This window comes from Photobacterium sp. SKA34 (assembly GCF_000153325.1).
In the GTDB taxonomy this organism is placed as follows: Bacteria; Pseudomonadota; Gammaproteobacteria; order Enterobacterales; family Vibrionaceae; genus Photobacterium.
Genome location: NZ_CH724144.1, coordinates 196,010 through 311,352, shown reverse-complemented (window position 1 = coordinate 311,352; position 115,343 = coordinate 196,010). Strand labels below are relative to the sequence as shown.

Genomic DNA, 115,343 nt, shown 5'->3' with positions numbered 1-115,343 from the left:
ACGGAATGCCCAGATGAAATGGGACTAATCGCCAAAATTACCAACATTTGTCATAAGCACCAACTAAATATTATCAACAATAAGGAATATGTTGATAATACGCATAATCAATTTTTCATGCGTACTGAGCTTGAAGGCTATTTTAATGATACAACCTTTCTTGCAGATATTGATCATGCTTTACCAAAAAGTAGCAAGCGCCGTTTAATCAGTTCTGATCGCAAAAAAATCGTCATCATGGTGACAAAAGAAGCGCACTGTTTAGGTGATATTCTAGTTAAAGCCTTCGATGGATCATTAGATATCGACATTGCTGCGGTTGTAGGTAATTACGACACCCTTCAAGGGCTAACGGAAAAATTTGATATTCCATTCCATCATGTTTGCCATGAAGGATTAAGCCGTGAAGAGCACGAACAAAAACTATTAGAAGCGGTACAACAGTATCAACCAAATTACGTAGTACTGGCGAAATATATGCGTATTTTAACGCCTAATTTTGTCGCACAATTCCCTAATAAAATCATCAACATTCATCACAGTTTCTTACCTGCATTTATTGGCGCCAAGCCTTACCAACAAGCATTTGAACGTGGTGTAAAAATCATTGGTGCAACCGCACACTTTGTCACTAACGATCTTGATGAAGGGCCAATCATTACCCAAAACGTCATCCCTGTTGATCATAGTTTCAGTGCTGTTGAAATGGCAAAGTCTGGTCGTGATGTAGAAAAATCTGTACTCAGTAAAGCATTAGGCCTTGCGGTAGACGATCGTATTTTTGTCTATGGTAACCGGACAGTTATTTTATAATCATTAAAATACAGTATTAACCAAGCGAACGTAGTAATCTTTGGGGATTACTACGCTTTTTATTATTCGTATTTACAGCAACTATGCTTGTTCACTTTCTAATACTGCTCTTAACGAGTGTCCGTGTAATTTAATACATACACCATCACGTTTAAACGCAAAAGTAGGATTAGCTAAACGCTCATCTTCACCTGATGGTGAACTGGCTTTTACTTTGATCCCCTTCGCATCTAACCCATCCCAATCTAATTGTGGTAATTTTTCTAGTAAATCTATTTTTAATTCTTCAATCGTTTTTGCACTGGATGGCACCACAAACTCAATATGCTCCCACCCCTGTTGCGGATATACTTTATCACTCGGATAAGGCAACTCTAACGCTTCAATTGTCCAGCCATCTACAGCTAATGGCTGTTCAAACCCAATGATCACAATGGGACGACCATTGATCATATTGTTAGACCATTCTTCACCGTAACTCAGCCATGCCAAATGTACCTGATGCGCCACGTCTTGATCATTGACACGTAATGCGATGTGATCAGCTTGGTATCCAGCGAGTGAAATTCCTAAATCATCAATCAATGTATTGATCGCTTTCATAAACTCAGGTAACTGCGCAAGCATCTGCGTTGGATGAAGATTATATTGTTCAAGCTTGTGCATAGATTTATCCCATTATTGACAGCTATAACTATAGTTATACGGAGTGAATAATTATCCATTTTTCGTGATTTAATGAAACATGAATTTAACGCACTCTCTTTTCAATACAATAGCGTGTTACACATTATTTACCCATAACAAAAAAAGTTTAAAAAAAAACGTAAACAATAGGTTTTTCCAGTTGCCAAAGTACCTCCATCTGTGGGTATTATTAGGACAATACCTACTGCGTATTCAAGACTTCGGTGCATATTTAGATATTCGCGACCCCGTCAAAAATACTCACGTTAAACACTTGATTTATTTATGTTGTCATTTTGTTTTATTTCGTGATTATTTTTGACGGTGATCTTGTGATGCGTAGACATTTTTGCCTTTTATTAATAATTGGCGTTACAAATGATTTAAGGATCAGCGTGTGAACATTCAAGCACTTATTAACGATAAAGTATCTCTGGCTTTAGAAGCCGCTGGCGCACCTGCAGGTAGCCCAGCCGCAGTTCGCCAATCAGCTAAAGCGCAGTTTGGTGATTACCAAGCGAACGGTGTTATGGGCGTAGCAAAGAAGCTAGGTACTAATCCACGCGAATTCGCACAAAAAGTTATCGACTGCTTAGAGCTAGATGGTATTGCTGAGAAAGTTGAAATTGCAGGCCCAGGCTTTATCAACATTTTTCTAAACAAAGCATGGTTAGCTGAGCGTGGCGAAGAAGCGCTAAAAGATGAGCGTCTAGCCGTTAATACTGAAACAGCACAAAACATTGTTGTTGACTACTCAGCACCAAACGTTGCAAAAGAAATGCACGTAGGCCACTTACGTTCAACTATCATCGGTGATGCCGTTGTACGAACACTTGAATTCTTAGGCCACAATGTTATCCGAGCTAACCACCTTGGTGACTGGGGTACACAGTTCGGTATGCTTATCGCTAACATGCAGCGTAAAGAGCAAGAAGGTACTGATGTTTCTATGAACATCAGCGATCTTGAAGGCTTCTACCGTGAATCTAAAGTGCTTTATGATGAAGACGAAGAATTCGGTAAAACAGCACGTAACTTTGTTGTTCGTCTACAAAGCGGTGATGAGTACTGCCTAGAAAAGTGGAAGCAACTTGTTGCCATCACCCTTAAGCAAAACCAACGCAACTACGATCGCCTAAGCGTGTCATTAACTGATGACAACGTAATGGGTGAGTCTATGTACAACGACATGCTATCTGGCGTTGTAGCAGATCTAAAAGAAAAAGGTCTGGCTGTAGAAAGCGATGGTGCAACAGTTGTTTACCTAGACGAGTACAAAAATAAAGACGGCGAGCCTATGGGTGTGATCATCCAGAAGCGTGATGGCGGTTACCTCTACACAACTACTGATATCGCTTGTGCTAAATACCGTTACGAGCAGCTTCATGCTGATCGCGTACTTTACTTCATCGATTCACGTCAGCACCAACACCTAATGATGGCTTGGGCAATCGTTCGCAAGGCAGGTTATGTGCCAGAAAGCGTATCTCTTGAGCACCACGCATTTGGTATGATGCTAGGTAAAGATGGTCGTCCATTTAAGACCCGTGCTGGCGGTACTGTTCGTCTTGCTGATCTTCTAGATGAAGCTGTTGAGCGTGCTAACAAACTAATCGAAGAAAAGAACCCAGAGCTAAGTGCTGAAGAAAAAGCAAACATTGCACAAACTGTTGCAATGGCTGCGGTTAAGTACTCTGATCTTTCTAAGCACCGTACGACAGACTACATCTTCGACTGGGACAACATGCTAGCATTTGAAGGAAACACAGCACCGTACATGCAATACGCATACACACGTGTAGCATCTATCTTCAAGCGTGCGAATGTTGAGCTTTCAGATCTTACTCACCCAATCGTTATCACTGACGAAAAAGAGCAAGCGCTGCTATCTAAACTTCTTCAATTTGAAGAAGCTGTACAATCTGTAGCACGTGAAGGTCAGCCACATTTAATGTGTACTTACCTATTCGAACTTGCAGGTATGTTCTCTAGCTTCTACGAAGCATGTCCAATTCTTAATGCTGAAGAAGGTGTTAAGCAAAGCCGCTTGAAGCTTGCATTGCTAACATCAAAAACTATCAAGCAAGGTCTAGATCTACTTGGTATCGAAACACTAGAGCGTATGTAATCTACATACATCTTTATATTAAAAAGCCTTCCAAATGGAAGGCTTTTTTATTTTCTATCTATCGCACCCTGAAATGTGTTTATAGATTAAGCTCTGTTAATAAAAAGATTCAATAGTTTGACCTCTTTATTGACCAAATCGTTGACCGCCTTGGTTCAACCACATTAATTCACCTTCCGTTGAAAGCCGTCCCAGCACCGCATTACGATATGGAAAGCGTCCAAATTGCTTAATCACGTCATAATGGCTTCTCGCATAATTATAAAAACCATCAAATAGCTCACGATTATTTAAAGAAGTCGATTCCCTTAAGTGTTGAAAGCGAAACACACTCTCTTCTTGATCTTCCAGATCTTCTGCGTGTTCTAACGGTAAATAGAAAAATACGCGTTCAATTGGCGATAAATCGACATCTTGATTTAATGCTAAACCACGTTTACACAATGCTAAGGCTAATAAGTCATAACGAAATGCCGCACTTAAGCCACGGTAGATGTTGCGGCTAAATTGATCGAGTAAAATAATCAGAGCCAAGCGACCTTGAGCCGTTTCACACCAATGATTTAACTCCCCTTTACCTGCCTTACTCACCCAAGATTGAAAGTGGGTTTTAATGTAAGCATCAATATCTTCACCACCAAGAAACCAAAGCACATGTTTATTTTCTTTGGTTACTTCACCCTCTAACTCGCCAAACCAATAATCGAGTATAAACTGATATTCGCTTGCCATAAGTTGCCTCACAATAATTAGAACTCTTAACCAAATGTTAGAGAATAGGTTAAGGATAATACCAATCGTTTTAAATTAGGCATACTATGATAAATAATGCTCTGGCTTGTGAGCCATAATGTACTGTGAAGGAATAATTACATGCGTTTCACTCTTCATCCTCGCCTACAATCTGATACCACTGTATTAGGTGATTTTCCGCTTTCTCGTGTTTTATTATCTAAAGAAGCACTTGGGCCATGGATTATCTTAGTCCCTCGTTTTGACGAGTTACGTGAGATCCACCACCTACCAGAACAAGACCAATTCCAACTAATGCGTGAATCAAGTGCAGTCGCCACATTATTAGAAAACGACTATCAAGCAGAAAAAATTAACGTTGGTGCATTAGGTAACCTTGTACCACAACTTCATTTACACCACATTGCACGCTTTAGTCATGATATAGCATGGCCTGGGCCAATTTGGGGAAATACGGATGGTACTCAACGCAGTGAAGCGCTTCAAGCAGCACTGGCTGATGAACTTCGCGAAGAATTAAGTCAGATTAAAGGTTTTACAGCTATCTCTAAATAGCATTAAAAAAGGCAGCTTAATTAAGCTGCCTTTTTACCTTCTATCGCATTACCGTTATCGATAATTCGTTAGCAGATAAACAACGGTACCAAATCTCTTTCGCAGGTTGACAACAGTCTGAACTTTCACAGCCAACCAATTCTTTTCCAACCGAACCTTTACGAATCCATACGTCAAGCATAGCTTCTACACCATCTTCAGACATGCCAAAATGATCAGAAAGTTGCTTACGACTCACACGTCCATGCTGTTCAATGTATTGTTTTAGCTGCTGTAAGATCATTCTACTAACAAGCCTTCAAGATTAGTTTGTTTTTTTCCTTCTCGTTTCAGTAACAAGAAGATACCGACGTTGATCAATATGAAGAAACCAATCCAAAATGCACTGGTTGTAGGATGATCGGTAAAGTGAGCGATTTGATAGAACCAAGTAGCAAACGAGTAAGCCATTAACATTGTCCATCCAGCAATAAACCACGCAAACTTCTGACCAAACTCACGAACGTATGCTCCCATCGCAGCAGCACATGGTGTGTATAGCAAGATGAAGATCAAGTAAGCCATTGCAGCAGCACCACTCACAAAGTTCGCCTGAATGTTACCAAATACAGACTCATCTACGCCCTGCTCTTCTGCCGCTGCTTGTTTATCACCTAAATCACCAACCTCAATACCTAACGGATCACTAAAGCTTAAATCTGCCAAGTTATCGCCAATTGATTGAACCGCTTCTTGTAAGCTTGCAACCAAATTGTACTCTTCACCGCTATCATCTGTAGCTGGTGCATATAAGCTATTTAGTGTTCCAACAACAGCTTCTTTAGCAAAGATACCCGTAATAATACCCACAGTAGCAGGCCAGTTATCAGCTTTAACACCAATAGGCTCCAATACTGGCGTCACAACCTGTGCTGTTTTGGAAAGCACTGAATTAGAGGAATCTTCATTACCAAAAGAACCATCTGTACCTAATGAATTAAAGAAGCTTAGAATAGCAACAACAACAACGATTGTTTTACCCGCACCAAATACAAAACGCTTAAGTTTCTGCCAAGTTTTTATTACAACATTACGAATCGTTGGAAATTCGTAATTAGGCATTTCCATAATAAAACTATCACTTGAACCAGGGTACACTGTTGCACGCAAGATGATTCCAGTAAGGACAGCGGCTGCAATACCTAACAAATACAATGCAAATACAACATTTTGACCATTTTCAGGGAAGAATGCCGCCGCAAATAAAGCATATACCGGTAAGCGTGCACCACATGACATAAACGGTGCCATTGCTGCAGCTAACTTACGTTCACGTTCTTGTTCAAGAGTACGTGTGGCCATAATCGCAGGTACGTTACAACCAAAGCCTAGTACAAGAGGAACGAACGCTTTACCAGGTAAACCTACCTTTTGCATAACTTTATCTAGAACGAAAGCAGCACGCGCCATATAGCCAGAGCTTTCTAGCATAGCAAGGAATAGGTACAAGCAAGCAATAACAGGAATGAAAGTCGCCACGGTTTGAATACCGCCACCAATACCGTCCGCAATCACCGTCACTAACCATACTGGTAAATGATCATCTAATAAATGATGACCACCATCAACCAATAGCGCACCAAAGCTGATATCAAAAAAGTCGATAAATGCACTACCGATATTTATAGCAAACATAAACATCGTGTACATTACTAAGAAAAAGAATGGGATACCAACAAAGCGGTTAAGTAATACACTATCAATTTTATTGCTAAAACTACTGCTTAGACGTCCTTCTTGACGGCGAACCTTTTGGCATAATTGATGTAAGAAAGTATAACGGACATCCGCAACTTGAATATCAGGATCAACTGTATTAATCAGGTTTGCACGCAAACCACACGCTGTGACTTTATCTTCATCAGACATCGTATTTATTACAAGAGTATCATTTTCTAATACACGAATACTCTGTGCGCGTGGTTCTAACTTGTCATTGTTTTTAAATAAAGACTCTAATTGGTTAACTGCTTGTTCAAAATCTTGACCGTAGTCAAGTTTAAACTCTTTAACTACAACTCCTTGCGTTAGCATCTTGTGCAACTTAGATTTGAATTCAGCGATACGCTCCATATTGTTAGCAGATAACGCCAATACCGGACAGCCTAGTGCTTTTTCTAGCGCTTTAATATCTAAAACCTGACGTTGGCGCTTAAGCACATCCATCTTATTAAGCACAACTACCATAGGTCGACCTAACTCACGAAGTTGCAGCGTCATGTAAAGACTACGCTCTAGGCTTGAAGCATCAACTACGTTAATAATTACGTCAGCAGGTGTTGTTAAAATAGCGCGAGAAGCAATAGCCTCATCAAGGCTATTTGCATCATTCGCACTATCAAGGTTATAGATACCAGGAAGATCAGTCAGAGCAAACTCATCACCATTATGTTGGTAACGACCGGTTTTTTTCTCAACCGTCACACCGGCCCAGTTACCCACTTGCTGTTTAGCTCCTGTTAAACCATTAAACAGTGTTGTTTTACCACTATTTGGGTTACCAACAGTAAGAATATTGTATTGCATTATACAGCCTCTACCTCGATATTTTCTGCGATTTGCTTACGTAAAGCAATATCAACACCACGAACACGCACTTGAAGAGGATCACCCAAAGGTGCCAAGCGAACAACGGTGATTTCAGTGCGAGGTAATAAACCCATGACCATTAATTTTTTTCGTGTTGCTGCGGGTAACGCAGACATATTTACAACGGTCCCACAATTTCCGCACGACATCTCTGACAGCTTCATAGTAAATCGCTACCTTAATAAGAATTATTAGCATTTCTGATTTGAATTTTACATATTGATACATTTTATGTCTTGTCATAAATCAAAAAAACATTTGTTTTCTTGCCATCACATCGCTCAAAACTGACGTTAAAATGTAAAAAAAATCATAAATACAAACAGTTAAATCTTTTCAGAGATGAACTGTCAATTCTTGGTTAATTTTAAAAAAGTTTTTGATTAGTTAAATTCAATTATAAAGAACATAAAAAAAGCGCACGATATGTGCGCTTTTTTTATGATTAAACAACTTAGCTAGATATTACATTTTTAAACTTATTCTTATAAAAGCTAACTTGTTTTATGAAGTTTTTACGTTCTTTACCATAGAGTGTATCGGCTTGTGGTAAGGATACTTTCATTGCGTCAACAGGACGACCATTTTTTATCAACTCAAAATGCAAGTGTGGGCCAGTTGAACGCCCAGTATTACCACTTTTAGCAATACGTTGCCCCATTTTCACTTTATCCCCCACCTTCACTTCACGTTTACTAAGATGTAGATAACGTGTCATATATTCTCGGCCATGCTTAACGACAATATAGTTACCTGCTAATGGGTGGTAACGTGATTTTACAACGACACCATCACCTGCTGCCAAAACCGATGTACCAATCGGAACCGCAAAATCGGTACCGTTATGGGGTGATCGACGTCCAGTAACTGGGTGTAGACGATTTGGGTTAAAAGGTGAACTGATACGGTAGCGTTTCGATGTGGGAATACGTCTAAATGCTCTATTTAAACTGTGTCCACTACTGTCATAGAACTGATCATCATCACCTCTAATAATAAAGGTTGAATCCTTACCATTCGCTGATTTGTAGTAAAAAGCGTTAACATCACCTTTACTCACCGCCTTACCATCAATAAATTCTCGATCAATACCTACAGCAAAGCGATCCCCTTTATGCGCATCACGTCCAAGGTTTAATTTCCATTGTAAGGCTTTGACTAATGTTTGGATCTGAGTCGGTGTTAGACCTGCAGCTCGAGCTGAATTATAAAAACTGCCATTTACACGACCGATGAGAGTAACGGGTTTCATCTCACCTTTTTTAACTATCTCTTTATAGATATAACCTTTTTTCGATAGTGTAAAAGCATCCGTTATTTTTTTACTGCGGATAATTTTAAGTTCTGTTAATTTACCATCATCATTGACTTCCCACTCAAGTGTTTGTCCAACGCGCAAATTCTGTACTGACTTATTTGCATCAATTAAGCGGTACATATCTGAAATAGGCAAACCATACTGTGAAAAGATAATCCCTAACGTTTCACCCGATGCCACTCGATGTTTATGCTCAACTTCAGCTTTAGCATCATCAAGTTGTTGCTCTATTTCATCTTTTGGCGCTTGGAATTCAGGATCATTTTGATCAAGAGATACACCTAAGGGCTCACTATCTTGTTCAGATAATAAATCCAATTTAGATGGCAATGTGATATCAACGCGCTTATTAACGCTTGAGGATGGGAAAGTTACTTGTGATTTTGATGGCTGCCACATTATGGCAGCCATCATAAGCACAGAGGTGGAAACTAACGCAATTTTGTGCTGACGCGGCAGCTCCTTAATAGAAGTTGCTGCCGCTTGATATAATTTCATTTTCTATTTTAAACACTTGGTAAAGCTCTGTCCGAGTTCCTTAATAAAACGGACGTATCCTCCCTTGCCCACTTGGACATTTGTCGCCATTGGATCAAGGGTTCCTATGTTTACCTCTGTGCCTTTAGTTACACTATCAACAACTGCCGGTGAAAACTGCGGCTCACTAAATACACAATAAGCTTGCTTATCTTTTAATGATTCACGAATTGCGATCAGAGTTTTAGCACCTGGCTTACGGTCAGGTTCAACAGTAAAGTGTCCTAAGTTATTCAGACCGAATTGGTGTTCGAAATAACCATAACCATCATGAAAAACAAAATAACCTTTATTTGAAATAGGTTTTAGTTCCGCATTAAGTTCACTTACAGCTTGATTAACTTCAGTGGTAAACGTTGAAAGATTATCGAGATAAACAGTTTTATGCAATGGATCATGTTTAATCAATGCTTCCGTGATCACATTTGCGGCTTCAATTGTCTGTTTTGGTCCCATCCAGAAATGCGGATTAAGTCCAGAGTGGTGATGATGATGACCTGCATGATCGTCATGACCTTCATGGTCATCGTGACCTTCATGGTCATCGTGACCTTCATGGTCATCGTGACCTGCATGGTCGTCATGACCTGCATGGTCATCGTGACCTGCATGGTCATCGTGACCTGCATGATCGCCATGACCTGCATGGTCATCGTGACCTTCATGATCGCCATGGTCATCACCAGCTTTAGCACCATAATTTAGAAAATTGATACCAGCTTGTTTTGTCAAAGCGAAACTATTTGGGTTTGTAGCCATAAGTTTAGTTAAAAATGTTTCTAATTGAGGCCCTACCCAAATAACAAGATCTGCATCATTCAATTTTTTTACATCTGATGGACGTAATGCATAATCGTGTGGAGAAGCTCCTGGTGGTAAGATTGCATCTGACGTTGCAGCACCTTGAACTAACTCACTTACAATAAGATTTAGTGGTTTAATTGTTGTAACAACTTTAAAGTCGTCTGCCATTGCAGAACCTGATAAAGCCAGAGCTGCTGCACAAAACAATGATGATATACGCTGCATTATTTTATTTATCCTAAAAATAAGTATTGCACTTTTATACTGCTAAATATTTATATGATATAACAGTATATTCCCTAACAAATATGATAATGTTATAATATAACACATCAGTAATGTTATATTATAACACTACCTTTTATTTCTAAAGCCTATTAAGACAACTTCTTTTATGTCAACCCTAATCGAACTACAATCAATCACTGTCTCATTTGGTGAACGTGATGTTTTGGATAATATTACGCTCAAGCTTGAACGCGGTGAAATTACCACCTTAATTGGTCCTAATGGTGCGGGTAAATCAACCTTAGTAAAAGTCATAACAGGACTGAGCAAAGCCACAAAAGGAAAAGTGGTTCGTAAAAAAGGGATTCGTATTGGCTATGTACCTCAAAAGCTACGCTTGAATAATACCCTGCCTCTTTCTGTCGATCGTTTTATGCGTCTTGCTGGGCGTTATAATCAAGAACAACGTATCGAAGCTTTAAACATGGTTAATGGTAATCACCTACTTAATAGCGATATGCATGGGTTATCTGGCGGTGAAATGCAACGTGTCTTACTTGCGCGCGCCTTATTGCAAAAGCCTGATTTACTAGTACTTGATGAGCCAGTACAAGGGGTTGATGTAAATGGCCAATTAGAACTTTATCGCCTGATCCAACAATTACGCAATTTACTCAACTGTGCCATCTTGATGGTTTCTCACGACTTACACCTTGTAATGGCCAAAACTGATAATGTGATTTGTCTGCAACATCACATCTGTTGCTCTGGTAGTCCACTGACTGTGACGAACCACCCTAAATACATTGCATTATTTGGTCAAACATCGACAGAGCAGCTTGCTGTCTATGAACATAAACATAACCACCAGCATGACGATTCAGGTAAAACTCATAAATGCTGTAATAACCATCAGGAATCAAAAGCATGATTGAGTTTCTTCTTCCCGCACTTATAGCGGGTATTGGTATTGCAATCCTAGCAGGCCCATTGGGCTCATTTGTTGTTTGGCGAAAAATGGCCTATTTTGGCGATACATTATCTCATGCCTCTCTACTCGGTATTGCTCTAGGTTTTCTCTTTAATATCAACTTAAATTTGGCATTGGTTATCTGCTGTTTAGTGCTTGCAGTTATACTTGTTACACTACAAAAACAACGTTATGTGGCTACCGATACTTTACTGGGTATCTTAGCCCATAGTGCTTTATCGCTAGGTCTGGTTGCAGTTAGCTTCCTCGACAATGTTCGTATCGATTTAATGTCATATCTATTTGGTGATTTACTGGCAGTGACTACTAATGACCTATTATGGATATATTGCGGTGGAGCCGTTGTTTTAGCTTTATTAATTTATCTATGGCGACCACTACTTTCGATGACTATTAGTGAAGAGATGGCTCAAGTAGAAGGCGTAAATGTCGATTTAATGCGCCTATTACTGATGTTAATGGTAGGTATGGTAATCGCTGTTGCTATGAAATTTGTTGGCGCATTGATCATTACATCATTACTTATCATTCCTGCTGCAACCGCAAGACGTTTTTCACACAGTCCAGAATCAATGGCTGTATTTGCATCAATTATTGGCGCGATAGCAGTAGTTCTTGGTCTTGCAATGTCATGGCATTACGACACACCAGCAGGCCCTTCTGTTGTTGTTTCTGCCGCTGCGATGTTTATACTTAGCCAGCTAAAACGAACAGCGCGTTAACCTTATCTTCATTAATTGGGTAGCTGATAATATTATTTAAATATAAATGTCACAATAATAGACAAATTTTGTCACTACCCATTCTTACTATCTTTCCTGTTCAACTTATCAAATAATTAATAAACACAGGAAAGTAAAGTAATGAGTAAGGAAACGTTCGATCCTACCCGCTATAACAACAGTAATAACAAAGCATTTGAAGATGTCCTTCAAGCTAACTTGCAACGCCGAAGTATCCTAAAGGGTGGCTTAGGTATGAGTGCAATGACAGCACTTGGCGCATTAGGTCTTGCTGGTTGTAACTCTTCAGGTTCAACTGAATCAACGGCTAAGGTAGCAGAACGCTCACAAGCAATTTTAAATTTTGATTCTATCCCTGGTTCATTAACTGACGCTGTTTCTATTCCTTCGGGTTACACAGCACAAGTATTAGTCCCTTGGGGGACACCTATAAATGCGACTGCGAAAGCATGGGAAAATGATGGTACAAATAACAGTACTGATCAGTTAAATGCATTAGGTATGCACCATGATGGCATGCACTTCTTTCCATTAAACGAACAATCTACTAGTGGATTACTTTGTATCAACCACGAGTACATTGATCAACAAGCGTTGCACTCAAACTGGGACAAAGGCGCCGAAAGAGCCAAAGAAGTACGCACTGACGTAGATGAAATCCGTAAAGAGATCAACGCTCATGGTATTTCAGTTGTTCGTATCCAACTTGAAAATAACCAATGGAAGTTAATCGACAACGATCCACTTAACCGTCGCTACACTGGCGCGACTGTAATGGATTTATCTGGCCCTCTCGCACATTCAGAATTAACCGTCACTCGCTTCTCACCAGATGGTAGTCAAGCACGTGGAACACTTAACAACTGTGGTAACGGTTATACAACGTGGGGGACTTACCTCACCTGTGAAGAAAACTGGCCGGGCTATTTTACTAACACTGGAACTCGCACCAAAGAGCAAGATCGTATTGGTATTTCAGGGACTGGCACGTATTTACAAGGTCGCTATAAGTGGGAAACGTTAGCAGGTCACAATGAAGAACGTCTTGATGAATTTGCTCGCTTTAATTTAGCACCAACGGGTACTTCATCACTTGACGATTACCGAAATGAAGCTAATGGTCATGGCTACATTGTTGAAATTGATCCATATACAAAAAACTCTCGAGCTAAAAAACGTACCGCGCTAGGGCGTTTCCGACACGAAGGCTGTACCTTTGGCAAGCTAGAAGAAGGAAAGCCTGTCGTCTTTTATTCTGGCCATGATTCACGCTTTGAGTACCTATACAAATTCGAGTCGGCAGCACTATGGGATCCAGCTGATGCATCAACTTCAAACCGCTTATTAACCGGTGATAAGTATATGGATGAAGGTACACTATATGTCGCTCGATTTAATGAAGACAGTACCGGAACTTGGCTTCCATTGACTCTTGATAGCCTTACCACTTCAGGTGATACACTGGCTTCACACTTTAACTCTTTGGCTGATATCATCGTTAATACGGCTGGTGCGGCAGATTTAGTTGGAGCAACACCGATGGATCGTCCTGAGTGGGCAGCAGTTGATCCATTTACTGGCTCTGTTTACCTCACCCTAACCAATAACACTAAACGTAAAGACACGACTAACCCTGCAAACCCTCGCCTAAATAATAAATTTGGTCATATCATTCGCTGGGATGAAAGTGAAAATCCAACGGAGTTTAACTGGGATATTTTTGTTTTTGGCTCGCCAAGTAATGGTGATGAAGAAACAAACCGTTCTGGTTTAACTGACCTAAATCAGTTTGCTAGCCCTGATGGTTTAGCATTCGACCAACGTGGTATTATGTGGATTCAAACCGATAATGGTGCAGATGAAGTGACAGAATATACCAATGATCAAATGCTTGCAGTAGTCCCATCTCAGTTAGTGAATGAAGATGATAATCAAACGGTTATTGCTAGCTCAAATCAGGCGGAGCTAAAACGTTTCTTTGTTGGTCCAAATGGTTGTGAAGTAACCGGCTTTACCATTAGCCCTGACTACAAATCTCTATTTGTTAATATTCAACATCCAGGCAATTGGCCATATAGTGATAATGCCACCGAAGCAGCACCTAGCGGCATAGAAGTTCGACCGCGTTCATCAACGGTAGTTATTCGCCGTGAAGATGGCGGTGAGATTGGTGTTTAACTTTCTGCATGACTAATCAATAAAAAAGCCCTGCAAATGCAGGGCTTTCATTTTCAACAGGTAGACAGAAACTACCAGTTAGTTACTTCACGTAGCGCTTTACCGATATCAGCTAAGCTTTTCACTGTCTTAACGCCAGCTTCTTCAAGTGCTGCAAATTTATCTTCAGCCGTACCTTTACCGCCAGAGATAATCGCACCTGCGTGACCCATGCGCTTACCAGGAGGTGCTGTAACACCTGCAATGTAAGAAACAACAGGTTTTGTCACGCTCTCTTTAATGTAAGATGCCGCTTCTTCTTCAGCAGTACCACCGATTTCACCAATCATTACAATCGCTTCTGTCGCTGGATCTTTTTCAAACATCTCAAGGATATCAATGAAATTTGAACCTGGGATTGGATCACCACCGATACCTACACACGTCGATTGACCAAAGCCTTCATCTGTTGTTTGCTTAACCGCTTCGTAAGTCAATGTACCTGAACGAGATACGATACCAACCTTACCTGCCTTATGGATATGACCCGGCATGATACCAATCTTACACTCATCAGGTGTAATAACACCCGGACAGTTAGGACCAATCATACGAACGCCAGCTTCATCAAGGCGAACTTTAACATCTAGCATATCCAGTGTTGGAATGCCTTCTGTAATCGTTACGATAAGCTCGATACCAGCATCAATTGCTTCTAAGATTGCATCTTTACAAAATGGTGCGGGTACATAGATAACTGTCGCTGTTGCACCAGTCACTTCAACCGCTTCACGTACAGTATTAAATACAGGTAGGCCTAGGTGTGTTGTTCCGCCTTTACCAGGAGAAACACCACCAACCATTTGTGTTCCGTAATCAATCGCTTGCTCTGAGTGGAATGTACCTTGACCGCCAGTAAAGCCCTGACAAATCACTTTCGTATCTTTATTAATTAAAACTGACATTATTTACCCTCCGCTGCAGCAACAACTTTTTCCGCCGCTTCTGTTAACGAAGTCGCAGCAATAATATTAAGACCACTATCTGCAAGTTTTGCTGCACCTACTTCTGCGTTGTTACCTTCAAGGCGAACAACAACTGGTACTTTAACGCCAACTTCTGCAATCGCGCCGATGATGCCATCAGCAATCAAATCACAACGTACAATACCACCGAAGATATTAACCAATACGGCTTTTACGTTGCTATCAGATAGGATAATTTTAAATGCTTCAGTAACACGCTCTTTCGTTGCACCGCCACCAACATCAAGGAAGTTAGCCGGCTGTCCACCATGCAGGTTAACGATATCCATCGTACCCATTGCAAGGCCTGCACCATTAACCATACAGCCAATGTTTCCGTCTAATGCAACGTAATTTAATTCCCACTGTGCAGCATGCGCTTCACGCTCATCTTCTTGCGATGGATCATGCATTTCACGTAGCTTAGGCTGGCGGTACATTGCGTTAGAATCGATATTAATCTTACCGTCTAAGCACAATAAGTTGTTATCGCCAGTAATAACAAGTGGGTTAATTTCAAGCAGTGCAAGATCATATTCAGCGAACATATTTGCTAAGCCCATAAAGATCTTAGTAAATTGTTTAATCTGATCGCCTTTAAGACCTAGTTTGAATGCAAGCTCACGTCCTTGGTATGGCTGAGGCCCAACCAATGGATCAATTGCTGCTTTATGAATAAGTTCAGGTGTCTCTTCTGCTACTTTTTCAATTTCCACACCACCTTCCGTTGATGCCATGAAAACGATACGGCGAGAGCCACGATCAACAACTGCACCTAAGTACAACTCATTGGCAATATTAGATGCTTCTTCAACTAATATTTTTGTTACTGGCTGACCATTAGCATCTGTTTGGTAAGTTACTAGATTTTTACCTAGCCAGTTTTGGGCGAACTGTTTGATACCATCTTTGGTTTCATGTAATTCCACACCGCCCGCTTTACCGCGACCACCAGCGTGAACCTGACATTTAACTACCCACTTACTGCCACCAATTTTACCTGCAGCTTCTGCCGCTTCTTGTGGCGTATCGCAAGCGTAACCTTCTGGTACTGGTAAACCATATTCAGCGAATAGCTGTTTTGCCTGATATTCGTGCAAATTCATAATGTTCTATCCGTTTTCTTATCCCTTTGGGACTTGTTATATCCATACGAGGTACTCTTTGGAACCTCTTCGTGATTATATTTGGTAATTTTACTAAATGTCAGTAACAGGCTGAATAATGAGCATTTATCCATCCTATTTTCCAAATTATACGTCTAGTAGTAGACGTGTTGGATCTTCAAGTAACTCTTTAATTGTTACTAAGTAACCTACTGATTCACGACCATCAACTAAACGGTGATCGTAAGATAGTGCAAGGTACATCATAGGCAAGATTTCAACTTGTCCATTCACCGCCATTGGGCGATCTTGGATTTTATGCATACCTAAAATCGCAGCTTGTGGTGGATTAATAATAGGCGTCGACATTAATGAACCAAACACACCGCCATTAGTGATAGTAAAGTTACCGCCCGTTAAATCTTCAACGGTTAACTTGCCGTCACGACCTTTAATTGCAAGTTCACGGATACCTTTCTCAATTTCAGCAAGGCTAAGCTTATCGCAATCACGTAGAACAGGCGTTACCAGACCACGAGGTGTTGATACTGCAATGCTTACATCAAAGAAGTTGTGATAAACAATATCATCACCATCAATAGATGCGTTGACTTCTGGATAACGCTTTAGTGCTTCAACCACAGCTTTTACGTAGAAAGACATAAAGCCAAGACGAATACCATGACGCTCTTCGAAGATATCTTTATATTGCTTACGAAGATCCATGATTGGTTTCATATTCACTTCGTTAAACGTTGTTAACATCGCCGTACTATTTTTAGCTTCAAGCAGGCGCTCAGCTACACGCTTACGTAAACGTGTCATAGGCACACGTTTTTCGCTGCGGTGCGCTATTGCTACATCAACAACAGGTGCTTTGGTCACAGCTGGCGCTGATTGATTCTTTAAGTATGCTTCTACATCTTCACGGGTAATGCGGCCACCAACACCAGAGCCTTTAACAGCACCAGCATCAATGCCATGCTCACTTAACAAACGACGAACAGCTGGGCTTAATGCTTCACTTGTTTCTTCTGTTAAAGAAGCGGTATTACGCTTATTCGGTGACGCTTCAGCTTCTGTTGGTACATCTTTTGTTGGTTCACCAGCAACTGCGCCAACTTTGATTTTACCAATCAACTGTTTAGTAAGAACAGTCGTACCTTCACCTTCAAAAATAGCTTCTAATACACCATCTTCAGGAGCTGGAACTTCAAGTACTACTTTATCTGTTTCAATATCAACCAGTACCTCATCACGAGATACCGCATCGCCAGGTTGTTTGTGCCAAGTGGCAACGGTTGCGTCAGCCACAGATTCCGGGAGGTCGGGAACCAGAATTTCGATTGTCATATCGGTTTTGTCCTTTTTGTTCCAGTTCTAATTATTATTTTGCTCTTGAGGAGCAATTGTTAAAGCGTCTTCTACAAGTGCTTTTTGTTGTTTCAAATGCACCGACATGTAACCTACCGCCGGTGAGGCTGATGCTGGACGTCCGGCATAACTTAAACGCGCACCGACTGGTAACGCAGAGTAGAAGTTATGTTGACTTGAATACCACGCGCCTTGGTTTTGCGGCTCTTCTTGACACCAAACAAAATCAGTTACGTGCTCATATTCAGCAATTGCAGCTTCAACGTCTTCTTTCGGGAATGGGTATAGTTGCTCGATACGAACAATCGCCACATCCTCTTGTTCATTCTTGCGGCGTTGCTCCAGTAAATCGTAATAAACTTTACCCGAACAGAAAACCACACGTTTCACTTTATTTGGTGCTAAATCATCAACTTCAGCAATCGCAGGTAAGAAAGTACCGTTAGCTAAATCATCTAACGTAGACGTACATAGCGGATGACGCAGCAATGATTTTGGCGACATTACAATTAATGGTCGACGCATTGGACGAACCACTTGACGACGGATCATGTGGTAAACCTGTGCAGGTGTTGATGGAACAACGACTTGCATATTTTGCTCTGCACACAATTGTAAGTAACGCTCTAAACGTGCCGATGAGTGCTCTGGACCTTGGCCCTCATAACCATGTGGTAGCAGCATGGTTAAACCACACATACGCCCCCATTTTTGCTCACCAGAACTGATGAATTGGTCAATCACAACTTGAGCACCATTGGCAAAGTCACCGAATTGCGCTTCCCATACCGTCAAACCACTAGGTTCTGCAGTTGCATAGCCGTATTCAAAGGCTAACACCGCTTCTTCAGATAACACTGAATCGATCACTTCAAATGGACCTTGTCCATTGTGAAGATTAGCTAACGGTACGTAAGTACTTGCATCTTCTTGATTATGCAGTACAGCATGACGATGGAAGAATGTACCACGACCTGAATCTTGGCCTGTAATACGAATGCGATTACCTTCGTCAACTAATGTGGCATAAGCCAATGTTTCAGCCATACCCCAATCAAACGCTTTTTCACCCGCAATCATAGCTACGCGATCGTTATATAGCTTTTGAACACGGCTCTGTAAAACATGGCTATCTGGATATTGGCAAAGACGAGCACCTAAGTCTTTTAAACGCTCAACAGGCACTTTGTTATTCCAATCAACAGTCCAGTCATGGCCTAAGTATGGTGACCAATCAACCGTATGAAGATGCATTGGACGCCATTCTTTTACCACACACTCGCCACGATCTAACGCATCACGATATTCATTGACTAAGCTTGTTGCCGTATCTAAACCAAATACGCCAGTATCGGTTAGATAATCTGCATAAATCTTACGTGGCGTAGGATGCTTTTTGATCTTCTGATACATAAGAGGCTGAGTTGCATTCGGTTCATCAGCTTCATTGTGACCATGGCGACGGTAACAAACCAAATCAATAACAACATCACGCTTAAATTCATTACGAAAATCAAATGCAAGTCTTGTTACAAAAGCAACAGCTTCAGGATCATCAGCATTAACGTGGAAAATAGGTGACTGCACCATCTTAGCGATATCAGTACAGTATTCTGTTGAACGTGTATCGCTTGGATTAGAGGTCGTAAAACCAACTTGGTTATTGACGACTATACGAATAGTACCGCCTACACCATAACCACGCGCTTGAGACATATTGAACGTCTCTGCAACAACACCCTGTCCAGCAATCGCTGAATCACCATGAAGTGTAATAGGTAATACTTTAGAACCCGTATCATCACCTAAGCGATCTTGACGAGCGCGTACAGAACCCACAACAACTGGGTTTACAATTTCAAGGTGAGATGGGTTAAAGGCAAGAGCAAGGTGAACATCGCCACCAGGTGTTGCAAAATCTGCAGAAAAGCCTTGGTGATATTTAACATCACCCGTACCCCAGCTTTCGCCGTGCTTACCTGCAAACTCATCAAATAAGTCTTGTGGTTTTTTACCTAGTACATTAACCAACATGTTTAGGCGACCACGGTGGGCCATACCTATAACAACTTCGCGTACACCTTGAGAACCAGCGTGACGGATCAGCTCTTTCATCATTGGAATAAGCGCATCACCACCTTCTAATGAGAATCGCTTAGCGCCAGGGAATTTAGCGCCTAAATAACGCTCAAGACCTTCAGCTGCGGTCAACTCATCAAGAAATGAAAGTTGCTCTTCTTGCGAGAAGGAACCATGCCCCATTACAGATTCAAGACGTTGTTGGATCCAACGCTTTTCCTCAGTATCCGTAATGTGCATGTATTCTGCACCAATAGAGCCACAGTATGTTTTCTTTAACGCAGCATAAATTTCAGAAAGCTTCATGGTCTCTTGACCAACCGCAAACGAGCCTACGTTAAATGTTTCATTAAAATCTTCATCAGTAAGATTATGGAATGCTGGATCAAGATCTGGAACTAAATCACGCTGCCATAATCCTAATGGATCAAGTTTTGCATTTTGATGCCCACGGAAGCGATATGCATTAATAAGCTGCAATACCTTTACTTGTTTCGCATCAACATCTGGATCGCTGACGGTAGCACTTAAAAAGTTGGTTTCTTTCGCTAAACGTCGGAAATAATCACGAACGCGTGAATGAGGTTGTTCTACAGCAGTCTCATTGACTACCGGTAATTCAACGAAAATATCACGCCATTGCTCGTCAACTAATTCTGGGTCGCTAAGATACAACTCGTAGAGATCTTCTACGTAAGTCGCATTGGCGCCAGCTAAATGTGAAGACTCAAGCCATGCCTTCATAACGCCGTTCTGCATTATTTTCCCTTAACCACTAGTTATCGCCGTTTACACCGATTGTTTAATCAGAGCGTTAAGGCCGGATCAATTACTCATTCATTGAATTAACGTCACCGGCATATCGATATTATATTTTTATACTGCGCGTTTTAGCAGCATTGATTTAATGTGACCAATCGCTTTTGTTGGATTTAATCCTTTAGGACAAACATTTACACAGTTCATTATGCCATGGCAACGGAAAACACTAAATGCATCATCGAGATTTGATAATCGTTCGTCTGTTGCAGTATCACGGCTATCAATTAACCATCGATATGCTGCCAATAAACCTGCTGGTCCAATAAATTTATCAGGATTCCACCAAAATGACGGGCATGATGTTGAGCAACATGCACACATAATACATTCGTACAAACCATCTAACTGCGCACGTTCTTCAGGCGCTTGGAGGTTTTCACGTGCCGGTGGTACTGCTCCATCATCAATTAAGAAAGGTTTTACTTTTGCATAATTGGTGTAGAACTGTTCCATGTCGATAATAAGATCACGAACAACTGGTAACCCCGGTAAAGGGCGGATAACAATCGTGCTCTTATCCATTAAAGCCGATAATGGTGTAATACACGCTAAACCATTTTTACCGTTCATGTTAATGCCATCAGATCCACATACACCTTCACGACAGGAACGACGGAAAGACAGAGTAGAATCTTGCTCTTTTAACAGAATAAGTGCATCAAGCACCATCATGTCTGAGCCTTCAGGCACTTCTAAGGTATACCCTTTCATATGTGGCGCATTATCCACATCAGGGTTATAGCGATATATTGAGAAGTTGAGTTTCATCTTATCTATCCTCCCTTAGTAAATACGTGCTTTCGGCGGGAAAGCTTCACGATGAACGGGCGACATATTTACATCACGCTTAGACATAGCTTCTGTCTCAGGATTGTAAATAGAGTGGCATAACCAATTAGCATCATCACGTTCAGGGAAGTCGAAACGAGCATGAGCACCGCGACTTTCAGTACGGTAGTTAGCCGCGACTGCCGTTGCCATTGCTGTTTCCATTAAATTTTCAAGCTCTAAGCATTCAATACGTTGTGTATTAAACTCAGAAGAAGTGTCATCTAAACGCGCATGCTTTAAACGTTCACGAATTTCTTTTAGCTCTGTAAGACCGGTTGCCATCGCATCACCTTCACGGAATACCGAGAAGTTATTTTGCATACAGCTTTGAAGATCTTTACGAATTTGAACAGGATCGTCACCTTTTTGCGTTGTGTTCCAACGGTTTACACGCGCTAAAGAGGCTTCTATATCTGAATCAGTAGCAGGACGGGCTTCTGTTTGTGCAGCCAACGTTTCACCTAAATGTAAACCCGTTGCACGACCAAAGACCACCAGATCAAGTAATGAGTTACCACCTAAACGGTTAGCACCATGTACAGATACAGATGCTATCTCACCACAAGCAAACAGACCTTGTACTTCTTGATCAACACCAGATGCTGTTTGTTTAAGAGCTTGGCCTGAAACCTGAGTCGGCACCCCACCCATCATGTAATGACAAGTTGGAATAACAGGGATCGGCTCTTTAACAGGATCGATATGGGCAAAGGTTCGCGATAGTTCACAAATACCCGGTAGGCGCGATTCAAGAACATCTTTTCCTAAATGATCAAGTTTCAATTTAATGTGAGGTCCCCATGGGCCATCGCAACCACGACCTTCACGAATCTCAACCATCATTGAGCGTGCAACTACATCACGACCAGCCAAATCTTTAGCATTCGGTGCATAACGTTCCATGAAGCGTTCGCCATCTTTATTTAAAAGATAACCACCTTCACCACGACAACCTTCCGTTACCAGTACACCCGCACCAGCAATACCTGTTGGGTGAAATTGCCACATTTCCATGTCTTGCATTGGAACGCCTGCACGAAGCGCCATACCAACACCATCACCGGTGTTAATATGAGCATTTGTTGTTGAAGCATAAATACGACCAGCGCCGCCTGTTGCGAGGATAGTAGCTTTAGATTTAAAGTAACAAATCTCACCAGTTTCCATACACAAAGCAGTACAGCCTAAAATTGCTCCATCTTGGTTTTTTACTAAATCTAACGCATACCACTCAGAAAAAATCGTCGTTTGATGCTTTATATTTTGCTGATAAAGAGTATGAAGTAACGCGTGACCAGTACGGTCAGCAGCAGCGGCCGTACGAGCAGCTTGCTCACCACCAAACTCTTTAGACTGACCACCGAATGGTCGCTGATAAATGGAACCATTATCAAATCGAGAAAAAGGTAAACCCATTTTCTCTAATTCTATTACTGATTTTGGACCATTTTGACACATGTATTCAATGGCGTTCTGATCACCAATGTAATCAGAGCCTTTTACCGTGTCATACATATGCCACTGCCAGTTATCTGGATGTGAATTACCCAGTGCAACAGTAATACCGCCCTGCGCAGATACAGTATGAGAGCGCGTAGGGAACACTTTTGATAACAAGGCACATTTTAATCCTTGCTCTGAAATTTGTAATGCGGCGCGCATCCCCGCACCACCAGCACCGATAACAACGGCATCAAACTCACGAACTGCAATGCTCACTTACACACCCCACACAATGAAAAAACCCGCAAATAGGTATACAAAAAGAACAGCTACAACGACAAACTGCAAACCCACTCTTAAAACGGCAGGTTTAATGTAGTCTGTTAACACTTGCCACAAACCAATCCAAGCATGAACAAGAATGGAAACCAAAGCCAACATAGTAAAAACTTTGGTACTGATTTGACTGAAGAATGCACTCCAAGTTTCAAACGTTAGCTCTGGGCCAAACGCAAAGAAACCAACCATATATACGGTGTAAAGCGTCAAAATGATCGCTGTTGCACGGATCAAAATAAAATCGTGTATACCATTACGACCGACGGAAGATACGTTAGTTACCATACTAAGCCCCCTGCAAATACTGCTAGTACAGCGACAATTGCAAAACTAATTTTGGTACTTGCAATGCCTGTGTCCATTTCTTCGAAATAACCTAAATCCATCAATAAATGGCGGATACCTAAAACAATGTGATAAAACAATGCGGTCAGTACTCCCCACAGAATAAATTTCACAAAAAAGCTATCAGTAACGCTGGCAGCAGATGTAAAACCTTCAGGAGAAGATAGAGATAGGTTTAGCAGCCATAGCAAGATGGCAAGGGATACGAATGTAATCACACCTGAAACGCGGTGTAGGATTGACGCTATCGCCGTAAGCGGAAAGCGAATCGTTTGTAGGTCGAGATTGACAGGTCTTGGCTTTTTTACTTTCACGGTTTGCCCACTCAGCTCCATTGAAGCAATTTATTTTTTTATTAAATTCTCTGAGATATACGTACAAGCCAACAAACAAGTGCAACAAAAATTCAATATTAGGTTATTATTATGTTGAGCAGACGTTGTAAGCGCCATCACCTAACTCTTAAAAATAAATGACACATGTTTGTAAAATCCTGGCGGGTAGTATAACCAGAGACCTAGCCTCACTATACGCCCCGTAACATTCAAAAACAATTCCAGTTACATGATGTCAAACACGATTCTCATAAATTCATAACTTTTGATTTAAAGTTATTAACAAGCGCACACAAAGAAGCACAATAATTGACAAAGGTTGCGCCTGACGGTACAACAAATGCACATCCGCATCGGATTAGGATTATAAAAATAGCAAAGGAGATTGTTATGGCAGATAAGAAAGCTACTCTTCATATTGAAGGGAAAGCACCTATCGAACTGCCGATTATCGGGGGCTCTGAGGGCCAAGATGTAATTGATGTGCGTAAACTTGGTGCAAACGGCTTTTTTACATTTGACCCAGGTTTTCTAGCAACAGCCTCGTGTGAATCTCAAATTACATACATTGATGGCGAAAAAGGAATCTTGCTTCATCGAGGTTTCCCGATTGATCAATTAGCCAATAACGCAGACTATTTAGAAGTTTGTTTTGTCTTGTTATACGGTGAGGTCCCTACCCGAGCTGAATACGAGCAGTTTAGAACAACAGTTACACGCCATACGATGGTGCATGAACAAATCGCAAGCTTTTTCCATGGCTTCCGTCGTGATGCACATCCAATGGCAATAATGTGTGGTGTTGTGGGTGCTTTATCTGCGTTTTATCATGACTCTCTTGATATTAACAACGATACACACCGCGAGATTACAGCATTTAGATTATTATCTAAAATGCCAACACTAGCGGCAATGTGTCATAAGTACACCCTCGGACAACCATTTATCTATCCTCGTAATGATCTTGATTACGCGGAAAATTTCCTTCACATGATGTTTGCAACACCTTGTGAAGAGTATGAAGTAAGCCCTGTCGTTGCTCGCGCTATGGATAAGATATTTACCCTACATGCTGATCACGAACAGAATGCTTCAACGTCAACAGTTCGTCTTGCGGGCTCTTCTGGTGCTAACCCATTTGCTTGTATTGCGGCAGGTATTGCATCTCTTTGGGGGCCAGCACATGGTGGTGCTAATGAAGCTTGTCTAAAGATGCTTGAAGAAATCGGTAGTGTAGAAAATATTCCTGAATTCATTGAGCGTGCAAAAGATAAAGACGACCCATTCCGTCTAATGGGCTTTGGTCACCGTGTTTACAAAAACTACGACCCTCGTGCAACCGTTATGCGTGAAGCTTGTCATGAAGTACTTGAAGAGTTGAAGGTTGAAGATCCATTACTAGACGTTGCAATGGAACTAGAGCGTATTGCGCTTTCTGATGAGTACTTTGTCAGTAAGAAATTATACCCTAATGTAGATTTCTACTCTGGTATTATTTTAAAAGCGATTGGTATTCCGGTATCAATGTTTACAGTGATCTTTGCGATGTCTCGCACCATTGGTTGGATTGCTCACTGGAACGAAATGCACAGTGACCCAACAAATCGTATTGGTCGACCTCGTCAACTTTATACTGGTGAGTCATATAGAGAATTTAAGCCTCTTCATGAGCGCGAATAAATTTTCTATCAAGTTATGATAAATAAAAAGGTTGAGTTTAAATACTCAACCTTTTTTATTTCACTTATCGAAAGGCTAGCTTGCCTATACTGGATTATCAATGTCGATAAAAATCACATCAAAATTATATTCTTGTGCTAACCATTCACCTAATGCTTTCACACCATAACGCTCTGTTGCATGATGGCCCGCAGCAAAATAATGAATACCTAATTCGCGCGCAATATGCGTAGTTCTTTCCGAGACTTCACCTGAAATAAAGGCATCACAACCTTGCTGTACTGCTAATTCAATATAATCTTGCCCGCCTCCAGTACACCAACCTACTTTTTTTATTAAATTAGATGAACTCGGTGCTATATGTAATGGTTCGCGTTGTAGCGCCATTGCAATTCTTGCTGCAAAATCTTCACCTGTGATCGCTTGATCTAACTCACCATAAATCGCAACAGAACGAGGGTTACCTATCTCTAAACCTCCAGTGATGTCTAAATCTAAACGTTGTGCTAGCTGTGCATTATTACCGACCTGCGCATGCACATCTAATGGCAAATGATAAGCATATAAATTAATTCCATTTTCAATCAGCGACTTAATACGGCGATATTTCATACCACGAATTTCAGCTGCCTCACCTTTCCAAAAAAAGCCATGGTGGACAACAAGAGCATCGGCTTTCTCTTCAATGGCTCGATCAATCAGAGCCTGACAAGCCGTTACACCGGTAACAATTTTTTTAACTTTGGGCTTACCTTCAACTTGCAACCCATTAGGACAATAATCTTTGATCAAGTGAGGAGAAAGAAACTCATTAAGTACAGTTTCTAAAGCAAAATTATTCATCTAATGTTGTCCTTAATCTTATAACTAAAATCTTTTTTAATACTACGATATTAGTTTACTAAAGCTATCTTTATATTAAGAGTTTTCTCTGCATTAACAGTAAATAAATGGTATAAAAAAAGCTGCCAATGGCAGCTTTTCATATTACATGGAAATTATTTTAAGCCTTGCTCAATTTTTTTAAGCCATATAGGCTGAGCGCTAGTTTGCACCCAATAGCGGTGTAAGAAACTACCCATACGCGTACGTTTATTGACAGGTAATAAAAGTAAAACAGGTAATGAAAGCAATCCTGCTAGTACAACAAAAACGCGACGAAAAGTAATATTGAACTTTGAATACTGAGTGTACATAACAGAATCTCTTTATGATCAAATCTGTCACCACTTTAATAGAGTTTATGAAATATTACTACAGATATTCGTGTGATTTTTCGTCAATATTGTGTTGCACGCCTTAATATAAGCGAGTTATGTAATAATGTTACAAGAAAAAATGGATAAACAATTATCGAAGGATTATCTCGCTGTACTCAATATGCCAAATTTGATCTCATCATACGACTATGTCTGTGACGACACTTGGTTTGAAGTATTTAATCGCCACGCACAACTTCCCCACATAGAGCCCTATGCTGGAAATCGACGCTTAGGCTTTTATTATCAATGGCTATGGCAGCAATTAATTATTTCTCACCCCCACTACGAACTGATGGAAGAAGAAGTCCAGCTTCATTGGCATAAAAAAACTGTTGGCTCTATTGATTTTCTGGTTAAAAACTTACTGACTGATGAAATTGAACATTGGGAAGTCGCTATCAAATTTTATCTCGCCTATAACAATAGCTGGCCAGGACCAAATGCTAAAGACAATCTAGATAAGAAAACAAACCGAATGATTGAACATCAACTCACACTGAGTGAGCATGATGCATTTAAAACTACATTTGATGAACAGCCAACCAAACGTCGACTAATCATGCAGGGGCGATTATTTCACGCTTGGCCTGAGCCGCAGCAAGGTTCATCGATTAATATCAACCCAAAGGCTAACACTGGATTATGGTGTTATCAGTCTGATGCTGCACATCTAGTTTTGAAAGCATTGACGAAAAAACACTGGATAGCACCACCAACCTTTGCGGAACTTGATGAGTATCTCGACCCAAACCAAATTACCGTACCAACGCAGGCTGTTGATAGAAAAAATAGAGTGTGGTTTATCGTTCCAAATCACTGGCCAAAGCATAATAGTGAATTGTTCGCTTAACCTGCATATAAAAAAACGCCCATTGTGGGCGTTTTCTTTATGCATATAGCAGATTATAAACCAGCATCAGCAAACACTTTACCGACAATTTCCTGTGCTTCTTGCTCAATAAGCGCTAGATGTTCTTTGCCCTTAAAGCTTTCACAATAGATCTTGTAAATATCTTCTGTACCTGACGGACGAGCAGCAAACCAACCATTTTCAGTCGTCACTTTTAAACCACCAATCGCAGCACCATTACCTGGCGCATGAGTTAGGCGTGCAGTAATTGGCTCACCAGCTAGTGTTTCAGCTGAAACCATTTTAGGAGAAAGCTTACTTAATACCGCTTTCTGCTCTTTATTCGCGGCAGCTTGCAAACGAGAGTATTCTGAACGTCCAAATTTATCGGCTAATTCATCGTAATATTGTTGTGGTGTTTTACCGGTAACAGCTGTAATTTCAGCAGCTAAAAGGCACAGTAAAATACCATCTTTGTCTGTTGACCAAGGTGTACCGTCTTTACGTAAGAAAGACGCGCCCGCACTTTCTTCACCGCCAAAGCCTAACTTACCGCTAAATAAGCCATCAACAAACCATTTAAAACCTACTGGTACTTCAACGAGATCACGACCTAATGCCGCGACAACACGATCAATCAGCGCACTAGATACTAACGTTTTGCCCACTGCAACTTGCTTAGCCCAATCGTTACGATGACGAAATAAATAATCAATACAAACTGCAAGATAATGGTTAGGATTCATTAGACCAGCTGGTGTTACGATACCATGACGGTCGTAATCAGGGTCGTTACCGAACGCTAGATCGTAGTTATCTTTGTATGCAAGTAATCCTGCCATTGCGTATGGAGATGAACAATCCATACGAATCGCACCATCTTTATCTAGTGACATAAAACGAAATGCAGGATCAATGGAATCATTAACTAAGGTCAAATCTAACGCATAAAATGATGCAATTTGGCGCCAATATTCGATACCTGAACCACCAAGAGGATCAACCCCCAGTTTCAACTCTGATTTTTTAATTGCTTCCATGTCAATAACATTCACAAGATCAGCAACATATGGTGCGACTAAATCTTGTTCTACAATTAGCCCAGAAGCAAAAGCATGAGTAATTGATACACGCTTAACATCAACCAAACCATTAGCAATGATTTCATTAGCACGACATTCAATAGCCGTAGTTAATTCACTTTCTGCAGGCCCACCGTGAACAGGATTATATTTAATACCGCCATCTTGAGGTGGGTTATGCGATGGCGTGATAACAATACCATCAGCTTTATCATCATGAACTTTGTTATAACAAAGGATAGAATGAGAAATGCCAGGTGTCGGGGTATATCCCTTACCTTCTTGAATAACAACTTGAACATTATTAGCAACAAGTACTTCTAATGTTGAAGTAAAAGCAGGCTCTGATAATGCATGGGTATCTTTTCCTAAAAAAAGTGGTCCCGTCACTCCATTTTTAGCACGTACTTCAGCAATAGCTTGCGCAATGGCCCAAATATGATGCTGATTAAATGTGCCTTTATCTGCTGTTCCGCGATGACCAGAAGTACCAAATGCTACTTGCTGAGATGCATCTTGAGCACTAGGCTCTATAATAAAATAATTAGCGATAAGTGCTGGAATGTTATGCATATCTTCTTGCTGAGCTCGTTGCCCAGCACGAGGATGAATAGCCATAGTTTTATCCTTGTTATTTGACCTCAATACCTGACGATTAGATTTCGCCACATACCTTATCAATAATGTCTGAACCAAATCCCATCTTAGTCATCAGCTGGTCAATCATTTGACGCTTACGCTCAGTATTTGTATTTGTAATCACCCAGAATGGTGTTGATGGAATCGACTTAGGTTTCGTCGTTTTACCACTTGCTAGTAACGTTTCTTCGTCATGAGCAAAGTAAACGCGGGTACGACCTTTAATTGCAGCAGCTTCAGCAAAACCTTCTGCATCAATGCTATACAAAGAAGACAAGATCATCATAAAACGACCAATTGCTTTTTCTTGTGCTGCAAATTCATCAGAGATCAATACTGTTCGCATTTCTTTAACACGATCCATCGTTGGTGCATTGCCAGCATCTTTACTAACAACGATCCCTTTCGGACGAACAGGCATTACCACAGCTGGCTGCTGTTGTAGTTGCTCTTCAGGCACCATAAGCAAGCGACGCAAAATATCAGAAGCACTTTCACCAATATGTTGAGTTTGGCTAGCAATATAACGATATAGTTCTTCGTCTACTTCAATAGTCTTCATCGTATTATTCATTATCGTTCCGTTAAAAAATCTGGCTACGATTATAGCTTGATCCGAGGTTATACTCTACGGTAAATACCACAACTAATTAGAGAAAATAGTCAGTGAATCTTCATTATCAAGTTGAAGGCGATGGAAAAACGATCATTTTGATCCATGGCTTATTCGGCAGTGCTGCTAATCTGGGGCTTTTAGCCAGATCTTTGAAAGTAACTATAAAGTAATTAGCGTAGATCTTCGTAATCATGGGTTGTCGCCACACAGTGATCATTTCACCTATCAGGAAATGGCGCAAGATGTGCTTAATGTGATCAACCACTTAAATATTGATCAATTTTCGGTGATTGGTCACTCAATGGGTGGAAAAGTAGCCATGGCATTGGCTGCATTAGCACCAAATAACTTAGAATATTTGGTTGTACTGGATATGGCTCCACTTAGCTATCAAGCAAATCGGCATCAAAATGTGTTTAACGGCTTACAAGAAGTGAATAAACATACCATTACCAAACGCAGTGAAGCCGAACATTTTCTTGCTCAATATGTTGAAGACGCTGGTGTTAGGCAATTTTTACTTAAATCTCTCGCTAAACACGGTGAACATTATCAATGGCGATTTAATGTTGATGGGATTATTGCCAACTACAACACCATTATGGATTGGCAGCCTGCTGTAGAACCGTTCAAAGGCAAAACATTATTTATTAAAGGCCAAGAATCTGACTACATTGAGCCTAAATATCGCGATGAAATTATGCGTCAATTTCCTCAGGCCAAAGCACATATAGTGGCAAATACTGGGCATTGGCTCCATGCTGAAAAACCTGAAACGGTTACCCGTATCATCACAAACTTCCTTGATAAATAAATAATATGACTTATCTCGTTGTTAGCATGCTCACTAACAACGAGATATTGCATAGCCACAGTGTTAAATACCTTTTTTAACTATGCTATAGTCTCATTAAATTGATATGCCTAAGCGACTTTAAAAATCAAGTATCTTGAGGTTACTCGGGTATATATCAAAAGGATTTGTTATGCTTTATAAATACATGGGCTTAATTGAATCTATTGGGCCAATCTTATTTTTGCCTCTATTTTTTCTTTATAGTTATGGCAATAAAAATGTCTTAAAGGCAAGGTAATGTCCCTCCCTTTGGACAAAAAATTGTTTGGCTAGTCTTATTCCTTGGCTGTGCAGGATTGATAGCCAAAAGTATTATTCAACTAAGCTGAGAAGGTACTGGGATTTAATTATTAACGTTAATTGTGTAACTTATGATGATTATATCAACACCTAAACACTTGGTTCTTGCGGATAATGCTACCGTTTAGACGAAAAAACACACAAAACGTCAGTAAACAGTAATTATCATTGCACCGTTTCTACTGATTTCTGTAAACTGCGATACAGCAGTTAACTATTTATATACGGGTAATCTCTACTATGGCAAGCGTTGGACTCTTCTTTGGTAGCGACACAGGTAATACCGAAGCTGTCGCTAAAATGATTCAAAAGCAACTTGGTGACAAGCTAGTTGAAGTAAAAGATATCGCAAAAAGCAGCAAAGAAGATATCGACAATTTTGATCTATTGCTACTTGGTATTCCTACTTGGTACTACGGTGAACCACAGTGTGATTGGGATGACTTTTTCCCAGAGCTTGAGCAAGTTGATTTTTCAACTAAGCTTGTTGCTATATTCGGTTGTGGTGACCAAGAGGATTACGCAGAATATTTCTGTGATTCGATGGGCACAGTACGTGACATCGTTGAAGGTCGCGGTGCAACTGTTGTGGGTAATTTCTCAACAGAAGGCTTTGAGTTTGAAGCTTCAAAAGCGCTAGTTGATGACAACCACTTCGTCGGTTTATGTATTGATGAAGATCGCCAACCAGAGCTTACCGCACAGCGTGTTAAGCAATGGGTGGAGCAAATTTATGATGAAATGTGCTTAGCAGAACTTGCTGATTAATCACATTGAGAGCATCAAAAAACGCGCTTATCGAGCGCGTTTTTTATACGTGTTTTTAGTGATATTTCCACTCAAGATATCGCATTCGATTCCGTTCGATATTCTGGTTTTTTCCTTACATATAAGGTTCTCTCAACTTGAGAGACTAATTCCCCGCGGCCATTTAATACATTCACCGTAAAAGAGGGAAAATACTTATCTCCAGATTTTGTTACTTGCTTTATCTCTTCAATACACTGCTCTGAAATAACAAAATCAGCTGTTAAATCACTATCACCAGGTTGGATGAAATTGATATTTGCTTGCTTATCCCACACAAAATATTCCTGACCTAGTATTCCCATTAACATTAGAGAATAAACAGGATCTGTAAGTGAAAAAATACTTCCACCATACTGTGTACGGTTTGCATTCTTATTCCACCAGCGTAATTTCAACTTTATTCTAACAAACCGAAAATCATCACTGATCGTAACAATCTTGATGCCAGCTCCCCAGAAAGGTGGCCATAGATTAAGTGCAAACTTTACAATACTGGGTTTATAAACTTTGTACAATGTGAATACCTCATCTGGTACGATGAGTTTATATTTACATAAATTTTACATACATTCAAACACTAGAAATTATACATATCTCCTAGTTTCCTCTGCTTTTAAGGTTTATTGTTATCGTTGCGTCACTTATAATAGTTATAAATGAGAAAGACTACTGCAACACCTTTGCGGATAGCCAATAGGAAATTTTGATGTCAGATAATAATCATGCGCTAAAACAAGCAGGCTTAAAAGTTACTCTTCCACGCCTTAAAATTTTGGAAGTACTGCAAGAACCTGATTGCCAACATATCAGTGCTGAAGACTTGTACAAAAAACTTATCGATATTGGCGAAGAAATTGGCCTAGCTACAGTCTATCGCGTACTCAACCAATTTGATGATGCAGGCATTGTCACCCGACATCATTTTGAAGGCGGTAAATCTGTTTTCGAACTATCAACTCAACACCACCATGATCATCTAGTTTGTTTAGATTGTGGTAAAGTTATCGAGTTTTCAGATGACATCATCGAAGATCGTCAAAAACAAATTGCAGAAAGCTTTAATGTTCGCTTAACAAATCATAGCCTATACCTATACGGTCATTGCATAAACGGCAACTGCGCCGAAGATGAAACACTTCACGACCCAAAGTAATATTTTAAAAAAGCCAGTGTATCTCCACTGGCTTTTTTATTTACAATCAACTTTCAAAGTCATTAGCATATTTAACCTCACCTTCTCTGCTACTATCTTTTCTTAACGAGAATCCTCTCAGAATAGCTCTCCTTAAAGACCAATTAGCAAAGGTTATACAACCACAGTTTCTTTGACTCGACATGGGTAATCCGTTAGGAAGACTATTCTCAAATTAATACGAATATTCCTGACAACGTTACCAGTAAGTCATTCAGTCAATGTAATAATGTAAAAATAAAAAGCCGCATCAAAATGCGGCTTTTCTTAACTAAAATTAGTGGCAAAGTTATCAGTCACCAATTTTAGCCCAAGTATCACGAAGACCTACTGTACGGTTAAAGACTAAATGCTCAGGGCTTGAATCTTTGTTATCTGCACAGAAGTAACCCATACGCTCAAATTGGTAGGCTTTTTCCGCTTCAGCAGCACCCAATGATGGCTCTACGAAACCGTTAACAACCGTTAGAGAGTCAGGATTGATCACTGATACAAAATCATCTGCCGCACCAGGGTTTGGTACTGTAAATAGGCGATCGTATAAACGAATTTCTGCTGGAATACCGGCTTCTGCTGATACCCAGTGAATAACACCTTTTACTTTACGACCATCTGCTGGGTTCTTACCTAATGTATCTTTATCGTAAGAACAGAAGATTGTTGTGATATTACCTTCCGCATCCTTTTCGATACGATCAGCTTGAATCACATAAGCGCCACGTAGGCGAACTTCTTTACCTAACACTAAACGCTTGTATTTCTTATTCGCTTCTTCGCGGAAATCCTCACGCTCAATGTATAGCTCACGGCTAAATGGCACTTCACGCGAACCCATTTCTGGTTTATTCGGGTGATTAGCTACTGTCAGCATTTCTGTTTCACCATCAAAGTTTTCAATTACAACTTTAACAGGATCAAGGACAGCCATTGCACGTGATGCATTTTCATTTAGATCGTCACGAATACAAGATTCTAGTGAGCTGATCTCGATGGTGTTATCTTGTTTAGTCACACCAATACGCTTACAGAATTCACGCATAGATGCCGGTGTAAAGCCACGGCGACGTAAACCAGAAATAGTCGGCATACGTGGATCATCCCAACCATTAACCAATTTATCAGTCACAAGTTGGTTTAGCTTACGCTTAGACATCACAGTGTATTCAAGGTTTAGGCGGCTAAACTCATACTGATGCGGTGTACAATCGATAGTGATGTTTTCAAGAACCCAATCGTATAGACGACGGTTATCCATGAACTCAAGCGTACAAATAGAATGCGTAATGCCTTCTAGTGCATCAGAAATACAGTGTGTGAAGTCGTACATTGGGTAAATGCACCACTTATCACCCGTCTGGTGGTGAGTCGCAAAACGTACACGGTAGATCACAGGATCACGCATCACCATAAATGCTGATGCCATGTCGATCTTCGCACGAAGACACATTTTGCCTTCTTCAACTTCGCCATTCTTCATTTTTTCGAATAGAGCTAAGTTTTCTTCAACGCTACGATCGCGGTATGGGCTATGCTTACCTGGCTCAGTTAATGTGCCACGGTACTCACGCATCTGCTCTGGACTTAGCTCATCAACGTACGCTAAGCCTTTATTAATTAATTCAATTGCGAACCCGTATAGCTTATCGAAGTAGTTTGATGAATAACAAATCTCATCGCTCCACTCAAAGCCCAACCAGTTAACATCGTTCTTAATAGACTCAACGTATTCGATGTCTTCTTTTTCAGGGTTAGTATCATCAAAGCGAAGATTACATTGACCCTGATAGTCCTGAGCAATACCGAAGTTCAAACAAATAGATTTAGCATGGCCGATATGCAGGTAACCATTCGGCTCCGGCGGGAATCGGGTATGTACGCTTGTATGTTTGCCACTTGCTAAATCCGCATCAATGATTTGGCGGATAAAGTTAGTTGGACGAGCTTCAGATTCACTCATCAATTACACCTCGTGTGCTTACAGGATTGAGAACTGTATATGATCCATAAATATGGCTCATGACTCAACAAATAGTATGCATTGTTTGTCGATATGGATAAAAAAACCCCGTAATAACGGAGTTTGTATCCTGACACTATACATTAATGCCCTAATTAGGCGTATTAAAAACATGACCATTAATATGATTGCCATGATTTTTACCTAACTTAATGAAAAAAGCCGATGAAGGTTGCCCTCCATCGGCTGATATTTTAACAATTGAAGCGTGTTTACATCTTAACTTATAGTGATGTTACACGGCTGAAACGTTTACCGTCTGCACTTACAGCTCGGATTTCAACTTTACCCGTTACACTTGGTTGTGCTTTCGCATTATAAGTGTTCCACGTTTTGCCTTCGTCCGTTGAGTATTGTAGCGCTAAGCCAGGCATACTTACGTTCATTGCAAGTTTACCATTTTCAATTTTTGCTCCAGGTACTGGTACACGGTACTGAATACCTGCTGCATCAAGTTTAGCTAGTTCACGTTGACCAAGAACGTTAGCAAAACGCTCCCACTCGTAGTGAAGAGCTTTCTTATTCACAAGGTTTGAGTCTTGTGAGTATTCAACACCTGCTTGGTACTCATTTTCCCACTCACCTTTGTGCCATGCACGCTCAGCAGCTGCTAGTACGCGAGGGAATACCATGTATTCGTATTGATCATCGTTACCTACAGTTTCACTCCAAAGCTGCGCAGACAGACCGTGGAAGCCTTTCGATTCAACTGTACCTTTACTTGCAAAACCATTGCCATCACGATCGAGTGATGTTTCTGCGTTCTGAGGTAAGTTCTCTGGTGCAAAACCAAACATCTTACGAGTGTCAGTTGCACGTGTTGCCCAGTAGTAACCACGCTCTGATGGATCTACTTCATATGGCATGTCCATGTATACGTAATCTGGGTTTGATACAACAACATCGTAGCCTTTGTTAGCCCACTCGTATGCAGATGCACCACCGCCCCAGTATAGAACGTCCCAGAAGTTCACACGTACGTTCTCTGTTTCAAATGCTTTCGCATCTTTCGAGTACTTCAAGCCATCTTGCCATGCTTGGAAATTCTCAATCCCCTTGCCATTCACCACTGTACTTACACGCTCAGCAAAGTAGCTTGGTAGGCGATCGTAATCACTTACCACACCTTCTGCGATCAATTTCTGACACATTGGTGATTTTTGGTATGGCTTATCTTGCTTAGATTGATCAATAGAACCCGTCCAAGCTGTTGGCTCTGCAGCGTTAATATCTTGGAAGCCCGCATTCAACTTAATGTTCTTCGCTTCATCACCACCGAAGTGCCATGTATTTAGCGGCATACCCGCGTCTTTGTGCATTGCTTGAATTTCAGTAATGACTTTATCAACAAACTTTGCAGACGAATCCATACATGGGTTAATGAAACTACGCTTATCGTAGAACTGTACTGTCGTTACGTTTGACGTATCTTGTGGATCCATCAAGCGATATTCATTCGCTTCATCCACCTTGCCTTCAGCCGCTAGACGCTTGTAACGCGCTTCCATTGCTACTACCGCTGCACGTGCGTGAGCTGGCATGTCAATTTCAGGGATCACTTCGATACCACGTGCTTTCGCATATTTTAGAATATCTAAGTAATCTTGCTTGCTGTAGAAACCTGAACCATCGTTCTCAGATGTTGGGCCTGAACCTAACTGAGGCAACAAACATGATGTTTCTGATAAATCATGACAACGCTTACCACCGATTTCTGTCAATTCTGGAAGACCCGGAATTTCGATACGCCAGCCTTCATCATCTGACAGGTGGAAGTGGAATTTATTCATCTTGTACGCTGCCATTTGATCTAGCGTACGTAGGATCGCTTCTTTAGAGTGGAAGTTACGACCCACATCAACCATTACACCACGATAATCAAAACGTGGCGCATCCAAGACATTTAATGTTGGAATGCTGTTATCTGCTCCGGTAGACATCAGTGAGATCAGAGACTGCATACCGTAGAAAGCACCTTGGTTATCAAAACCAGTAACGGTTGCGCCTTTCTTAGTTACGTCTAGCTTATAAGCACCAACAATTTGCTGATCCTTCTTAAATAAGCCCGGTAAAATTGTCAATTTTACTGGGTATTCACCCTGCGCGTTCACTCCAAGCTGTGCTAAACGAGCATCTACTGCTGTCATCATATCTGCAGGTAATGTGAAGTTTTCAATTTTAATACCGTTAGCTAGAGAAACAGTATTGCCAGTTAATTTAGTACTTAGCGGTGTAGGTAAAATAGTGCCAGCCACTTCTTCAGAAGCCACTACGTTTACATCGCTGTTTTTCTCAAAACGTGTTTCTGCTGTCGCTAATACGTTGTTATCCGCTTTAACACGCTTAAATTGATCGCCTTTTAATGGCATTAAATAATCTGCAGGGTTAACTGTATCTGTGCTAACAATTGTTTTTGCTTCTGTATTACCTGCTGTTACGTATGCACGAGGCATGTAATCATTTTCAAATAAAGTCCAATATTCACCGATGTAAGGGATAACAACCTTTTCACCTTCAGCAAAACCATCAAACTTATCTGTTGGCTCTAGGGTGTGTAGATCACCTGTTACGTGAGTAACTTTGAATTGTTCATTCTGCACTTCTAGGATTTGACGAATACTGCTGAAGTAAATTTTCCAGTCTTTATTCGTCACCGCTGGGCCTTTATTTTCCAGCGTTAAATTAATCAAATCACATGATGCCCATTCCGCACCCAGAGTTTTACATGGCAAGCCTTCTTCTGCGCCATGCTGAATAGCGACTTCGTAGTTAAGGTCTAGGTTTGACGCTAGGTTATTAACTACAGTTTGATCATTATTTCCCTGAGTTGCACAACCAGTAACCGCTAGTGTAATAAAAGATGCTAACGCAGTAAGTTTAATAGTCATGATATATTCCTTTCTCCCGATATCTCTTCAAAAAAGTGAAGAGAAAATCAATACGAGCCCAAACGTTGGGTACTCAAAATGCCGGCCCTATCATTCCATGTTTGAAAATAATAAGGCCGGTTTTATTAAAGGTCTTGCGGTATTACTTAATTACTCAAGAATTCAGGTAATTATGGAAGTTTTACAGAAGATAGATCTTCTGACGCTGGGATTTTCTTCATTTCGCCAGCAACGATTTCAGCTAGTGGGCCGAGAATAACCTGAAGGTTATTTGAACCTAGCTTAACTACACCCATAGCACCTAGCGCTTTTAACGTTTTCTCGTTAGCAAGGCTGCTGTCTTTTAACGTTAGACGTAGGCGTGTAATACAAGCATCGATGTTCTCTAGGTTACCGTGACCACCCAGTGCTTTTAAGTACTGCTTAGCTAGCTCGCCAGTTTCTGCAGAACCTGCAACTGATGAAGTCTCTTCGTCGTCGTCTTCACGGCCAGGCGTTTTAAGGTTGAACTTAACAATCGCGAAACGGAAGATAAAGTAGTAGATGAAGAAGAATGCAATACCTTGAACAATCAGCATGTACCACTGAACAGCTAGTGGGTTGCGTGATGACAAGAACATATCAACTAGACCAGCAGAGAAACCGAAACCTGCAATCCACTGCATTGATGCAGCGATGTATACAGATAGACCCGCTAGTGCTGCGTGAATTACGTATAATACAGGTGCAAGGAACATAAATGAAAATTCTAGCGGCTCAGTAACACCTGTGAAGAATGATGCAAAACCAGCAGCGATTAGTAGTGATGCTACACGCTCTTTGTTCTTCGCTTTCGCAGTGTGGTACATCGCAAGTGCCGCACCTGGTAGACCAAACATCATGATTGGGAAGAAACCAGCTTGGTACATACCAGTTACACCTGGAGTTGCTGTACCTTCAGCGATAGATTTCGCGCCACCTAAGAAGTTAGGAATATCGTTAATACCTGCTACGTCAAACCAGAATACTGAGTTTAGTGCGTGGTGAAGACCTACAGGAATCAAAAGACGGTTGAAGAATGCGTAGATACCCGCACCTACAGACCCCATACCTTGAATGCTTTCACCAAAATGTACTAGACCGTTGTAAATTGTTGGCCAAACAAACATCAAGATACCCGCAATAACAATACCAGCAACAGATGTTAAGATTGGTACCAAACGCTTGCCACTAAAGAAAGCTAATGCTTTATGTAGTTCTACGCTTGAGAAACGGTTGTACAACTCAGCTGACACGATACCGACTAAGATACCTACGAATTGGTTATTGATTTTACCAAATGCAGCTGGTACTGCGCTTGGGTCAATACCTTGGATTTGCGCGACTGCACCTGGTGCAAGAAGCGTTGTTACCACAAGGAAACCAACAAAACCTGATAGTGCTGCTGCACCATCTTTATCTTTAGACATACCGTATGCAACACCAACTGCAAACAGTACAGACATGTTATCAATAATTGCCGCGCCTGCCTTGATCAAGAAAGCAGCTAATGCAGAATTTGCCCCCCAGCCAGTCGGATCAATCCAGTAACCGATACCCATTAAGATTGCCGCTGCAGGAAGTACTGCAACTGGCACCATTAATGCCTTACCTACTTTTTGAAAATATCCAAGAATATTCACCCTTAGTTCCCCCTATGGTTTTCTTAGATGTAATTAAATAACTGTTTTAAGCTATCCGTATTAAGTTACTCGCAGTTTAAGAAATTAATTTCGCCCCGCAAATTAAAAGCTCACCATTTGTGATCTCAATCACCGACGGGGGTTAGAAGTGAGTGATTTTGCTAGCTCGATCATAAAACTTATTTTATCATTCGAAACAAAGGCGCTATGTCGCTAAGATTTTTCCTGTTTTAACTTTCTTCAACGAGGTATCAACGTGAGACTAATCCCGCTAAATAACGCTAAAGATGTTGGTTTATGGTCAGCTCGCTACATCGCAGATCGTATCAATAAATTCGAACCATCAGCTGAGCGTCCATTTGTATTGGGTCTACCTACTGGTGGCACGCCACTTGCAACTTACAAACGTCTTATCGAGCTATACCAAGCTGGTGAAGTAAGCTTCAAACATGTGGTTACTTTCAACATGGATGAGTATGTTGGCATGGCTTCTGATCACCCAGAATCATACCGTAACTTCATGTACAACAACTTCTTTAACCACGTTGATATTCAAGAAGAAAACATCAACCTTCTTGATGGTAACGCAGCAGATCACGCTGCTGAATGTCAGCGTTACGAAGAGAAGATCAAATCTTACGGTAAAATCAACCTATTCATGGGTGGTGTAGGCAACGACGGTCACATTGCTTTCAATGAGCCAGCATCATCATTAGCATCTCGTACACGTATCAAGACGCTAACCCAAGAAACGCGTATTGCTAACTCTCGTTTCTTTGATGGCGACATCAGCCAAGTACCTAAATACTCACTAACTATCGGTGTGGGTACATTACTAGATTCTGAAGAAGTAATGATCCTTATCACTGGCCACAACAAAGCACAGGCACTACAAGCTGCGGTTGAAGGCAGTGTTAATCACCTATGGACTGTATCTGCACTCCAGCTACACCCTAAATCAATGATTGTTTGTGATGAGCCATCAACTCAAGAGCTAAAAGTGAAGACAGTTAAGTACTTCCAAGAGCTTGAAGCGGAAAATATTAACCACCTTTAATCCTATTAAGGAATATTCATGTACGCGCTTACCAACTGTAATATTTTTACCGGTAGCGAAGTGCTGAATAACCACGCCGTCATTATTGACGGCGTGAACATTCATGCAATCTGCCCGATTAATCATTTACTCGATGGCATCGACACTATCGATCTTCATGGTACAAACCTTTCCCCTGGCTTTATTGATTTACAATTAAATGGTTGTGGTGGGGTGATGTTCAATAATGAAACCACCGCAGAAGCCATTGATACTATGCACCAAGCCAACCTAAAATCAGGTTGTACTAGTTTTCTCCCTACACTTATCACCTCTCCTGACGAAGACATGAAACGTGCAGTTTCAGCTATTCGTGATTATCAAGAAAAATACCACAATCAAGCATTAGGCCTACACCTAGAAGGCCCTTACATTAATGTTGTAAAGAAAGGGGTTCACCGACCAGATTTCATTCGTCCAGCTAGTAACGAGATGATTACTTTCTTATGTGAAAACGCAGATGTTATAACTAAAGTCACTCTCGCTCCTGAACTGAATTCACCTGAACATATTCAGAAACTGATTGATTCAGGTATTGTGGTCTCAGCGGGACACAGTAATGCAACATACGAGGAAGCAAGACAAGGCTTTGATCTCGGTATTAGTTTTACTACGCATTTATTCAATGCGATGAGTCCAGTAGAAGGTCGTTCGCCAGGTCTAGTTGGTGCTATTTACGATAGCAGTGAAATCTATACAGGCGTTATTGCTGATGGTTACCATGTTGACTATGCAAATATTCGCATGGCTCATAAAATGAAGAATACGCGTTTAGTTTTAGTGACCGATGCCACAGCTCCAGCAGGTGCAAACATCGATAGCTTTCTTTTTACTGGGACAAAGGTATATTACCGAGACGGCATGTGTGTAACTGAAGAAGGCACACTTGGTGGTTCTGCACTGACGATGATTGAAGCGATTCAAAACAGTGTTGAACATGTAGGTATCGCCTTGGACGAAGCGATTCGTATGGCCACTCTTTATCCTGCTCGCGCTATTGGTGTAGACAAGAAACTTGGGGCTATTAGAAAAGGCATGGTAGCAAATCTTACTGTGTTTGATCGCGATTATAATGTTCAGGCGACAGTTGTTAATGGTGAATACAAACAGAGCTAATTATGACAGGCGGACAAATTGGTAATGTTGATCTTGTAAAACAGCTAAACAGTGCAGCTGTTTATCGCTTGATTGACCAGCAGGGCCCTATCTCACGTATTCAGGTGGCTGATGTTAGTCAGCTTGCTCCTGCCAGTGTTACTAAAATAACCCGCCAACTACTTGAGCGTGGCCTAATAAAAGAGGTCGCGCAACAAGCGTCAACCGGCGGTAGACGGGCAATATCGCTGACAACTGAATCAGCAGCATTTCATTCTATTGCGGTGCGTATTGGTCGGAATTATATTGAAATAACCCTTTATGATTTAAGTGGTAACCATATAACTGGAACCGCACACCCATTTTCTTATACCAGCCAACAAGCCTTAGTTGACGGCTTACTTGAGCATATCCAAAACTTTATCAATAATAACCAAAATGTAATGAAAGAACTGGTTGCATTTGGTATTACGCTCCCCGGCTTAGTTAACCCTGAGCATGGTATTGTGGAATATATGCCACATATTGATATTAATGACTTTCCATTAGCTGACATTATTAAAAAGCAATTCGGTGTTATTTGTTTTGTCGGTAATGATATTCGAGGCTTAGCTTTAGCTGAACATTACTTCGGTGCAAGTCGCGACTGTAAAGACTCAATTTTAGTCAGTGTTCACAACGGTACAGGTGCAGGTATTATTGTTAATGGTCAAGTATTCTTGGGCTTTAACCGTAACGTTGGCGAGATTGGCCATATTCAAATCGATCCTTTAGGCGATAAATGCCAATGCGGTAATTTTGGTTGCTTAGAAACAGTAGCGGCCGATCCCGCTATAGTTAAACATGTTCAACAGTTGCTCAATCAAGGCTATCCAAGCTCACTACAAGAGTTAGAAGATCTCACCATGCCAGCTATTTGCGATGCGGCAATTAAGGGGGACGAACTGGCAACTCAAGCACTGATCAGAGTGGGTAATCAGCTCGGTAAAGCCTTAGCAATGACAATCAACTTGTTTAATCCACAGAAAATCATTCTGGCGGGCAATATTACTCAAGCACAAGACATTGTTTTTCCTGCAATCCGTCGTTGTGTTGAAACACAATCACTCTCAAGATTTCATCATGGCTTACCGATTGTTGCATCTGAACTTTATAACCAGCCAACTATAGGTGCATTTTCCATGATCAAACGCGCCATGTTAAACGGTGTATTATTACAGCTCCTTCTAGAAGACTAATCACAACACCACATTAATTCAGAACAAAGGGGCGTATTAAACTAATACGCCCCTAATTTGATCCGGCTTAATGTTATTTATCCAGACTGTTATCTTGCAAGGATGTTGTACAAGATATGGAATTTATCTACATACTTACCGCTTTTGTCATTGGTTTTATTACCCTAAGGTGCAAACTCCCCCCTCTTGTGGGTTTCCTTATTGCAGGCTTTGCTCTCAAAAGTTTTGGCTTTACTTCTACACCTACATTAGAAACCTTAGCTAACTTAGGGGTGACGCTGCTTCTTTTTACCATTGGTTTAAAGCTGGATGTGAAATCCTTACTTAAAAAAGAAGTTTGGGGTGGCGCTACTTTACATAACCTCTTATCAACAGCCTTATTTACCCTCTGTTTATTGGTATTAAAACAGCTTGGTTTAACCATGTTCAGCGACATGGCGTTAAGCCAACTTATCCTCATCGGATTTGCCCTTTCTTTTTCAAGTACAGTATTTGCCATTAAGCTGTTACAAGAAAAAGGCGAGTTAAATGCAAAGTATGGTACCGTCTCTATCGGTATTCTGGTTATGCAAGATATCTTCGCCGTTATATTCTTGACTATCTCAAGTGGAAAAATGCCAGAAGTGTATGCGCTTGGGCTTTTCGCTCTGCCGTTATTACGCCCTATCCTATATAAGATCTTAGACAAAGCAGGTCACGGTGAAGTACTAGTACTCTATGCCATTACTCTTGCGCTAGTGCTCGGTGCTGGGTTATTTAAACTGGTTGGTATGAAGCCTGATTTGGGAGCGCTATTGATCGGGATGCTAATGGCAGGACACAGTAAGTCTTCCGAAATGGCAAAATCACTTTTTAACTTTAAAGAGTTGCTACTTGTTTGCTTTTTCTTAAATATTGGCTTGTCAGAAACCCCAACTCTTAATGGGTTGCTGATGGCATTTGTTTTACTACTCTTATTACCGCTTAAAGGTATGTTGTATTACGGCATATTCCATTTATGTCGTTACCGTGTCCGTACCTCAATGCTCGCGACGTTAACACTATTCAATTACAGCGAGTTTGGTTTGATTGTCGGTGGTGTGGCTTATAAGCTCGGATTATTACCGGGTACTTTTTTAGTGGCTATCGCCATTGCTGTCTCTTTTTCATTTTTGCTCGCAGCCCCTCTCAATAGCATGAGCCATAAACTTTATACTGAAGCATCAAAATGGCTAAAAGAATTTGAACCAGAAAAACTCAACGCCGATGACAAACTGATCGATCTCGGGCAATCAAAAGTGTTGATTCTTGGTATGGGTCGAATAGGCACTGGTGCATATGATGAGTTACAAGCGCGTTACGGCAAGCAAATCATCGGCGTTGAATCCCGAGAGGAATCCGCCGAGCAACAACGTAAAGAAGGACGCAATGTTATTCAGGGCGATGCGACTGACCCTGATTTTTGGGCGCGGGTGATAAGTAAAGAACGCATAACGCTTATTTTATTAGCAATGCCTCATAGTCAGGCGAATGTTTATGCCTTAGAGCAAATTAAAACCCGTCATTTCCAAGGTAAAATTGCGGCAATCGCTCAGTACAATGATGATGAAGAGTTATTGTATGAACAAGGTATTGATGCTGTATTCAACATCTTCAATGAGGCAGGCAGTGGTTTTGCTCGTAATGTATGTGATCATTTAAAGCCTGACATAACAGCAATCAAATCATAACCCTATAAGAACGCCCTCTTATTTCGCATCAAAAAACAAACAGTGGTAACAACACTGTTTATTTTTTTTAAATAAAAAGCCACACACAATAGATTTAATTCAGTAAAAGGTAATTTAACTGAATAATATTCACCTTATCCGTTTTATTTTAATGGGTTGAAGATTTTTTATTGCAATTTACTTCAGAATACGCAATTTTAACAATCAAAGAGAGGCACACAGAAAAAGAAATATTTGTTTTCATTATAAAAACCTTTTGGTTACATCCGTGTTTCTAAGATTTATGGATATAAAAAGATAACGTTGGAGTGGTATTACTATGTGTTCTGTATTTGGGATCCTAGACATTAAGAGCGACGCAGCAGCATTGCGTCCTATTGCATTAGAAATGTCGAAAAAGCTTCGTCACCGTGGCCCAGACTGGTCAGGTATTTATGCATCAGAACATGCCATTCTTGCGCATGAACGCCTTGCGATTGTGGGTCTAAACAGTGGTGCTCAACCCATTTATAGCCCAGATAAAAAGTTAATCCTTGCTGTTAACGGTGAAATCTACAACCACAAAGAAATCCGTGCTCGCTATGAAGGCAAATACGATTTCCAAACAGATTCAGACTGTGAAGTTATTCTTGCGCTATACCAAGATATGGGCGAAGAGTTACTTGAAGAACTTAACGGTATTTTCGCTTTTGTTCTTTATGATGAAGAAAAAGACACCTACCTTGTTGGTCGTGACCACATTGGTATTATTCCGCTATACCAAGGCTCTGATGAAAACGGCAACTACTATGTTGCATCAGAAATGAAAGCGCTGGTGCCTGTGTGTAAAACAGTGAGCGAATTCCCTCCAGGTTCTTACTACGGTAGTGCTGATGCAGAGCCACAGCGTTATTATAACCGTGATTGGAATGAGTACGCAGCCGTACAAGGTAACTCAACCAGCAAAGAAGAATTAACTGAAGCACTAGAAGCCGCTATTAAACGTCAGTTAATGACAGATGTACCTTATGGTGTCTTACTGTCTGGTGGTTTAGACTCGTCAATTACATCAGCAGTGGCAAAACGCTTTGCTGCAATGCGTATTGAAGATAATGACCAATCTGAAGCATGGTGGCCACAACTTCACTCTTTTGCCGTGGGTCTTGAAGGCGCGCCTGATTTAAAAGCTGCTCGTGAAGTTGCTGATAAAATTGGTACCGTTCACCATGAAATGACATACACCATTCAAGAAGGCCTTGATGCAATCCGTGATGTGATTTATCACATTGAAACTTACGATGTGACAACTATTCGCGCTTCAACACCAATGTTCTTAATGGGACGTAAAATCAAAGCGATGGGTATCAAAATGGTACTGTCAGGTGAAGGGGCTGATGAGATCTTTGGTGGTTACTTATACTTCCACAAAGCACCAAACGCGAAAGAATTCCATGAAGAAACCGTGCGTAAATTGCTTGCTCTAAACATGTTTGACTGTGCTCGTGCGAACAAATCGCTAGCAGCATGGGGGGTTGAAGGTCGAGTACCATTCCTAGATAAAGAATTTATCGATGTGGCAATGCGTCTAAACCCTGAAGACAAAATGTGTGGTAACGGTAAGATGGAAAAACATATCTTACGTGAGTGTTTTGAACACTACCTACCTGAATCTATTGCATGGCGTCAAAAAGAGCAGTTCTCTGATGGTGTAGGCTACAACTGGATTGATACACTAAAAGAAGTGGCAGAAGAGAAAGTGACGGATCAGCAATTAGAAACTGCGGCTTACCGCTTCCCTTACAACACACCAACAACCAAAGAAGCTTACGCATACCGTGAGATTTTTGAAGAGCTATTCCCACTAGAAAGCGCAGCAAAATGTGTTCCTGGTGGCCCATCTATTGCTTGTTCAAGCGCAAAAGCGATTGAATGGGATGAAAGCTTTAAGAATGCAGCGGATCCATCAGGTCGTGCTATTGCGGCAGTACATAACGAAGCTTATAAAAAGTAATTTTGATCTAAACTGCAGATAATAAAAAACCGCCAAATATGAAAATATGTTGGCGGTTTTTTTATATTCATAAGAAACTTAACGTTCCCAGTATGCTTCTTCCAAGCTATCTTCACGCTCTGGCAAACCACGAGATAAACGTGGGGAATACTGTGCTAATACTTCGTAGCTTACACGGTTTGAATATAAACAAACCTGTGAGAACGACGAATATGTTAAGAAAGAATGTTGGTGCTTACTCGAGTTCGGCACATTTTCTTTATGATAACGGTTTGCAGACATATCATGCAGTAATGCTGAAAGTGCACCATCACCTGCACCGTTAGTATTCTTAATACGTTCAGGGCCGCCCATGTAAGGAGCAATGTGTGAGTATGCCTTAATTGGATTATCACACGCAGCTTTAAGCATTGGTCGACTAAATTCATAACGGTTAAATTCAGCAATATCACCAGGAAGTAACGGTAAGCTTGTTTCACGCTTAGCGTTATCTTCGGTGTAACCTGCGGTATATAATCCGACAGGGCCTGCAGTACAAAGAACAAGATCAACCCACTCTAATGCTTTATCTGCTGCCACAAGTGGATCAGATTCACCGGTTAATGCTTCACCTTCATCTTCATTCATAGCAACAACAGTTACATTATCGCGAAGGAAGTCACACCACCATTGTGGATCGTCTTGAATAACGAACTTAGTACCTAATGTTAATACCACTGGCACATCGTATTTTTTTGCATATTCAATGGCACGCATTGTTGCTGCAGGCATAGGATCGCCAGGCTTACAACGCACTAAATAAGCGGTAAGCACAAGCGCAGAGGCATTTTCAAATACATTTTCAGGAATGCTTTCAGGTTCAAGTTGGTTCATCTTACCTTCGTTGATAGCGAACGTACGTTCACCATCTTTTGAAATAAGAGCAAAACAACGCCCAATAGGACCATCAACAGGTTGAAGATAGTTCATATCCATACGGCTTGATGTATTACAAAGGTAACGGTACGCGTAACTACCGATCTCAATGTCTTTACTCATCACGCCTAAAAGAACAGATTTATCATCAGCTAACACAGAATAGTTGTGTAGCGTATTACCAATCGTGCCACCAGCAAATTCATGAGTTACAAGATTGTTCTCTTTTAACTCTTGATATAGCGCTTCTGCTTTTTCATCAGTAATAACTAAAGAATGGCCTTTACTTAACTCATAGCGTTCCAGGAATTCATCATCCACATAAGCTTCAATATCTACCAATGTTTGGTCAATACCTACAACATGAGTACGTGCAAGACGCTTCTCTTGTTTCGTTTGACTTAAAAGTGGATCGCGAGCATGTACTGGAAAGTAATGCTTAGATTTTCGTTGGCCTGGAAATTTCATGTCTATGCGCTATCAAGTTGTAAATTTTGCGAATTCTATCACAGAATATAGAACATAAAAGCAAAAGCTCTCATTGGTTTTGAGATATATCAACACAAATGAGAGCGTAAACGTTACCGTCAATATAAGTTACAGAATAAAACTGATTATTCCCAACCTTGAACGTGTTGTTTCACCAAGTTTTCCATCATTGCTATATGTGCTTGGCTGTCATTAAGACAAGGGATCAAATTAAATTCTACCCCACCCGACTCAATAAAGACTTCTTTACACTCTTCGGCAATTTCTTCAAGGGTTTCCAAACAATCAACAGAGAACGCAGGACACATCACATCAAGACGTTTTACGCCTTTCTCTGCCAATGATTTTATCGTGCCTTCAGTATACGGTTTTAACCATTCTTCACGTCCAAAAATAGACTGATAACTCATGCTCATTTTTTCACGTGGCATCTCAAGCAGTTTCGCTAATAATGCCGTCGTACCGTTGCAATGATCTGGATAAGGATCGCCATTATCAGCATAACGTTTAGGAATACCGTGATATGAACATAATAAGTAATCAGGCTCGCCTTTTTCAGCCCACACAGTTTTAGCTGACTCGGCTAACGCTGAAATATAATCAGGGTGATCAAAATAGTGATTAATAAAGCGCAACTCTGGGATATACGATATTGACTTTAGATCTTTCGCAATACGATCAAATACGGCGGCTGTGGTAGTGCCTGAATACTGAGGATATAACGGTAAAACTAAAACCTTATCGCAACCTTGCTGCTTTAGGCGCTCTAAACCAGACTGAGTACTCGGGTTGCCATAAGTCATACCCAGTTCAACAGGGACTTGAAGTATCTCTGTTAATGCTTTTTGTTGGCGTTTTGAATACACCATCAATGGTGAGCCATCTTCCATCCAAACAGATTGATATAATTTAGCAACTTTCGGTGAGCGAATCGGCAAAATTACAACGTGTAAAATAGGGCACCATAACCAGCGAGTCATATCGACGACACGGTGGTCATGTAAAAATTGAGATAGAAATTGTTTCACTCCAGCAGCCGTCGGTGCATCAGGCGTACCTAGGTTTACTAACAATACACCGTATTTTTTATTGTCTTTATTCATCGGTTTCGCTCTTATCTGTCCTAAACAAAGCATTCAGATCTATTGGAAATATTCTATAACCCAATCTAAACGAATATTCATCGCTATTGGATCACACTAACTTTAAAAGACTCATCCAAGCCTTTATTAAAGACTATACCCAAACACTTTGAACATAGCCCTAATATTAAAACCAAAAAAAACAGGCAATACCAATAGGCAGGCCCGTTTTTTCTCATTGTTTTAGACTATCGATACCCGCCACCAAAGCCAAATTGAATTATGTAAAGAAAGGTTATTAAGTAAAAATAACACTCAAAACAAAGTATGCATCCAAACGAATTAAAGACGCAGAATCCAGAACGTTGCTATCACTTCTCGAGAGAGTAACACAATGAAATATAGTGGCTAACTCTTTACAAGCTGTAAGCGGACTTATCAGTTTTTTCAATGCCCCCTCAACTAAAAACGTGAAGTCACGTAACGTAAGAACTTGCCGCACTATTCCATCTAAAGTACCAAAAACTAATCCGAGAAAATCAGAATTGTAATAAGTTCGCAAAGCGTCGGAATTCATAACTTTTCTTCCACATTAAGTTTAACGCAGCAGAACGAGATTATTTTACTAACGTATTTGACAATTTTAGATGTAAATCTATGCTTTTTTAGGTATATAAAACAGTTCATTACCTCTGAAAGTGGGTGAAAAGGGAATTTATTATGAGATTAAAACCACTTGTCGCAAGTTTGGGAGCCATGCTCCCCAATTTGGTTAATGCAGCAGATAAACCCAATATAGTTGTTATATTCGGTGACGATATTGGTTGGCAGAACGTAAGCGCTTACGGTATGGGCACAATGGGTTACAAGACCCCCAACATCGACCGTATCGCTAACGAAGGGATCAAGTTCACCGACCACTATGCTCAGCCAAGCTCAACGGCTGGGAGAGCTGCCTTCATTACTGGCCAGTATCCTATTCGCTCAGGGATGACCACCGTCGCTATGCCGGGGGGATCACTTGGAATGAAAGCGGGCTCTCCTTCATTAGCAGAAGTCCTTAAGCGTGTTGGCTATGCCACCGGCCAATTTGGCAAAAATCACCTTGGTGATCATAACTTCGCTCTTCCGACCGTACATGGATTTGATGAATTCTTTGGTAATCTATACCACCTAAACACCCAAGAGGAGCACGAACAAAGAGACTACCAAAACTTTGCCAAAGCATACTCCGGTTCTGTTGAAAATTACGCGAAAAAGTTTGGTACAAGAGGTGTATTGCATTGTTTCGCTGACGAAAAAGATGACAAAACAGTGGATCCAAGATTTGGTGTGGTTGGCAAACAAAGGTGTACGGATACAGGTCCACTTGGACAAGAACGAATGAAAGATTTCGATAAGGCGGAAATGATACCAGCTGCCTTGAAGTTTATTGATAAATCAATTGAAGATGACAAGCCGTTTTTCACTTGGATCAACACCAGTCGCATGCACCTTTACACTCGTTTGAACGACAAGTGGCGCTATGCAGCGGAGCAATATACCAGTGAGTTCGACTATCACGGAAGCGGCATGCTTCAACATGATCATGATATTGGTTATCTACTTGATGAGCTAGATAAACGTGGGATTACTGAGAACACTATCGTTTTGTACACAACTGACAACGGCCCTGATCATTCATCTTGGCCCTACGGTGGCACAACACCATTCCGGGGCGAGAAAATGACAACCTATGAGGGCGGCGTTCGGGTTCTGTTGATGGTGAGATGGCCTAGCACAATTCCTTCTGGACAAGTTCTCAACGGCATACAGGGCCACCAAGATCTGTTTACAACTCTGGCTTCTGCTGCTGGTGTGAAAGGCGTCAAAGAGCAGATGATAAAAGAGAAAAAACAATATATCGATGGCATCGACAACCTGCCATATTGGACGGGAAAGAATGAATCCTCTGCGAGACAGTCCATCTTTTACTATTTCGAAGATCAGCTTTCAGCCATTCGAATCGGACCTTGGAAATTCCACTTTGCTATTGCTGAAAACTACTACGATAACTTATTGCCACTTTCAAAACCAAAAATCTACAACCTAAGAGCAGATCCGTTTGAGAGCTTTGATTCAATCGATGCAAATGGGCATTTAATTCAGAAAATGTCATGGCTACTCGCTCCAGCATCGGAAATGGTTTCTGAACACGTCAAAAGCTTGGTTGAGTATCCACCGACCCAGGGTGGGTCCACCTTCGATATGACTAAAGTCATAGAGGATGCTATGAAGAAAACGCAGCAATAAACTCTAGAATAATAGTGTAAAGAAATAGCCTAATCACGTCATTGCACTGATTAGGCTTTAATTTGAGGATATCCATGAGTAAATATCTCACTAGAAATACGACAGAGTTGGATGTTGTTCCTCTCAAAACAGCTAAAGCAGACAAAGGTCATGTCAGACGCTTCCACGTCATGGCTAAGCCCGGCGGAGCTAAGTGCAACATAGACTGCCAATACTGCTTCTATTTGCACAAAGAGGGTCTACTTCATCAGCCCAAGCAACCAAGGATGAGTGATGAACTGCTCGAGAGGTACATTGAACAATATATTGCTAGCCAGGACTCAAATGAAGTCGCATTTTCTTGGCAAGGAGGAGAACCCACTCTGTTGGGCTTAGATTTTTTTAGAAAAGTCATCGCTCTACAAAAAAAATACGCCGCAGAGTGAATCACGGTAAATAACGACTTACAAACTAACGGTATTATACTTAACGAAGAGTGGTGTGAATTTTTAGCTCAGAACAATTTTTTGGTGGGACTTTCAATAGATGGTCCGGAAAGTATCCACAATAAGTATAGAGTAACCCGCAGTAACAAACCGACATTTCATCTTGTTATGAAAGCAGTAGAGTTGCTGAGGCAATATGGCGTCAAATTTAACGCTCTTGTCACCGTTAATCGCCATAACGTCAAATACCCTATCGAAGTATATCGTTTTTTAGTCGACGAGTTGAAGGTAAGCTACATCCAGTTCACCCCTGTTGTAGAGACCAAAAACTTTAAGTCAGCTGCACCTCAATTTTTTAATGATGCCGCAGTCCCCTTCCTTGGAAGCCCTGAGGCGCGCCCGGGTAACGTCATGTCTATCGTCACAGATTGGTCCGTTGATCCTGATGATTGGGGTAATTTTCTCAAAGTAACTTTTGAGGAGTGGATCAATAACGATCTTGGTCGCGTCATGGTGAATCTGTTCGAAACAGCGGTTGCTCAAACAATGGGGAAACCAAGCCAGTTGTGCGTTACTTCAGAGTTTTGTGGTAAAGCCATCGCTATAGAGCACACAGGTGATATATATTCCTGTGACCATTTCGTCTATCCAGAATACAAGCTAGGCAACATTAACGATCAAGATTTACCAGACATGGCTCTATCTGTTCGCCAAGAAGGGTTTGGCATGTCAAAACGAGACAGCCTTCCCGAATATTGTAAGCGATGCCCCCACTTAAACTTGTGCTGGGGGGAATGTCCAAAAAATAGAATCATCAAAACGCCTGATGGTGAGATTGGGCTCAATTATTTATGTTCGGGTATCAAAACCTTTTTTGACTTCGCACAACCAATACTTGTTGGCTTAATCACAGTCATGAACACAGGCGCTAACAAGGCCCTGCTTTCAAAAAGCTCAGCGAGACCAGATGGTTTTTAACTAGTTTGAACCATTAGTGGGCGTTAAATCACGTGGCGTGACAATAAATTAATGGATGGATGGACGTGACAACAGTTTCGGTTGTTAATGCCGCTTTTGGAATAAAAACCGTTTTAGTTCATAAAAAAATACAATAAAAAAGGAGAGCATAAGCTCTCCTTTTCTTAATCCTAAACTGCTAATTAAAGAGCTGCTTTTGTAACTGCTTGGAAAGCTAAGCGGTAAACACGTGAACGTGTACCATAGCCAACAACAATATTAAGCTAATGCTTTTTCTAGCGCAGCGCTAACTTCAGCAACAGGGAGTGTACCGTCGAACTTAAGGTACTTAGTGTTGCCTGCTTCTGCTTCTTTACCGTAGTACTCGATAAGTGGTGCAGTTTGCGTGTGATATACGTTTAGACGTGCACGAACTGTTTCTTCTTTGTCATCTTCACGGATAACAAGCTCTTCGCCTGTTACGTCATCTTTACCTTCAACCTTTGGTGGGTTATAAACAGCGTGGTAAGTACGACCAGAAGCAAGGTGAGCACGACGACCCGCCATACGCTGAACGATCACATCGTCAGCCACATCAAACTCGATAACGTAATCAACGTTAACGCCGTTTTCTTTTAGGCCATCAGCTTGAGGAATTGTGCGTGGGAAACCATCTAGTAGGAAGCCTTTTGCACAATCATCTGCCGCAATACGCTCTTTTACAAGACCAAGAATGATATCGTCAGATACCAATTGACCTGCATCGATCACTGATTTCGCTTGTTTGCCTAGCTCAGTACCTGCTTTGATTGCAGCACGTAGCATGTCACCAGTTGAAATTTGAGGAATACCAAACTTTTCCATAATGAATTGAGCTTGAGTACCTTTACCTGCACCTGGAGCGCCCAGAAGAATGATGCGCATTGTGATCCCCTTTAATAGAGTGGAATTTTTGCAAAAAGTGAAAATACACTGAATAAGCAAGACTCGCAAGCCCAGTACAATCACTGGGCTTGGTTTACATGCTTTATCAGAATACTATTTGATATAAGTAAGTTGTTTGGTTATTTAATCAGCAACTTGTTAATAGCAGCAAGGAACTGTGAAGGGTCTTCCATCGTACCGCGCTCAGCCAACATCGCTTCACCTAGCAAGAATTCAACCCAACGACCAAACACTTCTTCATCCACTTCATCAGCCATTTTCTTAACCAATGCATGCTCTGGATTTAGTTCAAAAATGTATTGAACCTCTGGCGCATCATGGCCTGCTGCTGCTAGCAGTTTCGCCATTTGAGTACCCATTTCGTTTTCATCTGTCACAACAACAGCTGGTGTGTCATGAAGTTTGAACGTTGCACGTACATCTTTTACACGTGAACCAAGGTAACCTTTAGTACGTTCAGTCACTGAAGCAAATTCTTTTTCAGCCTCTTTTTGCTTTTCTTTTACTTCTTCATCATCAAAGCTTGAAAGATCAAGATCTGATTTGGTAATAGCTTGGAACTGCTTACCTTCAAATTCTGGTAAGTGACCCATTAGGTATTCATCAATACGATCGTACATCAAAATCACTTCCAAACCTTTTGCACGGAATTGCTCTAGGTGTGGGCTATGTTTCGCAGCATTGAAATTATCTGCGGTTAGATAAAAGATCTTATCTTGGTTTTCTTTCATGCGGCTAACGTAATCGGCAAGCGATACTCTTTGCTCTTGTGAATCACTTTCTGTTGAGCTAAAGCGCAACAAGTTAGCAATTTTTTCACGATTCGCAGAATCTTCAGCTAAACCTTCTTTTAATACCTGACCAAACGCTTTCCAGAACGTCTGATACTTCTCAGCATCATTTTTCGCCATACGCTCAAGCATTTGCAACACACGCTTAGTACACGCTTTACGTAGCGCTTGTGTCACCTTGTTATCTTGTAGGATTTCTCGCGATACATTTAGTGGCAGATCATTTGAATCAATTAGACCGCGTACGAAGCGAAGGTATGTCGGCATGAACTGTTGCGCATCATCCATAATAAATACACGTTGTACATACAGTTTTAAGCCATGCTGACCATCACGATTATTCAGATCCCAAGGTGCTGTCGATGGAATGTAAAGCAAGCTTGTGTAATCTTGCTTACCTTCAACACGGTTATGTGACCATACCAATGGCTCTGCGTAATCATGCGCAACGTGATTGTAGAACTCTTTATATTCTTCTTCACTGATATCGGACTTATTACGTGTCCACAATGCTTGGGCTTTATTAATCTGATCCCACTTTGTTCCTGTTACTTTACCTTCTTCATCTTTTTCTTCGGTTTGAATAAGAACAGGAATACCAATATGATCTGAATACTTACCAACGATCTCACGTAAGCGATACTCATTTAGGAATTCTTTATCATCTTCACGTAGGTGCAAGATAATATCTGTACCACGATTCGCTTTAGTGATGGTTTCAATGCTGTAATCACCTTCACCAGCCGACTGCCAACTTACCGCTTCATCTACCGCAGCATCAGCCGCACGTGTATTAACTGTTACTGAATCAGCCACAATAAACGCTGAGTAGAAACCCACACCAAACTGACCAATCAGCTGCGAATCTTTACTTTCATCTTCTTTTAGCTGAGAGAAGAATTCTTTCGTACCTGATTTAGCAATTGTGCCTAAATGCTCAATCGCCTGCTCACGAGTCATACCGATACCATTATCACTAATAGTTAATGTACCCGCTTGTTCATTGATTGATAACTTAACGCATAAGTTAGAATCGTCACCATACAAATCAGACTGTGATAAGGCTTTAAAACGTAGCCTATCTGCCGCATCAGACGCATTTGAGATCAATTCACGTAAGAAAATCTCTTTATTCGAGTAAAGTGAATGGATCATTAGGTGAAGTAATTGTTTTACTTCCGACTGAAAACCACGAGTTTCCTTATTTTTATCAACTACTTGATTGCTCATCTCTACTCCATGGAAAATTGTTAGGTGTTATTTTTAAGATAAATATGGTCAAACAGCATAATTTCAACCTAAAATAGCACGTTTTTTATTTTTTATATTTTTTCAGATTCCGTTTTATATTTTTAGATTAAGAAACCATTCAGCAAACTTATAGAACAATGAATAATTAGAAGACCATTGCTAAGGTTAGATAAATGCCTACACACTCAAAAAAGTTTTTAATCGGACAACGATTCATTTTTGATCCAAACGATAACAGTTTGATTGATAAGCTGGAAAGTAATGAGTTAATTCGTTTGGGTAGTAATGAAAGCCGTGCCTTGAGTCTTCTAATCGAAGATCCAAGCCTCATTATTACTCGCCAGCGTATTCACGATTATGTTTGGCGTGAACAAGGCTTTGAAGTAGATGACTCAAGCTTAACTCAAGCTATTTCAACACTGCGTAAAGCACTAAAAGACTCAACTAAGTCGCCTGCATTTGTAAAAACTGTGCCCAAACGTGGTTACCAAATCATTGCCACTGTTGAGACCTATGTCAATGAAGAAGATACTGATTATAATAATGTACCGCAAGAAACCTTAGCGCATCCAGAGCATATTCCCCCTATTGATACACAAAGTATTGATGTTAAAGATAGCGAGCTCGTTGAACAAATAACAGATCCTGAACCATCTATACCACCCTCGATAGAAACCAAACCGAAGGTAACCTGGTTTGGTTGGATAGCACTGATAATCGCCTTAATATTACCGATTGCTGTTAATTTAAGTATGCCACCAAAATCGGCAGCTTTTCGTCCACTTCTTCAAGTTGAGGGCGTAAAAATTTATACGCCAATCAGTAATCCAGTGATGAAAAATTGGAATAATATGATCAGTAGTTGCGTAAGTGATTATTTGAAAAATCATCAAGATGAAGGTAAACCAACCGAAGTTATCGTCACTGGTGGACAAAATAATCAACTGTATTTGAATTACTTACATAGCAGTAGTGTACCAATGGAAAACGTCACCTTACGTTTACTGACTAGCCATGAGGATAATGTGAAATTATGCCAGTAAATACTCCTATTAGCTTCTCTCATATTATTCGTAATTATTGGCCTTTTGGGATCCTTGCTATTTCTATTACTGTTTGTAGTTGGGTTTATTTTTCAACTGATTACAAGCAAGAACAACTACTGATGTCGCGAGAATGGCAAAGTACGACATTTAGTCGTATTGAGCCAACACAACTCGATAATTTAGGTACATTACGTAAAGTAAAACAAAACAGTAATATGGTGTATTTGCCTAACCATACCTATTCACGTATTACGACGTTAGAGCTTTATAGTGAGAAACCAATTCCCGTAAAGATTCATATTTCTGAATCTGGTCAATGGGATGTCAGTGGTGGCTATCTGCTCACTGAGCCAACAGAGTTTAAAGACGTAACATCTGGTACAAATATTGATTTTGATGATAAACAACTTAATGTTGTAAAAGATATTTTCAGAATGAATGCGCAAGAAAGCCGTCGGATTGATGTGATCAACAAAAATTCACTGTTATTAACCAGTTTAACCTACGGCTCAAATATTCTTTACTCGCTGTAAAAATACAGACTTTAATCAAGTATAAAAAAACCGCGCTATATTAGCGCGGTTTTTATTTATTCTCGACAAACTATAAACGCTGACGCCCTGCTAATGAGTGCGATAATGTCGTGCCATCAACAAGCTCTAACTCACCACCCACAGGTACACCGTGAGCAATACGGCTCGCTGGTACATCATATTCATGACATAACTCAGCAATATAATGCGCTGTGGCTTCCCCTTCAACCGTCGGGTTAGTTGCAAGAATTATTTCACTGATATTTTCATGCTGTAATCGATTTTCAAGACGGTCAAGACCAATATCTGAAGGTCCAATACCATCAAGTGGTGACAAGTGCCCCATCAAAACAAAATAACGGCCAGAAAATTGCCCTGTTGCTTCTACTGCGACAATATCCGCAGGACTTTCAACAACACAAATTAATCCGTTTTCTTGACGGCGAGGGTTCTCACAAATGGCACAAACATCATCTTCAGTAAATGTTCGACAATCACGGCAATGTCCAATTTCAGTCATTGCCTGACTGAGTGCATCTGCAAGCTGTAAACCACCTTGACGATTACGCTGTAGCAAACTAAAAGCCATACGCTGTGCTGACTTAGGGCCAACCCCGGGTAGACAGCGTAAAGCTTCCATTAAATGCTCCAGTAAGTGACTGGTACGCATTAATTAGAATGGCATTTTAAAGCCAGCAGGTAGATTCATACCGCCAGTTACTGAAGCCATTTTTTCTTTTTGTGTTTCTTCGATACGACGAGCAGCATCGTTAAATGCAGCTGCGATAAGATCTTCTAGCATGTCTTTGTCATCTTCCATTAGACTTTCGTCAATTTCAACACGACGAACACTGTGGCTACCAGTGATAGTAACTTTAACAAGGCCTGCACCTGATTCACCAGTTACTTCCATGTTCGCTACTTCTTCTTGCATCTTCTGCATGCGCTCTTGCATCTGTTGCGCCTGCTTCATCATGTTACCCATGCCACCTTTACCAAACATATCTTTTCTCTCTCTATCTTGGTCTGGTTAAAAACCTTTAAATTGGTCGAACACTGTCTTCATCCAGTTGAGCTGCAAAGCGCTGACAAATAAACATCACATTTTGATCATTATCTAAGCTCTGTTTTGCTTGTAACAACTTTTGTTGATATAGCTCTTCACGTAATTCTAACGGTGTTTTTCCTTCTTCACCCAGTACGATATTCAACATGACTGAGTGTCCTAATACGGAACTTAATGCACTACATAATTGTTCTTTAGCACGCTCACCATTTAAATGCTGTTGCGATGCGCGTAAATGCAATGTGATTTGCTCACCTTGCTGCTCAAAAGAAGAATTCAAGGCTAGCTGCTGGATTAATTTCCCCACATCCAACTGCGTCACTAAGTTTGCCCAACTATCCTGATTTGCCGCTTCATTGACAAGTATTTTTGTCATTTCAGGTGTTTTTTCGTGCTCTAGTGCTTTCTTTAAAACACGTGGAGCAACATCGACTTTTTTAACCTCTTCAACATCAGGTTTTGCTGTCGGTTTCCAACGGTATTCTTGATCTTCTTTCTCTTGCTGCTCTGCAGGAAGATTCGACGTCGGCATCGCACGTGAAGCACTCGTAGGCATCGATTTTTGCTTACTCGCAACGCGATCTAATACGGAAGTAGCGACTTTTTTAGCTGACGTCGTTGGAATCTTTTTTACAGATCCATCCTGTGTATCACTATGACCACGCTGTTTCTGGCTGCGTAATCTATTACGTGCCGCCAATAACCCACTGGCCGCTGAACCTGAACGTGATGCTTCAATCGGTGATTCAGGCACACTCATCGGTTGCGATACCTGTTGTACTGGTGCTTGAGAACGTTGTGGCGTAACAGGTTGCGATTGAGCACTTGGCTGAGCTGATGCGACCTGAGGTTCTGGCATCACAGAATGTGGCTGCATTGGAGCCATATTCATCTCTGGATTAAAAGCAGCATTGGGTTGTTGCTGTATTTGTTGTGTTGCGACTTGAGATACAGGCTCAGTATGCGAAGCTTGCATTTGCGCTTTTAACGCTTGTACACGTGAAACACCTTGCTGCCCTGTGGGATTAGGATTCACCGCTGGTACTGCAGCCACAGGTTGAGTATTAGGAACATTGATCGCTTGTGGCTGGATCCCTGATGAAACAACAGGTCTAAATGCCAACATACGCAATAGCACCATTTCAAGTCCAGTTCGACCATCAGGGGCATAGCCTAAATCTTGACGACCTTGCACCGCAATTTGATAGCATAGTTGCACATCTTGTGGTGTCATCAGTTGGCTTAACAAACTGATACGCTCAGCATCAGGCAACGCATCATCTAAACTCGCAGGTAAAGCTTGATACATGGCGACACGGTGTAATTGACTGGCTAATTCACGCAGTAAACTGTCCCATTCAACGCCAATATTCGCCAGTTCTTGTAAGCTGTTCATCGCAATATTTGCATTTGCTTGCGCGACAGCTTCAAGTAAGAATAACGCTTGATCTGTATCTAATGTGCCAAGCATTGTCGCGACATTATCAATGCCGACTTGACCATTCCCTAAAGCAATAGCTTGATCCGTTAAACTTAACGCATCACGCATACTACCTTCAGCAGCGCGCGCTAATAAGCTTAATGCTTTAGCTTCATACTCCACTTTTTCTTCTGTGAGTACTTTTTCTAATTGCGTTTGAATTTGTTGATGATCAAGGTGCTTTAAATGAAACTGCAAACAACGAGATAAAATCGTAACCGGCAACTTTTGAGGATCAGTTGTTGCTAAAATAAATTTAACGTACTCCGGTGGCTCTTCTAACGTTTTTAATAAAGCATTGAAACTGTGGCGAGATAACATATGTACTTCATCGATCAAGTACACTTTAAAGCGTCCACGAGCAGGCTTATACTGAACGTTATCGAGCAGTTCACGAGTATCTTCTACTTTAGTACGAGACGCCGCATCAATCTCTAATAGATCAACAAAGCGTCCTTCGTCAATTTCACGACACGTTGCACATTTACCACAGGGGGTTGCTGTGATCCCTTCTTCACAGTTCAGTCCTTTGGCGAAAATGCGCGCGATGGTTGTTTTACCCACACCACGAGTGCCACTGAACAAGTAAGCATGATGAAGGCGATTTTGCGTTAACGCATTGCCTAAGGCTGTCAACACATGTGACTGACCAACCACATCAGAAAACTGAGATGGACGCCATTTACGGGCCAGAACCTGATAACTCATTAATAACTACCTTACTCTATCTAGACAGCGTCTTATGAATACACTCGCCTCTATTTCTATTATTCTCTAAACCTTATTTTAGGTACACATAAAACAAATAGTTCGTAGAAAATAAGAGAAATAGTAAAACATGATGTATTGATGGTGAAACCTGTGCTAATGCTAGCATATTGCGTATTTTGGAGCGAGAGCAGAGATAATTGAGAGAACAATCATTAAGCAACTAAACAGTAAGTAAACAGCTGGCTTACTTACTGCTCATTGCTCTATTTATACTTAGTGACCTGGAAAGTCACAAATAGCATACACATTTAAGCCTAAACCTTGCAGACGCGCTTCACCGCCAATGTCAGGCAAGTTAATAACAAAAGCAGCATCATCGACAATACCACCTAAACGACGCACTAAATTCGTTGTCGCTTCAATGGTGCCACCTGTTGCCAATAAATCATCAACAAGCAATACGCGATCGCCAGGTTTAATCGCATCTTTATGAATTTCTAGTGTATCTTTGCCGTATTCTAACTCGTAACTTTCAGCAATCACTTCACGCGGTAGTTTACCTGGCTTACGAACAGGCACAAAACCAACACCCAGTTCTAATGCTAATGGTGCACCAAACAAAAAACCGCGCGCTTCAGTTCCGATAATTTTTGTAATCCCCTGATCTTTATACTTTTCAGCTAAAATAGCAATCGTTGCACGGTAAGCTTCTGGTTGTTCCATCAAGCTCGTCACATCACGGAATAAGATACCCGGTTTTGGGTAATCTTGAATTGATTTAATACTATTTTTAATCAAGTTAAGTGTTTCTTGGTTCATAATCGTTTCCGTGCTTTCACAATGCTGATAAGTATCAAGCGAGAAATAAAATGCCAACTAAATCGCAGGCAATATCATCAACTCCGGCAGATAAATATCAAAATTATCTGTCATGAATTATTGATGCAGTTTATTGGTTTTCCTGTTTGTCAGCAACTAGCTCTCCAGCCATTGTTTTATCAATTACTGTCAACCTATTAAAGAAAAAGAGCAATGTCATCGCCATAATCAACAGCATCACTTTATGCCACCATAAAGGCACAAGAAAAATAGACAGTGCAAAACTACACACTATCATGATGTTGCCACGACGTTTTACTGTAGAAGAGACCGCGCGATGCTGATACCAATTATCTAAAATCGGTCCAAAGGTAGGATGATGACGTAGCCAGTGGTTTAAACGCGGTGAACCTCGCATAAAACACGCACTGGCTAGCAGTAAAAATGGGGTTGTGGGCAACAGTGGTAAAAAAATTCCTATCACGCCTAAGACAACACAGGTTGCTCCTGTAACAACATATAAAGATGAAACAACTCTTGTTTTCAAATTGACATTCTGTCGCATTATTGCGCTATTCCTTGTATCCATTGCTACCTCTATATTGAAGCAAGAGATAACATTATTATAGCGATGATTAAGACTTATAAATCAGATAATAACTGATAAAAAAGCAAATTAATCATAGAGCTAACCTAGTTTAATATAATCCCAAGTGAAGTCAGAATCTCAGGCAAGGTAGGTAAGCGAGTACTAACAACAAACCAAAGAAGTATTTCGCGCTATACGAGCCTTTAAATCCAAGATCTATCTCTAGTTTCTTATATAAGATAATTGACAGTGCTATAACGGAGGCGTTGCAGTTGTTGTTTTTTCTTTGCGATTGTTAATATAACATTTCATCTGATAATTTTTTTAGCAAAAACCGAAATAAAATAGGGTTATTGATATAAATTTAGACTAAGACTTGATTCAAATCACAACTCAACAATGAATATCGCCTAAACTAAAACTGAACTTGGGGTATTCGCTGATGTTTGAAATTTCTCGCTGCTCTCTTATTTCATATCAATCCCCATAATTAATGACAGTGATGTTTAATTTCCTCTATTGAATCAATCATTACGGCAATGGTAGACATGAATTATCAACAATTTCAGAGCCCGCTAAATACAGAGTTTTTAACCCTAGCGGAAGAATTAAAAAATAAAATACAGCTCAATAGCCTAGTTACTGATCCTGCAAAAATTAATGATGCAGAGCTTAACGACTTGATTGCGATGGCGAAAGCATCATTTATTCCAGCTCTTTTTGATACTGCGATTCGCCTTGAAAAAGTAGATGCTGCAGTTTGCTCATTTACACTAGGTATGTATGGTTTATGTACTGATTGTGAAGAAGAAATTGAATACAGTGATTTAGAACAAGATCCGGCACAACCTCGTTGTAAAGCATGCCGAGAACATAGCCGTTATCACCACGACTGATCTTCATTAACAAATGAAATATATAGCAAAGGCAGCGATAGTCGCTGCCTTTTTCTTTTTACGAACTCGCACTCGTATTAATTAAAATCGTGCTCTGCCATCCAAATTTTAAACGCTTTTTTATCGTCTTGAGATGCTTTGGTATACCATAACTTTAATTGCGTTAATGCATCACCTGTGATCTGAACTTTTCCTGTTTTATCGTCAACTTCTACCACTGTTTTTTGTAAATCAACAGGGTTACCGTTTTCAATGATAATACCGTTGTTTTTATTATATTCAGCCACAAGAGCAGGCATGTCACTGTACGCTCCAAAACCTTCACCTATCAGTTCAACAGCATCTAACGATAGTTTCTGACCATCTTCAGTCTCTAATATCCATTTTGGATCGCGGTCAAAATATGCTTTTGCTTGTGATTCTGTGGTTAAACGAGGCAAAGTAATTTCAGCATCTTGCGAAGTCATATTGATATCAGCTAGATATGGACGCGTTGTATAGATTGTTGTTTTTGAACCACGCTTCACTTCGCCATCAAAGCGAAAAACCACTTGATGTTTACCAGCAGAAAGTTCAACACTATCCGCTTTTTTAAAGCGTTCTGTTTTCACGGCTTTTCCATCAATCACTAACAATTCAATTTTATTGCCAACAGATAAGGTTGCAGCATTCACCACACCAGAAAATAATGCGACTAACAATAATATTTTTTTCATTTTATATCCCTTATATACAGCGTTGGATCATTAAACTCTTTCTATAGCAATTTATATCAATAGCTATAGAAAAAACGTAATAATAAAAAAGCCGCCAAATGGCGGCTTATTAGCAGTAAACTCTATAATTAGAATTTAACTTCCATACCAGCTACGTAACCGAAGTCTGCATCACGGCCGTCAAACTTAGCGTCTGTATTACCAATTTCTGCGTATACTTTAACGTTGCTGTGAAGCTGCTGAGTTACGTTAGCGTAAACAGCGTAGTTGTCACCAGCCTCATCACGGCGATCGTAGTTGTTGTAACCAATCGCAAATGTTGTTTTGTCGATTGTGTAATCTGCTGCAACTTGGTAAACATTAGCGCGAAGAAGGTCTACACCATATGCGTTTTTATATTTAACTTGTCCGAAAGATGCTGCTAGACCAACTGAACCGAAACCATACTCAGCTTCTACGTTGTAACCATCAACATCAACATAACCATCTTTATCGAAAGTAGTACCAGCTACGTGGTCACCCGTGTAGTAGTAAACGCGTGCATCAAGGCCTGCTACACGGTAACCGATACGTGCGTCAGTAATAGATGTGTCATCATTAGCAAATACATTACCATCTTTATCAACGACATCACCGCTATCTTTAAGATCGTGAGATGCACCGAAGTAGAATGTACCGTTATCGTATACGTATTTAATTACTTCGTTACCGTTCGTTTGAACGAAATCGACGCTCTCAGAGCCTAACTCGTAATCTTTACCAACACCTGAATCATCAGAAATCAAGTATTGACGACCAAATGTTAGTGTTCCGAAATCACCACCAAAGCCAGCCCATAGCTCATCGTTACGAACATCACCATCTTCGTATTCAAAAGCAGTACCAGCAACTACGTTTAATTGCTCAGATATCGCAACAGTTGTGTTAATTGCTAAGTCAGCATCATCGATACGTAGTTCAGCATCCTTGGATGGGTCGTAATCTTCACGGTACTGAACTTCAGTAGCACCAGATAGGTCTACTTTAACACCGTTTGCATCATATAGGTTGATGCCTGCATTTGCTGAACCAGCTGTTAGTACAGCAAGAGCTAGAAGAGTTTTTTTCATGATAAGTCCACTGCCTTTCTTTATCTTATTTATGGAGAACCATTCCCGGCACTCCTGTTTATTTTCTCCTTGTTACACAACAGTTCTAAAACATAAAAAACTAAATTAACAAGGAGTTGGTGTTCGTGTTTTTCATCCTGACAGAAGTTCAATATTTTTGTCAAATATCATAAAAAAAATCAAAAAAAACATAAATAGCATTAAATTTCAGAAAGTTAAGAAAAATAAACACAAATGAAAAACACTATCAAATGGCGCTTTACCTTTTATTTAAACTATTAAAAAGTGTAAAAAAAAAGAATAAAAAACTAAAAAACCAACACTAAAATAGATACTCAAGCCATTTAAACTTTAAAAGACATTATGGATGGACGATCGTTATAAGTCGTCATTTATGGTATTTAATATTGCAGATTTCTATTCGCAATCGTGATCCAATGCACAATAAAACCATTATTTTGGTTCCGTTTATCGTTCTAATCACTCAAATAAATTCCCAATAATCAACTTTCCTGTAATTTCACATTTAATACTTTATGAGGAGGTTCTCTTTGTTTCTTAAATGTCAGCACTAAGGCAAACACATCATTTATGCACAGTTCATCGCCCTGAATTTCATCTCACTCCACGTTATTCACTTTGAACAACGATACTTCATGCTACAATGCCGTCCCCTGCCATTATGAAATTTCAGCCATGTTACACAGCCAAGTAAAAACCGATATCAAGCAGTGCTATGAGAATTTAGGAAAACAGCTAGATAACTTTATTCCACGTCGCGCACAAAACTATTTGGTGTCAGAAATAGCAAAAACGCTGGCTGGGGAATACCACAAGAAAAATCGAATGTTGGTGGCTGAAGCAGGTACAGGGATCGGTAAATCTTTAGCCTACTTGCTCGGCGGCATCCCTTTTGCGTTATTCAATAACAAAAAGCTATTGATATCGACGGCAACCGTTGCGCTGCAAGAGCAGTTAATCAATAAAGATCTCCCATTGTTTAATCAAATATTCCCGAAAGAGTTCAGTTTTATTCTCGCCAAAGGACGTCAACGCTATTGCTGTAACCATAAGTTAGAAGCGTGCTGTTCACCAGATGGTGATCCTCAACTCGCGATGTGGGAAGAAAAACCTAAAAAATCTGATCTCGATCTGCTAAAGCGAATGCTAAAGGCTACCGAGCAAAATAAATGGGATGGCGATAGAGACAGTTGGCCGACCACGATTCCCGATCGTGTTTGGATGCAAATCATGGCGGATAAACATAGCTGTCATGCTGGTATGCCTAAACATCGTACATGCCCTTTTCCTAAAGCACGGGAGCACTTAGATAAAGCGGATGTTATTGTAGCTAACCATGCTTTGTTAATGGCAGATATTGAGCTAGGTGGTGGTGTCATCTTACCTGAGCCAGAGCAAACTATTTATGTGATTGATGAGGCTCACCACCTGCCACAAGTCGCACGTGACTTCTCATCAGCCGCAGCGAGTTTGAAAGGCGCAGCAAGTTGGCTTGAAAAACTCAATCAAAATGTTAGCAAATACGCAGAGCTCGCTGACTATCAAAAAGCTAATCGCTTTCAGAATGCAATACAAGATAACATCCAGCACTTAATCCCAACATTAAGTCAGATTGCCAACAATATTGATCCCGCTATTTTTAATAAAGATGGCGTGTATCGTTTTGAGCATGGTGAATTACCACAATGGTTAGAAGAAGAAGCAAAAGGCTGTAAAGACGCCAGTAAAAAGGTCATGCAATCATTGGGCAAGATCCAAGATTTAATCTCCGAACGGACTAAAGAAAACGAAATTGTTCCTCGATTAGGTGAGCAAGCATTAACTGAGGTGGGCTTTTATCTACAACGCGTGGAAAATCTTGAAAAAGTCTGGACACTGATGGCGCAACCAAACAATAAAAAAGGTGCTCCGTTAGCTCGTTGGATAGAAAAAAGCCCTGAACGGGAAAATGACTACATTATTGAAGTTTCACCACTTGAAGTCGGTTATCGTTTAGATCAGCTGCTTTGGAGTCGAGCAGCAGGATCTATTTTAGTTTCTGCAACTTTGCGTGCTTTAAACCAATTTAACTTCTTCTGCCGTCAAGCTGGTGTTTCTGAATCTGATGGAACGCGCTTTTTAGCACTGGCATCTCCATTTGATTATCAAAATAATGCGCGATTAGTGATCCCCTCTTTAAAAATGGAGCCACAAGCCGAAGCGTTTACTGACTTATTGATTGAAATATTACCCGAATACCTTGAAGGTGAAACCGCAAGTTTGGTGTTGTTCTCTTCTTATTGGCAAATGAATAAAGTCGCCGATGCATTACGTCCGCTGGCGAAAATGAATAAATGGGAATTATTAGTACAAGGCGAAGAGTCGCGTAATGAAACCCTAAAAAAACATAAAGAAAACTGTAAGAACGGTAAAGCTAGCATCTTATTTGGTACCGGAAGTTTTTCTGAAGGTCTTGATTTACCTGGTGATTTACTTACGAATTTAATTATTACCAAGATTCCGTTTGCAGTGCCTACATCACCAGTAGAAGAAGCCCACGCTGAATATATTGAAAGTAGAGGCGGAAACCCCTTCTTACAAATTTCAGTACCAGAAGCCAGTAAAAAGCTAATTCAATCCGTCGGTCGCTTACTGCGAAAAGAGCAGGACTCTGGTAGAGTAGTGATACTTGACCGCCGTATTATTACCCGTCGATACGGAAAATCATTATTAGACTCTCTACCTCCTTTTAAACGGGTTATTGAATATAACTAAATGAATAAAAAGAATAATTAATGATTGAGATGATAGAACCGAGTACCTTACTGATACTCGGTATTATTGCCCTCGCCGCTGGCTTTATAGATGCGGTTGCAGGCGGTGGCGGAATGCTCACCGTCCCTGCTTTGCTATCACTAGGATTACAGCCACATATTGCTTTAGGTACCAATAAACTTGCAGCAAGCTTTGCCTCTGCAACAGCGGCTTGGACTTATTACAAAAAGAACCTATTTTCACCACGCTTTTGGCTTGCTTCCTTTATCGCTACATTTATTGGCGCAATAACAGGCACCTTAATTGTTAATCTAATCAGTAGCGAGTGGCTAGAAAAAGGCCTACCTTTACTTATTTTTGCAGTGGCTATCTATACTATTTGGCATCCCCAGCCAAAAGAAGAGCAATACGTATTACCCCCAGTCACCCCTATACTAAAACTTAAGCAATGGCTTCAAGGAACAAGTATCGGTTTTTATGATGGTGTTGCAGGCCCAGGTACAGGCGCTTTTTGGACAGTTTCTAGCATGATTTTATATCGGTTAGACATGCTACGTGCATGTGGCCTTGCAAAAGCGATGAATTTCACCAGTAACATTACTTCATTAGTTACTTTCATTGTTTTAGGGCAAGTCAATTTTGCACTAGGTTTAACGATGGGGATATGTTTAATGCTGGGTGCTTACATTGGTGCTCATTCTGCAATACGCTTTGGCGCAAAGTTTATTCGACCTGTTTTTGTAACTGTTGTTTTAATTTTAGCGATTAAATTAGCTTGGCAAGCTTGGTTCTAACTTAGCTTGTAATACAAGGTTTCTCTATGATTGACTTATCTCGTCTTATTTCACTGATTGAACAATTAAAGCTACAAGCGGCTGACGTTGACCGTAAACGTGGTGAATCCTTTAAGCCTCTGTTTGACGAAACGCTATTTAAAACACGAAGCAAGTTACTTACCCCCTGTGTTAATGAAGTCCATAATGAGCTCCAATTATTACAAAAAGAACAACAAGCCGGACGCTTATTACCCGCAAGAACCCAGCACCTCTGTGAAAAAATCGTGAGCCAAATTCAAGCTATCCAGCGTGAATTAGCCACACTAAACATTCGTAAAAAAGAGCCAAAAAACCAAGCAGGCTGGCGCAGACCAATTAATGAAATATATCAAGATCTTAATCAACATAAAGATTGGGAACGTCGCTTAAAAGCCATGCTTCGTGATAAAGAATTATTAATTAGCCGCTGCGCTTCTCAATTTGAGCAGCAACAGCTTCAAAAAGAAATTCTTGCGCTTGAAGGTAGGATAAGTCGTTGCCAAGCAGCCTTGATCAAAATCGAAACCGACATCAGTAACAGAGAGAGAAAAGGCTAACAATGCTTCCTCTTATTTATCATTCTCAATACTCGGCTCTAACCTTGCCAGAAAAGCATCGTTACCCAATTAATAAATACCGACTGCTGTTTGAGGCTGTTTTTCACTCAGAATTACGTAAAAAGGTAAGTATTCACCAACCCATTAGATCTGATATTGCCAAAATTAAGGCCATTCATGATAGCGAATATGTTGATGACTTGCTCTTTAACAGATTACCAGCAGCAAAAATGCGCCGTATCGGATTCCCTTGGAGCGATCAATTAATCACTCGAACCCTACTCTCAACAGGTGGAACGCAATTAACTGTTGATTTAGCACTTGAGCACGGTATCGCCATTCATTTAAGTGGTGGTTATCATCACGCCCATCATGACTTTGGGAGTGGTTTTTGTCTATTTAATGACTTAGCTATCGCAGCTAAACATGCTTTATCTTATTCTCATATAGACAAAGTCATGATTATTGATTGTGATGTTCATCATGGTGATGGCACAGCAACACTACTTGCCAATGATCCCAACATTATTACTTTCTCTGTTCATTGTGATAAAAACTTCCCAGCTCGTAAGCCTGATTCAGATATTGATCTTGCTTTAGAAAGAAACACTTCAACAGATGATTACCTCGCGGCATTGCAAGGTATTCTTCCTCTTTTACTGGCTCAGCACCAACCCGATTTGGTGATATACGATGCCGGCGTTGACATCCACCAGCACGATGAACTGGGATATTTTGATATTTCTAAACAAGGTTTATACCAACGAGATCATTATATTTTGACCCAATCTAAAGCACAAAATATCCCAGTAGCTGCAGTCATCGGTGGTGGATATAGAACAAACCATCAAGATTTAGTCGAGCTACACTTACAACTTATTCATGCAGCATTATTAGTGCACAACAAATAGCGATAAAGAGAAATTATGTCTGATAACCAACAAACAACAAATACATTAGAGAATGCACCAGAAGAAATAAAACTCGCGGTAGATTTGATCTATTTATTAGAGAGTCATGAAATTGCCCCAGAGATCGTTCTTTCAGCTTTAGCTATTGTTCGTAAAGACTTTGAAAACAAAGCATAGACGTCATATTTTTAATGAATTAGCTCACTTTTCACCAAAGATAAAAGATACAACTTGCCACCATTAGTATCTTTTATCGACTTAACCAAATATTTAAAATGGTAATGATATACCATAATGGAATATTTATTTGATTGGCCGTTATATTAAGGTGTGAAAAAGATTTTATTATGTTATTTATAGTAAAAAATATTTCAATTAGCTTTGTTAGCTATTTAAATTACTACGCCTATTACATTTAGATATTAGGTGTGATCATTTAAGCAAAGATATTGCGATCGCACTAAATCAAACTTTAAATAAACGTATATATAGTGTTTTACATCGACCAGAAAACCAAACCGACGCAAAAAGTATGCATGATTTGATTACATTGGTTCTTTCATCTCGTTCATTACGAAGTGTCGCATATTTTCAAAACAATCATTACATCTATTCAGATCGTAATATCTCTTTACATATCCCAATATCACCTAGCCTGAATAAAAGATTAAAACAGATAAGTTACCACTACTTTACCGCAAACGTAGCTCACTTAATCAGAACGATGAATTACATCTTGTTGTTAAAGGTAAAAAAGGCTTTTACCAGTTATTTATAAACGCGAGCTATATGGATGACTGGTTAAATAATGCAGATGATTATCTTCGAGGTTATGTTGTTACCAATAAAGGTAATATGCTAATTAATAATAAGAAAAATACTTATTTCATAAGTCATATCATTCTGTTCAATTTCCTTTTAAAGTAATTGTTGGCGATAAATCTTCTCAAGTATTATTAGGCATTGGCGCATTATCTGCTTTTATATTTATTCTATGCATGCTCATTACCCTTATTATTAATTATATTCAAACTAATAACTTTTCATTTAAAAAATAATGAGTTTATTCCTTATTACCAACCAATTGTGTGTAATCAAACTCATCAGGTAATTGGAGCCGAATTACTCTGTCGCTGGCTTTATCGTCATGCCCAATTAATTTCCCCGAATCAATTTATTACAAGAGTAGAATCAAATGGGAAAATAAAACCGATAACTTTACATTTATTAAAACAGCTTTCAATTGATAAGCCTTTAATAGCTCATTCAAATAATGATTTTTATGTTTCTATAAACGTTACTCTATCGATGCTTAACGATCCCAGATTTGTTGATGATGTCATATTATTAATTAAGCAGAATCCGACATTATAATAAGGCTTAGTCTTTGAAATGACAGAAAGAGAAAACACAACCAATGCATTTATCAAATTAGATAAGATCATGCCGCGTTTTCGTACCTTAGGCGTTCGTTGGGCTCTTGATGATTTTGGGACGGGTTATTCCAGCCTATCAAGCTTAAAAGAGCTTAATTTTTAATAATATCGCTTCACTATGCGAAGAGTTACAATGTAAGTTAGTCGCTGAAGGGGTAGAGACAGAGACGCAGTTAAATACACTAAAATCTTTGTTGATTGACTTTACACAAGGGTTTTACTTTAGTGCTCCAACTAGCCGTTACGGTTTTATAGCATTTAAAACAGAGCATAATTAACAGGTTCTAAAAACAATGGATAAATATAGGCAACGATGCGCTACATTAAAGTATCATGCCCTACTCTTAATATTTAACCCGTTGAAACTTTATCATATTACAGTACAAAAAAAGGGCTGATAATAATCAGCCCTTCGTATATATATTAAGTATCAATTAGATACCTGCACGCTTTAACAGGCCAGCCATTAATGCTGAGCTTGATTTCACTTGCTTAGATTTATTTTTAAACTCTTTAGCCAATGACACATCTTTAATTTCATTAGCAATATAAATCATAGAGTTGTACATATCTTTTGGTGTTTTCACACGATCTTTATCATTTAAAGGCTTTAACAACGTCACAACGTCTCCACCTTTCATTTTATTTTCAGTCGTGTATGCAAGCATTGATTCTAGTAGCTTATCCATATCTACCATGAACTCAGAGTTTTCAATGCCCTGCTTTTTCATTTCTTTCAGGTTTTTCTTACGTACCTGCTTAATCACAAATGCAGGTTGGTTAATTTTCTTATAACCATAAATACCGGCAATGATTAATAAAACCACGCCACCTGCGACATAACCCCAAACTGAACCTGAAGACTCAGCAACCGGCTGAGCGACAGCAGCAACATTTGCAACAGACTCTGGTACATCAGACATATTTGTAACCTTTTACTTTATAAATTCGGAATGCGGCGAGACATTATCACCAACTCGGTAAACAACAATGTGTTTTATGACAATTCAATTCAAATAGAGTGACCGAGTTCAAATGTGAGGCCATTCTGCCGTTTTCACTGACAAAAATAAAGCATTAATTGAACACTTTTTAACCACACCTTGTTAACTAGTTGTCTCATCACAAAAAGTTCGCACTATTATCTCATGCTATTTGTTATTTGCTATGAATAATTATAGACAATTACACATTAACTATTATTTTGTGATCCTATTTGCACCTATTGTATATCAGCATAAGATTTATGATTATAGTTTAGTCAATTTAGCATCAACCCAGTCAGAATCAGTCTCTTTAGCTTAATACGATATTGCTGTAGCAAATAGAAATAGATTTCAGAAAGAAACGAGAAACTTATCAGTAGCTATACTTACAGCCTGTAAAACACAAAGTCTCTAAAATAGCTTGTTGGAAATAAAACAGATAGGTAAAACAGGAATCGCAGATGGGTGGAAGCCCCCACCAGCCACATCCCGGCACACACATCGCCTGCTGCGGTTGCTCCCTTCCGGGCCTGGCCGAGTTCACAAGTTAGTGTTGCGGGAGGACCAATGGGGGCCTCCATAGATTCTTTGTCTCTTGCGAGAACGGGAAGGATTATCTATTAAGCGCATCGATATTGCAAGTTGTTATATAACAACAATCGTTCAAGTGTGCGTTATTTATCCAAACACTAAGATATTGAAAGTAAAACCATCACCTTGATACATTTAACTTACTCATCTTCCTCGGGATCTTCTAATAAAGACTCACCAAGTAGCCCCCCCCCCAGAACAAGTAACCAGGACACTAATATGGGGTTAGCAACATCAAATTGCGGCATGATGACTAGCGTGGCAAAACCAACAGCGGGTAATACACAGGCCAATTTGGGAATCCATTCATCAAGGTGCAATTTATTTAAAGACTGAAGTGCAGCAATAATACCGATAACACATAAAGCTAATAATGCAGCATGCTCCATGCCACCAACCCACAATGGGACCACGAGTAAAAGCGGCCACCACGTATTGCCTTCTACCGGCCGCCAACTTCTAGCAGCATACCAAATAATAGCAATACCAATAATTTGAATAACAGTCGCACCAATAGAGCCCGGCAGTTTACCCTCCGCTTGTAATGCCATTAAACCTGCATTCATGGCTAATACAATGGAGATCATCAATGACCCTAATTGCCAACATCCCTTAGGCGATGTGGAAATCATCAAAATCGGTAACATCATAAATAAACTGACAGACAACGCGACAGGCTGCTCAGGCAATACGTAACCGAATGCACCTAATCCAAGCAATAATAGCCATGCTGCAACACCACCTTGAGGTAGCAGCCATAATGCTGGGATCGCAAGGGCAAGAATAGGTAATTCTCCCTGACTATGCGCTAAAGCATTTACCCCTAATACAGTCAATAATAAAGTGACAATGATTAATAGTGTTTTATACAACATGGCAACACCTCCTTGCGTTATCCTGTTGTTTAAGAAAAGATGGGACTTTTAATCTCTAATTATAAATATGGACGATTTTTCTCAGCAAATCCACAGCCAAGTGTATCAAATACCTATTGGTAAAATATCGACTTATGGCGATATTGCTAAATTTTCAGGATTTCCTGGCTATGCACGTCAAGTAGGCCGTTTACTCTCGAACCTTCCTCAAGGTTCAGCGTTACCTTGGCACCGTGTTATTAATAGCCAAGGAAAAATCTCATTATGTGGTGACGGTAGAGCTCGCCAAATAGAAGCATTGCGTAATGAAGGGATTAATGTGACGGAACAAGGACGAGTCAACCTTAAAGTATATCGTTGGGATGGGTATCCTGAATAACAAAATGCCCGACCTTCTTATTTCAATAAAAAGAAATAGAGTAAATCGGGCATTGCTAATATTGTATAAAACGGCTGGATTACACTTTCACCAATGGAATATCTAGGTGTGTCGTTTTTAACGGTTCAATACTTAAATCTACTGTTGATTGATTACTGAATAGCACTTCATCATTGATTTCAATCTTAGCAATAACACGATATAAGGTATCTGGCTTTAATTTACTTTTCACATAATTCAACGTAAAAGAAACAGGCGGCTGTTCTCCTTCTGCTAAAAATGAATGTTGGCTGATAACTTTATTCGCATCATGATCGGCTTGAGTAGACCGCTCAACTAAGGACACAATAATGCGCGCATTATTCGGTAACACTACACGCTCACGATAACTCACTGTTCCACTTAATGTTCCAACATCACTATCAGTCGGCATTAAGTTAGTACAAGCAGTGATCACTAGCGCCACAATCAAAACTCCAAACCATGCAAAAGAATTTTTCATATTCTTCTCTGTTAATCCCTAATCTATATTGCTATAAAGCTCAAATATAATAAAACCAATCCAATCTCTATTTGAACTTGATTTCCCTAAATCATACTGATAGTAACATAATTAATGGTGCTTAGATGAGTAAAGAACTGAATGAACTTCTCAATCTTCTACAGTTAGAACAACTTGAACTTGAGCTTTTCAGAGGTCAAAGTGAAAACCTTGGTCTGCCACAAGTTTATGGTGGACAAGTAATTGGGCAGTCCTTATCCGCAGCTAAGCAAACGGTAGAAAAACAACGTTACTTACACTCCTTTCATAGCTACTTTTTACGCCCTGGTAATCCTGAAAAGCCAATTATTTATGATGTGGAAAAATTACGTGATGGTAAAAGCTTTAGTACTCGTCGTGTAAAAGCAATTCAGAATGGTGAACCTATCTTTTTCTTAACCGCTTCTTACCAAGCAAATGAAGAAGGATTTAACCACCAATCAACAATGCCAAATGTAGCAGGGCCTGAAGGTTTAGCATCTGAAACTCAACTTGTTGACGCCATTGCGCAATATCTACCACCCAAAATAGTGGAGATATTTGGTAAGAAACGCCCAGTTGAAGTGCGTCCAGTAACCGTCATTAATCCATTAAAGCCAACCGTTGCTGAACCAAAACAATACTTATGGATTAAAGCCAATGGCACGATGCCAGACGATCTTAATATCCATCACTATTTATTGGCGTATGCGTCTGATTGGGGCTTTCTTGTGACATCAATGCATCCACATGGTGTAACGTTATTTAGCCCTAATATGCAAGTGGCTACTATTGATCATTCAATGTGGTTTCACCGTCCATTTAAGATGGATGAATGGCTGCTTTACGCTATTGATAGCCCATCGTCTAGTGGCTCTCGTGGTATTGTTCGTGGTGAGGTTTATAACCAAAAAGGCGAACTCGTTGCATCAGCTGTTCAAGAAGGTTTGATCCGTCAACGATAAACTCATCGTCTTAAGGTTAACGCAATCAAGGCAGCCACTAGTAATAAATAGTGGCTGCCTTGATTATATAATCTAAAGTGGTAATGCTGTGGTGTACTTAAGGGGCTCCATTGCAAATGTCGATGTTACATTCGTTAGCCCCTCAATGCTGTTCACCAATTTCTTATAAAACAGATCAAAAGCCTGCATATCAGCTACTTGTACTTTCATCATGTAATCGTAATCGCCTGCCATACGGTAGAATTCCATAACTTCTGGGAACTCTTCAACGGCATGAACAAAACCGTTATACCATTCCTTAGAATGATTACTGGTTTTAATCTGCACAAATGCTATAAAAGATAGTCCAAGTTTTGCAGCATCTAATAGTGCAACACGTTGACGTAATATTCCATCTTCTTCTAAACGCTTTAGCCTTTTCCAGCATGGCGTGGTCGTTAAATTAACAGCTTCTGCTAATTCAGATAACGCTAGCGTTGCATCTTTTTGCAATAAACGCAGTAATGTTCTATCTACAGCATCTAAACTTGACATCTCATACCACCGAAAAGCAATTAAATAGAAATATTTTCTAAATTTTATCGTTTTATTGCAAAACAAAGCAAAGACTTTTCTCTATAACTTGGTAATATAATTGTTAAGCAATCAACATAAATACAACAACAATAATAAAATCAATACAGTGGAGTCACGCTATGACACAACAACTAAACAATCAATGGGTTAATAACGCCATTCGTAAAATTGATGCTGATTACCAACGCTCAGCAGATACCCACTTAATTAAATTAGAGTTACCTAGCCTAGACGGTATTGATATTTATCTTAAAGATGAAAGCACGCACCCAACAGGAAGCTTAAAGCACCGTCTTGCTCGCTCGTTATTCCTATACGCTTTATGTAACGGTTGGATTAAAGAAGGTACACCGATCATTGAATCATCATCAGGTAGTACTGCTGTTTCTGAAGCCTATTTTGCACGTTTACTTGGGTTACCATTTATTGCTGTAGTGCCACGTAAAACAGCGTGTAAAAAAATAGAACAAATTAAATTTTATGGTGGTAGCGCCCATTTTGTTGACTCTCCTGCTGCGATTTATGACGAATCTCGCCGTTTAGCAAAAGAGTTAAATGGTCATTACATGGATCAATTTACCTATGCTGAACGTGCCACCGACTGGCGTGGTAATAACAACATTGCTAACAGTATTTTTGACCAAATGAAGTTAGAGCGCTTCCCTATCCCAAGTTGGATTGTAATGAGTCCAGGTACTGGTGGTACATCAGCAACAATTGGTCGTTATATTCGTTACCAAATGCAACCAACGCAACTGTGTGTTGTTGATCCAGAGAACTCAGTATTCCACGATTACTTTATGCAACGTGATAATACAATTATAGGCAACACAGGCAGCCGTATTGAAGGTATTGGTCGCCCTAGAGTTGAACCAAGCTTTATTCCTGATGTGATCAATGAAATGCGCAAGATCCCAGATGCTGCAAGTGTTGCAACTATTCACTGGTTAGAAAAAATTATTGGCCGTAAAGCCGGTGCATCAACAGGGACAAACCTATTTGGTGTATTACAAATCGCGGCTGAAATGAAACAACGTGGAGAAACAGGCTCTATCGTTACGCTATTGTGTGATAGTGGCGAGCGTTACCTTGACACCTACTACAATCCAGAATGGATCAGTGCAAACATTGGCGATTTATCAGCATATACCGAACAGTTAGAACAATTGGAAAAACTCGGTCAATGGTAAGTATCACGCTTAAATGAACAACCCCTTGGGGAGGTTAGCCACAGCGCCTCCCCCTCTATTTTAAACTTTGTGTCTGTGTACGTTGAACGTTGATAAACCAAGTACAGCCTTAACTTGGATAATCATTAAACGCGATACGTTATTTTGCCGTACTTTATGTACGGCTTTTTTTCGTCTATTACATCTAAAACTTTGCAGCAGACAACAGCTGAGTTAGCATAGATAGACGTTCTAAAGAATGTCTATCTACCGACTGTTTCTCGGTAATTTTTCAAAAAAGGAACACTTAAATGTCAAAAGCAGTTGTTGTTTTCAGTGGCGGTCAAGATTCGACTACGTGCCTTATTCAAGCTCTGGCGCATTACGATGAAGTACACTGTATTACATTTGATTATGGTCAACGCCATAAATTAGAGATTGAAGTAGCAGAAGCTATTGCTAAAGATCTTGGCGTAACAGCACATAAAGTAATGGATGTCGGTTTATTAAATGAATTAGCCATTAGTTCACTAACACGTGACAATATTGCTGTCTCTCATGAACTACAAGAAAACGGATTACCGAACTCCTTTGTTCCTGGTCGTAATATTCTATTTTTAACCTTGGCAGGTATTTACGCCTACCAAATTGGTGCAGAAACCGTTATTACCGGTGTATGTGAAACTGACTTTTCTGGCTACCCTGATTGCCGTGATGAATTTGTTAAGTCATTAAACCAATCATTAGTACTCGGAATGGATCGCCCATTAACGATTGCAACCCCCTTAATGTGGCTAAATAAAGCAGAAACATGGGCATTAGCAGATCAATACCAAAAACTAGACTATGTTCGTGAAAAAACACTAACTTGCTATAACGGTATTATTGGTGACGGTTGTGGTGATTGCCCATCTTGTGATTTGCGCCGAGCAGGACTTAATGATTACTTAGATCATAAAACCACTGTGATGAATGCTCTGAAAGAAAAGCAAGCGCAGCAAGCATAATCATAATAACCACTGAGTGACATATAAAAACGGCATGATGGTACTGAGAAAGTAACCATCATGCCGTTTTTTCTTAATCGTGTTTAACTGCGCTTTAATTAGTCGCGAAAAGCCGAAAAATCATCTGCACAATCAACAAGCTGATCACGTGTTAACAAAAACACACCATGACCACCATTTTCAAACTCTAACCATGTGAATGGAATATGCGGATATTGATCTTCCATGTGGATCATCGAGTTACCCACTTCACAGATCAAGAAGCCATCATCTTTTAGATAATCAGGTGCATTCGCTAAAATACGACGCACTAAATCTAAACCATCAAAACCTGCCGCAAGACCGAGTTCAGGCTCGTGACGGAACTCATCAGGTAGACTATCCATATCTTCTTGATCCACATACGGTGGATTAGACACAATAAAGTCATACTTATCTTTTGGTACATCACGAAGCAAATCAGAACGAAGTGGGATCACTTGTTGCTCTAAACCGTGATCAGCGATATTCTGCTCTGCAACAGCCAGTGCCTCAGGTGAAATATCAACGATATCCACTTCCGCTTCTGGGAACATATGCGCACACGCAATACCAATACAACCACTTCCCGTACATAAATCCATAATACGTGTAGGCTCTTGGCTTAAAAGTGGCTCAAAACGGTTTTCAATCAATTCGCCAATCGGAGAACGTGGAATAAGAACACGCTCATCAACGAAGAATTCCATACCACAGAAATAAGCAATGTTTGTTAGGTATGATACTGGTGTGCGATCGTCGATACGGCGAATAACGCGCTCAACAATACTCTGACGCTCACTACGAGTTAAACGAGAATCTCGAACTTCAGGTGGAACATCTAACGGTAAATACAATGTAGGAAGAACAAGCTGAACCGCTTCATCCCACGCATTATCGGTACCGTGACCATAAAATAGACCTGCGGCATTGAAACGACTTACCGTCCAACGTAACATGTCTTGCAATGTATGAAGTTCGTTGACAGCTTCGTCGACAAAAATCTTATCCAAAATAGCCTCCGAAAAATGCGACATTACCGCTATATAGTTGTTGGAATTTCATTATGAGTAAAAAAGATCCAAACATTGATGAAGAGATGGCTCTCTTCAAAGATGCGATAAAAGGCGTAAAAAAGTTTTCGCATGATACCATAATCACGCCACGCAAACAGACAACAAAAGCTGATAAAGCAAAAGTCATGGGGAAAGAAAGTCAAAACCATGAGTTTTATTTCTCAGATGAGTTTGAACCTCATCTTAATGAAAATGGCCCAGTGCAATATGCGCGCGATGGCGTTTCTAAGTATGAAGTAAAAAAGTTACGTCGTGGTGTTTACGTACCTGACATTTATTTGGATATGCACGGCATGACGCAACAAGAAGCCAAGCGAGAGCTCGCCGCTATGATTGCAGCCTGTATAAAAGAGAATGTGTCTTGTGCGTGTGTGATGCACGGCATTGGAAAACATATATTGAAACAAAAAGCGCCGATGTGGTTGGCTCAACATCCCGATGTACTCGCTTTTCACCAAGCTCCCCTTGAATTTGGTGGGAATGGTGCACTACTCGTACTTATCGAAATACCTGAAAGATAAAAGAACATCGAGTAAGCAAGACGCGCATCGCAATATCACTTACTCGGTTGTTCTATTTTAATAGCTTGGTTTTATTATATGTCCAACCTTCACTACTTTACCGTGATTAAATAGCGTCACTTCTCCAGTGGCGCATATTTTTAAACGCCGTTTAATCACTGTTTCATCGTAAAAGTATTCACAGTCATCATTTCGTGCACTATCAATACGCGCAAAAATACGAATAGGCCCTTCACCGATAGCGTTGGAATAATTAGCAAAGGTTAATGTGCTTCCCGTACTCGATACATGCATACCTTCTTTTCGTCCATCTGACCACTTGATCATACCATTTGCTGAAATACGAATAGGCTCAGCGTTAGAAGCGCAGCCCATTAGCAATATCGAAGTGAGAAAAGAAATTAACGACACTTTTACCATAACCAGCACTTACCTATTGTCCGTCATCAAAGCCATATTATTGTGGTACGTTTTGCCAAACCAATTCTGCATTATCCATGTCAGGATCGTAATCAATTGCAGCAATGGCTGAAGTACTAAACATAGGGGGCTGTATGCCTGCCACCAGCTCTGAGGTCAAATATCCCACAAGAGGTAGATGTGAAACTAATAGAACCGATTGTGGCTTTTCAATACCAATCATTGCTTTTAAATAATCGACTACCGTTACAGCATCACCATAAGGGGTGATCTCATCACTCACTTGAACATTTGCAACACCCGGTAATACACTTTCCATACATTGCCATGTTTGTTGCGCGCGTAAATACGTACTCACCAGTACAGTATCTAATGGTTGATTTAATTGCTGGGCTAGCATTTCCGCCATCTGTTTTGATTGGCGTGAACCGCGCTTTGTCAACGGGCGCTCTGCATCACTTGCAGCAAAATTTTCAGCTTCACCGTGACGCATAATATAAATTCGCATAAGTTTCCGTTTCTCTTCGTTAAACAGGTCGTTCAATTAGTTGTGATAATAAAGCTCATTTTATTACTAATTGACATGCTAATGCATTTTTTCAACATATCTCTCTATCATGCTAGCAACTCCCTTTCATATCGCATACTCCTTACGCAAATTTGATAACGAATCCGTGACAAGGTTAGCCAACCTGAACAAATCATTAATTAAAGTAGGATTAAGCCTTGACGTTAAGTTTTCATACCGCGCTCATAACTACGTAAATAAAGTTAACTATCAGTTTGCCAGTCTGTGTATTGAGGGTCATAATTGATCCAATTCTCCTTTAAAAATAGGCTCTTCCTGTGCATATAAGCCCAAATGATCACAAGCAGTATCGCTATCTTACTTTAGCGAATGAACTACGCGTATTGCTGGTTCATGATGCTGAAGCGCCTCGCTCCGCTGCTGCCTTATCCGTCGAAATTGGTCATTTTGACGATCCTATTGATCGTCAAGGTATGGCACACTTTCTCGAACATATGCTGTTTCTCGGTACAGAAAAATATCCGCGGGTTGGGGAGTTTCAAACTTTCATCAATCGTAGTGGCGGGAGTAACAACGCATGGACGGGAACAGAAAACACGACGTTTTTCTTCGAAGTTAGCCCTCATGCTTTTGAAGAGGGATTAGATCGTTTTGGGCAGTTTTTTACCGCACCATTATTTAATGAAGAAGCTATTGACAAAGAAAGGCAAGCTGTTGATTCTGAATACAAATTAAAAATAAAAGATGATGTTCGCCGCCTTTATCAAGTACAAAAAGAAACCATTAATCCAGAGCACCCTTTTGCTAAGTTTTCAGTCGGTGATCTTACGACACTAGACGATCGTGATGGCAAATCCGTACGGGATGATTTATTAGCTTTTTATCATCAACATTATTCTGCGGATGTAATGGGCTTAGTCTTATTAGGCCCCCAGTCATTAGATGAATTAGAACAATTCACGAATGACTTTTTTAGCCATATTCCCAAAACAGATGTAGTAAAAACACCGCTTACTACGCCGTTTGTGACCGAAAAAGAACAACAACAATTTATTCAAATTGAACCAATAAAAGAGCTACGAAAGTTAACGCTTTCATTTTCTCTGCCATGTGTAGATGAGTTTTATACCGCGAAACCCTTATCTTATATTGCCCACTTATTAGGCAATGAAGGTCAAGGTAGTTTGATGTCAGTTCTCAAAAAACGAGGCTTTATTAATACCTTAACCGCCGGTGGTGGGGTTAGCGGCAGTAATTTCAGAGAATTTACCGTAGGTTTGAATTTAACACCGAAAGGTCAAGATCACATTGACGAGATAGTCACTAGCGTTTTTCAGTGTCTTAAACTCATCAAGCTACATGGCTTAGCTCAATGGCGACAACAAGAGAAGAAAGCTGTACTTGAAATGGCTTTCCGCTATCAAGAAAAAAGCCGTCCATTAGATACTGTCAGTTATTTGGTTTTAAATCTGTTGCATTATAAACCGGAAGATATCATATACGGTGATTATATGATGGAGCAATACGATCATTCCTTAATCGAGCAGATCTTAGATTATCTCGAGCCAACCAATATGCGATTAACTTTAGTTGCTCAAGGTGGTCATTATGATCGCACCGCTCAATGGTATGACACGCCTTACTCAGTAACACCATTTACCGCGGAACAAAAAGCGTTATGGCAAGATATTGAACTGGATCCTGAGTTAACACTACCCGAGCGCAATATTTATCTTTGTGATAATTTTGAGCCTTTACCACTCGAGTCTGGCTCAGAATTACCTCCTCAGTTAATTCAAGATTTACCAGGATTTCGTTTATGGCATAAACAAGAACATGATTTCCGTGTTCCTAAAGGTGTTGTTTATGTTGCTATTGATAGTCCACAGGCAGTGAGTTCACCACGAAATATCGTAAAAACTCGCCTTTGTGTTGAAATGCTATTAGAAGCGATAAATGAGACCGCTTATCCCGCTGAAATAACAGGTATGTCTTATAACCTTTATGCTCACCAAGGAGGCGTTACGCTTCAGTTATCTGGCTTTAGTGAAAAACAACCTTTGCTTATGAAGCTGATACTTGAGCGCTTTGCCGGGCGAACATTTGATAAAGATCGCTTTAACAATATCAAAGCACAAATGCTACGTAATTGGCGTAACGCAGCTGAAGATAAACCGATTTCACAATTGTTTAATCAGCTAACAGGATTACTACAACCCAATAACCCGCCCTATCCAGTTATGATTGAAGCATTAGAATCCATTGAGTTAGATGAGCTACCAGGCTTCGTTGATGAAATGTTTGCAGAGCTGCATATTGATGCCTTTGTGTATGGCAATTGGCTAAAAAAAGATGCGTTAGCATTAGCAGAAATATTAAAAGATGCATTCCGAGTGACTGACCAACTATATGGTGAATCACAACGTCCACTCGTACATTTAGACAATGCAGGCACATTAACGTATGAGTTAGATTGTAATCATGAAGATTCTGCAATCTTAATGTATTACCAATCTCAGGAAACCACACCTGAGCAAATTGCAATTTATACGTTAGCTAATCATTTAATGTCGACCACGTTCTTCCATGAGTTACGTACGAAACAACAACTGGGGTATATGGTAGGAACAGCCAATCTACCACTTAATCGTCATCCTGGGTTGATCTTATATATTCAATCACCTGTTGCCGATCCAAGTTACTTATCAGAGGCAATTGATGATTTTACCAATGCTTTTGCGCTCGTATTGCTCGAGTTGAATGAAGCGCAATGGCAAGACAGTAAGCAAGGTTTAATTGCACAAATTTCAGAACCTGATACGAACTTACGTTCTCGTGCTCAACGCTTTTGGGTCAGTATTGGCAACAAAGATGAAACGTTCAATCAACGTCAGCGAGTGGTTGATGAGTTAAAAAATCTCGATCGAGTTGATATGATCAAATTTATAGTAGATACCATAAAGCCCCGCACCGCAAATCGTTTAGTGATGTACTACAAGGGCAATGCTCATATCGATTCAGAAGTGCTCGATATTGGTACTCCTATTGATTCTGTATCAAAATTTCAAAGTACGGCTTCTTAACTAAAAGATTAGGTTGTAGAAAGGCTCATTAAATAGCAATTTATATTTAATGAGCCTTAATTTTAATCAGGATTAATTTTGTTTATTTACCTTATAAGTTGTCGATAGGACATTATGATCTGTTATCCACATCGCTGGATGAGAAAAAATAACTTTTGAAGAAATAGGGATAAACTTCTCACCACGACTAAATACGTAATCAATACGACCTTGTGCTGCAAACGGGTGACGATGACTGAAGGTAATCCCTTGATCTTTTAAAGGATCAGGATGTGTTTTTCTATAACTATCGATCCATCCATAATCACGTAACATTGATGTTACTGGCCACTCCATTGCCCCCCTTCCATTGTGAATTGAACGGGTTTCTTCTGTAAAATCAAGCACTGATACAGAGTTCAAATCAGCAGCAATAAACATATTTTGAATATCAGATTGAGAGTCTAAAATATTCATCACTAATTGAAGATCATCAATACGAGAGCTTCTTTCTGCCTCGATGCACTCATCATCGGTTTTTGTATTATCCCACACCAACTTCTCACCCGTATTTGTAGAGCTTGGATGCAAAATACTAAACTCTATGATTTCTTTATCAGGTAATTCAATATGAGCCGATATTCTATTATTATTTTTTCCTTGTGCAGGATATGACTCTCCTACAATCGGATACCTGCTCAACAGACATGGATCATATTTTCTATTACTATCAGGTACTTTAATGAAATTGTAATCCAATAATTCAGCAACTGTTTTACACATATTATTACCTTCTTGAAAGGAAATAATATCAGCATTATTATTACGTATAATCTCAGCCGCATATTCGGAACCATGAACAGGCGCAACCTCCGTACCTGATGCACTTTTTCCTAGCGTATTAAATTCCATTACAGTAAGACGATCTGGTTTATGTTTAAGCCTTGCGGTTTTAAAACTCCATACAATACTTTTACTCGACTGTTTTTCATTATTAATTACAACACGCCAATAATAGCGAGTATTAGGCTCAAGTGATTCAGGCTTATAAAAAGTATCTGTTGTTACTTGTTCATCAATCAGATCATTAAAATTAGCATCCTCTGAAATCTGTATTTTATAAGAGGTATTATTTGTAACTCTATTGATGACTTTATGGGGAAACCACTTAAGTGTAACATTTTCAAATGGTATATTTTTCATACCATTTGAAGGCAAAGAGCGACTTATCGCAAGTGGTGAGTATTTTTTCTTTAGATCGCCGAGGAAAAGAACATGCATTTGCTCATGGCTTAGCTTACCCTGAAAAATATGCAAATTATCAATAGCGCCTTTAGCTGGAAGATAAGCTTTCTCGGTTCCATCTTCCATTCTTAAAGATTGCTTTCCTAAGTAAATAAATTCATCTGTTTTACAGTCAATAACATATGGACTTCTAAATTTCGAAATAAACTTACCATCAATAAAAAGTGTTACGTTATGGCGATCAAATGTTAACCCTATCTGGTGCCACTTTTCTGATAATGCTAATTCAAAAAACTTATTAACTGGTTCAAAATACCAAACATGCCCCCACTCTTCATGAGTTGTAACTTGACGTGAAATACCAATTTCGCCTTTTTCATTGACTAAAAGTGAAAAGCCAGGCCCTGTCATTAAGATTCGCGTCTCATTATTATTCAGCTCATTTTTTTCGGGTTTAAACCAAAAAGAAAGTGAATTATTTGCAACCCGTTTAGCCGAATCAATTTTTAAAGTATCATTTAATGATGAGAGACGTAATGCTCTAGCACTATGAAAACCTTTTACGTATTGGCTATCATTAAGTGAAAAATATGGCGTGTTATTTTCAAAATCTAAAAGGCTTATTTCAGTAAAGTTAGGCGTTTTTTCTTTTTTTAAATCGCTCTTACAAACAATATATCCTTCTTTATTTTCAATGAATAAACTTTTACTTCCTTTAAGCTCAATTTCACCACAATTAATATGCTCTTGATTTACTGGATCCCATAATGACACTGGAACAATATCTCCCTCTGAAAGAGAGTCTACGACAAAAGGTGTTTTATTATTAAAGTGTCGAACTTCATTAACTTTTAAAAAGCCTAAAGATGAATCGGGGCTATTGTCAATATATGGAGTGAGGTTGTCACGAGAGCTATTATTATGTAAGGATAAATCAAATGCATTAACATGCATTGAAAATGTACAACTTAAAGCAATAAATATAGTAGAAAGTTTCATTATATTTCTTTTTAAAGATTAATATTTTTGAGTCGCTTATCATTCCTTCTTTTTGTGACAATCATTTTTCATTTAAATGAAACCTTAAAGTTTTAAGGGTTTTACCTAATAAAAGTAAAAGCCACCATGGTGGCTTTTTTAGTTCTATCGATGATAGTTAGTCATTGTAAAATTTAAGATTACCTTGAACCATCTCAAGTAATCGCTCACATGGTTTAAAACGATCACCATACTTATCTGTGTACTCGTTTAGCATATCAACAACACGCGTTATCCCGATATGATCCATATAACGGAATGGCCCGCCTAAGAACGGTGGGAAACCGATACCGAAAATAGCACCAATATCACCATCTCTTGCCGAACGGATCACGCCTTCATCTAAACATCTCGCCGCTTCATTCAGCATCATTAAACTACAACGAACTGCGATTTCAGTTTCAGATTCCTTAATCTTTGGTTCCAACTCAAGCAGCTTATAAACCGACTTATCGACTTCTTTTTTCTTGGTATTATAACGATAAAAACCTTTACCGCTTTTACGTCCCTTGCGATCATCCTTCAGCAATAAATCAAACACATCTGGCGCTTCAAATCGATCACCTAGTTCAGCTAACAGAATAGGGCTTATCTTCGCGCCAACATCAACACCAACTTCATCCAATAATGTGATTGGCCCAACAGGGAAACCAAAATTAAGTAGAGCTGTATCTATGTGTTCAATCGGCTCACCACTTAGCAGTACGCGTGCCGCTTCATTCATGTAGGGCGCTAGTATACGATTAACGTAAAAGCCTGCTTTATCACCGACCACTATCGGGGTTTTACCTTGTTTTTTCGCCAAGGCGACAACCGTTGCAATCGTCTCTTCTGATGTTCCACTTCCCGTTTCCGTGCCTTGATGTGGAATCACCTCAACTAATGGCATTTTTTCTACTGGGCTAAAATAGTGAAGACCTACAACATTCTCAGGATGCTCTGCCGCTTGTGCTATTTGATTGATCGGCAATGAGGATGTATTCGTGGCAAAAATCGTGGTTGGTTTTGCATGCTCTTCAACATCCTTTACCATTTGATGTTTAAGTGCTAAATCTTCAAATACCGCTTCAATCACTACATCTGCCTGATTAAAGCCAGTAAAATCAGTCCCACCTGTCATAGTCAGCATTTGTTTTTGTAATGTGGCTTTCGAGATAATTTTACGCTTACGTTTTTTCTCAAGTAGCTTGAAATTGTACGCTAGCGCATTTTGGATACCATCATTACTGATATCTTTGATCCGTACCGGATAACCCGCTTTCGTTGCTGTAACATGGCTAATACCACCGCCCATTAAACCGCCACCCAAAACAGCGACTCGTTCGACAGTTAATGGCTCAGCCTCTGAACCCGTTTCTTTTTTCATTGCTGTTGTGGCAAAAAAGATACTACGAAGCGCGGCGGATTCCGGTGACATCACTAATTCACCAAATACTTTAGCCTCTTGTTCTAACCCTTTTTCCATCCCATGTTGTAAGCCATATTTCACAACTTCTAAAATGGCATCGACGGCAGGGTAATTCCCACGTGTTTTCTCATATGCTTTTTTCGCTGCTTGATCAAACACCACTGAGCGACCTAATGGATTTCCGCCCAATGCCCAATTTTGCATAGATGATTTGCGGCTAGGTTTTGGCGATAAAGCCATTTGCTCGGCAACATTTAATAAAATACTTTCAGGGACAACTTGATCAATCACCCCCAACTTCACCGCTTTTTTCGCGCGTAATTGCTTACCCGATAAAATCATATCAAGCGCATTAGCCACGCCAATCAAACGAGGTAAACGCTGAGTACCTCCAGAGCCAGGGAGTAACCCCAATTGTACTTCTGGTAAACCTAATCGCGTTTTATCACCATCACTACAAACTCGGCTATGACAAGCAAGAGCAAGCTCTAAACCGCCCCCTAAACATGGGCCGTGAATCGCAGCAACCACATGAAAAGGCAGTTGCTCTAACTGTGAAAATAAAATCTGTCCTTTTTTAGCTAAGGCTTGTGCCTCTTGTGCTGTTTCACAGGCTGATAACATGCGAATATCAGCCCCAGCGACAAAGTTATCAGGCTTCCCAGAATGAACAACAAGCCCTTTAATATCTGAACGCGCTTTAAGCTCTGCGAGTACTGACGTTATTTGCTCTGAAAACTCAGCTTGTAAGGTGTTCATTTTCTCATTTGGCACATCAATTTTTAGCCAAGCAACACCATTATCACTGTACGATAAACTAAATGCAGATTGCGTCATTATTCAGCCTCCAAAATCATTGCCGCACCTAAACCACCAGCTGCACATGCTGTATTTAATGCAAAACCACCACCACGACGTTTTAATTCACGTAGCGTTTGGGTGATCATACGTGCGCCTGTTGCTGCAAAAGGATGTCCATAAGCCAATGAGCCACCTAACACATTGAATTTATCCATATCTACTTCACCAATCGCATCAATACGCCCTAATTTTTCACGCGCAAACTTAGTAGAAGCAAACATTTTTAAATTTGCTAATGTTTGGGCTGCAAAAGCTTCATGCATATCAATCAAGGTTAGATCAGATAAATTTAAACCAGCACGTTCCAGCGCGACGGGTGTCGCATAAGAAGGTCCCATCAGCATATCGCTTTCAACCCCTATAGCGGAAAAAGCGTAGGAGCGAATATAGCCTAATGGTGTTAACCCTAATTCCTTAGCTCGTCCTTCTCGCATCATCAGTATTGCTGCTGCCCCATCCGTTAATGGCGTCGCATTTGCTGCTGTGACTGAACCATATTTACGATCAAAGGCTGGTCGTAATTTGGCATAAGATTCAAGGGTAGATTCTTCACGAATGTTGTTATCTTTGTCTATCCACTGGCGATAAGGTTGTGGGAATGCCGTCATCACTTCATCACGGATCAAACCATCTCGCCATGCTTGCGCCGCTAATGTATGCGAGCGGTGAGCAAGTGCGTCTTGTTCTTCACGGCTAATACCATGTGTTTTTGCCATCTGCTCTGCGGTTTGTCCCATGCTCAATCCTGTTGAATATTCAGCAACGGCAGGCGGCACAGGCATTAAATCTTTCATGCTAAGCGAACTTAATAGCTTAATGCGTTTTGACATGGTTTTCGCCTTGCTTAGTGCAAGCAAAGTAGCTGCCATTTTTTTACTCACACCAATGGGTAGTACCGAGGATGAATCAGCGCCACCAGCGATCCCAATATCGATAGTGCCTGAAATGATACTTTCGGCGACATTGGCAGCCGCTTGAAAACTAGTGGCACAGGCACGGGTAACACTGTAAGCATCTGTATGAATGTTCATACCAGTACCGAGGACGATCTCACGGGCGATATTTGGCGCTTCTGGCATTTGCACCACTTGCCCGAATACCACTTGCTCAATGAGCATCGGATCAAAATCAAGCGTTTGTAGCATATCATTGACAACCAACTTTCCGAGATCCAAAGCAGGAACGCCATCGAAAGCGGTAGCTTGACGAGCAAATGGAGTACGTAAACCGCTAACAACGGCAATACGTTCCCCCTGACGAGTAGTAAGATTTTGGAGACGTGTCATCGCAACTCCTTTGATAATTTGGCTTACAGTAAGCCGTTTGGCACACCGTGCACTAGAGGTCAGACCTCACAATTGTAAGCTAAATGTTACCAAATTCAATCAAGTGTTTAAATTTAACGGGAGAAGTGTCAAAGATTGTGATCTACCCTCTCAGTTTTAAAACGCTATTAAGCAGTAAAATGCAGATAATTAAAGAAAGTGTTAGATAAAGATATAAAACTAGAGAAAGAAGAGAAAAATAGGCAAAAAAAAACCATACCTTATAAGGTATGGTCATAATTCACGCGGAAAGCAATCTGCGTAATGAATAAGTCAATCAACATAAAGCTAATTGCAAATCAGGAAAACCTGATAAGAGAAAGTAAAGTCAGCCTTCAAAAGGAAGTTGTCATCTTGCTCAACAGATAGCATAACAATAGCCGGTTTTGCAACCCACCATCTCGCTATCAGATGACGCAGTCACTATAACGCGCTGCTAGAATCAAATTTTGAACCAGATCAATTTTAGTGCGAATTCTCAGCTTAATTTAAAAAAAGAAGCGTAAACACCTATAGCTCTATCTATTTATAGGCTCTCGTAAGGACAACGACGGATATTGTCATGATCAAAAATTTTTTTGGTAAGAAAAAACATGATTCCTCGGTCTCTTTAAATATGGACAAACAAAGAAGATACGAGGCCCTTGTTAGGGCTTGGCATCGGGATCTCTACCGTTACGCATATTGGTTGTGCCACGACCAGCATATTGCTGAAGACTTGGTACAAGAAACATGCTTACGCGCATGGCGCTCCCTTGATAGCCTACAGGATGATAAAGCCGCTAAGGCATGGTTAATTACGATACTTCGGCGTGAAAACGCACGTCGGTTTGAAAGAAAGCAATTTGATCTGGTTGATATTGATGACCATGCAATTGCAGATTCCACCCCAAGTGTTGAAATGAATACAGAGCAACATATGCTCCAACGTTTAATCATGAATTTAGCACCAGAGTATAGAGAACCACTCATTTTACAGGTCATGGCTGGCTTTAATGGTGATGAAATTGCAGAGATCCTCGAACTAAACCGAAATACTGTGATGACTCGCTTATTTCGAGCCCGTAATCAATTAAAAGAGCAACTTGAAAACAAAGAGTCAAAAAGGGGGAATCAGAATGGATGAACTAGAATTTAGACGGAGATTATTAGCTGATCCACATGATAATGATCCCAAAGTGACGGCATGTAAACATCAATCTATCGCAAATAAAAAGTTTGCCGATGAATTACAACAGCTTGATATGCAATTAGAGCAAGCGCTAAAAGTCGATGTGCCTGATGATCTGGCTGATAGAATTTTATTTCATCAAGCTGGAGAAGAAACAAGCAAGAAAGGAATTCAGAGCTATTGGTCTTATGGCCTCGCAGCCTCTGTTGCTTTTGCTATAGGTCTCTTTTTTGGGCAAATGAATTTGTTACCAAGCCAACAACTGCCAATCAATAGTCTTGCCAATGTCGCGCTTGAACATGTTTCTTATGAAGCACAATTTGTTGATAACATTGATGAAAAAGCAACGTTGCAACAAGTAAATGCCAAACTGCAATCTTTTGGAACGGAAATGAAAGATTTACCTGGGCACATTTATTATGTGAATTATTGTGGCTTTGATGGCAAACGATCATTACATATAGTGGTGGACTCACCTCAAGGTAAAGTCACGGTATTTGTTGTTCCTACTCCAAGTCATACCATTTCTAACTCTAAAGACAATAATAATGAAAGTTTAGTCGTACCAATCAGAGAGGCAAGTTTGATTATTGTTGGCGATAAGGGTCAAAACTTAATGCCTGTTGCCAGTAAAATAAAAAACGACCTTAGCTGGGAAATCTAGTTTTCCTATTGATTTTAAGCCTTTCTTATAATGGCAACAAACGCTATGTTGCCGTTTTTTCATTTCTAACATCTGCTATAAAAAACAACCATAAATAACGATATTTGATACCAAAATCACTATAAATTTCGTTAACTTATATTTTTAACTAAACATAACACTGGTCAGATTTGCTCAATGCTTGACACCCCCTACAATCTCCGCAAATTAGCCAAAATAGCTAATAAAAAAACAATAATATATACAATTAGGAATAATTCTAAACATGAGCAAGAAGCAAATTTTCACCCGCACATTAATTACTGCTGCTATTACCTTAGCTTCATCACAATCTATGGCTGCAGGCTTTCAACTGAATGCACAATCAGCAACAGGGCTTGGACGTGCATTTGCAGGTGACGGTGTTATCGCAGACAATGCCTCAAGCATGGCAAAAAACGCAGCGTCAATGACACTATTTGATGCGCCTGCTCTTTCTCTTGGTGTTATCGCCATTGATAGCGATATAAAAGTTAAAGATACAAAATTCTCAACAAGTATGATGAGTGATTCTGTAAATGATGCATCAATTGGTGGTACAAGCTACGCACCAAACATTTACTACATTCAGCCAATTAACGAAAAATTATCTGTCGGTGCATCTCTATATTCTAATTTCGGAACCAAAACAGAATTCCCTTCCGATTATGGTAAACAAAGACTAATTGGCTTAAACGATCTCTTCGGTGGAATCACTGATGTAAAAAGCATAAACCTAGGTCTTAGTGCTGCTTATCGTCTAAGCCATCAACTAAGCATCGGTGGTGGCTTGGACGTAATTTACGGTCAAGGTAAACTTCAACGTGGCCGAAATAGCGCCATTCTAGGCGGTAAAGATGCTTTAAATATTGATGCTGATGGCGTAGCACTAGGCTTTAATCTAGGTACTATTTACGAGATAGATAAAAACAACCGTTATGGCCTATCTTACCGCTACAGCCCAACTCTTGAAGCCAAGGGTGACATGAGTTACGGAGGTAATGATATTGGTAATGAAAAACTTAAAATGCCGTTACCAGATATGGCTGAATTTTCTGGCTTTAACAAGCTAAACGATAAATTTGCAGTACACTACAGTATCCAATGGATCCGCTGGAGTGAATTCGACAAATTAGAAACAACAGGCGGTTCGTTCACAAAAGCTTACGAGTGGCAAGATAGTTGGCACTACTCAATTGGTGGCACTTACTACCTAAACAACAAGTGGACTCTTCGTGCTGGTTACATGTATGACACAAGTGCACAGAATGAACTAACGTCTATTTCTGTACCTGATTCAGATCGTAACTGGTTATCTAGCGGTTTTAGTTACCACCTAGACAGCAAGTCAACCATCGACTTTGGTGTAACTTACCTGATCGGTAAAGACGTTAAAGTAAACGAATCTCAGCCAGTACCAGTGTTAGGAAACGCCTCAGTTTCTGCCACAACTCGTGCGAATGCATGGTTGTACGGTCTACAGTACAGCCGTTCATTCTAATTTCAGAGTACACCTAATCGCTAAAATTAAGGAGCCGTTTGGCTCCTTTTTTGATCTTTTCTCCATCATCCCCCCCTTTTTTCATTATCATATATTCACTTTAGATGACCATGAGTTGTAAAAATAACAACCATAACAACGCAATAACTGGTACAAGTGTACGCTGAAAAAAGATCAGCCAGAAAATAGCGAACAAAAAATAACGGATATAAATCTTAAAAATATCATTTAATAGTTTATTACTTCAATAACGAGAATTCATAGCGATAAATCGTCACGTTATTAATTGTTAAGGGTATTATTCGCGACTTAGATTCAGCGAACAATTAGCGATTAATATAAAAATGATGAATAAAAATAAAATTACGTTATCTTTAACTGCTGCACTAGCATTAGGCATGAGCACTAACACCCTAGCAGCAGGTTTCCAATTAGCAGAATATTCCGCAACAGGCCTTGGTCGTGCATTTGCGGGCGAAGCGGCAATGGCTGATAATGCCAGCGCCCAATTCCGTAACCCTGCAATGCTGACATACCTTGAAGGTACGCAAATATCAGTGGGGGCAATTTACGTTGACCCAAATATTGATGTTAAAGGGAATCTACAGCTTAATGATCAAACTATAGATCAAACTGAATCGCGTGATATTGCTAATAGTGCCGTTATTCCCAATTTTTATATTTCTCGTCAATTGAACGATAAAGCAACATTAGGCCTATCATTTGGCACAAACTTTGGTATGCGTACTGATCTTGGTACTGACTTCACTGCGTCCATGTTCGGTAACCAAGCAGAAGTGCATACCGTTGAAATCAACCCTAACCTTGGTTACAAAATTAATGACCAATTTAGCGTCGGTGCCGGTGTACGTTATATTATGGCAAAAGGCCACTTCGGTGCAGCACTGCCAAGCGCACTTCCAGCAGCCGTTTCTGGAATGTTGTCACCGCAACAGAAATATATTTATGATCAAGGCTTAGCTAGTAAAAATCTTAAATATATGGAAGGCGAAGATAATGCATGGGGTTGGCAAGCAGGTGCTGCATGGCAAATTAACTCAGCAAACCGTATTGGCGTAAGCTATCGCTCAGCAGTTAACCTAAACCTTAGTGGTCACGCTAGCGGCCTTGCATACAACAACCAAACTTTACCGGGTTCATTACCGCTTGAACTTCCAGCATCTGCAGAGATTGCAACCTTCCACCAGTTAACCGATCAATGGGCTATTCATACCAGTATCAACTGGACAGATTGGAGCAGTTTTGAAAAATTAGAAGCGAATATCCCTGCTCTTGGGTCGCACAGTAACGATCTAATTAAAGAAGAAAACTGGAAAGACAACTACCGCTTTGCGATTGGTACTACTTACCAAGTAAACAGCAAACTAGCACTTCGCTCAGGTATAGCCTATGACATGGCCGCAGTTGATGAAGCCCACCGAACTCAAACCATTCCAGAAACAGATCGTACTTGGTTAAGTCTTGGTGCGGGTTACCAATGGTCTAAGAATTTAACATTAGATGCAGGCATTACCTACGTTTATGCGAAGAAAGCGCACCTAAACGAAACAGATAAAAATATTAATGGCCTAGCTAGCGGCCTACTTCAACAACCAACTAAACTTTCTTTCGCTGGCACAACATCTGGTGATGTATGGTTAGCTGGTGTGCAAGCAAGCTACCGTTTCTAAGTAAAATAAACTTTATTTTATAAAAAACGTCTCTAACTAAGAGGCGTTTTTTTGTTTATATTGATAAAAGTTCACTTTACCAATACACGCAGCCCAAATGACATTTTTAGCTCAAAACAATCTAGTTAAAAACTATACTACATATAAAAAGACCTCAATTAAGAGGTCTTTTTAGTCAACTAACGTTACTGATCATCAATTTCATCAAGATAACTATCATCAAAAGTATCTGCTTGTTGCTCTTGATCAACTTTGCCATCACTGGCGATAAAGTCTTTATATTGAACATATGCATCACGTGTAAATACATATGGATCGGGTGAGTTTTCTAGCATAGCTTCTTGTTGCACTAAAGCAGCGCGATCTTCCATCCCCTGAAAAAGCCATTTACCAAGTCCTTCCCAAACATTTAATAAGCTGAACATTGGGTAAAGTTCATCAGCAGTATCACCAAAACCTCGGAACGTCACTGGGCCATAAACAGGTAACATCAAATAAGGGCCATTTGGTACACCGTAATAACCTAACGTATCGCCAAATCGACGATCTGCTGGTTTATTTATATCAGCCGCTGATGCGATATCGATTAAACCACCCAATCCAAAAATTGTATTAATCCAAAAACGGTTAAAATGGGTGACCGCAGCTTTGCCATTTAACGACAGCAGGCTATTGACCATACTCGCGGGCTCATCTAAATTCGATAAAAAATTCATGATGCCTTTACGAACAGGCGTTGGCGTGTAATTAACATATGCCATTGATACTGGACGGGCTACATACGGGTCTAAATAGTTAAAATTGAGATCCCACATAGCACGGTTAAACCCCTCTAAAGGGTCATAAACGCCATTACTAGCACTATTACTGTCAGCATCAATATGATCAGTAATATTGTTTGAGGTAATTTGTTTTGACGGTTCATCTTGGGTTTGCGCACAACCGACTAACCCCAGAGAAAGCCAAATTATAAGTAATAAAATTCTATTCAAAACATATATCCAATAAAAAGCAGGCTGGACAATAATATCCAGCCTGCACTATTTGTTCCAGTATTGAATTAATATTGTCTATTAATTAATACTTTTGTCTCACCACCAAGCATCACTTTCTGGCTTTCACCATACCAGTCACCTTGTTTCGTCATGACGTTACCATCACTATCAATACGAGCACGGACAATCATTTCAGATAATGACGATAGCTTGCGCTGCGGCATCATGCTGTCTTTATCCGTTAACGTAATCGTTAGTGGGAAAGGCGTTGTCAGTGGTAGCTTTACCGCCGCAATTGGCATTGGTGCACCATCAGCGCTATGAACAGAAATAATAATATCGCCCTGCTTTGGCATCACTACGTTTGGCGTTAGTGAAATTGTCGCCACTACCTGCTGCTTTGCTTGTTCAGCACTAGCTTTTGGTGCAGCTTCTGCTGTCACTGACGCAGCTGAACCATTTGCTATTGCCTTCGCTTTATCATCAGCATTTAAACGTTCTTTTGCGCGTTCGATACTACGTTCAAGCATAGGTGCACGCGAATCATCCGGTCCGATAAGTTTCTTCATCATCGTCCAGTAAGCAATCGCTTGTTCAAATTTATTTTGCTCAAACGCATCGAAAGCTAATAGCGATAATGCTTGCACATTAGTATGATCTTTCTTAATGACATTACGTAATAACTGACGAGCCATATCACTTGCGCCTGGCTTACCACTTAGCATTAATGACTGTGCATAACCTAACTGAATGTCCCCATCGACAGGATTTAAGTCATAGGCTTTTTTCATTGCCATTTCAGCAGTTTCACCATCACGGTTTGCCATTGCGATACGCCCTAACAATAACCATCCCATAGGATCATCACCGTCATCGTGCAATTTAGTACGTAATGCTAAAGTCAGATCAGACATATCTTGATCAGACAGTGGTTCATTGGCTGCATTATCACCCAGTAAGCGTTGAGAAAGTTGAGGAAGACGATTTACCGCATCATGCCACGCTTCTACTTTCTGAATCCCCCCCACAGAGGCGTACATGCCATAGCTCACACCAACAATTAAGATAATGCCAGGTAGCAACATCCCAGCGCTAACATGAACAGATTTCTTCACTTCACTTTCAGGTATATCATCTAACAGTGACTGTTGAAGCTCAGAAACTAATTCTTGGCGATTCTCAACCAAGCCCTCTGAAGATTCGTGTTCCAGTTCATGAATACGATCTTTAAAGAATGCTTTGTTCAATTCATCTCGGCTTGCTACATCATCGTACTCTTTACCATACAACATAGGCACAGCAAAAAATGCTATCGCAATAAGCACTAAGACTGCAGTTATAATCCAAAACAGCGTCATTTGTTTACCTTTGATTGAGTATCAACACTTTCAGCATCTTGCTGTTCCATCTCTGCAAGCAGTGCTTTTAATCGTTTAGCTTCTTCCTCATCTAATTGAGCCTGCTCAACTTTTTTGCCGTTTTTACGCGTACGATAAACCAGAACAGTAAAGCCAATAACGATAAACAGAATAGGACCAACCCATAAAATTGCAGTCGAAGCTGTCATCGGCGGATTGTACGTAACAAAGTTACCGTAACGCGCAATCATGTAATCAATAATTTGCTGACTGGTTTTGCCTTCTTTAAGAAGCTCAAATGTTTTCTGGCGCATATCTTGCGCTAAGGTCGCATTTGAATCAGCAATATTATTGTTCTGACACTTAGGGCAACGTAATGTTGCTGTTAACTCTTGGAACTGCTTTTCTTGTTCCGCATTTTTAAAGTCATAAACATCAATCGATGCAAATGCTGGTAACGCCGCGGTTAACGCAATCGTTGCAGCTATAACAAGGGCAAATAAACGTTTCATTAACCTTTTGCCTCCGCTTTTAACTTGTTGTACAACGGTTCAAGCGTTTCCTTCCAATTTTCAGGGTTAACATCACCCACATGGCGGTAACGAATAATACCGTTAGCATCAATAAGGAATGTTTCTGGTGCACCATATACACCTAAATCCATACCTAACATACCGTTACCATCATAAAGTGTATGTAAATAAGGATTACCCAATTCAGTTAACCAACCAATTGCTTTCTCACGCTGATCTTTGTAGTTAAGACCAATGATTTTAACGCCTTGTTTCGCTAACGTATTTAAGTATTGGTGCTCTGCATAACATGTCGGACACCATGTCGCCCAAACGTTAAGCAATAATGGCTCACCTTTGAAAATCGTTTGTTGATACTCTTTTCCTGGTTGAAACAAATCTTCTAATTTAAACGTTGGAACCGGTTTGCCAACCAATACCGATTCTAATTTTGTTGGATCATCACCATCAGCATTGCGGGTTAACTGCACCATAAACATAATAACCAGTGCAATGAACAGGACTAACGGAATAAAGAGGAATTTCTTATTCATGGGTTAATTTTTCCTCTGACGATTTATTACTCACTGTTGCAGGTTTGCGGAAACGGTAACGTTTATCGCTGATCGCTAATGCACCACCTAGCGCCATAAACAATGCACCCGCCCACATCCAGTTCACAAATGGTTTGTAGTAAATACGAACAGCCCATGCGCCATCACCAAGCTTCTCACCCATAGCAACATATAAGTCACGAGTAATACCGCTATCAATTGCCGCTTCTGTCATCATAGAGCCAGCAACACTGTAGAAACGTTTTTCTGCATGCAGTGTTGTTACGTTAATACCACGACGGCTAATATTGAAATCAGCAATATAACCGTCATAGTTAGGACCATCTGCATCACGTAATCCAGCAAAATGGAAATCATAACCTTTCACATTAACAGACTGACCCGGCGCTAAACGTAAATCACGTTCGATATCGTAGTTAGATACTAGCGTGATACCAATAATAGATATCGCTAAACCTATATGGCCTAACACCATTGCCCAATGGCTACGACCTAATTTACCTAAGCCATCAACAAATGTATGGCGGTGTGTCGCACGCTCGAATAACTCAAAGCCATGCATAACAATGATCCAAACAGCCATCATCATCCCTAACACCGCAAGCGGTTCAACCACACTTGCCGTAAAGTAAATAACAAGGTATGAAAATGGAATCGTGATCAGTGCCGAAATAATCATTGGCTTGCGAACATGTTTGAAATTATCGCGCTTCCAACGAACAAGAGGACCAATACCCATAATAAAGGCAAACGGAATCATCAACCATGTAAATAGCATGTTGAAGAAAGGTACACCGATAGAAACAGAGCCTAAACCAATTTGCTTATGTACTAATGGTAATAATGTACCAATAAGTACAACCATTAAGCCTGCAATAAGTAAAATATTGTTTGCTAGTAATAGGTTTTCACGTGAAAACAAGCTGTAGTTACCACGAGAACGGATTTGACCACCACGTAATGCATACAGTAGTAAAGAACCACCGATAACAACCACAAGAAAACCAAGAATAAACATACCGCGAGCCGGATCTGATGCAAATGCGTGTACAGAAACCAATACGCCCGAACGAACTAAGAACGTACCTAATAGGCTTAATGAGAATGCAGAGATCGCAAGCAGTACCGTCCACGCTTTAAATGTGCCACGCTTTTCTGTTACCGAAAGCGAGTGCATTAACGCAGTACCTGCAAGCCATGGCATAAATGATGCGTTTTCTACTGGATCCCAGAACCACCAGCCACCCCAGCCAAGTTCGTAGTAAGCCCACCATGAACCTAGTGCAATACCTACTGTTAGGAATGACCATGCAGCGATTGTCCATGGACGAGACCAACGTGCCCAAGCTGTATCTAAACGACCAGTCATTAACGATGCAATAGCAAAAGAGAACGCAACAGAGAAACCAACATAGCCCATGTAAAGCATTGGCGGGTGAATAATTAGACCCGGATCTTGCAATAACGGATTTAGATCTCGACCTTCAACAGGGAATATCGGTAGCGTACGTAAAAACGGGTTAGAAGTAATGACGATAAACAGTAAGAAACCCACTGAGATCATACCCATTACCGATAAGACACGAGAAACAGATTCTAGTGGCATATCACGGCTAAAACGCGCAACGGCAGCAGCCCAACCCGCTTGGATAAGCACCCAAAGCAGTAATGAACCTTCGTGCGCGCCCCATACCGCTGTAATGCGATAATACCACGGTAATAAACTTGTCGAGTTACTGGCTACATACGCAACAGTAAAATCATTGTTATAAAATGACCAACATAAAATAACAAAAGATAAAGATAAGAAAGCAAAAATACCGTATGCCAATGGTCGTGCCATTCGCATCATTGCTTGGTTACCGACTGCAGCGCCATATAGCGGATAAATACTGGCCAGTACCGATAAGGCGAGGGCAGTAATAAGGGCAAAATGGCCTATTTCAGGGATCATTGAGCACTACCTTGTAGTTGTTCTTCAGTATATTGAAGTTTTGAGTGATTTTTCTTCATCGCATCAGCGACTTCAGGCGGCATATAATTTTCATCATGCTTAGCCAGTACTTCGTGTGCTTTTATTGTTGTTGGACCAACGAGTACACCTTGCGCGACAATACCCTGCCCTTCGCGGAAGAGATCAGGCAAAATACCATCATAAGTTACAGTCACTGAAGGGCCTACATCAGCCACTTTAAAGCTCACTTCTAAAGATTCAGGATCACGCTTCACAGAACCTTTCACCACCATGCCACCAATACGTAAACGCTGACCAACTTCTGGTTTAGTGCCATCAGGCTTACCATTAACAAGTTCTGTTGGTGTGTAGAATAAATCCATATTTTGATTCAACGCATATAGCACTAAACCAATAGTAGCACCAAGGCCTAAAACAAGCGCCAATACTAAAGCGAAGCGCTTCTTACGTCTTGGATTCATAAGGTATTCTCCATCTTTTTCGCATTTTTAATACGTTGTTCACGTGCGATTTTATTTTTAATATCACCTAATACGCGACGATGAGTAGCCATACTAGAAAAGAGGATCCATAGCATCGCCACAAATGAGATGCCAAATGAACTCCATACATAAGCAGCGTAGCCACCCATTGCAAAAAAGTCGCTCATAGAATCAAAATGCATACTAACCTCACTTCACTAGCTCACGCACCCAAGGGCGGTGACTTTCGCGAATCAGAATTTCATTACGAAGGCGGATCATAGTCACCACACCAAAGAAACAAGCAAAACCGATAATACCAATCAGCAACGGCCACAGCATATCTGTTGACATAGAAGGCTTGGCAAATTTAGTAATGGTTGCACCTTGGTGAAGGGTATTCCACCACTCAACAGAAAAGTGAATGATCGGTATATTGATCACACCAACAATCGCCAGAATACTCGCCGCTTTGGCCGCTGTTTTTTGATCATCAAAAGCGTTATACAACGCAATAACACCAAGATATAAAAATAGAAGAATGAGTTCAGATGTTAAACGCGCATCCCATACCCACCATGTGCCCCACATTGGCTTGCCCCAAATAGCACCAGTGATCAGTGCAATAAAGGTAAACACCGCACCAATTGGCGCCATCGCAGCAGCAGCCATATCCGATAATCGAATCTGCCACACTAAACCGATGAACGCAGCAATAGCCATTGATACATAAGCGCCCATAGACCAAATTGCAGCTGGAACATGCAAGTAAATAATTCTAAAGCTGTCACCCTGTTGATAATCTGCTGGCGCATACATTAAGCCCCAAATAGAACTGACAACAATGGCAATTAAGCTAATAATGGAAAACCAAGGGAGTAACTTACCGCACAAGCGATAGGTATTCTCGGCTTTAGCGTAGGGATGTAACCACTTCCACATAATGCTTTCTACTCGTTATATAGTTATAAATACGTCATTAAAGCCAAGTTCAGTCACAAAGTAATAGGATTTTGTGTCATCACTTAACCTTATAAATTTCTACCTGTTGGTTGGATAAATCAGCAAAATGGAAGACATCATCGCTCCCACTCTTGATTTAGTTCACACTGATCCTTAGCGAGGCCGCAACCGCAAACGGTGCTAAAGTCAAAGACGCCACCAACATTGCCGCCATTAATGCTAGTTGCCCGTTATATGCCATCCCTAGGCCTGCAGCTTCTATTGCAGAGGTGGCGAATATAAGCACAGGTATATATAAAGGTAATATGAGCAGGCTCAATAAAACGCCACCTTTTCGTAATCCAACAGTTAACGCAACACCAATTGCCCCTAAAAAGCTTAATGTTGGTGTACCCACTAGCAATGTGAGTACAACAGCTACCCATGTATCCCAGTTTAGGGATAATAAAATCGCTAATAAGGGACTAATAAGAATAAGTGGTAGACCTGTCAATAACCAATGCGCTAGCATTTTTGCAAATGCGGATACCGCTAATGGTGTCGGCATTAATAACATTTGCTCAAGCGAACCATCTGCATAATCATCACGGAACAGGCGTTCCATTGATAATAACGCCGCTAACAATGCTGCCACCCAAATGATCCCAGGAGCTATACGTGCAAGCAATTTAGGCTCTGGACCGATACTTAATGGAAATAAAGTGATCACAATAATAAAGAACCACAATGGATTCATTACATCTGCACGTCGACGAAAAGCAATTAACAATTCACGACGAATAATTTGAACAATAGAATTAAGCACCGTGATCACTGCCCTAACTTAATTTTTCGTAAATGATTACTATCTGTAAACATATCTTGGTGCGTGGTTAATAACACCATGCCACCACGTTCAACATGAGATAAAAACAAGTTTTCAAGTACCTTGACACCTTGCTTATCAATCGCCGTTAATGGCTCATCAAGCACCCATAACTTATGATTACTTAACCATAAACGCGCTAATGCAACACGGCGTTGCTGACCTGCCGATAATTGCCCTGCTGGAACATCTTCACGTCCAGCTAACCCGACATGCGCCAATGCTTGCCATAATGCGTCCTCACCCATAACTTGTGATGAACCCTTGAGATCTGAGCCCTGATTACATTTATGCATTGCTTGAAAAAAAGCCAAGTTCTCAAAGGCGGTAAGTTCACGCTTTACACCAGTTTGATGACCAAGAAACAACAACTCTTGATGGTAATCTTCTCGTGCAACCTGAATATCTTCTTGATTCCACAATACTTGTCCACTATCAGCGCGGCCTAACCCAGAGATGATACGTAACAGTGTAGTTTTACCTGCACCATTATGGCCTTCAATTTGAACTAACTCGCCACTTGATATAGTAAAACTGAGTTCATCAAACAATAAACGTTCGTCACGAACACAGCTTAAGTCTGCTACAGACAACATATAAATGATGTATCCTAGATGTCACAAATCAGTCCGCATGATACCACAATGGCTAATAATTTAGCTAAACTACGGACATATTCATCGTTAGCTAACGTAAGTAAATGTGAAAAGAATGCGCATCAATTCAACGCCATCTAATCCCCCTAGCCCAGTAAAATCGGCTCAAATTGAGAAACCTTTATCCGGTAATATAAATAGCCAATCGCCGTTATTTAATAGCCCTGGAGGAAAAGAGCAAAATCTTATTTCTCAATTACCGCAATTATTGTTATCCATAAACAGCTTGCAACGTTTTGTCACACTTTTATCTACCCCGTTAGACTCAGGTACAGCTAAATTAGTCCCCCCCTCTAACAGCCTGAATACTATTTTCCAGCAGCTTTTTGCACCTCAAAATCAAGCTAGCTTAATCCATTGGTTACAGCAAGGTGGAGAACGAAGACCTTTAGCTCAGTTATTACAGCAACTATCTCAACCACAAAGCCTGTTAAACCAATGGTTAAAAACGTTAAGCCCTGAACAACAGCAAGATATTCCCGCTCTTTTAAGGCTTGCCGCTGAACAACGAGGACCTGAAATACAACGTACACAAGATACCAATAGCATTTATCTACAATGGCCGATAAATAACAACCAATCTATTGATATTAAAATAAAAAATGAGCATGAAGATTCAAGCTCAAATGCCGTCAAGAATATCAATTCCTGTTGGACGGTCAAATTGGCATTACCTATTGGTGCAATAGATATACTAAATGTTACAGCCCAATGGAAAAACAGCACATTAACAACTCTATTCGAAACAATTAATCCATTGTTGTTACATAAAATAGAGCAGGTATCACCGCTACTTTTTTCTCGTATGGCTCAGTTAGGAATTAACTGCGAATCCCCTAAATTTCTGAAAGCTTCAGATAAAGAGTCTAATGACAATCTAGCCACTTCTAATGGCTTATTGATTAAGGTCTAATTAATGACAACAGATAAAAAAACAACCACGCATGCGATTGCACTTAAATATGATGGTGAAAAGTCACCTTATATTACTGCCAAAGGCCACCAGCAATTGGCTGAACATATTATTGAACAAGTGAAACAGCACGGAGGCTTAATTCATCAAGATCCCGTACTGGCAAAATATCTAAATAGCTTTGATGTCGGCGATGACATCCCACAAGAGTTATATTTGATTATTGCCGAACTGATTGCCTTTTCATGGTACCTCAACGGAAAAACCCCTCCAGGATGGGAAGGGCTTGAAGATATTGATATATCGGTATAACGATTAACGTCGACGGTGTTTTTGCATCGTCTGCTGTAAGCGAAGCAGTAGTTCAGCTTCTGCTTTAGGTAAATCACACTCATTCATCAGTTCATGTACATCAGCACCCAACTCTACCATTTTACTGGCACGACTATATAAACGCCCTTCGGGATCGTTCATCATGATCTCTGTTTGACGATCTTCAACGACTTCTAACTGATGTGACATATCAGCCAATTTGTGGCTCATACCCATTGTACCTGCACGCAATTCATTGAACTCTTTATTCAAGCGTTCATTTTGAAGACGGGCATTTTTCAATACAGTTTCAATGGCGGCAAATTTTGTTTCTAAACTCCGTCGCGCTTTACGCTCGCGAAGCAATAACACAGTAAAGATTATAACCGCTAAGACACTAATTACAGTAGGTATCCACTGTAGCAGAACAGTATTCATTACAAGTACGCCATCTCATCCCATTCTTCATCAGATAAAAGCTTATTAAGATCAACTAAGATAAGTAATTTCCCTTCACGGTTACTTACGCCTTGAATAAACTTAGCACTCTCTTCGGTACCCACACTTGGTGTGCTATCAATTTCAGAACTACGTAGATAAACAACTTCAGCAACACTATCGACAAGAATACCAATCACTTGTTTTTCTGCTTCAATGATAACAATACGTGTATTGTCAGATATCTCACCTGGGACTAATCCAAAACGAGAGCGAGTATCGATAACAGTAACGACATTGCCGCGAAGATTAATAATACCGAGCACATAATCAGGTGCACCTGGAACTGGCGCGATTTCTGAGTAGCGCAAAACCTCACGGACTTGCATAACATTAATACCGTAAGTCTCATCTTCTAGCTGAAATGTCACCCATTGCAGAACCTGATCATTCGCTCCGTCTTTTTGGATCTCAGCGATATTTACCTGTGACATGCTATTCCCTCTTAAGGTCCTGTATTACACAATACTATTTACATCCAATCCATTGTTTAGCATCGTAATCAACGCCTTAACATGAATAAGTGCACACATTTTATCTTTTACCATACCCGCAAGCCAAGGCCGTTTTCCTGCCTTCTCTCGCCAGCGAATATCATTTCCATTCAACACCTTGGTTCCGTGCAGTTTATCGCTAGCAAGCCCCCATTGGCTATCGCCAAGCATCACAATATAACGATAATTATCACGATACTCATCACCAACGAGCTTCTCTGGCATAACCCAACGTGCGGTGTCAACCACATCTAACTTTTGCTCGCGTGTTGACTGTAAGCCCAAATACCAATTGGGACGTCCGAGTAAACGATTAAGTTCGCCAAGTTGATGAATACCACCCAACTCAGTGAGCGCAACGGCAAATGTCACACCATTAACTTCAAAAAATAGAGCTTGAAACGCTTGCTCCATCCCATGATGTGCCCACTGTTCTGGAGGAATTAACCCTGTATCTTCAGCAATTGTAGTGTTCTCAACAACCTCTATTTCAACGGTATATTCCGCTATATTCTCAGCACTAGCACACGTAGGTTCTACTTCTTTAATAGAAGTTAGTTGCTCTGGTATTACTTGTTCTGTTTTTGAAAAAATTTGTTGTGAACTTGCAGTTTGTACGGCATTTTCCTGAATATCATCAACATAATTTTCATCAACCTTACTCAATAATCGTTCAATATCTTGTCGATTTGACGACTCTGCATAATCAACAGCAACATTAGGCTGTGGCTTTGATACATTTAACTTAGGTTGAATTAATGTAGGTGCTACTTCAACATTTTCAATACTTAGTTTATCGACATCTAAAACAGGATCTTGAATCTCCGCAGATACAGCAACTTCATTTGATTCTTCTAATAAATCAAAAAAATAATCATCTAAGGCTTGATCACTTGAAAGTGGCTTACTATGCATGATTGTCTAACCGTTCTACATATTTTAATAACGTTTTATAAGCAAAAACACCACGACAGTTTCGGGCATATAATGATGGTGGCATATGTTTTATACTGGCATCGCGAAACTTTGTATCAATAGGTACCGCTGACGCCCAAACTTGTTCAGGGAAACGAACCTTAAGTTCTTGCAACGTTTGGAGTGATGCCCGTGTTCGTTTATCGTACATGGTCGGAACAATCGTGACATTAAAACCAGACGGCTTAGAACGCTGCATAATTTGTAACGTTCTCATCATTCTTTCTAAGCCTTTCATGGCTAAAAACTCTGTTTGTACTGGAATAAGAATACGATCGCTCGCCGCCAATGCATTGACCATCATAACCCCCAAAATGGGTGGGCAATCTATCAGTACATAATCATAGTCATCAACCAAGCTATGTAGGGCTTTTTTTAACACTAACCCCATACCGCTCCGATTTCCCATGACACGATCAAGTGTTGCCAGTGACATATGAGCAGGAATAATATCAATATTATTAAATGCAGTTTTAAGAATAAGTGGTTTTACACTGGCTTTATTCACTGCGGGTAATTGAAACAAATCAAATAAACTGGCGGGTACTTGCTCTGAATCAAAATTTAAATACGTTGTTAACGATGCGTGTGGGTCGGTATCGACTAATAAAACACGCTTATTTTGCTCACTCAGCAATCCTGCTAATGTAATCGTGGTTGTGGTTTTCCCCACCCCACCTTTTTGATTAGCAATACTCCAAACAATCACCCCTTGATCCTCACTGTAAACCTAATTCGATTAACATACATTCAGCAATACGATCTAAAGGTAAGTCATGGCTTGATATGCCCGCTTTAGCAACGGCTTGAGGCATACCGTATACCACACAACTGTCTTCATCTTGCGCCCAAATAGTTGAACCACTATTTTTTAGCATTCTTGCACCATCTCGACCATCAGCTCCCATGCCAGTTAATACCATGGATAGGACTTTATCTTGATATACTTTGGCCGCAGAACCAAATGTAACATCAACGCATGGCTTATAATTCATGCGCTCGCCGCTATCAATAATACGTAACCTTGATGCACCAGGTCGACCATCAAGCATCATTTGTTTACCGCCTGGAGCGAGATACGCCATACCAGGTTTCAACATATCTCCATTTTCCGCTTCTTTCACTCCGATTTTGCACAGCTGATCTAATCGTGCAGCAAAAGCTGCTGTAAATGTCGCGGGCATGTGCTGAATAAGAACTATCGGATATGGAAAGTTAGCGGGTAGCTGAGTCAATATTTTTTGTAATGCGACAGGGCCCCCAGTGGATGTACCAATGGCAACAATCTGGTATTTTTTTCCTGACGCTTTAAAACGTAATACAGGTTTTACAACATATACACGCGCACCTCTTGAAGATGAAATGGATGAAGGTTCAGCCTGCAGGCGTGACGTTAGCGGTGGTTTCGTCGTCGATGTCTGAGTGTTTGTTAATGGCGATGATGGAATAGATGTTGAACGTGTAGTAGCACTTCGACGCATAAAAATACGTTTACGTGCCAGCTCGGCAACACGTTTTTGAAGCAGTTCAACGGCTTCATCACGATTTCGCGCAATATCTTCAAATTTCTTTGGCAAGAAATCTAACGCACCAGCATCAAGTGCATCAAGCGTCGCTTTTGCACCATCGTGAGTTAACGAAGAGAACATTAAGATCGGAGTCGGTGAAACTTTCATGATCTCGCGAACGGCTGTAATACCATCCATCACGGGCATTTCGATGTCCATTGTGATCACGTCTGGTTGCAGTTTTTGGGTTAACTCTACCGCTTCTTTGCCATTAACGGCATTGCCAACAACTTCTAGCCGACTATCAGCATTAATTATTTCACTTACTCTTCGACGGAAAAAACTTGAGTCATCAACTACTAATACTTTAACTGCCATGTTACTTTCATCCCGTTGAAACGCTTAAACAAAGGGGGTCATCGCCCCCCTCTTTTATTATTATTTGTCGTGCTAATTAATGACCAGCGTAGTGTTTTAATAAGCTAGGCACATCAAGAATTAATGCAATATGACCATCACTGGTAATTGTTGCACCAGCCATACCTGGCGTACCTTGAAGTAAGCTATCTAGTGGTTTTATCACGACTTCTTCTTGACCAATTAAGGTATCAACCACAAAACCAATTCGCTGATGACCAATTTGAACAATAACGACATGACCATGGCCACGATCTTTATTTGTACCGACAGTCATATTTGACAACCAATCTTGTAGATAAAACAGGGGGATCGCTTTATCACGAACAATAATCGTTAATTGACCATCTACAGTATTGGTTTTATTCAAATCAAGGTGGAATATTTCATTAACACTCGCCAATGGCAATGCAAATGGTTGTTCACCTACACCTACCATTAGTGTCGGTAAAATAGCGAGTGTTAACGGTACTTTAATATCAATTCGAGTGCCTTTGCCTAGCACTGAATCAATATGAATTGAACCATTGAGCTGATTAATCCCTGTTTTTACAACATCCATTCCTACACCACGACCAGAAATATCAGAGATTTCTTTTTTGGTCGAGAAGCCAGGCGCAAAAATGAGATTATACGCTTCATTGTCAGTAATACGAGAAGCGGCATCAGCATCCATCACACCGCGCTCAACTGCAATGCTGCGGAGCTTTTCTGCATCCATACCGCCACCATCATCTTCGATGGTAAGTAAAATATGATCGCCTTCTTGTGATGCTGAAAGTAATACTGTTCCGGTGCGAGGCTTACCTACCAGCTCACGAACATCTGGCATTTCAATACCATGATCTACAGAATTTCGTACTAAGTGAACTAGAGGATCAGCAAGAGCTTCCACTAAGTTTTTATCTAAATCTGTTTCCTCACCGCGCATTTCCAGTACGATATCTTTCTTTAAGCTACGCGCTAAATCACGTACAACACGAGGAAAACGACCAAATACTTTCTTAATTGGCTGCATGCGCGTTTTCATCACAGCGCCTTGAAGATCTGCCGTTACAACATCAAGATTTGATACTGCTTTCGACATTTCTTCATCATTGGTGTTTAAACCAAGGCTAACTAAACGATTTCGTACTAAAACCAATTCACCGACCATATTCATAATGGTATCAAGCGTTGAGGTATCAACACGCACTGTCGCATCCGCTTGTGGTTTTGACTTCTCTTTGACCGCAACAGGTTTAGCTGAGCGCTCTGCTGGCGGTTGATGCACTGCAGGAGTGGGGGTGACCATCGCTGTTGATTGAGCCGAAGGAACAGTTGCTTCAATTTCGGTTAAATCATTCGCTGTTGATTGTGCAGCAGACGCTTGTTCTTCTAGAGATGGGCTTTTACCGGCACCATGCAATTCATCAAGTAGACGTTCAAATTCATCATCTGTCATCAAATCATCACTATCACCGGCACCTGTATCTTCAGGCACGGTAGATGATGGTGTTACTGATGATGATATTGAAGATGATGGTATTGCAACATCTGATGCTGGCGTATCACTGTTCCCCGGCCCTTTACCAGAACCGTGTAATTCGTCTAATAAACGTTCGAATTCATCATCAGTAATATCACCGCTATCAAAATTTAATTGTGCATCTACATTATTTGGCGCAGTTGGTTCTGGTGTCGTTGGCTTAGATGGGCTTTGGCCTGTACCATGAAGTTCATCGAGTAAGCGATCAAACTCATCTTGCGTCATGTCATCAACACTGCTACCGGTAGTAACATTATCATTATTTGATGTGATCGCAGGTTCTGGCGTGACCTCTGCAATAATATCAACCGATGGAACTTCAGCGGGCTTATAAATAGGAGCTAGTTCATCTGCTGTTGCTGGCTGGCTATAATAATGTAAGGCGTCTAATAAACGTTGCTCGGCACGATCAAGAGGCTGATGCTCTTTCACTTGTTCAAACATCACATTGATACAGTCAAGCGCTTCTAAAATAACATCCATCAACTCAGATGTTACGCTACGCTTGCCTGTTCGCAGTAAATCAAAAACGTTTTCAGCACCGTGACAAGCATCAACCAGTTCGGTTAAAGAAAGAAATCCTGCACCACCTTTAACCGTATGGAAACCACGGAAAATAGCATTCAATAACTCAGAATCATCGGGGCTTCGTTCAAGCTCTACCAATTGTTCAGAAAGCAATTCAAGAATTTCACCTGCTTCTATTAAAAAGTCCTGCAGGATATCTTCGTCTAAATCAAAGCTCATAAATTTCCCCTAAAATCCAAGACTCGAAAGTAAATCATCAACATCATCTTGTGATTCAACAACATCATTTCGTTGCTCTGGATTAATGATTGGCCCTTCAGGCTTTAAGGCGTCTCTTTTATCATCAATCACAGTATTCGCGTCTTGCTCCATGCCAAAAGCTTTTAGAATTTCAACTAACCTATCTTCAACTTCATGAACTAACTCAATGACTCGTCGAATGATTTGTCCAGTGAGATCTTGATAGTCCTGAGCCATAAGGATGTCAGTAAGATGGGTACGCAGCGTACTACTATCACCTTCAACTTGAACAAGTAATAAATCAATATCGTGGCATAATGTTTTAAATTCACTAAGACCAATCTTACCTGCCATTAATTGCTGCCACTGAGGGTGTACTTGCAATAACGTGTTATGCAGTTTATCAGCAATAGGTAACGTACTTTCAACGGCATCCATCGTTTTATTTGCAGCTTGCTCCGTCTTATCGATGACATAAAGCAATCGTTCACGAGCATCAGGAATATCAGTTTTCGCTAAATCGTTAACCCTGGGGTCAAGGCGAAAATTAATTAAAGAATCATGCAACTGGCGAGTAATTTTACCCACCTCTGCAAACATTGGTTCATGGCTATCGGCAACTAATGTTTGTACAAGCGAATTGGCTTCAGCTTGTTGTCCATTTTCTAGCAAGCTGACAAGCTGTTTTGCCTGTTCAAGTGAAATCATGCTTCTTTATCGTCCTTATGCACTACTGATGGTTATTGTTAGCGATCGTTACTGCAAACGTTCGAAAATTTTATCCAATTTTTCTTTCAACGTTGCTGCAGTAAATGGTTTAACAATATAACCATTAACACCTGCTTGTGCGGCTTCAATGATCTGCTCACGCTTTGCTTCAGCAGTAATCATCAATACAGGTAAGTGCTTCAATTGATCATCAGAACGAATATGACGAAGTAAATCAATACCTTGCATTCCAGGCATGTTCCAATCCGTTACAACGAAGTCGAAATCACCCTTTTTAAGCATTGGTAAAGCGGTTAATCCATCATCTGCTTCTAAGGTGTTGTTAAAACCTAAATCACGAAGCAGGTTTTTAACAATACGGCGCATTGTTGAGAAGTCATCAACAATGAGAATTTTCATGTTTTTATTCAAGTTTGCCTCCACTGAGAGCCAGTGTTCTTCTAGTTCTAAAAATAAATAATTATTAAGCAGTCCATGCTGTTAATTTTGCACGTAATCGCTGCATTGCTTGGCTGTGTATCTGACAAATTCGTGATTCACTAACACCGATTACCGCACCAATTTCTTTTAAATTAAGCTCTTCGTCGTAATAAAGTGATAACACTAACGCCTCTCGCTCTGGGAGGGTTTTTATCGCTTCAGCCAATGACGCACGAAAGTTATCATCAACAACACCTTGAAAGGGGCTATTTTCACCAATACTTTCTTCATTAGCGACGGTATCTTCTGCCACCCCAAGATCACTAATACCGACTAAGCGTCCACAATTAACATCATTTAATGCTTGATGGTACTGTTCTAAAGGCATATCGAGATATTGCGCAATTTCTTGGTCATTAGGATCACGCCCCAATTCATTTTCAAGGTGAGATATCGCTTCACTTATCTTTCGGCTATTTTTATATACCGATCGAGGAACCCAATCACCACGACGAATATCATCAAGCATTGCCCCACGAATACGAATTCCGGCAAACGTTTCAAAGCTTGCTCCTTTCGTAGGATCGTAATTTTGTTGCGCTTCAAGTAAACCAATCATGCCTGATTGAATTAAATCTTCCACTAAAACACTCGGCGGTAAACGAACCATTAAGTGATGAGCAATACGTTTAACTAACGATGAGTAACGTTCGATAAATGCTTGTGGACTCTGCTGGTATTGACCATAAGCCATCGCTTTATTCACTGTATGGCACCTCCATGGCCTGAGAACGTTTTATTAATAAACGCTCAACAAAAAACTCAAGATGTCCACCAGGGTTATGTGGAACAGGCCACGTCATCGCTTTGGTTGATAATGAATTCAACGCCAATGCAGCAGGGCTACGAGGGAAAGCTTCCACCACTATTTTTTGGCGCTTAACGGCTTGTCGAACATTATCATCAAGCGGAATACACGCCACGAGCTCTAAATTAGCATCTAAGAATCGTTCAGTAACACGCGTCAATTTAGTAAACAGATCGCGTCCTTCACGGTAACTACGCACCATATTCGCAACAATTTTAAAGCGTTGAACATCATATTCACGGCTTAAAATTTTAATCAATGCGTAAGCATCCGTAATTGATGTTGGTTCATCACAGACAACAACTAGTACATCTTGCGCAGCGCGAGCAAAACTAAGCACCATGTCTGAAATACCTGCAGCGGTATCTACCAATAGAAAATCAAGATCGTCTTGTAAATTACCAAAAGCTCGAATTAACCCAGCATGCTGTGCTGGTGTTAACTCTGCCATATTTTGAGTACCCGAAGCAGCAGGAATAATTTTTAACCCGTATGGGCCTTCAATAATGATATCTTCCAGCTCACAGATACCCGCCAAAACGTGAGATAAGTTACGCCCAGCACGAAGTCCCAGCATCACATCAACGTTCGCAAGGCCAAGATCAGCATCCAATACCATGACGCGCTTACCTTGACGTGCCATCGACATCGCCATATTTAGCGTAACATTGGTTTTACCGACACCACCTTTACCACCGGTTACAGTAATCACTTTGGTTGAGGTTAACTGAGTCATTCGACGTAAACCGCTTGCTTGATCGTACATTCTGCTCTCAATCATAATAATCTGCCGCCTTATTATCTGAACTATCACTAGACCAGAAATGTGATTGCTGGCTTATCTCTATCTCCAATAATTCATTAGCACGTGAAACTATGTAGTTCCCCGATGCTATTTTGATATCTTCTGGTACACGCTGACCATCCGCTAAATAAGCGATAGGTAATGCATTTTGAATCGCCACGCAGATGATCTCACCTAAACTTAATGACTCATCAAGCTTTGTTAATACACAACCAGAAAGCGGAATACGACGAAAATGTTCAATCGTTTCCTGCAACACTCGACGCTGTGATGTCGCTGGCATCACTAAGTAGCTACGAATATGCGCTCCGCTGTTTTTCATTAATGTGTCTAGCTGTTCAGATAACCGAATATCACGCTGCCCCATCCCTGCGGTATCAAGCAATACCAATCGACGATGTCGCAACTGATGTAAGATATCGGCAAGTTCTTCAGCATCTTTAGCAACTCTTACCGGACAACCCATAATTCGACCATAAGTCGCTAATTGCTCATGAGCACCAATACGATATGTATCTGTCGTCACTAGAGCAATTTGCTCAGGACCAAACTCCATTGCCGCACGTGCAGCTAACTTGGCAATTGTTGTGGTTTTACCTACACCTGTTGGGCCTAATAAAGCCACCACACCACCAGTGTCTAAAATACAATCATCGGTAGTAATAATTTGATCCGATAACAAATCAAGTAATGCAGGCCATGCTTCATTCGGTTGAATATCTTCAGGGATATAACACGCTAATTGATCGGCTAATTGCTCTGATAACCCCATTTTTTCAAGACGTTTTATCATCATGGCGCGCATTGGTTCGCGGCGCTCAACTTCTTGCCACATTAAGCCTGATAGCTGATGTTCTAATAAGCGACGTATAGAGTTCATTTCAGATCGCACTTGATCCAACTCATCTTTACTAGGTTGTGCTTTAGACTCGTAACGAGAAGGATCTAATCGTGGCTTTTGCGGTGACTGCTCACGTCCATTCATACCATGATCATGGTTATTTAATAACCCACGGCCGACTGATAGATCGCGTTCATATTGCTTTGATGATGGGCGACGGTAATCCCCGATATCTAAATCATGCTTATTCGTTTCAGGCTGACGACGCTGAAATAATGGTGAGGTTGATGATGGAGCATCTGCAAAATGTTGGTCAGAGTAACGAGAGTATCCGCCAGCCTTTTGTTGCGATGCTCGTTCATTTTGTGAACTGTAGGTTGGCTTATTGTCATTTCGAAATGCATTCACTTCTGAATATAAGCTGTGACTATCCCCTTGCTCGCGCAATTTAGATTGGCGATCAAGTAATGCACTAAGAGAATCAACCTCATTAGGTTGCTCATTTTGCTCTTGGGTGGAGGCATAGTTTTGTAACACGCTAGCAAATTTCTGCGCCGTGGATTGGTTCAACTGTACCTTATCATCAGCAAGTTTACGTCTTGCTTGACTTAACCCTTGAGAAACTTCGTCACGAGAGCGATGCTGAGTATTTGACGCTGCTGG

Annotated in this window: 101 protein-coding genes, 1 other RNA gene and 4 pseudogenes (1 of these 106 cut by a window edge); 40 read left to right on the top strand and 66 right to left on the bottom strand. The window is 40.4% G+C overall.

Going from position 1 to position 115,343, the window contains the following annotated elements:
* Positions 1–813: the 3' portion of a formyltetrahydrofolate deformylase gene (gene purU / locus SKA34_RS17740; RefSeq protein ID WP_006646898.1), read on the top strand. 21 nt of this gene lie to the left of the window's left edge; the window shows 813 of its 834 coding nt (coding positions 22–834); its start codon lies off the left edge, out of view; it ends in the stop codon at positions 811–813.
* A gap of 81 nt (positions 814–894) precedes the next feature.
* On the opposite strand, the gene SKA34_RS17735 is transcribed toward purU, so the two are convergent.
* The gene (locus SKA34_RS17735) at positions 895–1,479 is read right to left on the bottom strand and encodes a VOC family protein (RefSeq protein WP_006646897.1); all 585 of its coding nucleotides are present in this window, start codon (positions 1,477–1,479) and stop codon (positions 895–897) included.
* Between the two features lie 418 nt (positions 1,480–1,897).
* Here SKA34_RS17735 and argS point away from each other — a divergent pair, with 418 nt between their 5' ends.
* Complete coding sequence (argS, locus tag SKA34_RS17730; RefSeq protein ID WP_006646896.1) at positions 1,898–3,628, top strand: arginine--tRNA ligase; 1,731 nt, start codon at positions 1,898–1,900, stop codon at positions 3,626–3,628.
* A 126-nt stretch (positions 3,629–3,754) separates the two neighbouring features.
* Here the strand turns inward: argS and SKA34_RS17725 are convergent, their stop codons facing one another.
* Positions 3,755–4,360: a DUF924 family protein gene (locus tag SKA34_RS17725; RefSeq protein WP_006646895.1), complete on the bottom strand. Its 606-nt coding sequence runs from the start codon at positions 4,358–4,360 to the stop codon at positions 3,755–3,757.
* Between the two features lie 141 nt (positions 4,361–4,501).
* Between SKA34_RS17725 and SKA34_RS17720 the strand changes: the two genes are divergently transcribed.
* A complete protein-coding gene (locus SKA34_RS17720) occupies positions 4,502–4,936 on the top strand; it encodes an HIT domain-containing protein (protein WP_006646894.1) in 435 nt (144 codons plus the stop codon).
* A 40-nt stretch (positions 4,937–4,976) separates the two neighbouring features.
* Here SKA34_RS17720 and SKA34_RS17715 read toward each other — a convergent pair whose 3' ends face one another.
* From SKA34_RS17715 to SKA34_RS17695, 5 genes are all read right to left on the bottom strand, one after another.
* On the bottom strand, positions 4,977–5,219 hold the full coding sequence (locus SKA34_RS17715; protein WP_006646893.1) for a FeoC-like transcriptional regulator: 243 nt from the start codon (positions 5,217–5,219) through the stop codon (positions 4,977–4,979).
* Positions 5,216–7,501, bottom strand: a complete 2,286-nt coding sequence (feoB, locus tag SKA34_RS17710; protein WP_006646892.1) for a Fe(2+) transporter permease subunit FeoB — start codon at positions 7,499–7,501, stop codon at positions 5,216–5,218. The genes SKA34_RS17715 and feoB overlap by 4 nt, the downstream gene beginning before the upstream one ends.
* Positions 7,501–7,728, bottom strand: coding sequence for a FeoA family protein (locus tag SKA34_RS17705; protein WP_006646891.1), 228 nt, complete (start codon positions 7,726–7,728; stop codon positions 7,501–7,503). Before SKA34_RS17705 ends, feoB begins: the two co-directional genes overlap by 1 nt.
* 290 nt (positions 7,729–8,018) lie before the next feature.
* Entirely contained in the window at positions 8,019–9,380 is a 1,362-nt protein-coding gene (gene mepM / locus SKA34_RS17700; protein WP_006646890.1) for a murein DD-endopeptidase MepM, read from the bottom strand.
* Positions 9,381–9,383: 3 nt separating this feature from the next.
* Positions 9,384–10,448: a zinc ABC transporter substrate-binding protein ZnuA gene (locus SKA34_RS17695; protein WP_006646889.1), complete on the bottom strand. Its 1,065-nt coding sequence runs from the start codon at positions 10,446–10,448 to the stop codon at positions 9,384–9,386.
* Positions 10,449–10,617: 169 nt separating this feature from the next.
* Here SKA34_RS17695 and znuC point away from each other — a divergent pair, with 169 nt between their 5' ends.
* The 3 genes from znuC to SKA34_RS17680 all read left to right on the top strand — a co-directional run bounded on the left by znuC (position 10,618) and on the right by SKA34_RS17680 (position 14,363).
* Entirely contained in the window at positions 10,618–11,382 is a 765-nt protein-coding gene (znuC, locus tag SKA34_RS17690) for a zinc ABC transporter ATP-binding protein ZnuC (protein ID WP_006646888.1), read from the top strand.
* Entirely contained in the window at positions 11,379–12,164 is a 786-nt protein-coding gene (gene znuB, locus SKA34_RS17685) for a zinc ABC transporter permease subunit ZnuB (RefSeq protein WP_006646887.1), read from the top strand. The genes znuC and znuB overlap by 4 nt, the downstream gene beginning before the upstream one ends.
* Before the next feature lie 141 nt (positions 12,165–12,305).
* Positions 12,306–14,363, top strand: a complete 2,058-nt coding sequence (locus tag SKA34_RS17680; protein ID WP_006646886.1) for a PhoX family phosphatase — start codon at positions 12,306–12,308, stop codon at positions 14,361–14,363.
* A 71-nt stretch (positions 14,364–14,434) separates the two neighbouring features.
* Here the strand turns inward: SKA34_RS17680 and sucD are convergent, their stop codons facing one another.
* The 8 genes from sucD to sdhC all read right to left on the bottom strand — a co-directional run bounded on the left by sucD (position 14,435) and on the right by sdhC (position 24,041).
* Positions 14,435–15,307 (bottom strand): succinate--CoA ligase subunit alpha, encoded by an 873-nt coding sequence (gene sucD, locus SKA34_RS17675; protein ID WP_006646885.1) that lies wholly within the window; start codon positions 15,305–15,307, stop codon positions 14,435–14,437.
* The gene (sucC, locus tag SKA34_RS17670; RefSeq protein WP_006646884.1) at positions 15,307–16,473 is read right to left on the bottom strand and encodes an ADP-forming succinate--CoA ligase subunit beta; all 1,167 of its coding nucleotides are present in this window, start codon (positions 16,471–16,473) and stop codon (positions 15,307–15,309) included. Before sucC ends, sucD begins: the two co-directional genes overlap by 1 nt.
* A 147-nt stretch (positions 16,474–16,620) precedes the next feature.
* Positions 16,621–17,826, bottom strand: a complete 1,206-nt coding sequence (gene odhB / locus SKA34_RS17665; protein WP_006646883.1) for a 2-oxoglutarate dehydrogenase complex dihydrolipoyllysine-residue succinyltransferase — start codon at positions 17,824–17,826, stop codon at positions 16,621–16,623.
* A gap of 27 nt (positions 17,827–17,853) precedes the next feature.
* A complete protein-coding gene (gene sucA, locus SKA34_RS17660) occupies positions 17,854–20,685 on the bottom strand; it encodes a 2-oxoglutarate dehydrogenase E1 component (RefSeq protein ID WP_006646882.1) in 2,832 nt (943 codons plus the stop codon).
* Between the two features lie 117 nt (positions 20,686–20,802).
* A complete protein-coding gene (locus SKA34_RS17655; RefSeq protein WP_006646881.1) occupies positions 20,803–21,516 on the bottom strand; it encodes a succinate dehydrogenase iron-sulfur subunit in 714 nt (237 codons plus the stop codon).
* 15 nt (positions 21,517–21,531) lie between these two features.
* Entirely contained in the window at positions 21,532–23,298 is a 1,767-nt protein-coding gene (sdhA, locus tag SKA34_RS17650) for a succinate dehydrogenase flavoprotein subunit (protein WP_006646880.1), read from the bottom strand.
* Positions 23,299–23,646, bottom strand: a complete 348-nt coding sequence (gene sdhD, locus SKA34_RS17645) for a succinate dehydrogenase, hydrophobic membrane anchor protein (RefSeq protein WP_006646879.1) — start codon at positions 23,644–23,646, stop codon at positions 23,299–23,301.
* The gene (gene sdhC / locus SKA34_RS17640; protein ID WP_006646878.1) at positions 23,640–24,041 is read right to left on the bottom strand and encodes a succinate dehydrogenase cytochrome b556 subunit; all 402 of its coding nucleotides are present in this window, start codon (positions 24,039–24,041) and stop codon (positions 23,640–23,642) included. Before sdhC ends, sdhD begins: the two co-directional genes overlap by 7 nt.
* A 390-nt stretch (positions 24,042–24,431) precedes the next feature.
* Between sdhC and SKA34_RS17635 the strand changes: the two genes are divergently transcribed.
* Complete coding sequence (locus SKA34_RS17635; protein ID WP_006646877.1) at positions 24,432–25,721, top strand: citrate synthase; 1,290 nt, start codon at positions 24,432–24,434, stop codon at positions 25,719–25,721.
* A gap of 84 nt (positions 25,722–25,805) precedes the next feature.
* On the opposite strand, the gene SKA34_RS17630 is transcribed toward SKA34_RS17635, so the two are convergent.
* Positions 25,806–26,564: a Nif3-like dinuclear metal center hexameric protein gene (locus SKA34_RS17630; protein WP_006646876.1), complete on the bottom strand. Its 759-nt coding sequence runs from the start codon at positions 26,562–26,564 to the stop codon at positions 25,806–25,808.
* Between the two features lie 155 nt (positions 26,565–26,719).
* On the bottom strand, positions 26,720–26,917 hold the full coding sequence (locus SKA34_RS17625) for a DUF2517 family protein (protein ID WP_006646875.1): 198 nt from the start codon (positions 26,915–26,917) through the stop codon (positions 26,720–26,722).
* A gap of 127 nt (positions 26,918–27,044) precedes the next feature.
* Here SKA34_RS17625 and SKA34_RS17620 point away from each other — a divergent pair, with 127 nt between their 5' ends.
* Positions 27,045–27,833: a DUF1853 family protein gene (locus tag SKA34_RS17620; RefSeq protein WP_006646874.1), complete on the top strand. Its 789-nt coding sequence runs from the start codon at positions 27,045–27,047 to the stop codon at positions 27,831–27,833.
* A gap of 53 nt (positions 27,834–27,886) precedes the next feature.
* Here SKA34_RS17620 and pgm read toward each other — a convergent pair whose 3' ends face one another.
* Together pgm and seqA are read right to left on the bottom strand one after the other, a co-directional pair.
* Positions 27,887–29,533, bottom strand: a complete 1,647-nt coding sequence (gene pgm / locus SKA34_RS17615; RefSeq protein WP_006646873.1) for a phosphoglucomutase (alpha-D-glucose-1,6-bisphosphate-dependent) — start codon at positions 29,531–29,533, stop codon at positions 27,887–27,889.
* A 37-nt stretch (positions 29,534–29,570) separates the two neighbouring features.
* Complete coding sequence (gene seqA, locus SKA34_RS17610; protein ID WP_006646872.1) at positions 29,571–30,116, bottom strand: replication initiation negative regulator SeqA; 546 nt, start codon at positions 30,114–30,116, stop codon at positions 29,571–29,573.
* A 104-nt stretch (positions 30,117–30,220) separates the two neighbouring features.
* On the opposite strand from seqA, the pseudogene SKA34_RS17605 reads away from it, so the two are divergent.
* The 3 genes and pseudogenes from SKA34_RS17605 (at position 30,221) to fldA (ending at position 32,094) form a co-directional block, all read left to right on the top strand.
* Positions 30,221–30,984: pseudogene (locus SKA34_RS17605) on the top strand (alpha/beta fold hydrolase).
* Positions 30,985–31,156: 172 nt separating this feature from the next.
* Positions 31,157–31,355, top strand: a pseudogene (locus tag SKA34_RS23075) (DUF2788 domain-containing protein).
* Positions 31,356–31,566: 211 nt separating this feature from the next.
* Positions 31,567–32,094 (top strand): flavodoxin FldA, encoded by a 528-nt coding sequence (fldA, locus tag SKA34_RS17600; protein WP_006646869.1) that lies wholly within the window; start codon positions 31,567–31,569, stop codon positions 32,092–32,094.
* A gap of 71 nt (positions 32,095–32,165) precedes the next feature.
* On the opposite strand, the gene SKA34_RS17595 is transcribed toward fldA, so the two are convergent.
* On the bottom strand, positions 32,166–32,651 hold the full coding sequence (locus SKA34_RS17595; protein ID WP_006646868.1) for a DUF4442 domain-containing protein: 486 nt from the start codon (positions 32,649–32,651) through the stop codon (positions 32,166–32,168).
* A 191-nt stretch (positions 32,652–32,842) separates the two neighbouring features.
* On the opposite strand from SKA34_RS17595, the gene fur reads away from it, so the two are divergent.
* Entirely contained in the window at positions 32,843–33,289 is a 447-nt protein-coding gene (fur, locus tag SKA34_RS17590) for a ferric iron uptake transcriptional regulator (protein WP_006646867.1), read from the top strand.
* Between the two features lie 331 nt (positions 33,290–33,620).
* On the opposite strand, the gene glnS is transcribed toward fur, so the two are convergent.
* The 3 genes from glnS to nagE form a co-directional block, all read right to left on the bottom strand.
* A complete protein-coding gene (glnS, locus tag SKA34_RS17585; RefSeq protein WP_006646866.1) occupies positions 33,621–35,285 on the bottom strand; it encodes a glutamine--tRNA ligase in 1,665 nt (554 codons plus the stop codon).
* A 284-nt stretch (positions 35,286–35,569) separates the two neighbouring features.
* Complete coding sequence (locus tag SKA34_RS17580) at positions 35,570–38,233, bottom strand: beta-N-acetylhexosaminidase (RefSeq protein WP_006646864.1); 2,664 nt, start codon at positions 38,231–38,233, stop codon at positions 35,570–35,572.
* Between the two features lie 170 nt (positions 38,234–38,403).
* Entirely contained in the window at positions 38,404–39,894 is a 1,491-nt protein-coding gene (nagE, locus tag SKA34_RS17575) for an N-acetylglucosamine-specific PTS transporter subunit IIBC (RefSeq protein ID WP_006646863.1), read from the bottom strand.
* Between the two features lie 256 nt (positions 39,895–40,150).
* Between nagE and nagB the strand changes: the two genes are divergently transcribed.
* From nagB to asnB, 5 genes are all read left to right on the top strand, one after another.
* The gene (gene nagB, locus SKA34_RS17570) at positions 40,151–40,951 is read left to right on the top strand and encodes a glucosamine-6-phosphate deaminase (protein WP_006646862.1); all 801 of its coding nucleotides are present in this window, start codon (positions 40,151–40,153) and stop codon (positions 40,949–40,951) included.
* An 18-nt stretch (positions 40,952–40,969) separates the two neighbouring features.
* Entirely contained in the window at positions 40,970–42,106 is a 1,137-nt protein-coding gene (nagA, locus tag SKA34_RS17565) for an N-acetylglucosamine-6-phosphate deacetylase (RefSeq protein WP_006646861.1), read from the top strand.
* Positions 42,107–42,108: 2 nt separating this feature from the next.
* Positions 42,109–43,323: an ROK family protein gene (locus tag SKA34_RS17560; RefSeq protein ID WP_006646860.1), complete on the top strand. Its 1,215-nt coding sequence runs from the start codon at positions 42,109–42,111 to the stop codon at positions 43,321–43,323.
* Positions 43,324–43,439: 116 nt separating this feature from the next.
* Positions 43,440–45,032, top strand: coding sequence for a cation:proton antiporter family protein (locus SKA34_RS17555; protein WP_039860807.1), 1,593 nt, complete (start codon positions 43,440–43,442; stop codon positions 45,030–45,032).
* A 319-nt stretch (positions 45,033–45,351) separates the two neighbouring features.
* Positions 45,352–47,022, top strand: coding sequence for an asparagine synthase B (gene asnB / locus SKA34_RS17550; protein ID WP_006646858.1), 1,671 nt, complete (start codon positions 45,352–45,354; stop codon positions 47,020–47,022).
* A 78-nt stretch (positions 47,023–47,100) separates the two neighbouring features.
* On the opposite strand, the gene SKA34_RS17545 is transcribed toward asnB, so the two are convergent.
* Both SKA34_RS17545 and hemH read right to left on the bottom strand, forming a co-directional pair.
* Positions 47,101–48,405, bottom strand: a complete 1,305-nt coding sequence (locus tag SKA34_RS17545) for an inosine/guanosine kinase (protein ID WP_006646857.1) — start codon at positions 48,403–48,405, stop codon at positions 47,101–47,103.
* Between the two features lie 146 nt (positions 48,406–48,551).
* Positions 48,552–49,529, bottom strand: a complete 978-nt coding sequence (gene hemH, locus SKA34_RS17540) for a ferrochelatase (protein WP_006646856.1) — start codon at positions 49,527–49,529, stop codon at positions 48,552–48,554.
* Between the two features lie 699 nt (positions 49,530–50,228).
* Here hemH and SKA34_RS17535 point away from each other — a divergent pair.
* Positions 50,229–51,800: an arylsulfatase gene (locus tag SKA34_RS17535; protein ID WP_006646854.1), complete on the top strand. Its 1,572-nt coding sequence runs from the start codon at positions 50,229–50,231 to the stop codon at positions 51,798–51,800.
* A 74-nt stretch (positions 51,801–51,874) separates the two neighbouring features.
* Positions 51,875–53,203, top strand: a pseudogene (locus SKA34_RS17530) (anaerobic sulfatase maturase).
* Positions 53,204–53,461: 258 nt separating this feature from the next.
* Here SKA34_RS17530 and adk read toward each other — a convergent pair.
* Both adk and htpG read right to left on the bottom strand, forming a co-directional pair.
* Positions 53,462–54,106 (bottom strand): adenylate kinase, encoded by a 645-nt coding sequence (gene adk, locus SKA34_RS17525; protein WP_006646851.1) that lies wholly within the window; start codon positions 54,104–54,106, stop codon positions 53,462–53,464.
* 140 nt (positions 54,107–54,246) lie between these two features.
* Complete coding sequence (gene htpG, locus SKA34_RS17520) at positions 54,247–56,148, bottom strand: molecular chaperone HtpG (RefSeq protein ID WP_006646850.1); 1,902 nt, start codon at positions 56,146–56,148, stop codon at positions 54,247–54,249.
* Positions 56,149–56,342: 194 nt separating this feature from the next.
* Between htpG and SKA34_RS17515 the strand changes: the two genes are divergently transcribed.
* Together SKA34_RS17515 and SKA34_RS17510 are read left to right on the top strand one after the other, a co-directional pair.
* Complete coding sequence (locus tag SKA34_RS17515) at positions 56,343–57,212, top strand: transcriptional regulator (RefSeq protein ID WP_006646849.1); 870 nt, start codon at positions 56,343–56,345, stop codon at positions 57,210–57,212.
* On the top strand, positions 57,203–57,748 hold the full coding sequence (locus SKA34_RS17510) for a regulatory protein ToxS (protein ID WP_006646848.1): 546 nt from the start codon (positions 57,203–57,205) through the stop codon (positions 57,746–57,748). The genes SKA34_RS17515 and SKA34_RS17510 overlap by 10 nt, the downstream gene beginning before the upstream one ends.
* A gap of 70 nt (positions 57,749–57,818) precedes the next feature.
* On the opposite strand, the gene recR is transcribed toward SKA34_RS17510, so the two are convergent.
* From recR to SKA34_RS17485, 5 genes are all read right to left on the bottom strand, one after another.
* Positions 57,819–58,418, bottom strand: coding sequence for a recombination mediator RecR (recR, locus tag SKA34_RS17505; protein WP_005370467.1), 600 nt, complete (start codon positions 58,416–58,418; stop codon positions 57,819–57,821).
* 3 nt (positions 58,419–58,421) lie between these two features.
* Entirely contained in the window at positions 58,422–58,751 is a 330-nt protein-coding gene (locus SKA34_RS17500) for a YbaB/EbfC family nucleoid-associated protein (protein WP_006646847.1), read from the bottom strand.
* Positions 58,752–58,788: 37 nt separating this feature from the next.
* Positions 58,789–61,002: a DNA polymerase III subunit gamma/tau gene (dnaX, locus tag SKA34_RS17495; RefSeq protein WP_006646846.1), complete on the bottom strand. Its 2,214-nt coding sequence runs from the start codon at positions 61,000–61,002 to the stop codon at positions 58,789–58,791.
* 276 nt (positions 61,003–61,278) lie between these two features.
* Positions 61,279–61,824 (bottom strand): adenine phosphoribosyltransferase, encoded by a 546-nt coding sequence (apt, locus tag SKA34_RS17490; RefSeq protein ID WP_006646845.1) that lies wholly within the window; start codon positions 61,822–61,824, stop codon positions 61,279–61,281.
* 130 nt (positions 61,825–61,954) lie between these two features.
* Entirely contained in the window at positions 61,955–62,389 is a 435-nt protein-coding gene (locus SKA34_RS17485) for a YbaN family protein (protein ID WP_006646844.1), read from the bottom strand.
* A 572-nt stretch (positions 62,390–62,961) separates the two neighbouring features.
* On the opposite strand from SKA34_RS17485, the gene SKA34_RS17480 reads away from it, so the two are divergent.
* Entirely contained in the window at positions 62,962–63,309 is a 348-nt protein-coding gene (locus SKA34_RS17480) for a hypothetical protein (RefSeq protein WP_006646843.1), read from the top strand.
* A gap of 77 nt (positions 63,310–63,386) precedes the next feature.
* Here SKA34_RS17480 and SKA34_RS17475 read toward each other — a convergent pair whose 3' ends face one another.
* Both SKA34_RS17475 and SKA34_RS17470 read right to left on the bottom strand, forming a co-directional pair.
* Positions 63,387–64,025 carry a DUF2057 domain-containing protein gene (locus tag SKA34_RS17475; RefSeq protein ID WP_006646842.1) on the bottom strand — a complete coding sequence of 213 codons (639 nt, stop codon included), beginning with the start codon at positions 64,023–64,025 and terminating at the stop codon, positions 63,387–63,389.
* Positions 64,026–64,153: 128 nt separating this feature from the next.
* Positions 64,154–65,134, bottom strand: coding sequence for a porin (locus SKA34_RS17470; protein WP_006646841.1), 981 nt, complete (start codon positions 65,132–65,134; stop codon positions 64,154–64,156).
* Positions 65,135–65,830: 696 nt separating this feature from the next.
* Between SKA34_RS17470 and dinG the strand changes: the two genes are divergently transcribed.
* From dinG to SKA34_RS23715, 6 genes and pseudogenes are all read left to right on the top strand, one after another.
* Complete coding sequence (dinG, locus tag SKA34_RS17465) at positions 65,831–67,909, top strand: ATP-dependent DNA helicase DinG (protein ID WP_006646840.1); 2,079 nt, start codon at positions 65,831–65,833, stop codon at positions 67,907–67,909.
* A gap of 20 nt (positions 67,910–67,929) precedes the next feature.
* Complete coding sequence (locus SKA34_RS17460) at positions 67,930–68,703, top strand: TSUP family transporter (protein ID WP_006646839.1); 774 nt, start codon at positions 67,930–67,932, stop codon at positions 68,701–68,703.
* 26 nt (positions 68,704–68,729) lie between these two features.
* A complete protein-coding gene (gene priC, locus SKA34_RS17455; protein ID WP_006646838.1) occupies positions 68,730–69,281 on the top strand; it encodes a primosomal replication protein PriC in 552 nt (183 codons plus the stop codon).
* 2 nt (positions 69,282–69,283) lie between these two features.
* A complete protein-coding gene (locus tag SKA34_RS17450; RefSeq protein ID WP_006646837.1) occupies positions 69,284–70,192 on the top strand; it encodes a histone deacetylase in 909 nt (302 codons plus the stop codon).
* A 15-nt stretch (positions 70,193–70,207) separates the two neighbouring features.
* The gene (rsmS, locus tag SKA34_RS22675; RefSeq protein ID WP_006646836.1) at positions 70,208–70,369 is read left to right on the top strand and encodes a pleiotropic regulatory protein RsmS; all 162 of its coding nucleotides are present in this window, start codon (positions 70,208–70,210) and stop codon (positions 70,367–70,369) included.
* A 909-nt stretch (positions 70,370–71,278) separates the two neighbouring features.
* Positions 71,279–71,906, top strand: a pseudogene (locus SKA34_RS23715) (EAL domain-containing protein).
* A gap of 156 nt (positions 71,907–72,062) precedes the next feature.
* Here the strand turns inward: SKA34_RS23715 and SKA34_RS17440 are convergent.
* From SKA34_RS17440 to SKA34_RS17435, 3 genes are all read right to left on the bottom strand, one after another.
* Complete coding sequence (locus tag SKA34_RS17440) at positions 72,063–72,551, bottom strand: hypothetical protein (RefSeq protein WP_006646834.1); 489 nt, start codon at positions 72,549–72,551, stop codon at positions 72,063–72,065.
* Between the two features lie 536 nt (positions 72,552–73,087).
* Positions 73,088–73,184: signal recognition particle sRNA small type (gene ffs / locus SKA34_RS22670), an RNA gene on the bottom strand.
* Between the two features lie 161 nt (positions 73,185–73,345).
* Positions 73,346–74,080 carry a hypothetical protein gene (locus SKA34_RS17435; RefSeq protein WP_006646833.1) on the bottom strand — a complete coding sequence of 245 codons (735 nt, stop codon included), beginning with the start codon at positions 74,078–74,080 and terminating at the stop codon, positions 73,346–73,348.
* 67 nt (positions 74,081–74,147) lie between these two features.
* On the opposite strand from SKA34_RS17435, the gene SKA34_RS17430 reads away from it, so the two are divergent.
* Complete coding sequence (locus SKA34_RS17430) at positions 74,148–74,459, top strand: MGMT family protein (protein ID WP_006646832.1); 312 nt, start codon at positions 74,148–74,150, stop codon at positions 74,457–74,459.
* Between the two features lie 79 nt (positions 74,460–74,538).
* Here SKA34_RS17430 and SKA34_RS17425 read toward each other — a convergent pair whose 3' ends face one another.
* Positions 74,539–74,961: a YbaY family lipoprotein gene (locus tag SKA34_RS17425; protein WP_006646831.1), complete on the bottom strand. Its 423-nt coding sequence runs from the start codon at positions 74,959–74,961 to the stop codon at positions 74,539–74,541.
* A gap of 125 nt (positions 74,962–75,086) precedes the next feature.
* Between SKA34_RS17425 and tesB the strand changes: the two genes are divergently transcribed.
* Entirely contained in the window at positions 75,087–75,944 is an 858-nt protein-coding gene (gene tesB, locus SKA34_RS17420; RefSeq protein WP_006646830.1) for an acyl-CoA thioesterase II, read from the top strand.
* A 72-nt stretch (positions 75,945–76,016) separates the two neighbouring features.
* Here the strand turns inward: tesB and SKA34_RS17415 are convergent, their stop codons facing one another.
* Positions 76,017–76,478, bottom strand: coding sequence for an Lrp/AsnC family transcriptional regulator (locus tag SKA34_RS17415; RefSeq protein ID WP_006646829.1), 462 nt, complete (start codon positions 76,476–76,478; stop codon positions 76,017–76,019).
* Positions 76,479–76,639: 161 nt separating this feature from the next.
* Between SKA34_RS17415 and SKA34_RS17410 the strand changes: the two genes are divergently transcribed.
* Entirely contained in the window at positions 76,640–77,710 is a 1,071-nt protein-coding gene (locus SKA34_RS17410; protein ID WP_006646828.1) for a PLP-dependent cysteine synthase family protein, read from the top strand.
* A gap of 290 nt (positions 77,711–78,000) precedes the next feature.
* Complete coding sequence (gene queC / locus SKA34_RS17405) at positions 78,001–78,696, top strand: 7-cyano-7-deazaguanine synthase QueC (RefSeq protein WP_006646827.1); 696 nt, start codon at positions 78,001–78,003, stop codon at positions 78,694–78,696.
* A gap of 98 nt (positions 78,697–78,794) precedes the next feature.
* Here queC and prmB read toward each other — a convergent pair whose 3' ends face one another.
* Positions 78,795–79,727, bottom strand: coding sequence for a 50S ribosomal protein L3 N(5)-glutamine methyltransferase (prmB, locus tag SKA34_RS17400; protein ID WP_006646826.1), 933 nt, complete (start codon positions 79,725–79,727; stop codon positions 78,795–78,797).
* Between the two features lie 53 nt (positions 79,728–79,780).
* On the opposite strand from prmB, the gene smrB reads away from it, so the two are divergent.
* Complete coding sequence (gene smrB / locus SKA34_RS17395) at positions 79,781–80,311, top strand: endonuclease SmrB (RefSeq protein WP_006646825.1); 531 nt, start codon at positions 79,781–79,783, stop codon at positions 80,309–80,311.
* A gap of 57 nt (positions 80,312–80,368) precedes the next feature.
* Here smrB and SKA34_RS17390 read toward each other — a convergent pair whose 3' ends face one another.
* Both SKA34_RS17390 and sixA read right to left on the bottom strand, forming a co-directional pair.
* A complete protein-coding gene (locus SKA34_RS17390) occupies positions 80,369–80,722 on the bottom strand; it encodes a hypothetical protein (RefSeq protein WP_232284289.1) in 354 nt (117 codons plus the stop codon).
* Between the two features lie 46 nt (positions 80,723–80,768).
* Positions 80,769–81,239: a phosphohistidine phosphatase SixA gene (gene sixA / locus SKA34_RS17385; protein ID WP_006646823.1), complete on the bottom strand. Its 471-nt coding sequence runs from the start codon at positions 81,237–81,239 to the stop codon at positions 80,769–80,771.
* A 338-nt stretch (positions 81,240–81,577) separates the two neighbouring features.
* Between sixA and SKA34_RS17380 the strand changes: the two genes are divergently transcribed.
* Positions 81,578–84,343, top strand: coding sequence for an insulinase family protein (locus tag SKA34_RS17380; protein WP_006646822.1), 2,766 nt, complete (start codon positions 81,578–81,580; stop codon positions 84,341–84,343).
* A gap of 72 nt (positions 84,344–84,415) precedes the next feature.
* Here SKA34_RS17380 and SKA34_RS17375 read toward each other — a convergent pair whose 3' ends face one another.
* From SKA34_RS17375 to fadI, 3 genes are all read right to left on the bottom strand, one after another.
* Positions 84,416–86,566, bottom strand: coding sequence for an endonuclease/exonuclease/phosphatase family protein (locus SKA34_RS17375; protein ID WP_006646821.1), 2,151 nt, complete (start codon positions 86,564–86,566; stop codon positions 84,416–84,418).
* A 157-nt stretch (positions 86,567–86,723) separates the two neighbouring features.
* A complete protein-coding gene (gene fadJ, locus SKA34_RS17370; RefSeq protein ID WP_006646820.1) occupies positions 86,724–88,850 on the bottom strand; it encodes a fatty acid oxidation complex subunit alpha FadJ in 2,127 nt (708 codons plus the stop codon).
* A complete protein-coding gene (gene fadI, locus SKA34_RS17365) occupies positions 88,850–90,160 on the bottom strand; it encodes an acetyl-CoA C-acyltransferase FadI (protein ID WP_006646819.1) in 1,311 nt (436 codons plus the stop codon). Before fadI ends, fadJ begins: the two co-directional genes overlap by 1 nt.
* Positions 90,161–90,761: 601 nt before the next feature.
* Between fadI and SKA34_RS17360 the strand changes: the two genes are divergently transcribed.
* From SKA34_RS17360 to SKA34_RS17345, 4 genes are all read left to right on the top strand, one after another.
* Positions 90,762–91,325 carry a sigma-70 family RNA polymerase sigma factor gene (locus SKA34_RS17360; protein ID WP_006646817.1) on the top strand — a complete coding sequence of 188 codons (564 nt, stop codon included), beginning with the start codon at positions 90,762–90,764 and terminating at the stop codon, positions 91,323–91,325.
* On the top strand, positions 91,318–92,034 hold the full coding sequence (locus SKA34_RS17355; protein ID WP_006646816.1) for a DUF3379 family protein: 717 nt from the start codon (positions 91,318–91,320) through the stop codon (positions 92,032–92,034). The genes SKA34_RS17360 and SKA34_RS17355 overlap by 8 nt, the downstream gene beginning before the upstream one ends.
* A 265-nt stretch (positions 92,035–92,299) precedes the next feature.
* Positions 92,300–93,553 carry an outer membrane protein transport protein gene (locus tag SKA34_RS17350; protein WP_006646815.1) on the top strand — a complete coding sequence of 418 codons (1,254 nt, stop codon included), beginning with the start codon at positions 92,300–92,302 and terminating at the stop codon, positions 93,551–93,553.
* Positions 93,554–93,900: 347 nt separating this feature from the next.
* On the top strand, positions 93,901–95,244 hold the full coding sequence (locus SKA34_RS17345; RefSeq protein ID WP_039860878.1) for an outer membrane protein transport protein: 1,344 nt from the start codon (positions 93,901–93,903) through the stop codon (positions 95,242–95,244).
* Positions 95,245–95,429: 185 nt separating this feature from the next.
* Here SKA34_RS17345 and SKA34_RS17340 read toward each other — a convergent pair whose 3' ends face one another.
* The 10 genes from SKA34_RS17340 to ccmA form a co-directional block, all read right to left on the bottom strand.
* Positions 95,430–96,236 (bottom strand): MlaA family lipoprotein, encoded by an 807-nt coding sequence (locus SKA34_RS17340; RefSeq protein ID WP_006646812.1) that lies wholly within the window; start codon positions 96,234–96,236, stop codon positions 95,430–95,432.
* 68 nt (positions 96,237–96,304) lie between these two features.
* Positions 96,305–97,597 carry a c-type cytochrome biogenesis protein CcmI gene (gene ccmI / locus SKA34_RS17335; RefSeq protein ID WP_006646811.1) on the bottom strand — a complete coding sequence of 431 codons (1,293 nt, stop codon included), beginning with the start codon at positions 97,595–97,597 and terminating at the stop codon, positions 96,305–96,307.
* Positions 97,594–98,109, bottom strand: coding sequence for a cytochrome c-type biogenesis protein (locus SKA34_RS17330; RefSeq protein WP_006646810.1), 516 nt, complete (start codon positions 98,107–98,109; stop codon positions 97,594–97,596). Before SKA34_RS17330 ends, ccmI begins: the two co-directional genes overlap by 4 nt.
* On the bottom strand, positions 98,109–98,663 hold the full coding sequence (locus tag SKA34_RS17325) for a DsbE family thiol:disulfide interchange protein (protein WP_005370356.1): 555 nt from the start codon (positions 98,661–98,663) through the stop codon (positions 98,109–98,111). Before SKA34_RS17325 ends, SKA34_RS17330 begins: the two co-directional genes overlap by 1 nt.
* Positions 98,656–100,638 carry a heme lyase CcmF/NrfE family subunit gene (locus SKA34_RS17320; RefSeq protein ID WP_006646809.1) on the bottom strand — a complete coding sequence of 661 codons (1,983 nt, stop codon included), beginning with the start codon at positions 100,636–100,638 and terminating at the stop codon, positions 98,656–98,658. Before SKA34_RS17320 ends, SKA34_RS17325 begins: the two co-directional genes overlap by 8 nt.
* Positions 100,635–101,120: a cytochrome c maturation protein CcmE gene (ccmE, locus tag SKA34_RS17315; protein WP_006646808.1), complete on the bottom strand. Its 486-nt coding sequence runs from the start codon at positions 101,118–101,120 to the stop codon at positions 100,635–100,637. Before ccmE ends, SKA34_RS17320 begins: the two co-directional genes overlap by 4 nt.
* A complete protein-coding gene (gene ccmD, locus SKA34_RS17310) occupies positions 101,117–101,323 on the bottom strand; it encodes a heme exporter protein CcmD (RefSeq protein ID WP_006646807.1) in 207 nt (68 codons plus the stop codon). Before ccmD ends, ccmE begins: the two co-directional genes overlap by 4 nt.
* 7 nt (positions 101,324–101,330) lie before the next feature.
* Positions 101,331–102,062 (bottom strand): heme ABC transporter permease, encoded by a 732-nt coding sequence (locus SKA34_RS17305; RefSeq protein WP_006646806.1) that lies wholly within the window; start codon positions 102,060–102,062, stop codon positions 101,331–101,333.
* Between the two features lie 157 nt (positions 102,063–102,219).
* Positions 102,220–102,888, bottom strand: coding sequence for a heme exporter protein CcmB (gene ccmB / locus SKA34_RS17300; protein ID WP_005370346.1), 669 nt, complete (start codon positions 102,886–102,888; stop codon positions 102,220–102,222).
* A gap of 5 nt (positions 102,889–102,893) precedes the next feature.
* Positions 102,894–103,544 carry a cytochrome c biogenesis heme-transporting ATPase CcmA gene (ccmA, locus tag SKA34_RS17295; protein ID WP_006646805.1) on the bottom strand — a complete coding sequence of 217 codons (651 nt, stop codon included), beginning with the start codon at positions 103,542–103,544 and terminating at the stop codon, positions 102,894–102,896.
* Positions 103,545–103,659: 115 nt separating this feature from the next.
* Here ccmA and SKA34_RS17290 point away from each other — a divergent pair, with 115 nt between their 5' ends.
* Positions 103,660–104,517 carry a hypothetical protein gene (locus tag SKA34_RS17290; protein WP_006646804.1) on the top strand — a complete coding sequence of 286 codons (858 nt, stop codon included), beginning with the start codon at positions 103,660–103,662 and terminating at the stop codon, positions 104,515–104,517.
* 3 nt (positions 104,518–104,520) lie between these two features.
* Positions 104,521–104,829 (top strand): EscU/YscU/HrcU family type III secretion system export apparatus switch protein, encoded by a 309-nt coding sequence (locus tag SKA34_RS17285; RefSeq protein ID WP_006646803.1) that lies wholly within the window; start codon positions 104,521–104,523, stop codon positions 104,827–104,829.
* Between the two features lie 3 nt (positions 104,830–104,832).
* Here the strand turns inward: SKA34_RS17285 and SKA34_RS17280 are convergent, their stop codons facing one another.
* The 11 genes from SKA34_RS17280 to flhF form a co-directional block, all read right to left on the bottom strand.
* Positions 104,833–105,267 carry a DUF2802 domain-containing protein gene (locus SKA34_RS17280; RefSeq protein ID WP_005370338.1) on the bottom strand — a complete coding sequence of 145 codons (435 nt, stop codon included), beginning with the start codon at positions 105,265–105,267 and terminating at the stop codon, positions 104,833–104,835.
* Positions 105,267–105,761, bottom strand: a complete 495-nt coding sequence (locus SKA34_RS17275; RefSeq protein ID WP_006646802.1) for a chemotaxis protein CheW — start codon at positions 105,759–105,761, stop codon at positions 105,267–105,269. The genes SKA34_RS17280 and SKA34_RS17275 overlap by 1 nt, the downstream gene beginning before the upstream one ends.
* Positions 105,762–105,785: 24 nt before the next feature.
* Positions 105,786–106,736 carry a chemotaxis protein CheW gene (locus SKA34_RS17270; protein ID WP_006646800.1) on the bottom strand — a complete coding sequence of 317 codons (951 nt, stop codon included), beginning with the start codon at positions 106,734–106,736 and terminating at the stop codon, positions 105,786–105,788.
* The gene (locus SKA34_RS17265; RefSeq protein WP_006646799.1) at positions 106,729–107,505 is read right to left on the bottom strand and encodes a ParA family protein; all 777 of its coding nucleotides are present in this window, start codon (positions 107,503–107,505) and stop codon (positions 106,729–106,731) included. Before SKA34_RS17265 ends, SKA34_RS17270 begins: the two co-directional genes overlap by 8 nt.
* 10 nt (positions 107,506–107,515) lie before the next feature.
* Positions 107,516–108,682, bottom strand: a complete 1,167-nt coding sequence (locus tag SKA34_RS17260; protein WP_006646798.1) for a chemotaxis response regulator protein-glutamate methylesterase — start codon at positions 108,680–108,682, stop codon at positions 107,516–107,518.
* A 76-nt stretch (positions 108,683–108,758) separates the two neighbouring features.
* Complete coding sequence (locus tag SKA34_RS17255; RefSeq protein ID WP_006646797.1) at positions 108,759–110,996, bottom strand: chemotaxis protein CheA; 2,238 nt, start codon at positions 110,994–110,996, stop codon at positions 108,759–108,761.
* Positions 110,997–111,005: 9 nt separating this feature from the next.
* Positions 111,006–111,725, bottom strand: coding sequence for a protein phosphatase CheZ (locus SKA34_RS17250; protein WP_006646796.1), 720 nt, complete (start codon positions 111,723–111,725; stop codon positions 111,006–111,008).
* A gap of 48 nt (positions 111,726–111,773) precedes the next feature.
* Positions 111,774–112,157: a chemotaxis response regulator CheY gene (cheY, locus tag SKA34_RS17245; RefSeq protein ID WP_006646795.1), complete on the bottom strand. Its 384-nt coding sequence runs from the start codon at positions 112,155–112,157 to the stop codon at positions 111,774–111,776.
* A gap of 52 nt (positions 112,158–112,209) precedes the next feature.
* On the bottom strand, positions 112,210–112,932 hold the full coding sequence (locus tag SKA34_RS17240; RefSeq protein WP_006646794.1) for an RNA polymerase sigma factor FliA: 723 nt from the start codon (positions 112,930–112,932) through the stop codon (positions 112,210–112,212).
* Positions 112,925–113,815 (bottom strand): MinD/ParA family protein, encoded by an 891-nt coding sequence (locus SKA34_RS17235; protein WP_006646793.1) that lies wholly within the window; start codon positions 113,813–113,815, stop codon positions 112,925–112,927. Before SKA34_RS17235 ends, SKA34_RS17240 begins: the two co-directional genes overlap by 8 nt.
* Positions 113,808–115,343, bottom strand: a 1,536-nt coding sequence (gene flhF, locus SKA34_RS17230; RefSeq protein WP_006646792.1) for a flagellar biosynthesis protein FlhF, incomplete at its 5' end; no start/stop codon positions are given. The genes flhF and SKA34_RS17235, both read right to left, overlap by 8 nt.

What these genes read in the sequence shown, in the direction of transcription:
- SKA34_RS17555 (WP_039860807.1), top strand. Translation starts at nt 43,440, where the DNA reads ATGGAATTTATCTACATACTTACCGCTTTTGTCATTGGTTTTATTACC.
- dinG (WP_006646840.1), top strand. Translation starts at nt 65,831, where the DNA reads ATGTTACACAGCCAAGTAAAAACCGATATCAAGCAGTGCTATGAGAAT.
- SKA34_RS17425 (WP_006646831.1), bottom strand. Translation starts at nt 74,961, where the DNA reads ATGAAAAATTCTTTTGCATGGTTTGGAGTTTTGATTGTGGCGCTAGTG.
- rsmS (WP_006646836.1), top strand. Translation starts at nt 70,208, where the DNA reads ATGTCTGATAACCAACAAACAACAAATACATTAGAGAATGCACCAGAA.
- SKA34_RS17345 (WP_039860878.1), top strand. Translation starts at nt 93,901, where the DNA reads ATGAATAAAAATAAAATTACGTTATCTTTAACTGCTGCACTAGCATTA.
- sixA (WP_006646823.1), bottom strand. Translation starts at nt 81,239, where the DNA reads ATGCGAATTTATATTATGCGTCACGGTGAAGCTGAAAATTTTGCTGCA.
- SKA34_RS17280 (WP_005370338.1), bottom strand. Translation starts at nt 105,267, where the DNA reads ATGAATACTGTTCTGCTACAGTGGATACCTACTGTAATTAGTGTCTTA.
- SKA34_RS17560 (WP_006646860.1), top strand. Translation starts at nt 42,109, where the DNA reads ATGACAGGCGGACAAATTGGTAATGTTGATCTTGTAAAACAGCTAAAC.
- SKA34_RS17415 (WP_006646829.1), bottom strand. Translation starts at nt 76,478, where the DNA reads ATGTCAAGTTTAGATGCTGTAGATAGAACATTACTGCGTTTATTGCAA.
- queC (WP_006646827.1), top strand. Translation starts at nt 78,001, where the DNA reads ATGTCAAAAGCAGTTGTTGTTTTCAGTGGCGGTCAAGATTCGACTACG.
- SKA34_RS17375 (WP_006646821.1), bottom strand. Translation starts at nt 86,566, where the DNA reads ATGAAACTTTCTACTATATTTATTGCTTTAAGTTGTACATTTTCAATG.
- nagA (WP_006646861.1), top strand. Translation starts at nt 40,970, where the DNA reads ATGTACGCGCTTACCAACTGTAATATTTTTACCGGTAGCGAAGTGCTG.
- SKA34_RS17275 (WP_006646802.1), bottom strand. Translation starts at nt 105,761, where the DNA reads ATGTCACAGGTAAATATCGCTGAGATCCAAAAAGACGGAGCGAATGAT.
- tesB (WP_006646830.1), top strand. Translation starts at nt 75,087, where the DNA reads ATGAGTAAAGAACTGAATGAACTTCTCAATCTTCTACAGTTAGAACAA.
- SKA34_RS17580 (WP_006646864.1), bottom strand. Translation starts at nt 38,233, where the DNA reads ATGACTATTAAACTTACTGCGTTAGCATCTTTTATTACACTAGCGGTT.
- fldA (WP_006646869.1), top strand. Translation starts at nt 31,567, where the DNA reads ATGGCAAGCGTTGGACTCTTCTTTGGTAGCGACACAGGTAATACCGAA.
- SKA34_RS17625 (WP_006646875.1), bottom strand. Translation starts at nt 26,917, where the DNA reads ATGTACACTCAGTATTCAAAGTTCAATATTACTTTTCGTCGCGTTTTT.
- apt (WP_006646845.1), bottom strand. Translation starts at nt 61,824, where the DNA reads ATGAACCAAGAAACACTTAACTTGATTAAAAATAGTATTAAATCAATT.
- feoB (WP_006646892.1), bottom strand. Translation starts at nt 7,501, where the DNA reads ATGCAATACAATATTCTTACTGTTGGTAACCCAAATAGTGGTAAAACA.
- pgm (WP_006646873.1), bottom strand. Translation starts at nt 29,533, where the DNA reads ATGGCTATTCATCCTCGTGCTGGGCAACGAGCTCAGCAAGAAGATATG.
- SKA34_RS17255 (WP_006646797.1), bottom strand. Translation starts at nt 110,996, where the DNA reads ATGAGCTTTGATTTAGACGAAGATATCCTGCAGGACTTTTTAATAGAA.
- SKA34_RS17260 (WP_006646798.1), bottom strand. Translation starts at nt 108,682, where the DNA reads ATGGCAGTTAAAGTATTAGTAGTTGATGACTCAAGTTTTTTCCGTCGA.
- SKA34_RS17250 (WP_006646796.1), bottom strand. Translation starts at nt 111,725, where the DNA reads ATGATTTCACTTGAACAGGCAAAACAGCTTGTCAGCTTGCTAGAAAAT.
- recR (WP_005370467.1), bottom strand. Translation starts at nt 58,418, where the DNA reads ATGCGTACCAGTCACTTACTGGAGCATTTAATGGAAGCTTTACGCTGT.
- SKA34_RS17720 (WP_006646894.1), top strand. Translation starts at nt 4,502, where the DNA reads ATGCGTTTCACTCTTCATCCTCGCCTACAATCTGATACCACTGTATTA.
- SKA34_RS17470 (WP_006646841.1), bottom strand. Translation starts at nt 65,134, where the DNA reads ATGAAAAAAACTCTTCTAGCTCTTGCTGTACTAACAGCTGGTTCAGCA.
- SKA34_RS17305 (WP_006646806.1), bottom strand. Translation starts at nt 102,062, where the DNA reads ATGTGGAAGTGGTTACATCCCTACGCTAAAGCCGAGAATACCTATCGC.
- SKA34_RS17325 (WP_005370356.1), bottom strand. Translation starts at nt 98,663, where the DNA reads ATGAATAAGAAATTCCTCTTTATTCCGTTAGTCCTGTTCATTGCACTG.
- SKA34_RS17725 (WP_006646895.1), bottom strand. Translation starts at nt 4,360, where the DNA reads ATGGCAAGCGAATATCAGTTTATACTCGATTATTGGTTTGGCGAGTTA.
- SKA34_RS17515 (WP_006646849.1), top strand. Translation starts at nt 56,343, where the DNA reads ATGCCTACACACTCAAAAAAGTTTTTAATCGGACAACGATTCATTTTT.
- glnS (WP_006646866.1), bottom strand. Translation starts at nt 35,285, where the DNA reads ATGAGTGAATCTGAAGCTCGTCCAACTAACTTTATCCGCCAAATCATT.
- SKA34_RS17480 (WP_006646843.1), top strand. Translation starts at nt 62,962, where the DNA reads ATGAATTATCAACAATTTCAGAGCCCGCTAAATACAGAGTTTTTAACC.
- ccmA (WP_006646805.1), bottom strand. Translation starts at nt 103,544, where the DNA reads ATGTTGTCTGTAGCAGACTTAAGCTGTGTTCGTGACGAACGTTTATTG.
- fadI (WP_006646819.1), bottom strand. Translation starts at nt 90,160, where the DNA reads ATGACACGTCTCCAAAATCTTACTACTCGTCAGGGGGAACGTATTGCC.
- SKA34_RS17715 (WP_006646893.1), bottom strand. Translation starts at nt 5,219, where the DNA reads ATGATCTTACAGCAGCTAAAACAATACATTGAACAGCATGGACGTGTG.
- fadJ (WP_006646820.1), bottom strand. Translation starts at nt 88,850, where the DNA reads ATGACGCAATCTGCATTTAGTTTATCGTACAGTGATAATGGTGTTGCT.
- ccmE (WP_006646808.1), bottom strand. Translation starts at nt 101,120, where the DNA reads ATGAATCCAAGACGTAAGAAGCGCTTCGCTTTAGTATTGGCGCTTGTT.
- sdhC (WP_006646878.1), bottom strand. Translation starts at nt 24,041, where the DNA reads ATGGAGCTGAGTGGGCAAACCGTGAAAGTAAAAAAGCCAAGACCTGTC.
- adk (WP_006646851.1), bottom strand. Translation starts at nt 54,106, where the DNA reads ATGCGCATCATTCTTCTGGGCGCTCCAGGTGCAGGTAAAGGTACTCAA.
- SKA34_RS17630 (WP_006646876.1), bottom strand. Translation starts at nt 26,564, where the DNA reads ATGAATAATTTTGCTTTAGAAACTGTACTTAATGAGTTTCTTTCTCCT.
- fur (WP_006646867.1), top strand. Translation starts at nt 32,843, where the DNA reads ATGTCAGATAATAATCATGCGCTAAAACAAGCAGGCTTAAAAGTTACT.
- SKA34_RS17705 (WP_006646891.1), bottom strand. Translation starts at nt 7,728, where the DNA reads ATGAAGCTGTCAGAGATGTCGTGCGGAAATTGTGGGACCGTTGTAAAT.
- SKA34_RS17235 (WP_006646793.1), bottom strand. Translation starts at nt 113,815, where the DNA reads ATGATTGAGAGCAGAATGTACGATCAAGCAAGCGGTTTACGTCGAATG.
- SKA34_RS17330 (WP_006646810.1), bottom strand. Translation starts at nt 98,109, where the DNA reads ATGAAACGTTTATTTGCCCTTGTTATAGCTGCAACGATTGCGTTAACC.
- SKA34_RS17430 (WP_006646832.1), top strand. Translation starts at nt 74,148, where the DNA reads ATGGACGATTTTTCTCAGCAAATCCACAGCCAAGTGTATCAAATACCT.
- SKA34_RS17500 (WP_006646847.1), bottom strand. Translation starts at nt 58,751, where the DNA reads ATGTTTGGTAAAGGTGGCATGGGTAACATGATGAAGCAGGCGCAACAG.
- sucC (WP_006646884.1), bottom strand. Translation starts at nt 16,473, where the DNA reads ATGAATTTGCACGAATATCAGGCAAAACAGCTATTCGCTGAATATGGT.
- znuC (WP_006646888.1), top strand. Translation starts at nt 10,618, where the DNA reads ATGTCAACCCTAATCGAACTACAATCAATCACTGTCTCATTTGGTGAA.
- SKA34_RS17635 (WP_006646877.1), top strand. Translation starts at nt 24,432, where the DNA reads ATGGCAGATAAGAAAGCTACTCTTCATATTGAAGGGAAAGCACCTATC.
- SKA34_RS17620 (WP_006646874.1), top strand. Translation starts at nt 27,045, where the DNA reads ATGTTACAAGAAAAAATGGATAAACAATTATCGAAGGATTATCTCGCT.
- asnB (WP_006646858.1), top strand. Translation starts at nt 45,352, where the DNA reads ATGTGTTCTGTATTTGGGATCCTAGACATTAAGAGCGACGCAGCAGCA.
- SKA34_RS17360 (WP_006646817.1), top strand. Translation starts at nt 90,762, where the DNA reads ATGATCAAAAATTTTTTTGGTAAGAAAAAACATGATTCCTCGGTCTCT.
- priC (WP_006646838.1), top strand. Translation starts at nt 68,730, where the DNA reads ATGATTGACTTATCTCGTCTTATTTCACTGATTGAACAATTAAAGCTA.
- SKA34_RS17410 (WP_006646828.1), top strand. Translation starts at nt 76,640, where the DNA reads ATGACACAACAACTAAACAATCAATGGGTTAATAACGCCATTCGTAAA.
- SKA34_RS17655 (WP_006646881.1), bottom strand. Translation starts at nt 21,516, where the DNA reads ATGAAACTCAACTTCTCAATATATCGCTATAACCCTGATGTGGATAAT.
- SKA34_RS17735 (WP_006646897.1), bottom strand. Translation starts at nt 1,479, where the DNA reads ATGCACAAGCTTGAACAATATAATCTTCATCCAACGCAGATGCTTGCG.
- ccmI (WP_006646811.1), bottom strand. Translation starts at nt 97,597, where the DNA reads ATGACGCTGTTTTGGATTATAACTGCAGTCTTAGTGCTTATTGCGATA.
- ccmD (WP_006646807.1), bottom strand. Translation starts at nt 101,323, where the DNA reads ATGCATTTTGATTCTATGAGCGACTTTTTTGCAATGGGTGGCTACGCT.
- SKA34_RS17450 (WP_006646837.1), top strand. Translation starts at nt 69,284, where the DNA reads ATGCTTCCTCTTATTTATCATTCTCAATACTCGGCTCTAACCTTGCCA.
- smrB (WP_006646825.1), top strand. Translation starts at nt 79,781, where the DNA reads ATGAGTAAAAAAGATCCAAACATTGATGAAGAGATGGCTCTCTTCAAA.
- mepM (WP_006646890.1), bottom strand. Translation starts at nt 9,380, where the DNA reads ATGAAATTATATCAAGCGGCAGCAACTTCTATTAAGGAGCTGCCGCGT.
- sdhD (WP_006646879.1), bottom strand. Translation starts at nt 23,646, where the DNA reads ATGGTAACTAACGTATCTTCCGTCGGTCGTAATGGTATACACGATTTT.
- SKA34_RS17440 (WP_006646834.1), bottom strand. Translation starts at nt 72,551, where the DNA reads ATGTCTGATGTACCAGAGTCTGTTGCAAATGTTGCTGCTGTCGCTCAG.
- SKA34_RS17475 (WP_006646842.1), bottom strand. Translation starts at nt 64,025, where the DNA reads ATGAAAAAAATATTATTGTTAGTCGCATTATTTTCTGGTGTGGTGAAT.
- znuB (WP_006646887.1), top strand. Translation starts at nt 11,379, where the DNA reads ATGATTGAGTTTCTTCTTCCCGCACTTATAGCGGGTATTGGTATTGCA.
- SKA34_RS17290 (WP_006646804.1), top strand. Translation starts at nt 103,660, where the DNA reads ATGCGCATCAATTCAACGCCATCTAATCCCCCTAGCCCAGTAAAATCG.
- SKA34_RS17460 (WP_006646839.1), top strand. Translation starts at nt 67,930, where the DNA reads ATGATTGAGATGATAGAACCGAGTACCTTACTGATACTCGGTATTATT.
- odhB (WP_006646883.1), bottom strand. Translation starts at nt 17,826, where the DNA reads ATGACAATCGAAATTCTGGTTCCCGACCTCCCGGAATCTGTGGCTGAC.
- SKA34_RS17355 (WP_006646816.1), top strand. Translation starts at nt 91,318, where the DNA reads ATGGATGAACTAGAATTTAGACGGAGATTATTAGCTGATCCACATGAT.
- sucA (WP_006646882.1), bottom strand. Translation starts at nt 20,685, where the DNA reads ATGCAGAACGGCGTTATGAAGGCATGGCTTGAGTCTTCACATTTAGCT.
- SKA34_RS17680 (WP_006646886.1), top strand. Translation starts at nt 12,306, where the DNA reads ATGAGTAAGGAAACGTTCGATCCTACCCGCTATAACAACAGTAATAAC.
- seqA (WP_006646872.1), bottom strand. Translation starts at nt 30,116, where the DNA reads ATGAAGACTATTGAAGTAGACGAAGAACTATATCGTTATATTGCTAGC.
- SKA34_RS17695 (WP_006646889.1), bottom strand. Translation starts at nt 10,448, where the DNA reads ATGCAGCGTATATCATCATTGTTTTGTGCAGCAGCTCTGGCTTTATCA.
- SKA34_RS17270 (WP_006646800.1), bottom strand. Translation starts at nt 106,736, where the DNA reads ATGCATAGTAAGCCACTTTCAAGTGATCAAGCCTTAGATGATTATTTT.
- SKA34_RS17435 (WP_006646833.1), bottom strand. Translation starts at nt 74,080, where the DNA reads ATGTTGTATAAAACACTATTAATCATTGTCACTTTATTATTGACTGTA.
- SKA34_RS17535 (WP_006646854.1), top strand. Translation starts at nt 50,229, where the DNA reads ATGAGATTAAAACCACTTGTCGCAAGTTTGGGAGCCATGCTCCCCAAT.
- hemH (WP_006646856.1), bottom strand. Translation starts at nt 49,529, where the DNA reads ATGAATAAAGACAATAAAAAATACGGTGTATTGTTAGTAAACCTAGGT.
- SKA34_RS17485 (WP_006646844.1), bottom strand. Translation starts at nt 62,389, where the DNA reads ATGCGACAGAATGTCAATTTGAAAACAAGAGTTGTTTCATCTTTATAT.
- SKA34_RS17545 (WP_006646857.1), bottom strand. Translation starts at nt 48,405, where the DNA reads ATGAAATTTCCAGGCCAACGAAAATCTAAGCATTACTTTCCAGTACAT.
- htpG (WP_006646850.1), bottom strand. Translation starts at nt 56,148, where the DNA reads ATGAGCAATCAAGTAGTTGATAAAAATAAGGAAACTCGTGGTTTTCAG.
- SKA34_RS17510 (WP_006646848.1), top strand. Translation starts at nt 57,203, where the DNA reads ATGCCAGTAAATACTCCTATTAGCTTCTCTCATATTATTCGTAATTAT.
- SKA34_RS17285 (WP_006646803.1), top strand. Translation starts at nt 104,521, where the DNA reads ATGACAACAGATAAAAAAACAACCACGCATGCGATTGCACTTAAATAT.
- SKA34_RS17320 (WP_006646809.1), bottom strand. Translation starts at nt 100,638, where the DNA reads ATGATCCCTGAAATAGGCCATTTTGCCCTTATTACTGCCCTCGCCTTA.
- dnaX (WP_006646846.1), bottom strand. Translation starts at nt 61,002, where the DNA reads ATGAGTTATCAGGTTCTGGCCCGTAAATGGCGTCCATCTCAGTTTTCT.
- SKA34_RS17350 (WP_006646815.1), top strand. Translation starts at nt 92,300, where the DNA reads ATGAGCAAGAAGCAAATTTTCACCCGCACATTAATTACTGCTGCTATT.
- sucD (WP_006646885.1), bottom strand. Translation starts at nt 15,307, where the DNA reads ATGTCAGTTTTAATTAATAAAGATACGAAAGTGATTTGTCAGGGCTTT.